Here is a 112,596-nt window from a genome sequence, read left to right on the forward strand (position 1 = left end):
GGGGTGGAGCAGCCCGGTAGCTCGTCAGGCTCATAACCTGAAGGTCACAGGTTCAAATCCTGTCCCCGCAACCAAACCGACAAAGCCCGTCACGCACACACGCGTGACGGGCTTTGGCCGTTCAGGCCTCCGGCAGGCCCAGGACAATGCGCGCTTCCGCGGGCGTCGCGACCCGGCGACCGTGGCGCGCGACCCTCTCGGCCGCCAGGGCGACGAGTTCGGCGTTTCCGCTGGCGAGCCGCTCGCGGGTGATCCGGATGTTGTCCTCGAGGCCGGTCCGGACGGCATCCGCTCCGCGGGCAAGGGCCCAGTCCATCACCTCCGCTTGATGGCGGCCGATCCCGGCGGCCGTCCAGGTCGCCTTCGGCAGGATGCGCCGCATCTCGCCGAGCATGAGGTCGAGGAGGCGCGGGTCCGCCGGCATCGCGTTCTTGACCCCCATCACGAACTGCACGTGCGGGCGATCGTCGATCAGCCCGGCCTCGACGAGGCGCAGGGCGCCGTGGAGATGGGACAGGTCGAAGATCTCGATCTCGGGGCGCACGCCGAAGCGCTTCATCTGGCCCGCCAGGTCCGTCACCAGCGTTGCGGGGTTCTCGTAGACGATGGTCGGGAAATTGACCGACCCGGTGGAGAGCGAGGCCATGTCGGGGCGGTGCTGCAGGGACAGGCCCCGGCTCGCCGGATCGCGTCCGCGCCCGCCCGTGGAGAACTGGACGATCAGGCCCGGGCAGTGCCGGCGCAGGCCGTCCTGCACGGCGGCGAAGCGGTCGGGGTCCGAGGACGGCGTCTCGTCGTCGTTGCGCACGTGGACATGGGCGAGGGTGGCGCCGGCGGCATAGGCCTCCCGGGTCGAGGCGATCTGCTCGGCCACGGTCACCGGCAGGGCGGGATTGTCGGACTTGCGCGGCACCGAGCCGGTGATCGCGACGGCGACGACGACGGGCGCGTTCATGGGATCTCCTCCTGTGGGGGGCGGTTGTCGGTGCCCCGCCCGGCATGGCCGGCATTGGCGGCGACCGCAAGCGCGGGCGCCTCAGGCGCGTCCGGACCCTTTCCGGACCCGCGCACCGGCCTTATGACGGGACACCATGAGCGACACGATCCTGATCCTGAACGGCCCGAACCTGAACCTGCTCGGACAGCGCGAGCCGCACATCTACGGGCACGAGACGCTCGCGGACGTGGAGACCCGCTGCCGGACCCTGGCGGCGAGCTTCGGCCTCGCCCTCGCCTTCCATCAGAGCAATGCCGAGCACCAACTCATCGACTGGATCCAGGCCTACCGGGTCGACTCGGCCGGCATCGTGATCAATGCCGGCGCCTACACCCACACCTCGGTCGCGATCCTCGACGCGCTGAACGCCTGCACGGTGCCGGTCATCGAGTGCCACATCTCGAACGTGCACCGGCGCGAGGCCTTTCGGCATCATTCCTACGTGTCGCTCGCCGCCACGGCGGTGATGGCGGGCTTCGGCACGCACGGCTACGAACTCGCCATCCGGCACCTCGCCCACCTGCGCGGCGCCCCGTAGGCTCAGGCGGTCTTCGTCCGCAGGCGGGCCACGCTGTTCCAGGCCGGTGCCAGAACGAAGCTCGTCACCGGGATCAGCGCCGCACCGACCACCAGGCCGACGAGGCCGGAGCCGGCGGCGGTCACGAGCCACTCCACCGTTCCGGCGAGGGGGCCGGCCACGCTCGCCGCCCCGGCCGCCGCCGCGTGGATGGCGTGCCCGATCTGCGGCAGGCCGTAGGTCTCCAGGCCGTGCACCAGGATGCCGCCGCCGACCCAGATCATCGCGGCGGTGCCGACGATCGCCAGGATCTTGAGGAAGCCCGGCATGCCCTTGACCAGCGCGCGGCCGACGCCGCGCACGAGGCTGCCGAAGGCCGAGCGCGACCCGTTGGCCGCCATGGCGACGCCGGCATCGTCCGCCTTCACGATCAGGGCCACGCCGCCATAGACCGCCACCGTGATTCCCACCGCCACCACGGCGAGGACGGCGGTCTTCATCCAGATGGAGCCCTCGGGCAGGGCCGCGAGGGTGATCGCCATGATCTCGGCAGACAGGATGAAGTCGGTCTTGATCGCGCTGGAGACCTTCTGGTCCTCCAGGGCCTGGGCGTTGCCGGCCGCCCCATCGCGCGCGGCCTCGTGGGCGTGGGCCCGGTGCGGGAACAGCGCCTCGTAGACCTTCTCGCTGCCCTCGTAGCTGAGATAGGCGCCGCCGAGCATCAGCAGGGGCGTGATCGCCCAGGGCGCGAAGGCGCCGAGGGCCAGGGCGGCGGGCAGCAGGAACAGCAGCTTGTTGCGCAGGGATCCCAGGGCGATGCGGCCGACGATGGGAAGCTCGCGCTCGGCGGCGAAGCCCACGACGTAGCGCGGCGTCACGGCGGCATCGTCGATGACGACGCCGGCCGCCTTCACCCCGGCGCGGCCCGCCTGGGCCGCGACGTCGTCGAGGGAAGCCGCCGCCACCTTGGCGAGACCCGCGATGTCATCGAGAAGCGCGATCAGTCCGATGCTCACGGGACACCCCTGCCTGGCGAGCCACAGTCCCCGCGCGGAATGGCGCGGCGAGCTTGGCCTTTACAGGAGACGAACGAGCCGAGGATTTGATCCCTTGCCGCCGTCGATGCCCTCGCCGCCGCCGATGCCCCCGGCAAACCCTCCTCGCGCCTGGTCGTCGGCGATCGTACCGACCCCGGAAGACCCGAGCCCGGGCGGAGCGGTCGCTGCCGTCCGGCCTGACGGATCGCAAGGGCGCGTCGGCGATGAGCGCGGATCGGGTTCGGAGACGGCCTCGGCGGAATTCCGCCGAAGGCCGGCTTTGGATCGGCGGATGTCCGCCGATACGGGCTTTCCCGCCTTCGCTTAAGATACTGATTAAAAAGCGTTTCATCGATTTTTTCGACTTGGCATCAACGTTGCCGAAGCGGTTCTGCGCACCTTGATGCCGCTGCCCGCAAGAGGCCGAAGGCCCGGGGACGGTGAAGGTGCGTCGATCCCGCTCCGTAGCGGCGCGGGATGAAATCCAGAGACGGGAGAACGCACATGAATACGGCTGCAACCGCGATGCTGGGGGCTGTCCCAGCCGCCGAGGCGTCGGACCGCCAGAAGATCAAGGCCATCTTCGCCGCCTCCTCCGGCAATCTCGTCGAATGGTATGATTTCTACGCCTACGCCTTCACCTCGATCTACTTTGCCTCTGCATTCTTCCCGAGCAGCAGTCCGACCGGACAGCTCCTGGCCACCGCTGGGATCTTCGCGGTCGGGTTCTTCATGCGCCCCCTGGGCGGATGGATCTTCGGCCGCATCGCCGACCGCCGGGGCCGCAAGTCGTCGATGGTCTTCTCAGTCCTGTTGATGTGCGCCGGCTCGCTGATGATCGGCCTGCTGCCGACCTACGAGAGCATCGGCGTGCTGGCCCCCGTGCTGCTCCTGGTGGCGCGCCTGGCACAGGGGCTCTCCGTCGGCGGCGAGTACGGCACGGCCGCGACCTACATGAGCGAGATCGCCGGAAACGGCCGCCGGGGCTTCCTGTCCTCGTTCCAGTACGTGACCCTGATCGGCGGCCAGCTGCTGGCGGTCCTGGTGGTGTTCGCGCTCCAGCACGCCCTGACCGGTGAGGAGATGCGGGCCTGGGGCTGGCGCATCCCGTTCCTGATCGGCGCCGCGGCCGCCATCGTCGCGATGATGCTGCGCGGCTCCCTGAAGGAGTCGATCTCCCACGAGACGATGAAGAGCAAGGAGGCGGGCTCGCTGCGGGCGCTCCTCAAGCACAAGAGGGCGCTGCTCATCACGTTCGCCTTCACCATGGGCGGGTCGCTCTACTTCTACACGATGACGACCTACATGCAGAAGTTCCTGGTCAATACGGTGAAGCTGGACCTCAAGACGGTCTCGACCGTGATGACCCTGGCGCTGGTCGTGTTCATGCTGCTCCAGCCTCTGTTCGGCATCCTCTCGGACCGGATTGGGCGGCGCAACAACATGATCCTGTTCAGCGGGCTGGCCACGCTCGGCGCGGTCCCGCTGCTCTCCTCCCTGTCGCTGGTCACCAGCCCCTATGCGGCCTTCGCGCTCATCCTGGTCGGCCTCGTCATCGCGACCTTCTACACCTCGATCAGTGGCGTGGTGAAAGCGGAGCTGTTCCCGGCCGAGGTGCGCGCGCTCGGCGTGGGCCTGCCCTACGCCATCGCCAATGCCATGTTCGGCGGGACGGCGGAGTACGTGGCCCTGTCCTTCAAGTCCTACGGGAACGAGACCCTGTTCTTCTGGTACGTCGCCGCCATGGCGGCCGTGGCCTTCGTCGCCTCGCTCTGGATGCCCGACACGCGCAAGTACGGCTACCTCGACGGCAACGGCCGGATGAGCGGCTGAGCGCCGCCGCGCCGGTCCGACGACGAGCCGGTAGCGGGCCCGCCCCTGGCGGGTGGGCCCAGGAAGGCCGTCGCGCCAAGGTCTGAAAAAACCGGCCGGCGAGGGTTCAGGCGCATCGCCGGCCCGTGCCACGGCCGCCACCGGGCATCGTCGCACCGATCCCGGCCGTGCAATCTTCGAAATCGACACAGCTCTGAACTGGAGAAACCCATGCCGAAAGGCTCCGATCTGCTGGTCCAAGCCCTGGAGAACGAGGGGGTCGAGCGCATCTTCGGCATCCCCGGCGAAGAGAACCTCGACATCGTCGAGAGCCTGCGCACCTCCAAGATCGCATTGGTCCTGACCCGGCACGAGCAGGCCGCCGCGTTCATGGCCGCGACCTACGGGCGCCTCACCGGCAAGCCCGGCGTCTGCCTCGCGACGCTCGGACCGGGCGCGCTGAACTTCTCCACGGGCGCCGCCTACGCGTATCTCGGCGCCATGCCGATGCTCATCATCACCGGCCAGAAGGGCATCCTGAAGGCCCGCCAGGCCCGCTTCCAGATCGTCGACGTCATCGCCTCGATGAAGCCGATCACCAAGATGGCCCGCCAGATCGTCTCGGCCTCCTCCATTCCCACCATCGTGCGCGACGCCTTCCGCGTCGCCATGGAGGAGCGGCCCGGGCCGGTCCTCCTGGAACTGCCCGAGGACATCGCGGCGGAGGAGGCCGAGCCCTACACGGTGCCGCGCCACCCGATCGACATCCCGGTCGCGCACCCCTCGGCGATCGAGCGGGCCGCCGAGATGATCGTCGCCGCCAGGCGGCCCCTCGTCATGCTGGGGGCCGCCGCCAGCCGCCCGCGCTCCACGAGCGACCTCGGCGGCTTCGTGCAGCGCACCGGCATCCCGTTCTTCACGACGCAGATGGGCAAGGGCACGGTCGCGCACGGGACCGAACTCTACATGGGGACCGCAGCCCTGTCGGAGCGCGACTACGTGCACGAGGCGATCGACGCGGCCGACCTCATCATCGCCATCGGCCACGACACGGTCGAGAAGCCGCCCTTCTTCATGGGGCAGGCGGACCAGAAGGTGCTGCACGTCAGCTACACGTCGGCCAATGTCGAGGAGGTCTACTACCCCGACGCCGAGGTGGTGGGCGACCTCGGCCCGACCCTCAAGCTCCTGGCGGACCGGATCGAGGGCCGGCTGCCGAACGCGGGCGCGCTGCTGCCCCTGCGGGAGCACATCCTCGGGCGGATCGCCGACCGGGCCGACGAGGACCGCTTCCCCGTGACCCCGCAGCGGCTGGTGCGCGACGTGCGCCGGGTCATCCCGGAGGACGGCATCGTCTGCCTCGACAACGGGATGTACAAGATCTGGTTCGCGCGCAACTACCGCACCTACGTGGCCAACACGCTGCTCCTCGACAACGCCCTGGCCACGATGGGCGCCGGCCTGCCCTCCGCCATGATGGCCGCCCTGCTCCATCCGGACCGCCGCGTCATGGCGGTGTGCGGCGACGGCGGCTTCATGATGAACAGCCAGGAGATGGAGACCGCCGTCCGGCTGAGGCTCAACCTCGTCGTCCTGATCATCGACGATTCCGCCTACGGCATGATCCGCTGGAAGCAGGCGGTCGACCGGTTCGCCGATTACGGCATGACCTTCGGCAATCCGGATTTCGTGACCTATGCCGCGTCCTACGGCGCGACCGGGCACCGGGTCGAAGCGGTCGAGGATCTGGAGCCGACCCTGGAGAAGGCCTTCCAGGCCGGGGGCGTCCACCTCGTGGCCGTGCCGATCGACTACTCGGAGAACACCCGCGTCCTCGTCGAGGAACTGCGCGCCAAGGTGAAGAACCCGCACGCCGCCCCCGCCGGCTGACTCCGCCGCCTGAATCCCTCGCCTCCCGCTTCGCGACCTTCCTGCGAAAGGCCTTCCGTGATGCCCGACACCGAGACCCTCGCCCTGAACGACCCGAGCCTGCTCGTCGATGCCTGCCCGATCGGCGCGGACTGGTCGCGCGCCGGCCCGGACCCGATCGACGTGACGAACCCGGCGACCGGGGGCCTCCTCGCCCGCGTGCCGAACCTCGGCGCGGAGGAGACGCGACGGGCGATCGAGGCCGCGCACGCGGCCTTTCCGGGCTGGCGGGCGAGGACCGCGGGCGAGCGCGCCGCCATCCTGCGCCGGCTCGCCGCGCTGGTGAGCGAGAACGCGGAGGACCTCGCCCGCATCCTCACCGCCGAGCAGGGCAAGTCGCTCGCCGAGGCGCGGGGCGAGATCGCGATGTCGGCGGCCTACGTCCTGTGGTTCGCCGAGGAGGCCCGCCGCGTCTACGGCGACGTGGTCCCCTCGCCCTGGCCCGACCGGCGGATCCTCGTCACCAAGGAACCGGTCGGCGTGGTGGCGGCGATCACGCCCTGGAACTTCCCGTCCTCCATGATCGCCCGCAAGCTCGCCCCGGCCCTGGCCGCCGGCTGTCCGATCGTGATCAAGCCCGCCGCCCAGACGCCCCTGTCCGGCCTCGTCTGGGGCCTTCTCTGCGAGCGGGCCGGGGTGCCCGCCGGCCTCGTCTCGATCCTGACCGGGTCGGCGACGGGGATCGGCGGGGAGATGACGGGCAACCCGCTGGTCAAGAAGATCACCTTCACGGGCTCGACCGGGATCGGCAAGCTGCTGATGGGGCAGGCCGCCGGCACGGTGAAGAAGGTCTCGATGGAACTGGGGGGCAACGCGCCCTTCATCGTCTTCGACGACGCCGACCTCGACCGCGCGGTGGCGGGCGCCATGGCGTCCAAGTTCCGCAATTCGGGCCAGACCTGCATCTGCACCAACCGCTTCCTGGTTCAGGACGGCATCCACGACGCCTTCGCCGAGCGGCTCGCGCGGGCGGCCTCGGCGCTCAAGGTCGGAAACGGCATGGAGGACGGGGTGGAGCAGGGGCCGGTCATCGATGACGCCTCCGTCCGGAAGGTCGAGGCGCATATCCGGGACGCGACGGAAAAGGGCGCGCGCGTCCTGGCGGGCGGCCGGCGCCATGCGCTCGGCGGCACGTTCTTCGAGCCCACGGTGCTGGTCGACGTGGTGCCGGGCATGGACGTCGCCAAGGAGGAGACCTTCGGACCCCTGGCGCCCATCTTCCGGTTCCGGGACGAAGCGGATGCCGTGCGGATGGCCAACGACACCGAGTTCGGCCTCGCCTGCTACTTCTACACCCGGGATCTCGGCCGGGCCTTCCGGGTCTCGGAGGCGCTCGAGTACGGCATGGTCGGGGTGAACGAGGGCATCATCACCACCGAGGTGGCTCCCTTCGGCGGCGTGAAGGAATCGGGCGTCGGCCGCGAGGGCGGCCATCAGGGGATCGAGGACTACCTGCACACCAAGTATGTCTGCGTCGGCGGCCTCGGCGATTGAACCCGACCCCGGCCGCCTCGCGCCGCGACGGCGGCCGGGGGCTGGATCGATCGCGATCCGCGACGCTATATCGATGCCGCAGCCCCTGCCGGACGGCGCGGGTTCGACGCGGTGCCCGCCACGTCCGAGGACGTCCGCTCGGTCCGGTCAGGAGCCCGACCGATGAAACGCATCACCAGCCTCGCCGGGGCGGTCCCGCGCCGAATGACCCGGGCGGGTTCGGTGCTCAAGTCGATCTGGCTGTGGCGGTGGATCCTGGCGGCCGTCACGCTGGCCGCCACCCTCGTGGTCTTCGGCCTCTCCCTCGAATCCGGCCTCGACGTGGCACGCCGGCAGGCCCGTCAGCGCCTCGTGATCGCCGAGGCCGTGCTGCGCGCGGCGATCGCCCGGTACGAGTACCTCCCGACCGTCCTCGCCCTCGACACGCAGGTGCAGGCGCTCCTCGCCGACGTCGACGCGCCGGACCGCGTCGCCGCCGTCAACGCCAAGTTCGCGGCGATCGCGACGGCCTCCAACGTGGCCGCCATCTACCTGATGGACCCGGACGGCCTGACGCGCGGCGCGAGCAACTGGAACCAGCCGCTCAGCTTCGTCGGGACGTCCTACGCGTACCGGCCCTACTTCACCGCGGCCAAGGCCACGGGGGTCTCGCACTACTTCGGTATCGGCACGACCACCGGCGTCCCCGGCCTGTTCATCGGCAAGGCGGTTCCGGGGGCGGACGGACGGGTCGCGGGCGTGGTCGTGCTCAAGGTCGACCTGGAGGGCCTGCAGAACGAATGGCGCGAGGCCGGCGAACAGGTCCTGGTCTCGGATGCCGCCGGCGTCGTCTTTCTGGCCAGCGAGCCGGCCTGGAAATACCGCCCGCTCCATCGCGTCGGCGCGGCCGAGGCGGCCCGCATCCGTGCCGAGCGGCAATACGGCGACAGTTCCCTCACGCCGCTCCTGGATCAGGATCGGGATCCTGCCGGCATGATCGACCTGCCGACCGGCGACCGGACCGTCGGCGGGCTCGTGGAGCGCACCGCGCTGCCCGAGTTCGACTGGACGATCTGGTACGTCGCGCCCATCGGCGCCACCCTCCGTCAAGCCGTGCTCGCGGCGCTGGCCGCCGGGATCACCTGCCTCGCGCTCGCCTTCGCCCTCGCCGCGCGGAGCCAGCGGCAGCGGCGGCTGCGCAGCGAACAGGCCATGCGCCTGGCCCTGGAGCAGCGCGTCACGGAACGCACTCGGGAGCTGAGCGCCGCCAACGACCGCCTGCGCAGCGAGATCGCGGAGCGGGAGCGCACCACCGCCGCCCTGCGGTCGACCCAAGACGAGCTGATCCATGCCGGGCGCCTCGCCGCCCTGGGACAGATCTCCACGGCCATCAACCACGAGATCAACCAGCCGCTGGCGGCCCTGCGCACCTTCCTCGCCAGCACCGCAGTGTTCCTGGAGCGCGGCGACGGCGCGACGGTGCGGCGGAACCTGGAGCGGATGACCCAGGTGACGCAGCGCATCGCCGAGATCATCCGGCACCTGAAGGCCTTCGCGCGCAAGACCGGGACGGAACACCGCGAGGCGGTCAGGCTTCGCGCGGCGGCGGAGGCCGCCCTCGACCTGCTCCAGGCCCGCATCCGTGCGGAAGCCGTCACGGTCACCTGTGCGATTCCGCCCGAAGCCCTGGTATGGGCCGAGCCGGTTCGCCTGGAACAGGTCCTGCTGAACCTGATCGTCAACGCCCTCGACGCGATGCAGGACGCGCCCGAGCGTCGGCTCGATTTGACCGCGGCGCGCGAAGCGGGTTCGTGTTGGCGCCTCGCGGTCGCCGACAGCGGCGGCGGGATCGCCGAGGAGCACATGGGGCAGGTCTTCGATCCCTTCTTCACGACGAAGTCGGCCGGCGAGGGCCTCGGCCTCGGCCTGTCGCTGTCCTCGCTGATCGTCCGCGACCTGGGTGGCAGCATCGCCGCCGCGAACGGCGCGCGCGGCGCGGTGCTGGCCATCGTCCTGCCCGCGGCGGACGCATGAACGCGATGGCGGGCCGGGCGACGCGGGTCCTCTTCGTCGACGACGAGGAGACGGTGCGCGAAGCCCTGCACCAGTGGCTCTCGCTCGCCGGTTTCGAGGTCTCGACCTTCGCAGAACCGCTGGCCGCACTCGGCCTGATCGACGCGAGCTTTCCGGGCATCCTCGTCAGCGACGTGCGGATGCCGGGGATCGACGGCCTCGACGTGCTCGAACGGGCGCTGGCCCGCGATCCGGACCTGCCGGTCCTCCTCGTGACCGGGCACGGGGACGTGCCGATGGCGGTCGAGGCGATGCGGCGCGGCGCCTACGACTTCATCGAGAAGCCCTTCGTCCCGGAGCGCCTCGTCGACGCCATCGGCCGCGCCTGCGAGAAGCGCCACCTGACGCTGCGCCTGCGCAGCCTCCACGTCGTCGACGACGCGCAGGGCATCGAGAGCCGCCTCATCGGCACGTCGCGCGTGATGGAGACCCTGCGGCGCGAGGTGCTCGACCTCGCCGCGACGCCCGTCAACGTCGTCGTCAACGGGGAGACCGGCTCCGGCAAGGAATTGGTGGCGCAATGTCTCCACGCCTTCTCCGGCCGGCGGGACGGCCGCTTCGTGGCCGTCAATTGCGGGGCGATTCCCGACACGATGATGGAGAGCGAGCTGTTCGGCTTCGAGGCCGGCGCCTTCACGGGCGCGCTGAAGCGTCGGATCGGCAAGCTCGAATACGCCCATCGCGGCACGCTCTTCCTCGACGAGATCGAGGCGATGCCCCTGGCGGGCCAGGTCAAGCTCCTGCGGGTGCTGCAGGAACGCAGCCTGGAGCGTCTCGGCTCGAACACGGCGGTGCCCGCCGACCTGCGCACACTCTGCGCCAGCAAGGTCGACCTGCGCGCGCAGGCCGCGACCGGACAGTTCAGGGCCGACCTCTATTATCGTCTCGGCGTCGCCGAGCTGCGGATCCCGCCCCTGCGGGAGCGGCGGGAGGACATCCCGCTCCTGTTCGAGGTCTTCGCCGCCCGCGCCGCCGAGGCGCACGGGCGGACGATGCGTCCCCTGAGCGCCCGGCTCCTGCAGGAGATCGTGGCGCGTCCCTGGCCCGGCAACGTGCGTGAGTTGCGCAACGCTGCCGAGCGCCACGCCTTCGGCCTCGATCAGCAGGACGGGCCGTTGGACGCGATGGCAGCCGGGCCGCAGTCGCTGGCGACGCGGGTCGAGGCCTACGAGCGGGACCTGATCCGGCAAGCCCTGCAACAGGCGCAGGGAAACATCACCGAGATCATGCGGCTGCTCGATCTTCCCCGGCGTACGCTCAACGAAAAGATGCAGCGCTACGGGCTGAGCCGCGCCGACTTCACCGAGTAGACGGTATCTGGCGGGCGTATCGGAGCCGTGAACGCGCATCGGCGGGCCGCCCGCGAAGCGCGCCCGATTTCGCGCCAGTCCTGATCCCGCGCCAGGACCCACAAAAAAGGTCAGGGTGACGCCCCTGACCTCGATGGGCATTGCGATCCGCGTGATCGTTCCGGTTCGGCCCGGCCCTAGAACGGGATGTCGTCGTCGAGGTCGAAGTTCGGCTTGGAGCCGCCACCGCCACCGCCACCGCCACCGCCACCGCCGCCGCCCGAGGCCGGCCGGCGCTCGCCGCCGCCACCCGAGGAGCGGCCGCCGCCGTAATCCCCGCCGCGGTCGCCGCCGCGTCCACCACCACCGCTGCCGCCGCCGAAATCGCCGCCCCGGCTGATCTGGCCGCCCTCCTCGTCCATGCCCATCTCACCGCCGCCGCTGCGGCCGTCGAGGATGGTCAGCTCGCCGCGGAAGCGCTGGAGCACCACCTCGGTGGTGTACTTCTCGACGCCGGACTGGTCCGCCCATTTGCGGGTCTGGAGCTGGCCCTCGATGTAGACCTTCGAGCCCTTGCGCAGGTACTGCTCCGCCACGCGGGCGAGGTTCTCGTTGTAGATCACCACCGAGTGCCACTCGGTCTTCTCCTTGCGCTCGCCCGACATCTTGTCCTTCCAGGACTCCGATGTGGCGATGCGCAGGTTGACCACGGGATCACCGGAGGCGAGGCGCCGTGTCTCGGGGTCGCGCCCGAGATTGCCCACCAGGATCACCTTGTTCACGCTGCCGGCCATGCCGCTCTCTCCTACCGATCGATCTCACTGCGCGCTGCGGCCCCGAACGACCGGGACGCCGCCCTGTCATGGGCCTCTCGGGCCCCGGCGGCAATCGCGGTCGGCGGGCTGTCCCCGTGACTCTCAGGGAATCGGGGTGACCTGTATGTTCTATCTTTGTTCTGTTCCGGGGGCAAGGCGTCCCGGAGGCGCGCCCTGCCCTTCGCTCAGCGGATGCGGACGATGAGCTTGCCGAAATTCCGGCCCTGCAGCAGGCCCGCGAAGGCCTCCGGCGCGTTCTCGAGCCCGTCGACGATGTCCTCGCGATGGACCACGAGGTCGTCGCGCAGCCACGCCCCGACCTCGCGCAGGAACTCGGCCTCCTGGGCGGCGAAGTCCCAGACGATGAAGCCCTGGACATGCAGGCGCTTCGACAGGATCGCGCGCATCAGCACCGGCACCCGGTCCGGTCCGGGCGGCAGCTCGGTGGCGTTGTAGCCGGAGACGAGGCCGCAGACCGGCATCCGGGCGAAGTTGTTGAGGAGCGGCAGGACCGCGTCGAAGACCGCGCCGCCGACATTCTCGAAATAGACGTCGATCCCCTGCGGGCAGGCGGCGGCCAGCGCGTCCGGGAAATCCTCGGCGCGGTGGTCGATGGCCGCGTCGAAGCCGAGCGTGTCGCGCAGGAAGGCGCATTTCTCCGGGCCGCCCGCGATGCCCACCGCCCGGGCGCCCTTCCGCCTGGCGATCTGACCGACGAGAGAGCCCACCGGGCCGGTGGCCGCGGCCACCACCACGGTCTCGCCGGGTTTCGGCTGGCCGATGTTGAGGAGGCCCGTATAGGCCGTCATGCCGGGCATGCCGAGGATGCCGAGGGCGGTGGTGACGGGGGCGGCCTCCGGATCGAGGCGGCGCAGGCCGCGCCCGTCCGAGACGGCGAAGTCCTGCCAGCCGCCGAAGCCCACCACGGTCTCGCCGACCCGGAAGTCGGGATGGCGGGACTCGATCACCTCCGCCACGGTGGCGCCCACCATGGTGTCGCCGATCGCGACCGGCTCGGCATAGGATTTCGCCGCGCTCATGCGCCCGCGCATGTAGGGGTCGAGGGAGAGGTAGCGGTTGGCCAGGAGCACCTCGCCCTCCTTCGCCACCGGGACCCGCCCCTCCTCCAGCCGGAAGTGCGAGGCGTTCGGCTCGCCGTGCGGACGGGCGGCGAGGACGATGCGGCGGTTCACGTGGGTCATGGCGGATTCCGGAGATTTCGCGAGGTGCGAGGGGCGCGCGGCGGGCAGGCGCCCGGTCGGGAGGTCCCCCGACAGATGGGACGGCCGCGGCCGATGACAATTCCGCGCGGGGCCGCGTGCCGCTCCGGCGCGTTGTCCCGGAACGGTGAACGGCACGGGAGTTTCGGCGATGGCGCGCGGATGGCGGATGCTCGGGGCGATGCTCGCCGGCGTCACGGCGGCTCAGGCGGCGGAGAACCCGCTCGCACGCGACCGCTGGACGTCGCGCGTGCTGGTGATCTCTGCCCCCGAGCCCGGCGATCCGCGGGTGGTGGCCCAGCGCGCCGAGCTCGACAGGGCCCGTGCCGGGGCGACGGAGCGCGACCTCGTCATCCGCGAGGCCTTCGGCGACACCGCGGAGGCGCGGCGCCTGCGCGCCGCCCTCGGCCTTCCGGCGGACGGCTTTCGCGTGGTGCTCGTCGGCAAGGACGGCGAGGCCAAGCGGACCGGGACCGCGCCGATTCCGGCCGATGCGCTGTTCGAGACCATCGACGCGATGCCGATGCGTCGGGACGAGCGACGGCGCTGAGCGCCGGGCGGTCCGGCCACCGAGGCGTGGCACGTCGACCGGCATAGGAAGTCGACCGGCATGACGTCGACTGGCATGACGTCGACCGGCATGAAAAAGGGGCCGCACGCGGCGGCCCCCGGAGCTTTCCGAACCGGTGGTTCCGGTCAGTAGCAGCGCTCGACCAGCACCCGGCGATAGCCGTACGGCGTCCAGCGCACGCGCGGGACGGTGTAGCAGCCGCCGCCGTAGCCGTAATCGTAGGCGCCGTAGCCGACCGGGGCGTAGCCGTAGCCGTAACCCGGGCCGTAGCCGCCGTAGAGGCCGCCCGCCGCCAGGCCGAGGCCGACGCCGAGACCCAGGCCGCCGAGGCCGTAGCCGTATCCGCGCCCGTAGCCGCGGCCGTAATACCCGCCGCGATAGCCGCCGAAGCCACCGCGATAGCCACCGAAGCCGGCGTGGCGGAAGCCGCCGCCGCCGAAGCCGCCGCGGAACCCACCGCCACCGAAGCCCCCGCGGAATCCACCGCCGCCGAAGCCGCCGCCGTGGAAGCCACCACCGTGGAACCCACCGCCGCCGAAGCCACCGCGCGCTTCTGCGGTGGCGGGAATCATCGCGAGCGCGCCGATCATGGCCGCGGAGGCCAGAACAACTCGTTTCATCACATCGTCTCCGAAAGAAGCCGAAACGTCCCCTTGACCCTCAAACGCGGAGGCACCCGGAAGGGTTCATGCACCTTTTGCCTCTCCCGTCATCGTGAAGCGCGCCGGCCGCCCGCCCCGCCCCCGCGCACCCGCCCTTGAAATCGCCGCGGGTTTCGGGCGAGGAAGCGGGCCGGCCGCCACGATCCTCCGGCGAGCGGGCTCAAGGGCGATGCGGGTGATCATGGTGCAGGTTGTCGTGCGGGCTCGCGTTCGGGTGAGTCGTTCCCCGGTCACCGCCCTCCTGCGTGCCGCCTGCCTCGGCCTCGCCCTCGCCGGAACGGCGGTGGCCGCGCCGGCGGCGCCCGGCCCTGCCCCCTGCCGTGCCGTCCAGGCGGAGGGGGAGGCCTATACGGTCTGCACCGTGGACCTGCGCCGCGAGCGGGTCCGGGTGTTCTGGCTCGGCGCCGACGGGCTGCCCTACTCCTCCCTCTCGACGCTCGCCGAGAAGCAGGGGACGGGGCTGCGCTTCGCTATGAATGCCGGCATGTACGACAAGGGCCAGGCCCCGGTGGGGCTCTACATCGAGGACGGGCGCGAGCTGAAGGGCGTCTCCACCGCCAACGGGCCGGGCAACTTCCACCTCAAGCCCAACGGCATCTTCTGGGTGAAGGGCGAGCGCGCCGGCGTGATGGAGACCGGCCGCTACCTGCGCAGCCCCCCGAAGCCGGACTTCGCCACGCAGTCGGGGCCGATGCTGGTGGTGGACGGGCACATCCACCCCAAGATCTCCGCCGACGGCCCCAGCCAGAAGATCCGCAACGGGGTCGGCGTCCGCGACGACGGCCGCACCGCCGTGTTCGCGATCTCGGAGCGCCCGGTCAGCTTCGGCGCCTTCGCGCGGCTGTTCAAGGACACCCTCGGCTGCCGCAACGCGCTGTTCCTCGACGGCAGCGTGTCGAGCCTCTACGCCCCGTCGATGAACCGCTCGGACATCAGCCGGCCCCTCGGCCCGATGGTCGGGGCGGTGGCGCGCTGAGGGCGCGGCCGCTCAGGCATCGTCCTCGCGGCCGAAGACCTCGCCCTCCGCCGCCAGCCGCGCGTCGGCCTCGTCGCTCCGGAGGATTTGCAGGGCCTGGTACTGCTGGAGCAGGCCGCGCAGGCGGATATTGGCCTCGGTGCAGTCGGCGGGCTCCGGGCTGTTCGCCGCGCAGCCCGCGATGGTCTCGTCGGTCTGCCGGTCCACGACCGCCCGGTCGGCCGCGCTCAGCGCCTCGAGGTCGCCGAGGCCGAGCTCCAGCGCGATCAGCTCGGCGATCTCGCGCCGCTTCTCCTCGATCTCGGACATGTCCCCTCCGGCTCTGTGCGCAGCCCCGCCTACAGAACGGTCAGCGCCGTCAGGTCGATCCAGGCCTCCTGCTCGTCGCCGTCGACGTCGCCGTCGACGAACCAGCGGCAGAGCGCCCGGTCGCCCTCCAGGGCCACCACCGTCATGGTGGCCTCGTTGTCGTCGGATGCGACGAAGTCGCCGACCTTGATCGCCACGGAATGCCTCTTCGCCTCGATGATGGTGGGTCGCGTGCGCGCTTCGCGCTCGCTTGGGTCTCAGGCCCGCTTCGCGCGCTTGCCGAAGGCCACGGACAGGCGGGCGCGCACGCCCTCCGGGATCTCCGTGCGGGACTCGATGCGCACCGACGGCATCTCGGCCCCGATGGTGCTGCGCGGGTCGAAGGCGAATTGCAGGTGGCGCAGGCCGAGCTCGAGGTGGGTGACGCCGTCCGACTGGGTCAGGTCCTCGCCGAAGACCTCGATCAGCGGCCCGTCGGGATCGCCCTTCTCGATCTGGATGATGAAGTAGCCCGCCGGCTCCTCCTCGTCGTCGGCGCCCGAGATCAGGGTGATGCCGTTCTCGATGTCGAGGCGGACCCGCTCCACCGCGAAGGTCGTGACGTCGTCGTCGTCCATGCTGCGCGTCTCTATATCGATACGCCCGCCGGGGCGGGCTGAGAAGGAAAGCGGTCGGTGCCCGGGCGTCTCGCGCCGCAGGGCTCAGCGCTGTCCGTGCTGTGTGTCGGCGAAGAGGTCCTTGAACTGGCGCGGCTGGGAACGCCAGTACTGGCGGGGCGCGCGCACCTGCGCGCCGAGCTCGGCCGCCGCGTGCCAGGGCCAGCGGGGATCGTAGAGCAGGGCGCGCGCCAGGGAGACCGCGTCGGCCTGGCCCTGGGCCAGGATCGATTCCGCGTGGGCGGCCTCGGTGATGAGCCCGACCGCGATCGTGGTGAGCCCGGTCTCGGCCTTGATCCGCTCGGCGAACGGCACTTGGTAGCCCGCCGAGAGCGGGATCTGCTGGCGGGTGGAGAGGCCGCCGGTGGAGACGTGGATCGCGGCCGAGCCCCGGCGCTTCAGGGCATGGGCGAGCTCCACCGTCTCCTCCAGGGTCCAGCCCGCCTCGACCCAGTCGGTGGCCGAGACCCGCATCCAGACCGGCTTGCCCGCCGGGACGGCGTCCCGCACCGCCTCGAAGCATTCCAGCGGAAACCGCATCCGGTTGGCGAGCGAGCCGCCATACTGGTCGGTGCGCCGGTTGGAGAGGGGCGAGAGGAACTGGTGCAGCAGGTAGCCGTGCGCCCCGTGCAGCTCGAACCCGTCGATGCCGAGGTTCAGGGCGCGCTTGGCCGTGGCGACGAAGCCGTCGCGGATGCGCTTCAGCCCCTCCGAGTCGAGGGCGTGGGGTGCGACCTCGCCCTCCCCGTGCGCCAGCGCCGAGGGCGCTTCCGTGCGCCAGCCGTCCGGCGCCTCGGGGTCGATCTGGGCGCCGCCGTCCCAGGGCGCGCGGCTGGAGGCCTTGCGGCCCGCATGGTTGATCTGGATCGCGATCGGCACCGGCGCGTAGCCGCGCACCGCGTCGAGGACCCGGCCCAGCGCCCGCTCGGTCTCGTCGGAATAGAGCCCGAGATCGGTGGGCGAGATCCGCGCCTCGGGCGAGATCGCGGTCGCCTCCAGGGTGAGGAGCCCCGCCCCCGACATCGCCATCTGCCCGAGATGCATGAGGTGCCAGTCGCCGGCCTGGCCCGCATGGGCCGAGTACTGGCACATCGGCGCGACGATGATGCGGTTCTCGAGGGTGAGGTTGTCGAGGCGCAGGGGCTCGAACAGGCGGGCGGTCATGCGGGGCTCCGGCTTGGCTGCATCCCGCATAGGTGGCGCGCCGGCGCGCGCTTGGCTAGCCGCCGCGCCTAGCCGGCGCCGATCCCGCGATCCTTGAGGCTGGCGCCGATCTCGTCGAGGACGCCGGCATCGTCGATGGTCGGCGGGGTGGTCCAGGGCTCGCCGTCGGCGATGCGCTTCATGGTCCCGCGCAGGATCTTCCCCGACCGGGTCTTGGGCAGCCGCTGCACGGTCAGCGCCAGCTTGAAGGCCGCGACGGGGCCGATCTGCTCGCGGACCAGGGCCACGAGCTCGCCCTCGATCGCCTGGGTCGGGCGGTCCACCCCCGATTTCAGCACGACGAAGCCGCAGGGCTGCTCGCCCTTGAGGGCGTCGCGGATGCCGATCACCGCGCATTCGGCGACATCCGGATGGCTCGCCAGCACCGCCTCCATGCCGCCGGTGGAGAGCCGGTGCCCGGCGACGTTGATGATGTCGTCGGTGCGGCCGAGGACGGTGACGTAGCCGTCGGCATCGACGAGGCCGGCATCCGAGGTGTCGTACCAGCCCGGATAGGTGGCGAGGTAGCTCGCGCGGAAGCGCGCCTCCGAGCCCCACAGGGTCGGGAGGCAGCCGGGGGGCAGGGGCAGCCGCAGGGCGATGGTGCCCATCGTGCCGGCGGGCACCGGCTTGCCGGCCTCGTCGAGGACGGCGAGGTCGTAGCCCGGCATCGGCACGCAGGCGCTGCCGTGCTTGACCGGCAGCTGGCCGAGGCCGACCGGGTTGCCCGCGATGGCCCAGCCGGTCTCGGTCTGCCACCAATGGTCGATGACCGGCCGGCCGAGGGCCCGCTCGGCCCAGGCCACCGAATCGGGGTCGGCCCGCTCGCCGGCCAGGAACAGGGACCGGAAGGCCGAGAGGTCGTAGGCGCCGGCGCGCTCGGCGCGCGGGTCCTCCTTCTTGATGGCACGGAGCGCCGTGGGCGCCGTGAACAGGCAGGCGGCGCCGTACTCGGACACCACCCGCCAGAGGGCTCCGGCATCGGGCGTGCCCACCGGCTTGCCCTCGTAGAGCACCGTGGTGCAGCCGTGCAGGAGCGGCGCGTAGACGATGTAGGAATGTCCCACCACCCAGCCGATATCGGAGGCGCAGAAGTAGGTCTCGCCCGGCGCCACGTCGTAGAGGTTGGGCATCGACCAGGCCAGCGCCACACAGTAGCCGCCGGTGTCGCGCACCACGCCCTTGGGCTTTCCCGTCGTGCCGGAGGTGTAGAGGATGTAGAGCGGGTCGGTGGCCGCCACGCTCACGCAATCGGCGCGCCGGCCCTCGGCCCTCGCCCGCGCCACCCTGTCGGCCCAATCGTGGTCGCGCCCCGGCACGAGGTCGGCCACGGCCTGCGGGCGCTGCAGGATCAGGCAGGCCGCCGGCTTGTGCGCGGAGGCCGCGAGGGCGGCGTCGAGGAGGGGCTTGTAGGCGACGACCCGGCTCGGCTCGATGCCGCAGGACGCGGCGAGCACCACCTTGGGCGCGGCATCCTCGATGCGGATCGCGAGCTCGTTGGCGGCGAACCCGCCGAACACCACGGAATGGACCGCGCCGAGGCGGGCGCAGGCGAGCATGCCGAACACGGCCTCGGGCACCATCGGCATGTAGATCACCACCCGGTCGCCCCGGCCGACCCCGAGGTCGCGGAGCACCCCGGCGAGCGCGGCCACCGAATCGCGCAGGTCCGCATAGGTGATCCGCCGCTTCGTGCCGGTGACGGGCGAATCGTAGAGGATCGCCGCCTGGTCGCCGCGGCCGCCCTCCGCGTGCCGGTCCACGGCGTTGTGGCAGGCGTTCAGGGTGGCGTCGGGGAACCAGCGGCCATAGGCCCCGGCCGCCCCGTCGAAGGCGCGGGTCGGCGGGCTCGCCCAGTCGATCGCCCGGGCCGCAGCGAGCCAGAACGCCTCGGGGTCGCGCAGGGAGGCCGCATGGACCTCGGCGTAGGAGCCGGGCAGCGGATTCGGGGCGGGGGGCGTGGCGTCCATGGCGTCTCCTGCGCGACCGGTCGTGGATGCCGGTTTCTCCGCACTCTACCGGAATTTACGCCGCCGGACTGCTTCGCCATCCTGCCGGGACCGGTGGAGAACGAAAACCGCCGCCCCGGGGACCAGCGGCGCGAGGACGGCGAAAACGAAAACCGCCGCCCTGGAGACCATCGGCGCGAGGACGGCGAAAACGAAAACCGCCGCCCTGGGGACCGGCGGCGCGAGGCAGCGGAAACGAAAACCGCCGCCCTGGAGACCAGCGGCGGCGGCGAACGCTCTAGAGACTACGAGGTGGGGCCGGGACGGCCGCTAATGCAGCTGGTCGGATTCGCCTCGCAGGCGGTTCATCACATCCTTGAGGTGGAGCTTGCGTCTCTTGAGTTCTGCGATTTGCAGATCGTTCGCCGATGGGCGGAGGGTGGCGTCGTGGATTTCCCGCTCGAGGGCTTCGTGCTTCCGGGCGAGCTGGGTCAGGTGCGTCTGCAGTGACATGAGCTGTGTCTCCTGTCTCGTTTCGACGGGGCCAGACTGCCATATGATCAGCCGGCTGTCGAAGCCTATCGGCGGCTAGGCTTGACGGATGTTTGTGCAGGCGGATGTTTGTGCAGGAGGGGCGGCGGGTTCTTGCCCAGGCCGGCCGGCTGTCGCATGGTCTGCCGCGAAAGCGTCCCGGGACATCAGGTGCGATGGCGGTCCAGTTCGACAACGATGCATCGGTGGAACCGGCCGACGAGCTGGCGCGGCTGAAGCAGGAACATCGCGACCTCGACGGCGCGATCGACGCCCTCGAGGTCGGCGTGGTGGCCGACCAGCTGCAGATCCAGCGCCTGAAGAAGCGCAAGCTCTCCCTGCGCGACCGGATCTCGTATCTCGAGGACCAGATGACCCCCGACATCATCGCCTGACCGGGCGCGGGACCGCGCAGGCCCCGCCTTGCGGGCGCGCCACCGCTTTTGTATTCGGCGTTCCAGGGGCCGCGGCGCGTCGCACGGCCCGTCTCAACACCTCTTCGCGAAGGGATCTGACGACCATGGCGGGAGCCTCCCCGGTCGCGATCATCATGGGCAGCCAGTCGGACTGGGCGACCATGCGGCATGCCGCCGAGACGCTGGATGCGCTCGGCGTCGCCCATGACGACCGCATCGTCTCGGCCCACCGCACCCCCGACCGCCTCGTGGCCTTCGCCAAGGGCGCCAAGGCCGAGGGATTCCAGGTGGTGATCGCGGGCGCCGGCGGCGCCGCCCACCTGCCCGGCATGACGGCGGCGATGACCCCCCTCCCCGTCCTCGGCGTGCCGGTGGAATCGAAGGCCCTGTCGGGCCAGGACAGCCTGCTCTCCATCGTGCAGATGCCCGCCGGCATCCCGGTGGGCACCCTGGCCATCGGCCGGGCGGGCGCGGTCAACGCCGCGCTGCTCGCCGCCGCCATCCTCGCCCTCACCGATCCGGCCCTCGCCGCGCGGCTCGAGGCCTGGCGCACCGCGCAGACCGCGGGCGTCGCCGAAACCCCGCGAAGCGACCTACCGTGAAAAGCACCTTGCCTTGACTCCGATACACTCCCTTCGCCCCGGCGCGACCCTCGGCATCGTGGGCGGCGGCCAGCTCGGCCGCATGATCGCCCTCGCGGCCGCGAATTACGGCCTGCGGGTCCACGTCTTCGCCCCCGACGCGGACAGCCCGGCCTTCGACGTGTCGGCCGAGGCCACCGTCGCGGCCTATGACGACGTCGAGGCCCTGGCGCGCTTCGCGGCGAGCGTCGACGTGGTCACCTACGAGTTCGAGAACATTCCGGCGCGGGCCGCCGAGGCCCTGGCCGCGAAGGCGCCCCTGCACCCGAACGCCGCCGCGCTCGCCACGACCCAGGACCGGCTGACCGAGAAGCGCTTCATCAACGCGCTGGGCATCGAGACCGCGCCCTTCCGCGCCGTCGACACGGCCGAGGACCTCGCCCGGGCACTGGCCGAGATCGGCCGCCCGGCGGTGCTGAAGACCCGCCGCTTCGGCTACGACGGCAAGGGCCAGCGCATGATCCGCGCGCAGGACGAGGGCGATCCCGCCGCGATCCTGGCCGACTTCGATGGCGCGCCCTGCATCCTCGAAGGGTTCGTGCCGTTCGAGGCGGAGGTGTCGGTGGTCGCCGCCCGTGGGGCCGATGGGGCCTTCGCGGCCTACGATCCCTGCGCCAACGAGCACCGCGACCACATCCTCGCCGTCACCCGCGTGCCGGCTCCCGGGATCGCGCCGCAGACCGAGGCCGCCGCCATCGGCATCGCGCGCCGCATCGCCGAGGCGCTCGACTATGTCGGCGTGCTCGCCGTCGAGATGTTCCTGGTGCCCCAGGCGGACGGTCCCGCCCGCGTCGTGGTCAACGAGATCGCCCCGCGAGTCCACAATTCCGGGCACTGGACCCTCGAGGGCGCGACGACCTCGCAATTCGCCCAGCATGTCCGGGCGGTCTGCGGCTGGCCGCTGGGCGATTCGGCCCGGGTCGGCGGCATGGCGGTGGAGATGCACAACCTCATCGGCGACGACGTCGACGAGTGGGCCGCGATCCTGGGCCAGCCGGGGGCGCAGCTCCACCTCTACGGCAAGGGCGAGGCCCGGCCCGGCCGCAAGATGGGCCACGTCACCCGGCTGCTGCCGAAGCCCTGAGGGGCCTTCCGAAAACCGCGGCCCGATTGCGACACGGGTCCGGCAACCGACGGTTCCGCCGGCCGTTTCGGGCCGGTGCGCGCGGCGGGCCATACCTTCGCCACATCCAACCGCTTGAGCGGAACCCGTCGCCGACTTTAAGCGCCCATTCACCGCGATGCGGGATGGTGCCGGCGCGATCGGCCCCGACCATGCGGGCGCCGGCGAGGGATACGATCGATTCGGGGGCGGTGTCGCGCGCGGCGCCGGGGGGAGCGAGGACCATGACGGTTTTGAAGCTGCGGGCATCGAAGGCGGGGCTGATCGGGGCCACGGCGCTCGTGGCGGCCGCCCTGGCCGGCTGCGAGACCTATGGCGGCGGCGCCACCGCGTCGCGCCAGTTCGCCGTGCTCGAATCGGACCAGACGGGGGCCACCACGGTCAACATCGCGTCGCTCAGCGACGTGATCCAGCGGAACCCCAACGACGCGGCGGCCTACGTCACGCGCGGCGCGGCCTATGCCCGGGCCGGCCAGTTCAACGACGCCATCGGCGACTTCACCAAGGCGGTGCAGATCGATCCAAACTCGGCCTCCGCCTACAACAACCGCGCCCTGGCCAACCGCCAGATCGGCCGCAACGACGCCGCGCTGCAGGATTTCTCGAAGTCCATCGCCGCCGACCCGAACTATGCCCCCGCCTATATCGGCCGCGCCAACGTGCTGCGCGCCCAGGGCGACCTGGAGGGCGCCACCTCCGACCTGAACCAGGCGATCCGCCTCGCGCCGGAATCGGCCGAGGCCTATCACGCCCGCGGCCTCGTTCGTCAGAAGCAGGGCCAGAACACCCAGGCCATCGCGGATTTCGACGCCGCCATCGACCGCAATCCCTTCGTGGCTGCCCCCTACGCCGCCCGCGGCCAGAGCCTGATCGCCACCAACCAGTACGACAAGGCGATCGAGGACTACAACGCGGCGCTCAACGTCAACAACAAGGACGCCACCTCCTGGGCCTATCGTGGCCTCGCCTACGAGAAGTCCAACCGCAAGAAGGAGGCGGTGGAGAGCTACCAGCGCGCCGCGCAGATCGAGCCCGGCAACCCGGTCGCCAAGCAGGGCCTCGGCCGCGTCCAGGGCGGCGTCGGCTCGTTGTTCAACTAGGCCTTCGTCGTAAAGTTGAGGGATCCGGCGCGCCGGCCCGGTCCCGGAGGGATTCGGGGGCGCGGGCGGAGGCCGAGGTTTCCGCGAACGCGAGCGTCCGGCGGCGCTAGCCGCCGGCGACCACGATCAGGCGCTGAACCTCGCCGCGCAGGTAGGCCTGCAGGAACTTCTCGTAGTTCTTGAACGAGACGCAGCCGTTCGAGGCGCCGCTCGCCCCGAGCATGTAGGTGTGTGCGAGGAGGCCGACCCGGCCGTGCACCGCCTCCGGCCCCCCGATGGGATTGAGGCGCAGGGCGCGCACGCCGTGGAAGGGCTGCTCGCGCTCGGTGATGTCGTAGGTGCCGACCGGGGTCGGTCCCTTCATGCGGACATGCACGTGCGCGGGATCGTCCATGCTCTCGCCGAGCCCCGAATGCGCCTCGAGCTTCTCGCCGTTCGGGAGCGTCACCACCTTGGCGCGGATGTCGTAGACCGCGACGCCGCCGGTGCCGCTGCGCGGCACCAGGTTCAGCGCCCTGCGGAAGACGTCGTCGGCGGGCTTCGTCTCCAGGGCCGCGTAGGCGAGCCGTGGCGGCTCCGGGTTCTCGATGCCGAACAGCTTCTCGACGAAGGAGCGGGTGTCCTCCGGCGGGGCCGCGGCGGCGGGCGGGGCCTGACGCGCCGCGGAGCGCGGCGGGCGGGACGAAGGCCGGCTCGAGCGGAATTCGGGGGGGCGCGGCACGGGCAGCGGGACCAGCCGCGGTGCCAGGGGCTCGGCGACGGCGGCGAGGGTGGATGGCGCCGGACCGGCGTCCGGCGGCGAAGGCTCGGGGATCGCCGCCACGGCGGTCTCCTCCGCGGCGGCGGGCGCCTCGCCCTGCGCGAGGCCGGCGGGTTCGCCCTCCGCCTGCGTCGCGGGTCCTGGCCCGCCGGCGACCGCCGCCGCGTCCGGCTCCGGCGGCGCCGTCGTCACCGGGCCGGCCGCCACGGCATCGTCCCGGACCGGGGCCGGTTGACGGGACCAGTGGGCCAGGCCGCCGCCGAGGAGGACGGCCAGGGCCAGCGTCCCGCCGACGGCGATGCCCGACCGCCGCGCGGAGGCCCCGGCCTCGCCGGTGCTCGGATCGCGGCGCACGGTGACGTGACCGGTCGTGGCGTCAATCTTGGCAAGGTCGATCATGATCAGCGCGATCCGCCGTTCCGGGCCGGCGCCGATGCCGGTCCCTCCATCCGCGCCAATTCGGGCGCGGGCGACGAACTCGGAAGTATTCGGCCGTCACGATGGCCATCTCAGTCGGCCGAATCGGCAATTTGATGGCGGCATTGCGCCGACTTTGGGCGCCTATACAGGCCAAGACGGCGTCGATTTGGCCGATAGTGAGGCCGCTCGCGCCCTGGCAGGCGGCCGAATGCAGTCGATCCGGCCTCGAGAACATCGGATCCGACAGGGTTCGGGCCATGCGCATCGCGCCGCCCGCGCGCTGACCCTCGGCCGGCTCTGCCCGCCTCAGACCTCCCCGAGCAGCCGGTGCTCGCAGAGCATTCGCCGGACCGTGCCGCTGGCGGAGCGGTAGACCACGGTCTCGGTCTCGATCAGGCCGGGCCGGAACCGCACTCCCCTGAGCAGGGCACCGTCGGTGACGCCGGTGGCGGCGACGATGACGTCGCCGCGGGCCATGTCGTGCAGCTCGTATTTCCGGTTGGGATCGCTGATGCCCATCCGGGCGGCGCGCTCGCGCTTGTCGTGGCTGTCGAGGATCAGGCGGCCCTGCATGTGGCCGCCGATGCAGCGGAGCACGCCGGCGGCGATGACGCCCTCGGGGGCCGCGCCGATGCCGAGATAGATGTCGGCTCCGGTCGCATCGGCATTGGCGGTGTGGATGATGCCGGCGATGTCGCCGTCCGAGATCAGGCGGATGCCGGCCCCCGTCGCGCGCACGGCGGCGACGAGTTGCATGTGGCGCGGGCGGTCGAGGATGATCGCGGTGATCTGGGCCGGGTCGACGCCCTTGTGCCGGGCGAGCGCGCCGATGTTGTCCGCCGGGCTGGCGTCGAGGTCGACGAGGCCGGCCGGGTAGCCGGGGCCGATGGCGATCTTCTGCATGTAGACGTCGGGGGCGGCGAGCAGGGAGCCGGCCTCCGCCAGGGCCGTCACCGCGATGGCGCCGGGCATGTCCTTGGCGCAGAGGGTGGTGCCCTCCAGGGGATCGACGGCGATGTCGACCTTCGGGCCGTCGCCGGTGCCGAGGCGCTCTCCGATGTAGAGCATCGGGGCGTTGTCGCGCTCGCCCTCGCCGATCACCACGGTGCCGTCGATGGGCAGGAGATTGAGTTCGAGGCGCATCGCGTCGACGGCGGCCTGGTCCGCCTCCTTCTCGCGGCCCTGCCCGCGCAGGCGCGCGGCGGCGATGGCCGCGCGCTCGGTGACGCGCGCCAGCTCGAGGGTCAGGGACCGCGCCACCGGCGCGCGCGATTCCAAGTTGCCACCGGACATGTGAGCCTCGCGCCCCTGCGCCTCTATCGGGCGCTCCTTATGAACTAAAATGCGAGTGAGGCATTAAGTTTCGCCAGCCGCGCGCATTTTTCTTCTGTCGTCCACCGAATGTACGCTGCCCGACGGAGGGGCCGCTACTCGCGCTCGATCCGGATCAGCTGGGGCGCCTCGGCGAGCAGGCCGTCGCCCGCGATGGCGTCGAGGGCGTCCCGGATGGTGCCCTCGGTGGCCGCGTAGGTGATGAGGACCAGGGGGACCGGCTGGCCGGAGCGGCCGTGCGGGTCCTTCGAGGCCGCGCTCTCGGACCGGCGCTGCAGGATGCTCTCGATGGAGATGTCGCGCTCGGCCATCCGGATGGCCACGCCCGCGGCGACGCCGGGGCGATCGTGCACGGTGAGGCGGATGTAGTAGCCGCCCTCGTGCCGCTGCATGGCGACGCGCTGGGACGGGCTCAGGGCGGCCGCGGGTCGCCCGAAGGTCGGGCGACGGGTGCCGGCGGCGATGTCGGTGATGTCGGAGACCACGGCCGAGGCGGTGGCCTCGCCGCCGGCGCCGGGGCCGATCAGGGTGAGTTCGCCCACCGCGTCCGCGTCGATGGTGACCGCGTTGGTCACGCCCATGACCTGGGCGATGGCGGAGGATTTCGGCACCATGGTCGGGTGCACCCGCTGCTCGATGCCCCCGGCCGCGACCTGCGCGACGCCCAGCAGCTTGATCCGGTAGCCGAGCTCCTCGGCCATGGTCAGGTCGAGGAGCTGGATCGCCGAGATGCCCTCGACGGAGACGCCCTCGGCATCGACCTCGGTGCCGAAGGCGAGGCTCGTCAGGATCGCGAGCTTGTGGGCGGTGTCGAAGCCCTCGACGTCGAAGGTCGGGTCGGCCTCGGCATAGCCGAGCGCCTGGGCGTCCTTGAGGCAGGCCTCGAAGGTCAGGCCCTCGCGCTCCATCCGGGTGAGGATGTAGTTGCAGGTGCCGTTCATGATCCCGTAGACGCGCGAGACGGCGTTGCCGGTCAGGCCCTCGCGCAGGGCCTTGATCACCGGGATGCCGCCGGCGACGGAGGCCTCGTAGGCCAGCGCCACCCCCGCCGCCTCGGCCTGCCGGGCGAGCGCCGCGCCGTGCTTGGCCAGCAGGGCCTTGTTGGCGGTGACCACGTGCTTGCCGGCGGCCAGGGCCGCCTCCACCGTCGCCCGGGCCGGCCCCTCGGCGCCGCCGATGAGCTCAACCACGCAATCGACCTCGCCCGAGCGCGCCAGGGCGACGGGATCGTCGAACCAGGCCACGCCGGCGAGGTCGAGGCCGCGGTCGCGGCTGCGGTCGCGCGACGAGACGGCGGTGACCCGAATCGTCCGACCGCTGGTCTGACCGAGGGCCTCGGCCCGGCGGGCGACCATCCGGACGACGGCGGCGCCGACGGTGCCGAGGCCGGCAACGCCGAGGCGAAGGCTCTGTGTCATGGGTGTGTTCCGTCACTCTGTCGCGCCGTGGACCTGCCGCGTCCGGCGGTGGCGCGGGGCCCGGCGTCGATCGGCGGAGGCGATTGCCGCGCTCGACGCGGCCCGATCTTCTGCAACGATTTGCCGGGGGGCGCAACAAAACGGCCGGCCGTCGCGGACCCGCGGCGTTACGATCGGCGTTCGCGGTAGCGGGCCGCGACGGCGATCAGCGCGTAGAGCACCCCGGCGTTGAGGACGTGCCAGAGGGCGTGGGTGCCCAGCGGCCAGACCGGGCAGACCGCCCGGTCGAGGGTGCGGAAGGCGAGCGAGACGGCGAACAGCGCGGCGATTCCGAGCAGCGCCCGTCCGGCCTCGCGCCGGGCCGGGCCGAGGGAGCGGCCCTGCGGCGCCAGCAGGCCGGCGGCGACGCCCGCCAGGGCCAGGATGGCCGGCGCGTAGCCGATCGAGCCGTTGGTGAGCGCGTCCATCGACCGGCCCGTCAGCCCGTCGAGGGCCGGCTCCAGGCCGATGCCGAAGGCGGCGAAGGCCAGGGTGGCGGCCAGCGCCGCCGCGAGGCCGAGGCCGAGGAAGCGGCGCATCGCCAGGAGGAAGTAGGCGTAGATGAACAGCGCGATCGGGATGACGTCGGCCAGCAGCGCCCACTGCACCGCCAGGGTGTGGAACAGGAACGAGCCGAGGCCCACCACCGCCACCAGGGCGCCGAGCAGGAGGGCCGGGGCATCCGCCGTCCCGGCCCGGCGCACGCGCCACGCCGCCAGGCCGGCGGCGACCAGGAAGGCGCCGTTGGACAGGGCGTTGACCGGCTCCGCCCAGAAGCCGGGATCGCTGCGCTCGCAATAGGCGTAGATCGGTGTCAGCCAGTGCCCGGCCATCCGGCCCCCATCCATCCGTCCCCGCGAACCAGGACGCCTTGCCAGCCCGAGGCGAAGGCCCGATGACGGACACCCTCGCGCAAAGACCCTCAGAGATTCCCAGCCCATGCGGATCGCCACCTGGAACGTCAATTCGATCAAGCAGCGCGTCGGCCACCTCGTCGGCTTCCTCGACGAGGCCAAGCCCGACGTGGTCTGCCTGCAGGAGCTGAAATGCCAGGACGAAGGCTTTCCCCGGGCGGAGATCGAAGCGGCGGGCTACGCCGTCGAGACCCTGGGCCAGAAGGCCTATAACGGCGTCGCCCTGCTGGTGCGCGCGCCCCTGGCGATGTCCGAGATCCGCCGCGGGCTGCCCGGCGACGACGGCGACGAGCAGGCCCGCTACATCGAGGCGCTGATCTCCGGCGACGATGTGCGTCCCGTGCGCGTCGCCTCGATCTACCTGCCCAACGGCAATCCGGTCGACAGCCCGAAATACCCCTACAAGCTCGGCTTCCTGGAGCGGCTGCGGCGCCACGCGCAGGGCCTGCGCGAGGCCGAGGAGGCGGTGGTGCTGGCCGGCGACTACAACGTCATCCCCGAGCCGGAGGATGTCGCCGACCCCGAGGCCTGGCGCGCGGACGCCCTGTTCCTGCCCCGGAGCCGGGCGGCGTTCCGGGCGCTCCTCGCCGAGGGCTACACCGACGCCCTCCGGGCCTGCGACCCGCGGCCGGGCCTCTACACCTTCTGGGACTACCAGGCGGGGGCCTGGAACCGGAATGCGGGCATCCGGATCGACCACCTCCTGCTCTCGCCCCAGGCCGCCGACCGCCTGGTCTCGGCCTCGGTGCAGAAGCACCTGCGCGGCCTGGAGAAGCCCTCCGACCACGTGCCGGTGACGGCGGAACTCACCGACGCGTGAGCGAACGATCCCGCCTCCCGCGGGTTGGGCCAGCACCGATCCCCCCACATGGAGGCAGTCCCGCGTGAAACTCTACGGCACCGGCTATTCGCCCTACGTCCGCAAGGTCCTCGTCGCCCTGGCCGAGAAGGGCCGGGAGGGGGAGCACATCCCGCTCTTCTTCCACGCCAAGGACCCGGCGTTCCAGGCGGCGAGCCCGCTCGGCAAGATCCCGGCCCTCGACGACGACGGCTTCCTGCTCGCCGATTCCTCGGCGATCCTGACCTATCTCGAGGCGAAGTTTCCGAGCCCGGCGCTGTTTCCGTCCGAGGCCAAGGCGCGCGGCCGCGCGATCTGGTTCGACAAGTACGGCGACACCGAGATGTTCGACGTCATCATCGTCCCCTTCGCCAACCGGGTTGTGAAGCCGAAGATGTTCGGCAAGGCCGGGGACGAGGCGGCCGTCGCCAAGGCCCTGACCGAGGACCTGCCGAAGATCTACGACTACCTCGAGGGGCAGATCGACGGACCCTACCTCGTGGGCGACGCCTTCAGCATCGCGGACATCTCGGTGGCGACCGGCTTCCACAACCTGCATCTGGCCGGCGAATCCGTCGATGCCGGGCGCTGGCCGAAGCTCGCCGGCTACGTCGCCGCCACCCTGGCCCGGCCGTCCTTCGCGACGGCGCTCGCGGCCCGGACGTCCCCGACCTGAGCGCCCGCGGGGGCGGCGCCCTTCCGCGGGTCAGCGCCGCCGGCGCGCCGACCCGGTGACCTGGGCGGACGTCTGGGAGGCCTGCGCCACCGCGGCGGCGCGGTCCTCCTCGCTGGCCGAGGCCCAGGTCTTCTCGTAGAGGGCGACGATCCAGTCGTCCTTGCGGCCCTGTGCGGCGTCCCGGGCCATGGAAAGCCACATCAGCCCGCGGGCCCGCTGGGCCGGAACGCCCTGGCCGTTGACGAGAAGCTGGCCGAGCAGGGCCTGGGCCGGGGCGTGGCCCTTCTCGGCGGCGAGGTTGAACCAGCGCGCGGCCTGGCGCGCGTCGGTGTCGACGCCGGTGCCGTCGAGGTAGAGCCGGCCGAGGTTGTACTGGGCGTTCGGGTCGCCGAAATACGAGGCCGCGTAGTTGAACATGTCGTAGGCGCGCTCGGGATTCGGGCGGACGTAGGTGCCCTTGATCCCGTCGAGGAAGTAGGCGCCGAGCGCCGTGAAGGCGCTCGCCACCACGCCCGAGTTCTGGGCGTCCGGACCCTCGTCCGTGGTGTCGTCGGCGATGCGGGAGAAGAACTCGAACGCCTTGAGGTCGTCGTGGGGCACGCCGTCGCCCTCGGCATACATGCGCCCGAGCTTCCACAGCGCCAGGGCATGGCCCTGGTCGGCAGCGTATTCGAGGGCGCGGGCGGCGCCTTCCTTGTCGCCCGCATTGTAGTCGCGCACGCCCATGCGCAGGGCCTCGCGGGCGCTGCGGTAGCTGCCGCCCGGAACGGGCGTCCGGGCGGTGGCGTCCAGTGCCGCCGCCGGAGCCAGGCCGAGGAGCACGAGCCCCGCCGCCGCGGCGAGGCGCCGGCCCATGCGTGCCAGCGGCCGATCCCGGGCGGCCCGCGCCGGCCGCATGGCGCGGCCGTGGGCTGTCCTAGATATCCGCATAGGTGTGCGTCTCCTCGGCGCCGCCCGGATGGGTCACCGCGCCGTTCACCGCCGGACCCACGGTCTGCTGGTACTTCCACAGGTAGCCGGAGGTGGCCGAGTTGGTGCGCGGGGTCCAGGCGGCCCGGCGCTGTGCGAATTCTTCGTCCGAGACCGCCACGTCGAGGGTGCCCTTGATGGCGTCGAGGGTGATCACGTCGCCGTCGCGGATCAGGCCGATCGGACCGCCGATGGCGGCCTCGGGCCCGACATGGCCGACGCAGAAGCCGCGGGTGGCGCCCGAGAAGCGCCCGTCGGTGATCAGCGCGACCTTGTCGCCCATGCCCTGGCCGTAGAGGGCCGCGGTGGTGGAGAGCATCTCGCGCATGCCGGGGCCGCCCTTCGGGCCCTCGTAGCGGATGACGAGGACCTCGCCCTCCTTGTAGGTGCGCTTCTGGACGGCCTCGAAGCAGGCCTCCTCGCCGTCGAAGACGCGGGCCGGGCCGGTGAAGACCTGCTTCTCCTCCGACATGCCCGCCACCTTCACGATGGCGCCCTCCGGCGCGAGGTTGCCGCGCAGGCCGACGACGCCGCCGGTGGGGGTCAGGGGCGTACCGGCGGAGCGGACGACGTCCTGGTCCGGGTTCCAGTGCACCTTCTCCATGTTCTCCGCCATGGTGCGGCCGGTGACCGTCATGCAGTCGCCGTGCAGGAAGCCGTGGTCGAGGAGCGTCTTCAGCAGCAGCGGGATGCCGCCGACCTCGAACATGTCCTTGGCCACGTAGCGCCCGCCCGGCTTCAGGTCGGCGATGTAGGGCGTCCGCTTGAACACCTCGGCCACGTCGAACAGGTCGAACTTGATGCCGCATTCGTGGGCGATCGCCGGCAGGTGCAGGGCCGCGTTGGTGGAGCCGCCCGAGGCCGCGACGGCGGCCGCCGCGTTCTCCAGGCTCTTGCGGGTGACGATGTCGCGCGGACGGATGTTCTTGGCGATGAGCTCCATCACCTTCTCGCCCGCCGTCATGCAGAATCTGTCGCGGATCTCGTAGGGCGCCGGGGCGCCGGCCGAGTAGGGCAGCGCCAGGCCGATGGCCTCGGAGACGGTGGCCATGGTGTTGGCGGTGAACTGCGCGCCGCAGGCGCCGGCCGACGGACAGGCGACCTGCTCCAACTCGTCGAGATCGTCGAGGGACATGTCGCCGACCGCGACCTTGCCGACGGCCTCGAACAGGTCCTGCACCGTCACCGGGCGGCCGCGGAACGAGCCGGGCAGGATCGAGCCGCCATAGATGAAGATCGCCGGCACGTTGAGGCGCACCATCGACATCATCATGCCGGGCAGGGACTTGTCGCAGCCGGCCAGACCCACGAGGGCGTCGTAGGCGTGGCCGCGCATGGTCAGCTCGACCGAATCGGCGATGACCTCGCGGGAGGGCAGCGAGGCGCGCATGCCGGCATGGCCCATGGCGATGCCGTCCGTCACCGTGATGGTGCAGAACTCGCGCGGGGTGCCGTTGGCGGCCGAGACGCCCTTCTTCACCGCCTGCGCCTGGCGCATCAGCGAGATGTTGCAGGGGGCGGCCTCGTTCCAGCAGGAGGCGACGCCCACCAGCGGCTGGTGAATCTGCTCGCGGGTCAGGCCCATGGCATAGAGGTACGAGCGGTGGGGAGCGCGCTCGGGCCCCTCCGTGACGTGGCGGCTGGGAAGCTTCGACTTGTCGGTTTTACGCGCGTCCATCGTTCGTCTCACCACCCCGGCCTGATACGCATGTGTGGGTTCGGAGCGACCGCGAACAGATGGGTGCGCTCCGTGGAAAGCCACGGCGCGCGGCCCCACCGGACCGTTTCTCGGAAAGCGTCTGAACTCCGCGGTAAAGCGTTGGGGGAACTATCGTTTACCGCGCTTGCTGAGGTGGTCCCGGTTTATGGCGGGATCGCGGCGGCGAGAGGGGTCTCCCAAGGCAAAGTCGGGATGCTTTCGGGGTGTTGCGACCCCGCCACAGCCACGCTTCGGCGCCCGGGACCGTCCGAACGAGCCGATGCGACGGCGGATTTCATCGCTCGGCCGCGCGTCCGGGCGGCCGGCGCCCTGCATGCCCGCCTCGGGCCGGTGGCGAGGGGCTGGCGGCGTCGGGGATTCCGCGGGCACGGATCGCCGCCTCAGGCGGGGTCCGTCTCTGCCTCCGCCTCCGCCTGCGAACCGTCGCCGAGCCGGAGCCCGCCGGGGGCCGCGTCCAGGGCCGGCCCGCTGCCGTCCTTCAGGTTCACGCCGGAGAGGCCGAGGGCGAAGGCCTGGGTCAGGAGCCAGTCGAGCTTGAACGCCGCGAGATCGTGCGAGAGCCCGGCCGGGCGCACGTTCGAGATGCAGTTGCGCTCGGCGTCCGAGCGCCCCACCCGCGGGCCGAAGGTGAGGTAGAGCCCGAGGCTGTCCGGCGAGGACAGGCCGGGCCGCTCGCCGATGATCACCACCACGGCGCGGGCCTCGAGCGCCGCGCCGATGCCGTCGCCCAGGGCCACCCGCCCCTGCGTCGCCACCACCACCGGTGCGAGGCGCCAGCCGGCGCGGTCGATGTGCGCCTTGAAGGCGGCGAGGAAGCCCGCCGCCCCCTCGTGCACGGCCCGGGCCGAGAGTCCGTCGGCGACCACGAGGGCGAGGTCGACCGGGCCCTCGTCGCGGGCGGCCAGCGCCGCGGCGCCCGCCTCCGTCAGGGCGCGGCCGAGGTCGGGCCGGCGCAGGTAGGTCGCCCGGTCCGGGGCGGCGGAGGCCACGGGAATCGTCTCGAACCCGAGGGCGGCGATGCCGGCGGCCACCGCCTCGGCGTCGAGGGGCGCGTGCACCGCGTCCCGGGCCTGGGCGTGGGCGAGGCCGAAGCGCAGCACCTCCCGGGTCGGCAGGCCGGAGCCGACCCGGCCGAGGCCGATGCGGGCGGGGGTGAGCCGGGCGAGCTGCGCCCAGGGATCGGGCGTCTCCCCGGTGCGGTCGGCGCTCATGCGGCGAGGCCCGACCGAGCGAGGCCCGGCGCGGCGGCGATGAGCCGGGCGCTCGGCCCCTCCGGCAGCAGGGCGCCGTCGGCGTCGGTGAGCCCGATCCGCGCCAGCCAGGCCTCGAATTCCGGGGCGCGCTTCAGGCCGAGCACCTCGCGCAGGTAGAGGGAGTCGTGGAACGAGGTGGACTGGTAGTTCAGCATCACGTCGTCGGCGCCGGGGACGCCCATGATGAAGTTGCAGCCGGCCGCCCCCAGCAGGGTCAGCAGGGTGTCCATGTCGTTCTGGTCGGCCTCGGCGTGGTTGGTGTAGCAGACGTCCACCCCGAGCGGCACGCCCATCAGCTTGCCGCAGAAGTGGTCCTCCAGCCCGGCCCGGATGATCTCCTTGCCGTCGTAGAGGTATTCCGGCCCGATGAAGCCCACCACCGTGTTGACCAGGAGGGGCCGGAACGGCCGCGCCACCGCGTAGGCCCGGGCCTCCAGGGTCTGCTGGTCGATGCCGTGATGCTGGCCGGCCGAGAGGGCCGAGCCCTGCCCGGTCTCGAAATACATGCAGTTGTCGCCCACCGTGCCGCGCTTCAGGGCGAGGGCCGCCTCGTGCGCCTCCCGCAGGATCGGCAGGGTGACGCCGAAGCCGGCATTGGCGCCTTCCGTGCCGGCGATCGACTGGAACACCAGGTCGACGGGCAGGCCCCGGTTCATGGCCTCGATCGTCGTGGTGACGTGGGTGAGGATGCAGCCCTGCGTCGGGATCTCCAGGCGCCGGATCAGGTCGTCGAAGAGGTGGAGCAGGCCGCTCAGGGTCGAGACGGAATCGGAGGCGGGGTTGAGGCCGATCACCGCGTCGCCGCAGCCGTAGGACAGGCCGTCGAGGATCGAGGCGGTGATGCCGGCGGCGTCGTCGGTGGGGTGGTTGGGCTGCAGCCGCACGGCCAGGCGCCCGGGGAGCCCGATGGTGTTGCGAAAGCGCGTGACCACCCGGCACTTGCGGGCCACCAGGATCAGGTCCTGGTTGCGCATGAGCTTGCAGACCGCCGCCGCGATCTCGGGCGTGACGCCGGGGGCGATGCGGGCCAGGGTCTCCGACGGGGCGGTGAGCAGGAACTCGCGGAAGTCGCCCACGGTGAGGTGGGCGATCTCCGCGAAGGCCGCCGCGTCGTGGGTGTCGAGGACGAGCCGGGTGACGTCGTCGGCCTCGTAGGGAATCAGGGGCTTTGCCAGGATCTCGCGCAAGGGGACCTCGGCGAGGCACCAGCGCGCGGCCACCTCCTCCTCGGCGGATTCGGCGGCGATGCCCGCGAGCCGGTCGCCGGACCGAACCGGCGTCGCCTTGGCCATCAGGGTCGCGAGATCGGCGAAGACGTGGGTCCGCGGACCGACGACGTGACGATAGGCCATGGCGCGATGCCCTCCCTGAACGATCCACATCGCGCCCGGGCCCGCTTCGGCAAGGCCGCGGCGGCTTCGGCAAGGCCGCGGCCGCCTCGGGCGAGCCGCCGGCGGCTTAGGAGGAGCCGCCGGCGGCTTGGGAGGAGCCGCCCCGGTCCGTCAGGCCGCGCCCGCGTGCGGGGCCGGCTCCTCGGTGGAGATCGCGTCGACGGTCCGCTGCGCCGGGCTGCCCTGCCCGTCGGCCCGCACGATGCGGATCTGCTGGTTGACGGGCTGCATGTTGCCCCAGGGCGTCGAGAAGGCGATCTCGGCGGCGTCGCGGCCGACGCCGATCCGCACGAGGCCGTCGAGGTCGGCCTGGCGCGTGGCGTCGAACAGCCACCAGCGCCCGTCGAGATAGGCCTCGAACACCGCGTGGAAGTCGCTCGGGACGAGGCCGTGGGCGTAGCAGCTGACGAAGCGGGCGGGGATGCCCAAGGCCCGGCAGAAGGCGGTGCCGATATGCGCGAAGTCGCGGCAGACGCCGGCCCGCTTCAGCAGGCTCTCGTCGGCGGTGGTCTCGCCGTCGCTGGTGCCCGGCTGGTAGGTCAGGTGGTCGTGGATCCAGTTGCAGATCGCGTTGACGCGCTGGTGGCCCTTCGGCAGGGCGCCGAACTCGGCCAGCGCGAAGGGCGTCAGCCGGTCGGAGGAGACGAAGCGGCTCGGCAGCAGGAAGGGCAGGATGTCGAGGGGCAGCTGCGCGATCGGGGTCTCGTTGATGGTCGCCGGGTCGGCCCGGTGCACGGTGAGCTCGACCTCGGCATTGTATTCCAGCGCGAACTGCCCCACCGGCACGTTGACGCCGAGATAGCGGTTCTGGAGATCGGGCGTGACGTAGATGTCGCGCTTCAGGTTCGGCGACAGGACCAGGCTTTCACTGAGGATCTCGACGCTGCGCAGGCGCGCGACTTCGAGGTTGAAGATGAAGGTCGTGTCCGAGAGGATGTTGTAGGATAGATTGCAGCCCAGTTGATAGCGCACCATCCGCTCCTTGCTGTCGGGTCCTGGCCGTCGAGTATGGCCGTCAGCATAGCAAGGATCGCGCCCGTGGGGGCAACGTCGCGAAGCGGATCCTCAGCCCCGCGGGGCCAGGATCACGGTGAGCGAGCGCACCCCCTGCGCGCCGTGGATCAGCACGCCCTCGATGTCGGCGGTGGCCGAGGGGCCGGTATGGAGCACGGCGTAGGCGGCGCGGGCGAAATCCGGGCGGCGATAGGCCGCCTGGATGTTCACCAGGATGTCGGCCGGGTCGAGGAGCACCACGAGGTGCTGGGCGAGGTAGGCGACCGCGTTCACCCGCAGCTCGGCCTGCGTGAACAGCACCGAGCCGGTCTCGGCCACCCCGAACACCGCCCGCACGATGGCGATGTCGACGTCGGCGAGGTCCTGCGGCCGGGCGACGGCGCCGAGGTCGCGGTTGCCCGCGATCTCCGGCACGGCGGAGGCGATGACCGTCGCGCCGTCCAGGCGCTCGCGCACGCTGGCGAAGAGGTCCCCGCCCGGGTTCGCCTCGGCGAGCTTGCCGCCCATGCGCTTCAGGCGTTCGCCGAACTCCGCGACGTGGTCGTCGCCGACGAGGGGCGCGAAGAGCGGCACCTCCGGCAGCGGGTGCTCGCCGGCCGGGCGGTTCCGGCGGATGCGCGCCAGGGTGGCTTCGCGGACGCTCACTTGGTTCCCTCGGTGTTCCTGCTGCCCGTCGTCTTGCCGCCCGTCGCCTTGCTGCCCGTCGCCTTGCCGCCCGCCTTCGCCATGCGGTTCTGCTTGTACCAGGCGTGGAAGGTCTGGCGCGGGGCCTCGGGCATCTCGCGGCCCTTCCCCCAGGTGTTGAGCGGGTTGTAGACGGCGAAGCGCGGCAGCACCTTGAGCGCGGAATCGGCGGCGCCGATGGCCGCGCGGTAGGTCGCCGGACGGCTCAGCACCTGGCCCGCCGCCTTCATCATGCCCTGCTTCAGGAGCGGGATCTGGTGCTCCTCGGCCAGCACCTTGCGCCAGGCGAAGATCTGCTCGTGGATGTTGATCTTCACCGGGCAGACGTTGGTGCAGCTCCCGTTCATGGTCGAGGAGAACGGCAGGGTCGAATACTTCCGCTTGTTGAAGGTCGGGTCGATGATCAGCCCGATCGGCCCCGAATAGGTGGCGCCGTAGGAGAGGCCCCCCGAGCGCCGGTAGACCGGGCAGGTGTTCATGCAGGCGCCGCAGCGGATGCATTTCAGCGAGGTCCAGAACTCCTCCATGCCGAGGCGCTCGGAGCGGCCGTTGTCCACCAGCACGTAGTGCATGGCCGAGCCAGTCCGCGGTTTGCGGAAATGCGAGGTGTACTGGGTGATGGGCGAGCCGAGCGCCGAGCGCGAGAGCAGGCGCAGGAACACGCCGAGATGCTCGATGCGCGGGATCAGCTTCTCGATGCCGATGGAGTGGATCTGGAGCTTGGGCACGTTGCCCGAGAGGTCGGCATTGCCCTCGTTGGTGCAGGTCACCACCGTGCCGGTCTCGGCGATGGCGAAGTTGCAGCCGGTCAGGCCCGCATCCGCCTCCAGGATGAGCGGGCGCGTGTGCATGCGCTGGCTCTCGGCGAGGTAGTGCGCGTCGTCGTTCTCCGGGTCGGTCCCCATGGTGCGGGAGAAGACCTCGGCCACGTCGAAGCGGGTCTTGTGCACGGCCGGCACCACCACGTGGCTCGGCTCCTCGTTGTCGAGCTGCTGGATGCGCTCGCCGAGATCCGTCTCGATCACCTCGATGCCGGTGCCGGCCATGTAGTGCCGGAAGCCGCATTCCTCGGTGAGCATCGACTTCGACTTGATCAGCGACTTCGCGCCGTGATCCTTGAGGATGCCGTGGACGATGCGGTTGTGCTCGGCCCCGTCGGCGGCCCAGTGCACGTGGACGCCGTTGGCCTTGGCCTGCGCCTCGAACGCCTCGAGGTAGCGGTCGAGATTGGCCAGGGTGTGGGTCTTGATCTGCGAGGCGAGCTCGCGCAGCTCCTCCCATTCGGGGATGCCGAAGGCGGCGGTGTCGCGCTTCGAGCGCAGGTCCCAGAGCCGGGCGTCGTGCGCCTTCTGGTGCATCGGCGCGGCGAGGAAGCGCTCGGCGGCCTCGGCCTGGTCGATGGGGCGGTCGCCGCGGATCTTGGCGCCGCGCGGCTGCGGCTCCCGGGGGGCCTTCGGGGAGATGGCTCTGGCCGAGATCGGCCGCGAGGCGCCCTCGGCATGCTGCAGGCGCTGGCCGTCCTGGCCGCGCTCGCTCTCGTCGGTCGGGGCCAGCACCTCGGGATGGATCACGCCGTCGCGGCGGGCCGCGTCGGCCGGCCGACGGTCGTCCGGACGGAGTTCGTCGGAGGCGCTCATGCGGTCGCTCCATTGAGGATGCGGGCGATGTGGATGAACTTGAGGGGCACGCCGATCCGGTCGGCGCAGCCCTTCTGGTGCATCATGCAGGAGGAATCGGCCGAGACGACGTACTCGGCCCCCGCCTGGGCGTGGTCGGAGACCTTGTCGTAGCCCATCTTGGCCGAGACGGCGGGCTCGAACACCGAGAAGGTGCCGCCGAAGCCGCAGCACTCGTCGGGCCGGGCCGGGGCCACGATCTCGATGCCCTTGACCTTCTTCAGGAGGTCGAGGGGTTTCGAGAAGAACGGCGCGTTCAATTCGGACGGGCGGGCATGGTGGATGCCCCGCAGCGCGTTGCAATTGCCGTGGTAGCCGACCCGGTGCGGGAATTCCGCCCAGGGGAATGCCTCGACCTTGAGGATGTCGTGCAGGAACTCGACGAGCTCGAAGGTCTTGGCCCGCACGGCCTTGACCTCGTCCGTCTGCGGGATCGCCGTGAGGTGCTCGCGCACCTGGTGCACGCAGGAGCCGGACGGAGCCACGACGTAGTCGAACGGGGCGAAGTTCCTGACGAACAGCGCCTCGGTGGCGGCGGCTTCCGCGTGGCAGCCGGTGTTCGTCATCGGCTGGCCGCAGCAGGTCTGGTCGAAGGGGTAGTCCACGTCGAGGCCGAAGCGCTCCAGCAACTCCAGCGTGGCGATCCCCACCTCGGGCTCGAAGGCATCGACGTAGCACGGCACGAACAGTCCGATGCGCATGGCGTTCCCTGGTCCCGCGCCCACCGGGACGCCCCGCCGGCCGCTTTGGAAATGTTCTACTCTTGGCCCGGGTTTAGAGCATCGGGTGGGAAAGGGGAAACCGGATTCGCGGGCGCGGACCCGTGGGATGATGTCCCGGCGGCTGCCGGAGCGAGCGGCCGGGTCTTCGTCGTCGGTTCCGCGCGCATCGTCTGAAACGCGTCGCGCCGGTTGCTTGCCGCCGGACTCCGCCGACATGCCTGGACCCGGGTGCACAATCGTGATCTTGCGTGATCTTGGCAGGCTGCCGATGGGCTCGTCCGACATCGGACGAGCCGTCCGCGGAGGCTCGCCGGAAGGCCTCGCCATCGGGGAAGGCGATCGAGGCGAGGACGGCTCCCGCGCCTTCGATCCGACGCGCGCCGGGGGCGACCGTCCCACTTCGATCCCCGGATCCGCATTCTCCAAGTCAATCCGTCGAGACCAAGTCGATCCGTCGAGACCGATTGCACCTCGGCCGCAATTCGGTGACGTTGGCAGCATCGATCAGGGGTCGCCGACAGATCGCTAAGAATCTCGGGACCTGCGGTGAAAACAGGTGATGCTTCCATGCCGAAGATACGTGGTCCGCTGGCGTTCCTGACGCCAGCTTTTCTATCTATGATTGCTGTACTTGTCGTCTGTGATGTCGCCGCGGCGCAAGTTCTTCAGCCCAATGTCAGGGCTCTATGCACGGAATCACAAACCCGGGAATGTGGCGCGAGCGTCATCGCGTGCCAGAGGAAATCCTGCGCGAACATACCGAGCCAGAACCAGGCGCAAGCCGAAAACTGCCAGGCCGAGTGCTTCCGGTACTACGCCAATTGCCTCAGCAACCAGGGCTGCAAGAGGTGATAACCCGCAGGCGCGTCCCGGCCGCCGCCTGCCGTCGAGGTTGCGCGGGATGGGCCGCGTCGACGGTGCGCCGCGCGCGATCCCGCCGAACGCCGCCCTCCCCTCCGACCGCCGGTGGCGCGCGGCTCAGCCCGCGGCCGGGCCCGAGGTCGGGACGGTCGGACCCGGGCCGGGGAGCGGCCGGTCCAGGCTGCCGGCCAGACCCCGGGCGAGCAGGCTCAGGGCCAGGGCGGCGAGGAGGAGGCCGGCGGCCTTGTTCATCCGTTTGAGGACCCGGCTGGTCACGCAGCCCCGGAACAGCGAGACCGCGGTGTTGAGGGTGACCCACCAGCCGAACGACCCCAGGAACACGCCCGCCACCAGCACCGGGAGCGGCGCCGCCCCGTGGGCGAGGAGGCTCGGCATGGCGGCCAGGAACAGCACGGGGGTGACCGGATTCGCCAGGGCCAGCCCGACGGCGCTGGCATAGCTCGCCGCCAGGGTGCGGCGGCCCTCGCCCGTCGCGCCCAGGACCGAGACGCTGCGCAGCACCCGGACCGCGAGGGCGAGCAGCACCGCCCCCGAGACGAGGGAGAGCAGGGCGAGATTCGACCAGGCCGTGACCAGGTCCGTGCCCCAGCCCACCACCACGGTGCCGTAGGTCAGGTGCACGGTGGCGACCCCGAGGCCGGTGGCGAGGCCGGTGGGCAGGCCGGCCGCCAGGGTGCGCTGGACGCAGAGCAGGCTCGTCGGGCCGATCGGCGCGGCGATGGACAGGCCGAGCCCCGCGCCGGCGAACAGGGCCGTGGCGATGACGCTCATGGCGCCTCGCGCGCGCTCAGTCGTCCTCGGCCCGGTCGAGGGGCGAGGCGGGGCGCCCGCCGCGCGGTTCCGCGGTCGCGTGATTCGCGTCCGGGCACCCGATCTGCGCGCGCTCCACGGCCGACGAGGCCTGCGCGCAGGCGAGGTCCGGCAGGTCGTTCAATTCGTCGGCCCGCGCGACGGTGCAGGACAGGGCGACGATGACGCTGGCGACGAGCATTCTCATGATTGTTTCCTCCCGAATGCGCGCAGTCTCGGGGGCGGCCGGAAGGCGGGCATCATCCATCCGGCGGAGGGCGCCCCCGGGGCCCCGGCAGCCGCTCCGGTCGGCGGGGAAAAACGCCGTGCCCCCAGGGCTTTGCCCGGGCGCGCCCGGCCCCCCGGAGGCCCGGCCGGCCCGACCCGCCACGCCCCGTCGCCGCGTCGGGACCGCGAGGGCCGGACCCGGCCGACCCCTTCCCGCTCACGGCATCCCCCATTTGGAGGATACCGTCGCAGGTTTTGGACTGATATTGGTCTTATCGCGATCAGCCAGATCAGCGTGGGGCGAGCCGGTGCGGGAAGCTCTTATCGACCGGATCTACGAGGCCGCGGGCACGCCCGACCTCTGGCCGGACGTCCTCCAGTGCCTCGGCGACGCGGCGAATTCGGATGGCGGCGTGCTGATGGTGCTGCCGCCCGTCGGCATGCCCCGCTGGATCGCCTCCCCGGGCCTGGAGCAGCGCCTGCGCCACCGCACGGCGGCGGCCTCCTGGCGCGGCAGCGGGCGCACGGCGCAGTGGCGCACCCTCGCCCATGCGGGCTTCATGCGCGACGTCGACCTGGTGCCGGGCTCCTATGACGGACGGCCCTGCCGGGTCGACGAGCCGTTCTGGCAGGCGGGGACGACGATCTCCCTGCCCACCGGCGACGTCGCCATCGTCACGGTCGAGCGCCGGGCCGAGACGGGACCGCACGAGCCCGCCATCCTGCCCCGGCTCGACGCCCTGCGCCCGCACCTGGTGCGCGCCTGCCAGCTCAGCGCCCAGTTCGGCTCCGAGCGGGCCCGCGTCACCACCCGGGCGCTCAACCGGATCGGGCTGCCCGCCGCGATCCTGTCGGCCTCGGGGCGGGTCCTGACCATGAATGCCCGCCTGCAGGAGCGGGAGGAGGTGCTGACCTCGGGCCAGCACGGCGGCCACGTCTTCAAGAGCCTGATCAACAGCAAGCTGCTGCAGGACGCGATCGCCAACGTCGTCGGCGGCCGGCGCTCGGTGCAGACCATGCCGGTGCGCAGCTATTCCGAGAACCGCGCCCACATCGCCCACATCCTGCGCTTCGACCGGCAGCCGGGCGACGTCTTCGACGCCTCGGCGGTGCTGCTCATCCTGGTGCAGGTGGGGGCGCGGGCGGCCCCGGACGACGGCCTCCTGAACCTCCTGTTCGACCTCACCCCGGCGGAGGCGCGCCTGCTCCAGGCGCTCGCCGGCGGCCTGCGCCTGCAGACCTACGCGGAGAGCGTGGGCGTCCAGACCAGCACGGTCCGCACCCAGCTCACCTCGATCTTCATCAAGACGGGCACCAAGCGGCAGGCGGAACTCCTGAGCATCGTCGCCTCGCTCTCGATGTTCAGCGGGCAGCCCGCGCAGTGCTGAGGGCCGGCGCGGGCCGCTGCCCGGCACCGCCCAGGAAGGCGGTCATCGCCGCGGCGGTCGGGAAGGCGTCGAAGGCCCCGAACTGACCGGTGGCGAGCGCCCCGCAGGCCGCGGCCTGCCGCAGGGCCTCCTCGACGGGTGCTTCCGCGAGGAGAGCCGCCATCAGGCCGGCCGCGAAGGCGTCGCCCGCCCCGACCGTGTCGACGGCCGCCACCGCGAAGGCCGGCCGGCGCAGGGGCGGCGCCCCGGGACGGAAGGCGATCGCGCCGCGCGCGCCCAGCGTCACCACCAGAAGTTCGAGGCCCCCGTCGATGAGCGCGGCGATGGCCGGCGTCGCGGTGCCGGCCGCGACGATGGCCTCGGGCGGCCCGAGGCCGAGCGCGGCCGCCTCGACGGCGTTGACGACGAGGATCGCGGTGTCGGCCAGGATCGCCGGGTCGAGGGCGCGCACCGGCGAGGGGTTGAGCAGGGTGCGGATGCCCCGCGCCCGGGCCAGGGCGAAGCCCTCGCGGATGGGGGCGTCGGGGGATTCGAAGGTCGCGGCCACGAGGTCCGCGCTCCGGATGCGGGCGGCGGCGGCCCGGACGTCCTCCGCCGTCAGGGCGAGGTTGGCGCCGAGGCAGACCGCGAGGCAGTTCTCGCCGGCCGGATCCACGAAGGCGACGCCGGCGCCCGTCGAGCCCGCATGCGGCACGAGCATGTCGGCCGGGAAACCGACCCGCGCGAAGGTCGAACGGACCACGGGGGAGAACACGTCCTCGCCGACGGCGAAGAGCCCGTCCACCGCGACGCCGAGCCGGTGCGCGGCCAGCGCGAGGTTGAAGCCCTTGCCGCCGGGCTCCGCCAGGAAGGCCGAGCCGCCGAGGGATTCGCCCGCCTGCGGCAGCCGCGGGACCTTGACCGAGCAGGCGATCACGAAGCTGCCGATGACGAAGACCCGCATGGAGCACCCCGAGCTGATCCGCTATAAGCATCACGACCGGAGGTCGATTGGAAGTGCGCCCCAGAAATCGGACGATGGACGGCGCGGACGGGCCGGATGCCGCCGGCGGCGACCGCCCCTCGGTGCTGTCCCTCCTGCGGCTGCGCGGCGACACCGCGATGCCCCTGTACCGGCAGATCGAGGAGCAGCTGCGGGAGCTGATCCTGTCGGGCTCGCTGCCGCCGGGGGTCATCCTGCCGGCCGAGCGCCAGCTCGCCGACAGCCTCGGCGTCAGCCGCGTCACGGTCCAGCGCGCCTATGCCGAGCTCAGCGACGACGAGCTCCTGGTGCCGCGCGGGCGCTCGGGCTTCCTGGTGCGCCGCCGCCCCGAGCCGGTGCGCCCGGGCATGGACCGCCTCAAGGGCTTCACCGAGGAGATGCGGGAACTGGGCAAGATCCCCTCCTCGCGCATCCTGGAGCGGGTGGTCACCGAGGACCGCTCGATCGCCTCGATCTTCGGCCTGCCCTCCACGGCCCCGTTCCTGCGCCTGACCCGCGTGCGCGCCGGCGACGGGGTGCCGATGTCGCGCGAGGTCGCCTGGTACAACATCCGCGCCGTGCCGGCCCTGGAGACCGGCGACCTCTCCGGCTCGGTCTACGCCTTCCTGGCCGGGCACCCGGGCGGCCGCCTCGTGCGCTGCGAGCAGACGGTGGAGGCGACCCTGCCGACGGCGGCCGAGTGCGAGATCTTCGCCTTCGCGCAGCCCCTGCCCTGCCTGCTGATCAAGCGCCACAGCTACAACCAGGACTCGGTGATGATCGAGTATGTCGAGGGCCTGTTCCGGGGCGACGCCTATCGCTACCGGCTCAACCTGAGCACGTAGGGCCGCGCGCCCTATGTCGGCAGCAGGCCCGAAGCGCGGTAGCTCCCGATCAGCGTGTCGAATTGCGAGATGTCCGAGCGGCTCCTCGCGTAGAGCTGGGCACCGGACACCGCGGCGAAGATGGCACGGGCCCGCGCTTCGCTGTCCTCGGCCGTCGTTGCCCCCGCCATGACCAGCACCTTGGCGAGCCAGGCGATGTTGACGTCGGCGAAACCTTGGGCTTCGCGCTGCACGACCTCCGGCAGGTTGGCGTATTCGGCCGACATGAAGCTGCACAGGCAGAGCCTGTTTCCGTCCGCGAGCGACCGCCGGAAGGTGCCCGGGTAGAGCCGCAGGGATTGGACCGGGTCGGAGGTCTCGGCCAGCATCGCGTCGAGTTCCGCCGCGGTATCCTCCCAGTAACGCCTCGCCACGGCCGCGCCGAGATCCGCCTTGCTGGCGAAGTGGTGGTAGATGCTCGCCGCCTTGATGCCGACGTCGGCGGCGAGGTCGCGGTAGCTCAAGCCGCCATACCCGTGCGCCTGCGCGGTCTTCCTGGCAGCGGCCAGGATCGTCTCCTTCACGTTCGTACCCATCCCCGTCTCCCCTTGGACCAAACTACCTACCGATCGTTAGTTAGGGGTTGACGGCTCGAAAATCCAGCCCTAGCTGTTGACTGCCTAACGACAGGTAGGGAACGCACATGACCCAGGACATCATCTTCTCCGACGCCACCCGACTGGCCGAGCTGATCCGGACCAAGCAGCTCTCGCCGGTCGAGGTCGTGCAGGCGCATCTCGACCGCATCGACGCCGTCGATCCGCAGGTCAACGCCATCGTCACGGTCGCGGAGGGTGCGCGCGCTGCCGCGAAGGAGGCCGAGGCGGCGGTCATGGCGGGCAAGGAACTGGGACCCCTGCACGGCGTCCCGTTCACCGTGAAGGATTCCATCGACACCGAGGGGGTCCTCACCCAGCGCGGCTCGCCCATCTTCGAGGGCCGCATCCCCGATGCCGACGCGACCAGCGTCGCCCGGCTGAAGAGGGCCGGCGGCATCCTGCTCGCCAAGACCAACCTTCCCGAATTCTCCTACTGGATCGAGAGCGACAACCTGCTCTCCGGTCGCTCGAACAATCCCTGGAACCTCGAGCGCACGCCCGGCGGGTCAAGCGGCGGCGAGTCGGCGGCCATCGCGGCGGGCATGTCGCCGCTGGGTCTCGGCACCGACCTCGCCATCTCGGTGCGCGGCCCGGCGGCCCAGACCGGTATCGTCTCGCTGAAGGCGACCCATGGGCGCGTGCCGATGACCGGCATCTGGCCTCGGGCGCCGCGCCGCTTCTGGCATGTCGGTCCGATGGCGCGCAGCATCCGCGACCTCGCCCTCGCCTTCTCACAACTGTCCGGCCCCGATGGCCTGGACGCCTTCGCGACGAGCGCGGCCTCGTCCGACGCCGGCACGGGCGCCGGGCCGGGTCGCACGCTCCGCGTCGGCTGGATGGTCGGGCCGGGCTTCGGTCCCATCGACACGGAGGTGGCGGCGACCGTCAAGGCGGCGGCCGAGGCACTCAAGGGCGAGGGTCACCGCGTGGAGGAGGTCCGCATCCCGGCGCTGGAGCGCGACTTCGCCCTCGACGTGTTCAACAAGCTCCATGTCATGGAGATGAAGCCCGCCTTCCGGGAGGCGACCGCCGGGCACGAGGACCAGATGTACACGATGGCCAGGACCATGCTGTCGCTGCCCGACACGTCGATGGAGGACTACATCGCGGCCGAGCAGGCGGCGGAGCGTCTCCGGGACGGCTATGCCACCTACTTCCGGGACTACGACGTTCTCCTGACCCCCGTGCTGCCGGTGCCGGCGCACAAGCACGGCATCAACGAGCTCGTCGTCAACGGCGAGACGGTCGACCTGACCTACCTTCAGGGGGCGACGGTGCCCCTGAACGTTACGGGCTTGCCGGGGCTGTCGATGCGCTTCGGAACCAGCCGGGAGGGCCTGCCCATCAACGTGCAACTGGTGGGCCGCTGGCAGGCGGAGGCCACGATCCTGCACGCCGCCTCGGTGCTGGAGGGCGTGAGCCCCGTCCGCGGGCTGCACCCGAGCCTCTGAGAAGGAACCGGCCGGGGAACGCTCCGCGCCCCCGGGCCTGGGCGGATGTCGAGCGGTCGAATCGGAGGAGCGGCCAACCCCCGTCCCGGGCCGATGGCCGCTCCTCCGGTTCCGCATCCCAAGACCGGATCGGCGGGAAGCCGTTCGGCTCAAGCGCGCGATCCTCAGGCTCGCGCCTGTCGGAAATGAAGGCTCCCGGCTCCACGACGACGTCCGACCCGTCGCGCCATCCCACCCGCGGGGATCGGCTCGATCTCGTCAGGCGGATCCGGGCCGTCGAAGCACGGCGCCGTCCGCGCGGCCCCGCCGCCTCACCGCAGCAGGTTGGTCTTGGCCAGGTCGAGCACGGAATCGCCCCGGCCGCTCATCACCGCGCGCAGGACGTAGAGGCTGAAGCCCTTCACCTGCTTGCCGTCGATCTTCGGGGGCATCGAGAGTTCCTGGCGGGCCACCACGCAGTCGAGGAGGGCGGGGCCGGGATGGGCCATCACCTCGCGGACCGCCGCGTCCAGCTCGGCCGGGTCCTCGACCCGGACGGCGTGGATGCCGGCGCCGCGGGCCATGGCGGCGAAGTCCGGGTTGTCGAGGGACACCCCGGTCTCGAGGTAGCCGGCGGCCTTCATCTCGAGCTCGACGAAGCCGAGGGTGCCGTTGTTGTAGACCACGATCTTGAGGGGCAGCGTCTGCTGGCGCAGGGTGAGGAGGTCGCCCATCAGCATGGCGAAGCCGCCGTCGCCGGAGAGGGACACCACCTGCCGGCCGGGATAGGCCGATTGCGCGCCGATGCCCTGCGCCATGGCGTTGGCCATCGAGCCGTGGACCCAGGAGCCGATCAGCCGGCGCCGGCCGTTCATCTTGAGGTAGCGCGCCGCCCAGATCGTCGGGGTGCCGACATCGGCCGTGAACACCGCGTCGTCGGCGGCCGCCTCGCTGACGAGCTTCGTCAGGTATTGCGGGTGGATCGGTTGCTTGGCCGACTTGCGGCCGAACCAGCCCGTCGCCGGCGCGCCCGTGGCGAGGTCGTCGAGGTCCTCCCGCGCCTTGGCGTAGTGCTTCAGGGCCGCGTCGAGATGCTTGCGCTCGGCCTTGTGGGTGAGCTTGGGCAGCAGCGCCCGGATGGTGTCGTCGACGTGGCCGACGAGGCCGAGGTCGAGCCTGCACCGGCGCCCGAGCTGCTCCGGGCGGATGTCGACTTGGGCGATCTTGGCGTCCTGCGGGTAGAACTGCCGGTAGGGAAAGTCGGTGCCCAGCATCAGCAGGGTGTCGCAGGACATCATCGCGGCATAGCCCGACGGGAAGCCGATCAGCCCGGTCATGCCGACATCGTAGGGGTTGTCGTACTCGACCACGTCCTTGCCGCCCAGCGCATGGACGATCGGGCTCTTGAGGGCCTCGGCGAGCCGGAGCAGCTCGGCATGGGCGCCCGCGCAGCCGCGCCCGCACAGGAGGGTGATCCGCTCCGAGCCGTTGAGCAGTTCGGCGAGCGCGTCGAGCTCGGTCTCGGCCGGGCGCACCACGGGCCGGGGCGGGATCAGCCCGGCATTGGGGGCGACCCCGCGGGTCGGCGCATCCATCAGGGCGACGTCGCCCGGGACGATCACCACGGCCACCCCGGAGAGGCCGATCGCCGCCCGCATGGCGTTCTCCAGCACCTGCGGCAGCTGGGAGGCGTCGCCCACCATCTCGCAATAGTGGCTGCACTCGCGGAACAGCTCGCCCGGATGGGTCTCCTGGAAGTAGCCCGAGCCGATCTCGGACGAGGGGATATGCGCCGCGATGGCCAGCACCGGGGTGCGGGTGCGGTGGCAATCGTAGAGGCCGTTGATGAGGTGGACGTGCCCCGGCCCGCAGGACCCGGCGCAGACCGCGAGCTTGCCCGACAGCTGGCTGTCGGCCCCCGCCGCGAAGGCCGCCACCTCCTCGTGCCGGACATGGACCCAGTCAATGGTGCCCCGCGCCCGCAGCGACTCGGTCAGCGCGTTCAGGCTGTCGCCGACGATGCCGTAGATCCGCTGGACGCCGGCCTGGTCGAGGGTGTCGACGATGAGGTCCGCGACGGTGACGATCTTCATGGCGCTCGGCTCCGGTTGTCCCCCTGCCGAACCGGTCGTCCTGCGGCCCGGTTCCAGCCGAGGGTTGTGCTCCGCGCGCATCTGTCATCCGGCAGCACGGGGACGGCGCGACCTCGACGCGACCCCGGCGTCTACGCCGCCTTTGCCGATCCCGGATTTTTTCGTGGGTGCCGACAATTTGAGCAACCGGGTTAGGCGCTCCTTGCTGCGCGCCAGCGGATCCTGCCCCGTCAGACCCGCCTCGGGACCCATTCCATGCAAGCAACCCTGCAAGCGCCCCCCTCGGAGCGCCGTGCCGAACCCCGTTTCCGATCCGACGAGACCGGCAGCATCACCGTCGACGAGCACACCGAGATCGCCTGTCTGGTGCATGATTTCTCGCTCGGCGGCGTCAAGATCACCCTGCCGGATGCCGCTCTCGTGCCGACCACCTTCCTGCTCACGGCCCCTCCCCTCGATGGCGTGAAGGTTTGCAGCATCGTCTGGCGCACCGATGAGATGATCGGCGCACAATTCCGATGATGTCCCACGGTCCGGTCCGCGATACCGAGTCGTAACCACTTCGACCCTACGAACGGCCGACCCGAAACATCACGGCGCCGAGCGATGGAAGAGAGACGATCCGAGCCCCGCGCCCGCACGTTGCTGGCGGGCAAGATCGCGTTGGACGGCGGCGGCGTCATCGACTGCACGCTGCGCAACCGCTCGCCCTCCGGCGCCCGCCTGCGGGTCGCGAGCGTCGTCGGGATCCCGGACCGCTTCACCCTGCTGCTGGAGCCGCAGGGCGAGCGGCACCCGGCCCGGGTCGCCTGGCGCAAGCTCGGCGAGATCGGCGTCCGGTTCGTGGACGAGACGGCGTCCTGAAGGGCCCTACCAGACCTCCAGGACGGCGAGCCGGTCGCTGGCCGCCACGGTGGGAATCTGCGTCGGCGGCAGTGGGCTGACGCGGACGCTCCCGTCGTCGCCGAAGCGGTGCAGGCGCAACCTCCGGGGCGGGCTCGAGAGGCGGATCTCCACGGACCGCGGTGCGATGTCCGGCCGGGGCGCCCGGGCGCTGCGGTCCCAGCCGTCGATGCCGAGCCAGATCGGAACCAGCAGGGCGCCGTCCGCGCGCTGGAAGCTCGCCGCCACGAGGTCGGGCACCTCCGCCGGAAGCGCGACGTCGATACGGTCCCGGGCGCTGCCCGCCTCCTCCGCCCTCCCGCCGAACAGGCGCATCAGGCTGCGCACGGCGGCGAAGGACGGGCTCGGCGTGCCATCGTGGGCGAGGAGTCCGAACCGGCTTTCCGGGTCGGTGTCGCCCCGTTCGAAGGACGCGATCAGCTCGTAGAGGTAGGTCCGCCGCACGCCCTGGAGGTAGCTCCACAGCAGCATGCGCGGCAGGTAGCGGGCGCGCATGCCCTCCGAGACCGGCAGGTGCGCGCTCGTGGACGCCAGGGCGGTGTGATAGCCGTTCTCGGTGACGATCGCACGGGCGGTCCCGAAGACCGGCCGCACCGCCGCGAGGAAGCCGCCGAGGCTGCCCGCTCCCCGGGTCTCGGGGTGCTCCGGCCCCGGATAGGCATGGACGTTGGCGAGATCGACCGAGCCGGACAGGTTCTCCGCGGCAGCGATGTTCGCCTGGATGTAGCTCGGGCCGGCGACCTGGACGGAGCGGTGGCGCAGATCGCTCCGCACCGCGCGGAACAGGGCCGCCTGATGCTCGGCGGAGAGGCGGGCGAGGCCGGGTCTCGCGGCCACCGGCGGCTCGTTGCCGCCCTCCGCCACCACGAGCCCATCCTCCGTCCAGTCGGCGATCTCGGCGAAGCGCTCCGGCGACACCCGCGGACCGGGCGTCAGGCCATCATAGAACACCAGGCTGAAGCGGTAGCCCCGGCGGGCGAGCTCCGCGATCCGCGCGAACTGCCCGGCCGGTTCCGTGCCCACGAGGACGATGTCGTCGCGCAGGTGGCGCACGCCGAGGTCGTCGAGCGCGGCGGCGCAGGCGGAAAAGCGCTCGACATAGGGCGAGCCCCCATGGCCGAAATGCACGTTGATGCCGACGGCGTCGATCAGATCCTCACAGCGGTGCACCGGCGAGACTGCGGCCTCGGCCCGCGCGGCGAAGATCCCGGCCGTCAGGGCCAGGGCCGCCCGCCGGGTGAGGCCGCTCACGCGAGGCCCGCGACGGCGGTGGTCCGGGAGCGGGCGTCGGCGGGTGTCCGGGCCTCGGTCCGGGAGGCCCGGGCTTCCTGAACCGCGCGCAGCAGGTCACGCAGGTGGGTTCCGAGCATCGCCTGCGCCGCGGCCGAGCTGAAGTTGTGGTCCACATCCGGCACGATCGCCACCGGCGTGCCGAGGCGCCGGTCGGCTCGGCCGGGCGAGCGCCCGAGATGGCGGCGCAGGGCCGCAAGCCCGGGATCGCCGGCGCTGTAGACGAGGCGGATCTCGGCGCCGCGCCGCCGCAGCCGGGCCACCCGCCGGGCGACGGAGCCGCCGGGAGAGATCGGGTTCATCAGCCGCCGCAGCCGCCGCACGGCCGTCTCGACCCCCCGCCTGGCGAGGGTCCCGCCGATCGCCCGCACGTGGATCTCGCCGCGCAGGAGCCGCCGCCACGTCGCGCCCCGCTTCAGGAGCGACGCGTAGGTGCCGGTGCTGCCGACGGTCTGGCGGATCACGGCGTCGACATCCTCGTTCGGGTCCCAGTCGAAGCAGTAGAGGTTGACGAGAAGTGCGCCGTCGACGCGCGCGTCGCGGCAAAGGGCCTGGAACGCCGCGTAGGCGCCGCTGCAATTGCCCACGAGGACGATGGGGCCTCGGGCCTCGGCGAGGTGATCGAGGGCCCGGCCCACATCCGCGAAGCCGTCGGGAGCGTAGGGGGGCTTGCGTGCATCCGGCCGGCGGCCGCTGTCGCCGATGCCGGCGAGGTCGAAGCGGACGGAGGGAACGCCCTCCACGGCGAGCCTACGGGCGAGGTCCGTGGTCTGGCGGCCCCAGCCGGAATGCACGGTCATGCCGGTGGAGACGAACACCACCGTCGGTGCGCCGGGGTCCTGCCGCCGGGGCAGGCAGCGGATGCCGAACAGGTCCGGCTCGAACCGGGCGGGCGTCTCGGACCAGCCGGCGCCGTCCAGGCGCGCCGGGGAAATGCGGAGCGGAGCGGCGGCACCCGCGATCGTGAGGCCGTCTGTCGCGAAGGCGGTGATGCGTTCGAAATCCGCCTCCGGAACCTCGGCGAAGATCGGGTCGCCGACCAGGAGCGAAAGTCCGGGAAGCGGCCCGGTCTCCACGATGCCGCCGAGGGCGGTCAGCCTGCCCGTCAGCGTCCGCGTTTCGGGCGCGAGGAGCAGGGTCCGCGGCGCCGGTGCGTGTCCGATCGCGCCGGCGTCCAGGGCGCTGAGATCGGCCAGGAAGGCTGAGCCCATGCGGAAGCCGCCGACGGACAGGTCGTGGGCATCCGCCTTCGGGGTCGCGCCCTCCGCGACCCCGCCGACCGTCCGGGCACGCAGCCGCATCTCGCGGAGATAGGCCCGCCCCGTCGCCGCCGGCGCCAGCAGGACCAGACGGTCGACCGCCTCCTCCTGGGCCGCCAGCAGGGCGAGGTTGGCGCCGAGCCGCAGGCCGACGAGGACGATCTCTTCCACGCCGGTCGTCTCGCGCAGGAAGCGCACCGCCCGGCGGACCGCCGCGACGTGGTCGGAGAGCCGTGCCTCGTCGGTATCGCCCGAATTGCCCTCCCCCGGATAGTCGAACCGCAGGGTCGGACAGCCGGCCGCGGCGATCCGTTCCGCCAGGGCGCGCCAAGGGCGGTGGGCGGCCATCTGCTCGAAGCCACAGGCGCCGCACAGGACCACGCCACGCCGGCCCGCGGCCGGGTGGATCCAGCTGAACAGATCGTCGAAGGTCACGGGCACGGCGGCCTGGGGCGCCGTATCCGGGGCGGTCATGGAACGGACGTCAGGCATCATGACCGAATCTCACGATCTCTCGGGTGTTGAGTGCCCCGACCACGCCTTGCGGAAGCTGGAGATGACCGGGGAAGCTGACGAGCCTCTCCGTGCCCGGCGCCAGGTGGAAGCCGCTGTCGCAAGGCCGCGCCTCCGGGCTCCGCACGCTCACTCCGAGGGCGAGGTGGTCGGTGGCGATGCGCAGGGTCGGCACGGGCGCGTCGGCCACGGGCGTGACGTGCAGGCCGATCGCGTCCGGGGTGACCGGCCGGAGGCCGGGAAAGTGGAAGCTCTCGGCGATGACCGTCCCCTGCGCGTCCGTGAGGCGGGCATGCGCGACGTCGTGGATGCGTGGGCCGAAGCGGTAGCTGTCGGTGGCATCGAAGAAGCGGCCGAGCATCTCGGCGGAGGACAGGGTTAGGGACGCCCGCGGACCGATTGTCAGGTCGCGCTCGGCCCGTGCCGCGACCTTGCCGGTGCGGTCCGCGAAGGTCAGTCCCAAGCGGAGATCCAGCCCCGCGGCGGTCTCGTTGTGGACGTGGAGGTGCAGCCCGCCCAGGCCCTCGTCCGACAGGGTCACCTGCACCGGGCGGAAGGCGCGCTTCAGGGCGTACCAGCCGGATTTCGGGGCCTGGGTCGAGTCGATCACCCCCCAGCCGGTGCCCGGCCCGAGGTCGCGCAGGAACCAGACGAGCCCGCCGGCCGTGGGCGAGCGCGCCCTTCGCCACTCGGCGAAGGTGGCTTCCATCACCTCGGCGACGGCGGCGCGGCCGAGTTCGAGGTAGCGCTCCGGATCGTCGATGCGCAGGGCTGCGGGATCGACGCCGTAGAGCAGGCCGACATAGTGGTCGCGCACCTGCTCGAAATCCCAGTCTGCGCCCCGGTCGCGAGGAATACCCCGGTCCCAGAGCGGGTCGGCCGGGCTCGTCCGTCCGAGGGTCGCGGGCTCCGGCAGATTGGCGAAGGCCAGGCATTCGCTGGCGAAGCCCACCTCGGCGCGGCGCGCATCCTCCAGGGGGCGGCGATAGGCGCCGACGCCGTAATAGTGGGTGCAGCCCGCGCTCGGAGAGAACGGCAGGTCGCCGCCCGACGGCGAGTTCGGCACGACCACGAGGTCGGGCCGGGTCTCGCCGACGAGCCCCGGCAGGGTCTCGGCACAGAACGGGTCGGCCCAGACGCTGCGCGGCGCTCCGAGCATGGCGGCCTGCTGCCAGACTTCGCTGCCGCCGCAGATCACGGCGAGGGAGGGGGCGAGCTGCGCCTGCTGGAGGACGCCCGTCACCTCGCGGGCGAGCGTGGCGGCGAAGCCGGCCGCATCGTGCGGATAATCGAAATTCGCCAGCATCAGGTCCTGCCAGACCAGGATGCCGGCGGCGTCGCAGAGGTCGTAGAAATCGGGCGCCGGGTAGAGCGTGGTGCCCGAGACGCGCAGCATGTTCATGCCGGCCTCGCGAGCAAGGCCGACGAGGGCGGCGCAATCCTCGGCTCCGAGGCCGACGAGGTCCGAGGGTGTCCAGTTGGCACCGCGGCAGAAGATCGGCACGCCGTTGACGGCCAGGGCCAGGCCCTCCTCGAAGGGCCGCGCCAGCGACAGGGTGCGAAAGCCCGTCCGGCCGAGATCGACCGTCACGCCGTCGACCTCGACGCTCACCGGGTGCAGATGGGGCGTGCCGTGGGTGTGCGGCCACCAGGGCGCGACGCCGGGCAGCGCGAGCGTGCCGATGAAGAGGCCGGTCTCGGATTCCGCGAGGGCCACGGCGCGGCCGTCGCAGCGGAGGGTGACGGAGGTGGGCTGGCCGGAGATCCGCAGGCGCGCAAGGAGGCGGCCGGTCTCGCCATCGTACGTGGCCCGCAGGTCTGCCTCCGTCACGCCGGGGCGCAGGGGCTCCACGGTCACCGGGCGGTAGGGACCCACGAGCTCGATCTCCGGGCACCAGCCCGGCATGAAGCCGAGGAGGCTCGTGCGGACGTGCCGCAGGGAGCCCGGCGTGATCATCCGGGGGCGCCAGCGCCCGCGTTTGCCCGGGCGATCGAGTTCCGCCTGGAGCGACCGGAAGCAGAGGACGATCTCGGCGCCCGGCCGGAAATCGACCTCGAAGGCGTGCGCCTCGAACATCGAGCGGGAGACCAGCACGGGCACGCCATCGAGCCAGATCTCGGCGAGGGTCGCGAGGCCTTCGAAGCGCAGGCGCAGGGAGCCGCCCTGGGTCAGCCGGGTTCGGTACCACACGTCCCGGTCTTGGATCGGCGTCGGCGCCGCCTCGGACCAGCGGCCCGCGTCGCGCAGGGCGGCGGCTACGGTGCCCGGCACCGGTGCCGGGATCCAGTCAACGGCCTCCGACAGGTCGCCCGGCCCGGCCCAGGCGCCCGGCGGCGTGAGGGCAAGCCGCCAAGGGCCGTCCACGGCCTGCGGAGCCACACCGTCGATGGACCGGATCCGGGCCATGTTCCGCCCCTATCGGCCGAGGGCGCGGTCGAGGACCGCGAACACGTCCGCGTAGGTGGCCGCGAGCCGGTCCAGGCGCGGCGCGAGTCCCTCGGCGCTGCGGCGATGGAAGGCCCGGGCGAGCTGGAACTGGAAGGCCTTGGCCTCGACGGCGAGCCGAACGGCCGTGTCCGAAGCGGGGGCGAAGGGTCCGGCGCCCGCCGCGTCGAGCCAGGCGAGATGGCTCGCGAGCATCTCGAAATTCGCGCCGAGCTGGCGGGTGGTGTTGAAGGCATAGGCGTGGAAGACGCCGAGGGGCCGCTGCACCAGGGCCGGTGCGGTCCGCGCGAGGGTGTCGCGGAAAGCCAGCACCGGATTGTGCCCTGGCGCCCGGGCGCGGTGGCGCCGCAGCAGCTCGAGCGCGGCGCCCGGCAGCTCGGCCGCGTTCATGGGCGGTGCGACCGCCTTCACGAACTCCGCATAGGGCGGCAGCACGGCCGGCCCGAAGATGCCGCGATAATCGCCGCCGGAGAGGCGGAAGCGTCCGGCATTGTGCAGGTAGTCGAGCTCCTCCGTCTCCGGGTCGAGGGCCAGGATGCCGATCGTGGTCTTGGCGTGCTCCCGGCCGTAGGTGGTGCCGTGGGTGTCGGGCAGATGGATCGCGTCGACCTCCACCAGCACCGGCCGGCCCTGAGGCACCTGGACCAGGGCCTGCGCTTCGAGGCTGTCGTAGACCGCGAGCTCCAGCACCTCGAGCCCGTAGAGCCGCTCGATATCGGCCGCCGGCGGCTTGAAGAAGGTGAACTGGTCGCCCTCGAAATCCTGCCTCAGGGTGAAGCCCAGCATCGCCTCGGGCACGAGGCCGCGCCCGTGCAGGAGCTCGATCCAGAGGTCGACGTAGCAGTTCGTCTCCGGCCAGTTGCGGTCGGCCGCGTGGAGCGGGTGCGGCACGTAGGACGTCGCGGGGCCGAGGCCCGGTGCCGGCCGGAGAAGTGGGGTGGTCACCGGCTCAGCCCCACAGGGTGGTGCGAACGGCGTCCGGCCAGGCGGCGAGGTCCAGGCCGTGATGGCGCAGCAGCGCCAGGGTGATCCGCTCCAGGCCGAAGCCGACGCAGGCGGTGTGGGCGACGCTGCCGTCGGCCTGGCGCAGGTCCCAGGTGGTTCCGAAGTGATCCTGATGGTAATTGAAGCTGAGGCAGGCGGTGGGCTTCTCGATGCTGTTCACCGGCACGTTCAGCTCGAACTTCAGGTTCTGCTGGCGCTGGTTGTTGGCGAGCATCCGTCCGGCCCGGCCGAAGAACGGGTCGTTCGCCACGTCGATGGCCAGCGGAAGGTCGAGGCTGCGGATCATCTCGGTGCCGCGGGAGAGCCAGGATTCGCGGAAGGCGAGCACCTGCTCGGGGCTGCCCATGCGGACGTATTCGCGCATCCGGAAGAGCTGCATCCGGGTCGGCTCCAGGCTGGGCTCGCGCCGGAAGCAGTAGGATTGCAGGTCGAACAGGCCGCCCCCTTCGGGCAGCCGGCCGCGCGCGGCGGCGGCCGGATACAGCGGGTAGCAGGCCGCGGGCGTGAGCACGATGTCCGTCGCCTGCTGGTGACCGGTCCAGTCGCTCCGGGCCTCGACGCAGGCGAGGAGCTCGGCATGCTCCGCCTCGTTGCCACAGAAGCTGTGCACCGTGCCGGCGAGGTTCGGGAAGCCCTTGAGGTAGCCACTGCGCTCGAAGGCCGGCCGGCTCATGCCGGGAGGGAAGCGCATCACCTCGGCCCCGTCGGCCGCGCCGAGGCGGCTGATCAGGCGCTCGAGGGCGTCGACGACGCTCTCGAAGGCGCCGCTGCGGCCGTAGAGACCGTCGACGCCGGTGCGCACCAGGAGGCCCTGGTCGAACAGACGGTCGAGGAAGCTCGGGACGGTGTCCGCGGCCTCGTCGAAGATCTCGGTGGCGCGGGCATCCGCCGGGGTGGAGAAGGTCGAGTCCATCACGCGCTCATGAGCTGGCCGCCGCCCTTCTGCACGAGCAGAAGCTTGGCGGTGTTGGCGAGGATGCGGTCGTTTCCGATCATCAGCGGCGCCGAGAGGACGTCGCGCAACGGGCGGCCGAGGCTGAAGGGCGTGCCGTTCTTGTAGCCGGCGAGGCCGACGATCGAGAGGGCGCGCTGCACGATGTCGACGGCCATCTCGGAGGTTGTCGTCTTCAGGTTGTTGAGCATGACCGAGAAGCCGATCGACCCGATGGTGTCGGCGTCCCCGTGCGCGTCCTCGTAGCGGCGGAGCGCCGAGACGATGGCGGCCCGCATCGCCTGGAGCGCGTTGGAGACCTCCGCGAGGCGCAGGGCGGTGGGCGGCACGTGTCCCGGTTGGCGCCGGGCCTCGGCCTGCACGAAGGTGCGGGCGCGGTCGACGGCGGAATTGGCGATGCCGTACCAGACGCTGCTCCACAGGAGATGCGAGGAGGCCAGCATCGACTGGGCCGCGATCTCCGCGAAGGGCTTGGGCAGGATCTGCTCGACGGGAATATCCCGAGCCTCCAGGCGGAAGCCGTCGCTGCAGGTGCCGCGCATGCCCAGCGTGTCCCACACGGTCTTGCGCTCCAGGGAGATCTGATCGGCGAACAGGGCCACCAGCACCTGGTCGGAGCCCACGGCCTCCGGGTGGCGCCGTGCTGTGGCGAGGATCAGGTCGGCCTGGGTCCCGTAGGAGATCACGGAGGCGTCCTTGCCCAGGGCGAAGACATTCCCGGTGGTCTCGACGGCACAGAAGCTGGTGCGCAGGTCGCCGCCGATCCCGGCCTCCGTGGTCGAGGAGGCGACGAGGAGCTGTTCCTGGGCGATCCGCTCCATCAGGTGGCAGTGCCAGGTGCTGTCGAGGCCGTGCGCCACCAGGCTCGCGACCTTGATGTGGTGCATGGCGAAGACCATCGCGGCGCTGCTGCAGGCTTGCCCGAGGGTGCTGCACACGTCCGCGATCTCGCGCAGCCCTGCGCCCTCGCCACCGAACTGGCTCGGGATCTGAAGGCCCAGCAGGCGCTCCGCCTTGAGGGCCGTGACCGCTTCCAGTGGGAAGCGGCCCTCGCGGTCGACGACGTCGGCATGGAGCGCCGCGACCGCCGCCGCACGCTGAGCGCGCTGGGCCAGGGTGCTCATGCGGCCTGCGGACGGATGACGGCGGCGACGGTCTCGCGGATCGCACCGATCGTGGCGAAGGACTTGCGGCTCAGGAACTCGTCTGGGAACTCGATGCCGAACCGCTCCTCGAGCGCGAGCATGAGCTGGACCGATCCGAACGAGTCGAGGCCGCGATCGAACAGGCTCTCGTTGTCCGAGATTTGATCGGCGATCGGCGCCAGCGCCTCGTTCGAGGCGAGGATCTCACGAATATCTTGGGAAGTGACCAAGGTGCGGCTCCTTTCTAGGGTCAGGCGATGTATTGTCTGGTTCTCGAAATTGTCAAACAACAACGTTGGCGATGGTAAATTCTGATCTGTCTTGTACGATCTGCGGAATATCGTTGTCGGATCAGTCGTGGTCGATCGGGTGGACCCGTCGTTCCTGTGATGATCGCGGTGTGCAGCTTTACAGGCGCTTTCCGTAAAGGCCAGAAACTGCGAAATTCACTACGATCCAGTCGGGCGGCCGCGAGACATTTCATCGTGATGAACAAAGTCTGACGAGAATTGTAGAAAAGCCGGATGATTCAGGATAATGCCTGGAATAGCGTGACTTTAGGGTCGGCGGTGCGTTCAGGTCCTGCGATCGGGCGTTGAACGGACGCCCTCCCAGTCGGGCGGGCGGCGACATGCGATCCTTCGGCGAGAGATGATCTACAATCTGCAGATCCTGCGCGCCTTGGCGGCCTATGCGGTCTTCCTGACGCATTTCGGCCTCTACGCCGGCCCCATCCTGCCGCGGCCCGACGCCCTCGCGTTCGGCGCGGCGGGCGTGGACGCCTTCTTCGTCCTGTCCGGCTTCATCATGTTCGTGAGCACGGCGGGGCGGGACGAGACCCCCGGCTCCTTCCTGGTGCGCCGAGCGATCCGGGTCGTGCCGCTGTACTGGCTCGTGACCCTCGCGCTGGCGCTGGTGGCGCTCGCCGGCCTGAAGCCGATCGGCATCGTCGAACTGCGGCCCGACTACGTGGTGCAGTCGCTGCTGTTCCTGCCGTTCTCGCGCGGCGGCTACGTCGAACCCCTGAATTCCGTCGGCTGGACGCTCAATTACGAGATGTTCTTCTACGCCGTCTTCGCTGCGCTCCTGCTGCTGGCGGGCCTGCGGGCGCGGATGACCGGTCTCGCCCTGGCCTTCGCCGCCCTGGTTCTCCTCGGCCTCGCACCGGTGCCGGGACTGTACTGGGCCTATTACACCAAGCCGATCGTGCTCGAATTCGTCGCCGGTGCAGGCCTCGGCTACGCCTATCACCGCCTCGGCGCGCCGCCGCCCGGCTTCCCGGTTCGGCGCACCGCCGGGGTGGCCCTCGCGGCCGCGGCGTCGATCGTCCTCGGTGGCCAGGCCGCGGCGATCGCCCTCGGCGCCGACCTGGAGATGACGGGGTTCCTGCGCCCCCTGGTCTGGGGGAACGCCGCTTTCCTGGCGGTCGGCGCGCTGGTGCTGCTGGAGCGGGGCGGCGTCGTCCTGCGGTGGCGCTGGCTCCTCTCCCAAGGGAATGCCAGCTATGCATTCTATCTTATCCACAATCTGATGTTGCATGTCGGCGCCAAGGTGGCGGCCGTCCTAGTGGCGCCCGGCCCGTTCCAGGTCGCCTTGGTCTTCGTCCTGGCGCTGTCGGCGTCGATCGCTCTCGGCGAGTGGCTGCACCGCGTCGTCGAAGTGCCCCTCGGCGCAGCACTGCGGCGCTGGTGCGACCGGGGAACCCGCTCCGCGCCGCTGCCTGAAGCCGTCGCACCGTGAACGACTCGCACCGTCCCGGACCTCCGGGATGGTTTTTTAGTCCTGATCGTTAATGAGGCCCTACAGTCTGTCAAACAATTTTCGACAAAGCGGACGCTAGACCATTATCTCTAAGTACTAGTCTCTCGAGATACTGCTTTTACCCCCGGGTTTATCGTAGTATTTTGCCTTTCGGGAGTAGCGCTCCGGCCGGTCGGCGTTCGGACCGACAGTCAGCGGAAATTCACCTCGTGTCCGGCGTGCCGGCAAGGATGGTTCGGATGCGTGTCGCGATCGTTCACGACTGGCTGTATGTGGTCGGAGGCGCCGAGCAGGTGCTGCGTCAGCTGCTCAAGATCTATCCTCAGGCACACGTCTATACGCTGTTCGACTTCCTACCCGAAGCTTCGCGGGCGCATCTCGGCTACGACCATGCGCGAACGAGCTTCATCCAGCACCTGCCCTTCGCGCGCACGCGGCACCGGCACTACCTGCCGCTGATGCCCCTCGCGATCGAGCAGTTCGACCTGTCGACCTACGATCTGGTCATTTCCAGCAGTTACGCTGTCGCCAAGGGCGTGCTCACCGGGCCCGACCAGCTTCACGTATCCTACGTCCACTCGCCGATGCGCTACGCCTGGGACCTCCAGCACACCTATCTGCGCGAGAGCAACTGCGAGAAGGGCGTCAAGGGCCTCCTCGCGCGCCTCGTCCTGCACCGCATGCGCCTGTGGGACTACCGCACGGCGGCCGGGCCGAACGCGATCATCGCGAATTCCGGCTTCGTGGCCCGGCGCATCCACAAGGTGTACGGGCGCAGCGCCGAGGTGATCCCGCCGCCCGTCACCCTGTCGAGCCAGCGCTACGACGGGCCTCGGGCCAACCACTTCCTCGTGGCGAGCCGCCTCGTTCCCTACAAGAACGTCGAGGCGGTGGTGCGCGCCTTCGCGCAGCTGCCCGGGCTCAACCTCGTGGTCGCGGGCACCGGTCCGGAGGCCGATCGGCTGAAGGCGATCGCGACCGCGAACGTCTCCTTCTCGGGCTTCGTGTCCGACGAGGAACTGCGCCGTCTCATGGCCACCGCCCGCGCCTTCGTCTTCGCGGCCGAGGAGGATTTCGGAATCATCGTGGTGGAGGCCCAGTCGGAGGGGACGCCGGTCCTCGCCCTCGGCCGCGGCGGTGCCCGCGAGACCGTCCAGGTCCGCGGACCGAACCGCACGGGCCTGTTCTTCGACACCCCCGAGCCCGACGCCATCGCGTCCTGCGTCTGCGACTTCATCCGGCAGGAAGAGAGTTTCACCCGCGAGGCCTGCTGGAATCAGGCGGAGCCGTTCTCCGCCGACCTGTTCCGCATCCGGTTCTCGCGATTCGTCGACGAGCAGCTCTCGATGCACCGCGCCGCTTGCGAGCCGCGCCCGCGCCCCTTCTCCCGGCTCGAGCCCGTTCCGCGCTTCGAAGCCGTGTCCTGACGAGCGGCGCGCATGTCCCTCCTCACCCTCGACATGCCCGAAAGGGTTCCGGCCGCCGGGCGCGCGCCCGAGCTGGACCGTGAGCGCGGCGGCGCATTGATGGCGCCGCTCCTGAAGATCTGGCGCCGGCGCATCCTGTTCGCGAGCGTCTTCGTCGCCGTCCTCGGGCTCGCGGTGGCCTTCCTGATCCGCACGCCCGCCCAGTACGTTGCCAGTGGCTCCGTCATCGTGGCCGAGCCCGAGCCCGGCGCGAACAACGCCTCCATGGCCTGGATCCAGAAGCTCGGCGACCCTGCCGATCTCGAGAGCCAGATCCTGGTGATCCGGTCTCCCCGCCTCATGCGCCTGGCTGCCGAGAGCGGCCTCGCCGAGGCGGTGATGGCCGAGTGCCGTGATGCCATGACCCGCGGACGGCCCGACCGTATCACCGAGAAGAAGAACGCCGTCTGCGCCAAGCTCGGCAGCGATCGCGACGCCCTCGTGGAGTATCTCCAGAAGCGCTACATGGTCGGCAGCGCCGGCCGCTCGCGCGTCATCGCCATCGGCTACAAGTCGCCGCTGCCGGAGGTGGCGCAGACGATGGCCAACGCCCTGATCAACGCCTTCCTGGAGGACCAGCGCAACGCGCAGGCCTCGAGCCGCAAGGCCGCCACGGACTGGCTGTTCACCGAGATCAAGCAGCTCGATGCCTCGATCCGCGATGACGAGGCGCGCATCCAGGCCTTCCGCCGCCGCAAGGGCCTCGTGAAGGGCGCGACCGGGCCGATCAGCGCCGAGCGTCTCACCGGCATCAGCCAGCAACTCGCGGCCGCCGAGGGCGCCAAGGCGGATGCGGCCGCGCGCCTCAAGGAGATCGAGGCCGACCGGCGCCGCGGGTCCGACAGCGCCCCGGCCGCGCTCGCCAGCCGCGCGGTGGGCGACCTCAAGCAGCAGATCAGCGGCGTCAGCGCCCAGCTCGCCAACCAGAGCACCCTGCTCGGTCCTAACCACCCCACCGTGCGCGCCCTCCAGACCGAGCAAGCCAGCCTGCGCGCCCGGATCGACCGGGAACTCGCCAACGTCGCCGACGGCCTGCGCAAGACCTACGAGGCCTCCAGCACTCTGGCCCGGTCCCTGCGGGCCCAGATGGAGAGCGCCAAGTCCGAGGCCGCGGCCGCCATGGACGACGAGGCTTCGATCGAGGGCATGGTCCGCAACGCCGAGATCAAGCGCGCCCGCTACGCCGACCTCGTGAAGCGGGCGAGCGAACTCGAGACCGAGCGGCGCATCCTCACCGGCAGCACCCGCCTCGTCAGTCTGGCCGAGGTGCCGCAGGAGGCGTTCTCGCCCAAGCCCGTTCCGTTCCTCGCCGGCGCCTTCGTGCTGGCGACCGTGCTGGCCGCCGGCGCCGCCCTCCTGCGCGACCTCGCGGACCGTCGGGTCCGCACCCCCGCCCAGCTCGTGGCCGGCACCGGCGCCCCGGTCTTCGCCCAGCTGCCCTGCCTCACGGCCGGCGGCCTGATGGGTCGCCTGTCCGACCGGCGCCGCGAACTTCCCCTGGCCGAGGCCCTGCAGCGGGCACAGGCCGACCCGGGCATGCGCAACGTTCTGCGCACCCTGCACGCCCACCTGTTCCTGGCGGGCGGCGACGGCTCACGCACGGTCCTGGTGACTTCGGGCAAGCCCCGCGAAGGCAAGTCCTTCACGACCTTCGCCATCGCCGGCCTCAGCGCCGCGAGCGGCCGCCGGGTCCTGGTGATCGAGTGCGATCTGCGCCGGCCGAACTTTGAGGCCTCCCTCGGCCTCGGCCGCAGCGCGGGCCTCGCCGGCATCCTGCGCGGGGAAATCGATGCACCCGAGGCCATCATCACGAAAGACGGCTTCGACGTCATCCCGGCCGGCATGCCGACGCCGGACTCGACCGAGCTCCTGATGAGCCAGCGCATGGCGCACCTCCTGCGTTGGAGCCGACGCTACGACCTCGTGCTCCTCGACAGCCCGCCGACCAGCCTGCTGATGGATGCCTGCATGCTCGCCCGCCACGTCGACGGCGTGCTCTGCTGCACCCGCTACGGCCGCTCGCAGCTCTCCGACACCATCGAGACCGTCTCGAGCCTGCGCAGGGCCGGCGGCGCCGTGCTCGGCATCGCCATGACGATGGTGAAGCCGGGCGGCCAGCCGACCTACGACGCGATGCCCCGGTCCCTGCCGAACCGCGTGGAAGCCGCCTGATGGCCGGAACGCTCGCCACTGCCGCCGACCTCGACCCGGCGTGCGCCACGGTTCCGGTCGAGACGCGCGGCACCCGCCCGCGGGTGCTGTTCGTCAGCCACACCGGCACGATGTCGGGGGCCGAACTCGTCCTGCGCGACGTCGTGCGGGCTTGGCCAGGGTCCGCGGCCTTCCTGTTCGAGCGCGGCCCCCTCGCCGAGGCCCTGCGGGAGGCCGGCCTGAGCGTCGAGCTCGCCGCGCCGGGCGCCGACCTCTCGGGCCTGCGCCGCGACGTCTCCCCCTTGCGTGCCCTTCCGGTGCTCGGGCGTCTCGCCCGGCTCGGGCTCGACCTCGCCCGGGCGGCGCGGACCTGCGACGTCGTCTACGCCAACTCGCAGAAGGCCTTCCTGCTCGCGGCGCTGCCCGCCCGCCTCGTCGGCCGTCCCCTCATCTGGCACCTGCACGACATCCTCGACGGCGCCCATTTCGGCCGGGCGCAGCGGATCGTCCAGGCACGGCTCGCGAATGCCTGCGCGGCGCAGGTGATCGTCCCCTCGCAGGCCGCCGCCGGGGCCTTTGTGCAGGCCGGCGGGCGCCGGGACCGCGTGACGGTGGTGCCGAACGGCCTCGACCTGACCCTCGACCCACGCCCCGCGGCGGCATTGCGGGCGGAGCTCGGCCTGCCCGGCGGGCCCCTCGTCGGCGTGTTCAGCCGTCTCGCGCCCTGGAAGGGGCAGGACGTCGTGATCGAGGCGCTGGCGCAGGTGCCGGGCTTGCGCTGCGTGGTGGTGGGCTCGGCCCTGTTCGGCGAGGATGCCTACGCGGCGGGGCTGCGCGACCTCGCGGCGGCCCGGGATGTCGCCGACCGGGTGCTGTTCCTCGGCCAACGCAGCGACGTGCCCCGCCTGATGCAGGCCGTCGACGCCGTGATCCATCCCTCCGTCGACCCCGAGCCGTTCGGCCGGACCCTCGTGGAGGCGATGCTGGCGGGCGTGCCGGTGGTCGCCACCGATGCCGGCGCCTCCAGCGAGATCCTCGACGGCGGCGCCTTCGGCACCCTTGTGCCGCCGCGCCGGCCCGACCGCATCGCCGCCGCCCTCGCCGAGCTCCTGGCGCGCCCGGAGGCCTTCGCCGGACGCACCCGCCTCGCCCGCGAGCGCGCCCTCGCCCGCTACGGGGCCGCCCGGATGCAGGACGATCTCGCCGCTCTGGTCCGCCAGGTCGCAGCCCGCGCGTGACGCAGACGGGCACCCCTCTCCTCCGGAGCCGTCGAGCCACGATGACCCGCGTCCTCGTCAACATGCCGAGCCAGCACGGCGGCCGCCCGTCCGGCGTGGCGCTGGTCGCCTTCCGGGTGATCGCGGGGCTGCTCGACCGGGGCAACGTCTCGGTCGTCCTGCGCTCGCCCTGGACGCGCGCACAACTGCCCGAGACGATCCGCGACCGGGTCGAGGTCGTCACCGTGCCGCGCCCGCGCCTGATGATCCTCGACGTCCTGCGCCAGGCATTCACCGTTCCTGCCCTGTGCCGGGCGCAAGCGATCGACGTGGTGCTGAACGCCGACCCCTACGGCGCGGCCTTCGGCGGCCGCGCTCGGGTCAGCGTCGTGCACGACCTCTACTTCCGCACGATCCCCGAGAGCACCGGACGGCGCGAAGCCGTGACGACCGACCTGATCTTCCGGCTGGTTCTCGGCAACAGCGCCCGGGTGGTCGCGGTCTCGGACGCCACCCGGGGGAGCCTCGAGCGGTTCTACCCGTCCCTGCGCGGCCGGGTCAGGACCGTTCCCTCGGCGGCGATGCTCGACGCGTCGGCGGCGGGCGCCGCGCCGGAGACCGCCCTCGGCGCCTACGTCCTGGCGGTGGGCAACGCCACCCACAACAAGAACTTCGCCACCCTGGCGCAGGCCGTCGCGGCCCTTGCCCATACCCATCCCGACCTCGCCATCGTGCATGTCGGCGATGATGAACGGGAGACCATCGCGGCCGCCCTGGCCGGGGCACCGGTGCGGCTGACACGGCTCACGCGCATCGGCGAGGACCGCCTCGCCGCCCTCTACCGCGGCGCCCTGTGCCTGTGCGTGCCGTCCTTCGCCGAGGGGTTCTGCCTGCCGGTCCTGGAGGCGCAGGCGCTGGGCTGTCCGGTTCTGTGTTCGGACCGCTCGGCGACGCCCGAGATCGCGGGCGCCGGGGCGCTGACCTTCGACCCCGCCGACGCCGGTGCCCTCGCGGCGGCCCTGCGCCGCCTCCTCCGCGAGCCCGGCCTGCACGCCGCGCTGATCGCCCGCGGCCACGCCAATGTGCGCCGCTACGACTGGGCCGAGACCGCGAGGCGCTACGAGGGCGTGCTCCTCGACGCCGTGCGGGACGCCGCTCGCCCGATCTCCGCCGGGGAGGCCGCCGATGCGCATCCTGCACCTTAGCTCCCTCTACGCGCCCGAGCAGGTCGGCGGCGCAGAACTCATGGTCGAGACCCTCGCCCGGACCCAGGCCGGCCTCGGCCACGCCGTGGCGGTGGCCTGCGCCTCGCGCCGTGTGGAAGCGCCGGCCCTCCAGGACGGGGTCACCGTCTACCGGACCGGATACGGTACCCCCTTCCACCGCCTCGACTGGCCGCAGCACGGGCGCCTCGACCGCCTCCGCTACAAGCTCGCGACCCAGTGGAACCGGCACACCCTCGCCGGGCTGCAGGCGGCGGTCCGCGACTTCGCACCCGACGTGGTGAACACCCATTCGATCTCGGAGATCCCACCGGCCATCTGGCCGATGCTCCGGCGCCTCGGACTTCCGGTGGTCCACACGCTCCACGACTTCACCAGCCTGTGCACCAACGGCGCGATGTCACGGCACGGACGGGCCTGCGCCGGCCAGCACCTGAAGTGCCGCCTCTACGCGACGCCCCATCGCCACTGCCAGCAGGCCGTCTCGGCCGTCGCGGCGGTCGGCACCGACATCCTGGGCCGACACCTGGCGGCCGGGTTCTTCGCGGACGTTCCCGAGCGGCTCCGACGGGTGATCTGGAACCCGATCGCCGCCGGCGGCCCCTCGGTCCGGCAGCCGCGCCGGCCGGGTGCCCCGGTCGTGTTCGGCTGCCTCGGACGCATCGAGCCCTCCAAGGGCACCGACATCCTGCTGGAGGCCTGCCGCCGCCTGCCGGCGGAGGGCTGGCGCCTCGTCGTCGCCGGCCAGGCTGCGGACGGCCTCGACCGCTATCGCGCCCTGGCCGAAGGGTTGCCGGTAACGTTTGTCGGGTATGCCGACAAGGATGCTTTCCTCGATGCCATCGACTGCCTCGTCGTCCCGCCGGTCTGGCCGGAGGCGTTCGGCCGGACGGTGGCCGAGGCCTATGGCCGGTCCGTGCCGGTGATCGGCACGGCGGTGGGCGGGATCGGCGAGCAGGTCGGCCCCGGCCCCTGGCTCGTGCCCCCCGGCGACGCTCCGGCCCTCGCCGCCGCGATGGCGCGGCTCGTCGACGAGCCGGGCCGCCTTCCCGAGGGCCTGGCCCGCGCCGGGGCCGTTCGGGACGGCACCGACCCGGCTGCCGTCGCCGACGCCTATCTCGACCTCTACGCCGCCGTTCGCGCCCGCGGCGCGGCGCGTTCCCATCCTCTCCCGCCGGCGGCCTTCCCCGAGCCCCCGCGTCTCGACGAGTGCCGTCCATGACCGCTTCCCCCATGACTCCGTCGGCAATGGCGACCCCGGGCCTCGCCCGCGCCCTGCTGGAGCCCTCGCCCGCGTCCACTCCCGAGGTGCGCGGCGCAGGAAGCGCCGCCCGGACCGCCGCGACCGGCCCCTTGCGCATCCTGCATCTCAGTGCGCTCTACCCGCCCTACATCGTCGGCGGCGCCGAACGCTCGGTGGAGCATCTCGCCGAGGAACTGGTGGCGGCCGGCCACACGGTGGCGGCGGCCTGCATCGCCCGGGAGCCCGAGCCCAAGACCGTGCGCAACGGCGTCACCGTCTACCGCATGGCCCACAACAACGACTTCTGGCTGGAGGACTGGCCGAAGGCGACGCGGGTCGGCCGCACCTGGGCGAAGCTGAAGCAGCAGTGGAACTTCGCCATCGCCGCCGAGTTCGGCCGCGTCCTCGACGATTTCCGGCCCGACATCGTCAACACGCACTCGCTCCTCGACGTCTCGACCCTGGTCTGGCGCGAGGCGGCCAAGCGCGGCATCCCGATCGTCCACACGGTCTGCGAGTACGACCTGATCTGCGGCAATGCCGCGATGTTCCGGCACGGCAAGCCCTGCACGCACTGGCACCTGGGCTGCAAGCTGGTGAACGCCACCAAGCAGATCACCAACCGGGCGGTGGGCGCCGTGGTCAGCGTCGGGACGGAGATCCTGAAGACCCACGTGAACCACGGCCTGTTCCGTCACCTCGCGCCTGAGCGCCGGCGGGTGATCTACTATTCCTGCACGGTGCCGGACGGCGACCCCGAGGCGCGGCGGCGGATCGACCGCACCGGCCGGCCGATGACCTTCGGCTATCTCGGCCGCATCAACGTCGAGAAGGGCGTCGGCACCCTCGTCGACGCGTTCCGCGCGGTCGGGCCCGGGAATTGGCGCTGCCTCGTGGCCGGCCAAGCGATGGACGACTCGATCGACCGGTTCAAGGCGCGGGCCGAGGGCCTGCCCATCGAGTTCGTGGGCTGGGCCAAGCCCGCCGACTTCCTCAGCGAGATCGACGTGCTCATCGTGCCCTCGTTCTGGGCCGAGCCCTCGCCGCGGACGATCTACGAGGCCTACGTCATGGGCGTGCCGGTGATCGGCGCGGCCTCGGGCGGCATCCCCGAACTGATCGGCGAGGACAACGCCGAGTGGCTCTTCACGCCCGGCGAAGAGGCCGAACTCGCCGAGCGCCTTCGGGCCGTGATCGCCCGCGGCCGCGTCGGCCTGCCGGACGAACGCAGCTTCCAGCACGTCATTCGCGAATCGACCTCGGAGCGCGTCGCCGAGAAGTACCTGGACCTCTACGCCGAGCTTGTGGACGAGCGCCGGGCCGACCGCGCGTGAGCGCCACCGCACTGCTTCCGGGACAGGCTGCGACGGCATCGGCCTCCCTCGGCGTCACCGACGAGCCGGACGTCTCGGGCCGCTCCTTCGCGGCGGCCCGCTGGGTGGCGCTGGCCTCCGTGGGCAACGTCATCCTCAGCTTCGGGGTGTTCCTGGTCCTGGCCCGGCTGATCGAGCCCGCCGAATTCGGCCTCGTCGCCGTCGCGGCGGTCTTCATCGACATCCTGCAGATCGTCGCCCGCGGCGGCCTGCCCGACGCGGTGGTCCAGCGGGCGGACCTCGACGAGGACTTCGCCGCTACGGCCTTCTGGGTGACGCTGGGCTCCAGCGTCGTCTACGCGGCGGCCCTCGTCGGGCTGTCCTGGCCGATCGCCTGGCTTCTGGACCTGCCCGAGCTGCGACCGGCCCTTTGCGCCCTCTCCGCCTGCTTCGTGATCTCGGCCTTCGGCGCGATCCACGAGGCGCGCCTCCAGCGCAGCTTCGGCTTCCGCAAGCTCGCCCTCCGGGCGCTCGGCGCCAACCTCCTCGGAGGCGCCGCCGCCCTGGCGCTGGCGCTCGCGGATTACGGAGTCTGGAGTCTCGTGGTCCAGCGCCTCGTCGCCACCGGCGCGACCACGCTCCTGACCTGGGCGGCGATGCCCTGGGTCCCGGCCCGGCGCCTGGACATCCCGGCGGCGCGCCGACAGATCGCCTTCGGCTCCCGGGTCTTCTCCACGAACCTGCTGCTGGTCTTCTCGATTCGCAGCCAGGAGGTGATCGCCGCCTACTTCCTGTCGACCGCCGATGTCGGGCACCTGCGCCTCGCCTGGCGCTGCATCGACCTCGTGAGCCAGGTCGCGGTCATCCCGTTCTCGGCCGTGGGGCTCACCACCTATGCCCGCCTGCAGGACCGCCCGGCCGACCTCGCCGCCGCCTTCCACGACTTCACCCGGACCTCCGCCTTCCTGGCGCTGCCGGCCTTCTTCGGCATGGCGGCGGTGGCCCCGACGCTGATCCCGTTCCTGTTCGGCGACCAGTGGCACGACGCGGCGCCGGTGCTGCGCATCCTCTCCCTGTTGGCGCCGGAATTCGTCGTCACCTCCATGCTGTGGATGATCTTCACGGCATTGGGGCGCAGCGGCACGGCCCTGAAGCTCGCCGGGGCCCAGTTCGGCCTCGGCGCCGTGGCGGCGATCCTCACCGGACCCTTCGGGCTCCCGGCCCTCGTGATCGGCCACGTGGTGCGGGCCTACCTGTTCTCGCCCCTGATCGTCCTGCGGGCCGGGCGCTTCGTGCCGGTGAGCAACGGACGCCTCGTCGGGGTGCTGATGCCGGCCACCGCCTGCGCCGGCGCCATGGCGGCCCTGGTGCTGCTGGTGCAGGCGCCGATCCACGACGCTCTGGGCGACCGCCTCGGGCTCTTCGCCTGCGTGACCCTCGGCATGCTGGCCTACGGCGCCCTCGCCCTGATCTTCATGCGTCCGACCGTCCGTTCGGCCCTCGGGTTCTTCGTCCGCCGGCGCGGCTGAGCCGCCCGTGCCCGGGCGCCTGCACGCTTCACAAACCTTTGCGCGCGAGACTGTGCGCGGCGGAGCCCAGGCGCCCGGCCGGGTGGCGGACAGGCGAGAGGGTCCGGGACGATGACGGGATCAGCGGGGCCGGCCACGGCGGGCAGGGCGGGAGCGCGGGCCGTACCGGTCGCGGCCGACCGCGCGGCCGTGTTCCTGTTCGGCGTCGCCCTGCAGCTCAACGTGCTCACCTCGAGCTTCGGGCTGCCGTTCCAGCGCTTGTCCGACCTCCTGCCCTTCCTCCTCATCCCTTGGTTCGGCCTGCGGCGCGCGGTGATCGCCGAGGGCCTCCGCCAGGCCGTGCCGATGGGCGCCGTCGGCATCCTGATCGCCCTCTCGCTGGTGCTGAAGGCCGAGATCCAGGCGGGCGACGTCTACCTGACCCTCGTCCTGCTGCTCTACTTCGTTCTGGCGATGATCCTGCTCGTGATGTTCCGCGACCGGAGCCTGGAGAACGCCTTCTGCTGGGGCCTTCTCGCGGGCCTCGGCGGCTCTCTGGTCGTCCTGCTGCTCTCGTCCTCCGGACTGCCGCTGGACCGCTTCGGCCTCGGCGTCCCGACCGACGGCCTGGACGAGGAACTCAAGCTCTTCGTCGAGGACAAGCAGGGTGGCCTCTGGGCCTCCGGCAACGAGACCGGCCATGTCTTCGCCCTCGGGGGAGTCGCGGCCCTCCTTCTCAGTCTGCGCTATCGCCTGAACCTGATCTACTTCGCCTATTTCGTGGCCCTGCTGGCGAGCTTTCCCCTGACCAACAACCGTTCCGGCCTGTTCATGCCGGTGCTGATCCTGCTGGTGCTGATGCGCCGCAACGTCCGTCTGCAGGTGGTGCTGCCCGTGCTCGGCGTGGTCGGCATCCTGCTCATCGCCTTCTCGATGACGGGCGAGATTCCCCTGCCGCAGAAGCTGGCGCAGACGATCGAGGCGCGCTTTGCCGGCGACGGGAACGTCTCGGGCAATGCCGATGAGCGCTTCATCTCCGGCTTCACGGCGCTGCAGCTCGTGGCCGAGTATCCGTTCGGCGTCGGGGAGACGACCCGGCGCGAGGAACTCCGTGCCCTCACCGGTCTGGTGACGCCGCATAACGGCTTCATCTCGCTGTCGCTCCAGAGCGGCGTCGCGGCCGCCCTGCTGCTGCTCGCCGCCCTGGTGCGCATCGCCCGCGCTCCCGCCGCCGCCGGCCCCCTTGTCGCCTACAGCGCCCTGTTCCTGGTGCCCTCGATGATGTTCGAGGAACTCTCGGTCAACCAGTACTTCCTCTTCTTCACGGCGGTGGTGCTGGCCTCGCTGGTGGTCCGGCCGGCGCCCGCAGGAACCGCCGGGCACCCGTAGGAACGCGGGCCGCGCGACGGCACAGCGGACGGAAGCGCTCCGGTTCATCCCCTGCCCGCGTGTCCATCCGCACCCGCGGCATCCGACGGCCCTTGACCCCTGCCCCCGATCAAATAAATTACGATCATAATTTTAATGCGGTGGCGGTTCGGCTGCGGAGGATGGGTTATGCAGAAGTGGTTCGCGCCCGGGTTCGCCGCGTTCGCCCTGGCGGCCTGCTCGCCGGCGGAGACGGCGGTGACGCCGGAGCCGCCCCTCGTCCAGATCGCCGAGGTCGCGGCGGGACCCGGCGCGGTCTCGCGCTACACCGGCGTGATCCGGGCCCGCACCGAGAGCAATCTCGGCTTCCGGGTCAGCGGCAAGATCTTCGAGCGACTCGTCGATCCGGGCGACCGCGTGCGTCTCGGCCAGCCCCTGATGCGCCTCGACCGCACCGACTTCACCCTCGCCCTCAACGCCGCCCGCGCCTCCGTCGAGGCCGCCCGCGCCCAGATGATCAAGGCCAAGGCCGACGAGGAGCGCAGCCGCAAGCTCGTGGCCGACGGCTGGACCTCCCGGCAGACCTACGACCAGAACAAGGGCGCGGCCGATGCCGCCATCGCCCAGTTCGCCAATGCCGAGGCCCAGGCGAGCCAGATCCAGAACAAGGCGGGCTATGCCGAGCTCCAGGCCGATGCCGACGGCGTCGTCATGGAGGTGCCCTCCGAGCCCGGCCAGGTGGTCGCGGCCGGCCAGACCGTGGTCAAGCTCGCCCGGGACGGCGCGCGCGAGGCCGAGGTGTTCCTGCCCGAGGGCAGCCGCCGCGCCGCCGAGGGCGAGGCGTCCGCGACCCTCTACGCCGAGGGGGCGGCGACCTATCCGGCGCGCCTGCGCGAATTGTCCGCCACCGCCGATCCGGCCACGCGCACCTACCGCGCACGCTACATCCTCTCGGGCGGCGGCGAGGCCGCGCCGCTGGGCGCCACCGTCACCCTGCAGCTCAAGGAGCGCGCGACGACCCGCACCGCCAGCGTGGAGGTCCCCCTCGGCGCCCTCTTCGACCAGGGGCGCGGCACCGCGGTCTGGCGCTACGACGCCGCCAGCGAGACCGTGCGCCCGCAGGCCGTGCAGGTCGCCCGCATTGGCGAGGAGCGCGCCGAGATCGTCGCCGGCCTGAGCCCCGGCGACCGGATCGTGGCGCTCGGCGCCCATCTCCTCAAGGCCGATCAGAAGGTGCGCCAGGCGCCCGCCAGCATGACGGGGGTGGTGCGATGAGCGGCTTCAACCTCTCGGCCCTGGCCGTCCGTGAGCGGGCCGTCACGCTGTTCCTGCTGATCGCGCTGACGGGCGCGGGATTCTTCGCCTTCGAGAAGCTCGGGCGGGCGGAGGACCCGGCCTTCACCGTCAAGGTCATGACCGTCTCGGCCGCCTGGCCCGGCGCCACCGCCGAGGAGATGCAGCGACAGGTCGCCGATCCTCTGGAGAAGCGCCTGCAGGAGCTCGTCTACTACGACCGCGCCGAGACCACGGTGCGCCCCGGCCTGATGGTGACCAAGGTCATCTTCAAGGATTCGATGCCCCCGGCCAAGCTCCAGTCGGAGTTCTACCAGACCCGCAAGAAGCTCTCCGACCAGGCCTCCAGCCTGCCGCGCGGGGTGTTGGGGCCGCTCTTCAACGACGAGTTCTCGGACATCTACTTCGCCCTCTACGCCGTACAGGCCAGGGATTTGCCGCATCGCCAGCTCGTGTTGCGCGCCGAGGACCTGCGCCAGCGCCTGCTGCGGGTGCCGGGTGTCGAGAAGATCAACATCCTGGGCGAGCAGGCCCAGAAGATCTTCGTCGAGATCTCCTATCAGCGCCTCGCCACCCTCGGCATCACCGGCCAGCAGCTCCTCGCCGCTTTGGCCAACCAGAACGACGTGACCCCGGCCGGCTTCGTCGAGGCGGAGGGCCCGCGCGTGTACCTGCGCCTCGACGGGGCCATCGACGGGCTCGACGCCATCCGCGACCTGCCCTTGGCCGCTGGCGACCGCAGCCTGAAGCTCGGCGACATCGCCGAGGTCAAGCGCGGCTACGAGGACCCCAGGACCTTCGCGATCCGCAACGACGGCGAGCCGGGCCTGATGCTCGGCCTCGTGATGAAGCCCGGCTTCAACGGCCTGAAGCTCGGCGAGGCGCTCAACGCCGAGGAGGTGGCGATCCATCACGAGACGCCGGTCGGCATCGGCTTCACCAAGATCACGGACCAGGCCAGGGTCATCGACGACGCCATTCACGAATTCATGGTCAAGTTCTTCACCGCACTCGGCGTGGTGATCTTCGTCTCCCTGGTGGCGCTCGGCTTCCGGGTCGGCATCGTGGTGGCGCTGGCCGTGCCGCTCACCCTGTCGGCGGTGTTCGTGGTGATGATGGTCACGGGGCGCGACTTCGACCGCATCACGCTGGGGGCCCTGATCATCTCCCTCGGACTCCTCGTCGACGACGCCATCATCGCCATCGAGATGATGGTGGTGCGCATGGAGGAAGGCGCCGACCGCATCGAGGCGGCGACCTATGCCTGGAGCGCCACCGCCGCGCCGATGCTCACCGGCACCCTGGTGACCATCGCGGGCTTCCTGCCGGTGGGCTTCGCCGCCTCCACGGCGGGCGAGTACGCCGGCAACATCTTCTGGGTGGTGGCCTTCTCGCTGATCATCTCCTGGATCGTGGCCGTGACCTTCACGCCCTATCTCGGCGTCAAGCTCCTGCCGAACATCAAGAAGGTGGAGGGCGGGCACGAGGCGATCTACGCCACGAAGACCTACGAGCGCCTGCGCCGCGTCGTGCGGATGTCCGTCGACCACAAGTGGCTGGCCGCCGGCATCACCGTGGGGCTGTTCGCGCTGGCCGTGGTGGCGATGGGCCGTGTCGAGCAGCAGTTCTTCCCGAATTCCGAGCGTCCGGAGCTCATCGTCGAAGTGACCCTGCCGGCGGGCTCGGCCTTCGCCACGACGGAGGCCAGCGTCATGCGGATCGAGGCGGCCGTCCGCGATCTGCCCGAGGCCGGGGAGATCACGAGCTACATCGGCCAGGGCATGCCCCGCTTCGTGCTCTCCTTCGACCCCGAGTTGCCCGATCCGGCCTTCGCGCAGATCGTGGTGCAGACCGCCGATGCCCCGGCCCGCGACGCTTTGCGGGGCAAGGTGCGCAAGCTCGTCGAGGACGGCCGCTTTCCGGAAGCCCGCGTGCGCGTGCTCCAGATCGTGTTCGGCCCGCCGATCCGCTTCCCGGTCGCCTTCCGGGTGGTGGGACCCGATCTCGACGTCATCCGCGGCATCGCCGCCGAAGTCCGGGAGGTCATGGCGGGCAATCCCAACATGCGCCTCGTCCACCTGGACTGGGGCGACAAGACCCCGAGCCTGCACCTCGCCTTCGATCAGGAGCGCCTGCGCCTGATCGGGCTGACCCCGAAGGAGGCCGGCCAGCAGCTGCAGGCCTACCTCAACGGCACGCCCGCCACCCAGGTGCGCGAGAACCTGCGCTCGGTCGACGTCGTCCTGCGCAGCCCCGGCCCCGAGCGGCGCTCGCTCGGCGAGATCGGCGACCTGACGCTGACGACGAAGGACGGGCGCCAGGTGCCGGTCTCGCAGGTGGCACGCCTGGAGAGCCGCACCGAGGACGCGGTGCTCAAGCGCTACAACCGGGAGACCTACATCCGCGTCCAGGGCGACGTGCTCGACGGCCGCCAGCCGCCGGACATCCACGCCCAGGTCTTCCCCCTGCTGGCGCCGATCAAGGCCAAGCTCCCGCCGGGCTACCGCATCGACACGGCGGGCGCGGTGGAGGAGAGCGAGAAGGCGATGATGTCCCTGGTGGCGGTGTTCCCGATCATGCTGATCGTGACGCTGACCGTGATCATGATCCAGGTGCGCTCGTTCGCCACCATGTTCATGGTCTTCGCCACCGCGCCGCTGGGCCTCGTGGGTGCCGCACCGACCCTGCTGCTCTTCCATCAGCCCTTCGGGTTCAACGCGATCCTCGGTCTGATCGCCCTGTCGGGCATCCTGATGCGCAATACCCTGATCCTGGTGGACCAGATCCACCACGACCAGGCGGCGGGCCTGGGCGATTACGACGCCATCGTGGAATCCACCGTGCGCCGGGCGCGCCCGGTGATCCTGACGGCGGCCGCCGCCATGCTGGCCTTCATTCCCCTCACCCACTCGGTGTTCTGGGGGGCGCTGGCCTACGTGCTGATCGGCGGCGTCGGCGTCGGCACGCTCCTGACCCTGCTGTTCCTGCCCGCCCTCTACGCCCTGTGGTTCCGTGTCGGGCGGGCCTCCCGCGGCCTGGAGGGCGCGGTCGGGGTCGCGGCGACGCCGCACGCGAGCGGAACCTGACGGCGATGCCGGGGCGGATCTGTTTTGATGACGATCCGCATCTATATAAGACTGTTCAGGCGGCAGGAGGGCCACGATGCCGAGAGTTTCGCAGGAGCAGGCCCGGCTCAACCGCCAGCGCGTCGTCGAGGTCGCCGCGGCCCTGTTCCGGGAGCGCGGCCTGAATGGGGTGGGCGTGGCCGACATCATGGCCTCGGCCGGGCTGACCCATGGCGGATTCTACGGCCAGTTCGCCAGCAAGGATGCCCTCGCGGTCGAGGCGTTCGACGCCGCCCTGGGTGAGGAGAGGCGCGGAACGGTGGACGCTCTGATCGGCAACTACCTGTCCCTCGGGCACGTCCAGGCGCCCGGCATGGGCTGTCCCCTCGCGGCGCTGGCGAACGACGTCGCGCGCGAGCCGGTGGGCAGCCTCCTGCGCGGGCGCTTCACCCAGGGAGTCCGCAACCTCCTCACCCTCCTGACCGAACTCTCCCCCCAGGGCGCGAAGGAGCGGCGCCGGCAGCGGGCCCTGGCCAAGCTCGCGACGCTCGTCGGCGCCGTCGTCCTGGCCCGGGCGGTGGATGACACGAGCCTGGCCGAGGACCTCCTCCAGGCCGCGCGGGCCGCCACCGCCGAGCGCGGCGAACCGGCCGTGCCGACCCCTTCGGACCGCGCGCTCTGAGGCCTTCGGGAGAGCCTTCGGATCTCGGAAGGCGCTCGCGGACCCTGGGGACCGACCTCGCTCCGAGTCGAGCCGGGCTTCCGCCCGTATGTGACCGAGTGAAGCGGTTCGATGCGAGGGCACGCGCATCGATGTCCCTCGGAGCGCACCGATCGTCGATGTATGCTTCCAAAGTCGAGATTCGCGACCTTTCCTTTCAGTATTCAGATGTCAGAAGAGGAAAGACCAAGAGGATTTCACATTTTCGTGAGGTAAAGATTATTGTCGCTTATATGCAGTCTAGATGCGGTCTTCATGCGTATTGAAGATCAATAACAATTCACACACACATTTGATACATTAGTGTATTCGTGAATGTAGAAACACGAAAAACGGTATTGACTTGATGTTCTGCGATTTTGTAAAAAAGTGCGATTGCTAATATTTACGTAAGGCGGCCGACATTTGATCGATAAGCAGGCGTTTGACCGCAGCCGCCCTGTCGCTTCGGGCGTGAAAGCCTCCAGTTTTCGTAAAGACATCAATTTCATCCGTGCGATCGCCGTCGTTGCTGTCGTATTGTTTCATTATAAAGTCTTCGGATTCGCGGGGGGGTATGTCGGCGTCGACATCTTCTTCGTCATTTCCGGCTTCCTGATGACGCGGATCATCGCCGGACGCCTGCGGGAGCACCGGTTCGGATTCCTGCAATTTTACGCCGCCCGCTTCGATCGTATCGTACCGGCATTGTTCGGCCTGTGCCTGACCCTGCTCATATTCGGGATCGTTCTCCTCGATCCGCTCGCGCTCAAGCAGTTGTGCCGGCATATCATCGGCTCGCTCGGCTTCTACTCCAACATTCAATACTATCAGGAAGCCGGGTACTTCGATCGGCAGAGCGATCTGAAATGGCTGCTGCACACGTGGTCGCTTTCGGTCGAGTGGCAGTTCTACATCCTCTACCCTGTGGTTCTCGCGGCCGCACGGAAAGTCGCGCCGAGCCTGCGCCTGTTGCGCCTGCTGATCTGGCTCGGCTGCGGAGTGTCGTTGGCCCTGTGCATCGTGACGCCGTTGGCCTACCAATCGGCGGCGTTCTACCTCTTGCCGACCCGTGCCTGGGAAATGCTCGCCGGCGGCCTCGTCGCGCTGCACCCGGTCGTCTGGTCGCGCGAGCGGACGTCGCGGGCGCTCCAAGTCGCGAGCCTCGCCGTCCTGCTGTTCTGCATCGTCGGCTTCGATGCCTTCATGCCCTGGCCCTCCTATCGGGCCACGCTGCCCGTGGCGGCGACCTGCCTGTTCCTGCTGGCAAACCGGTCATCATCGCGGCTGATCGCGTTTCCGGCCGCCCAGCTCCTCGGAGACTGGTCCTACGCGATCTACCTGTGGCACTGGCCCATCGCGGTCGCGATCCATTACTTCTCGCTGCCGGTCCCGCCCGTCGCTGGAATCGGTCTCCTCGTCCTCATGGTCCTGATGGGCCGGCTCGTGCAACGGACGCGGTTCGCCGACATGTCCTGGCAGGGCAGCGGCCGCCTCGGTCTGATCGTGATGATCGGGGCGGTTGCCGGTTTGTCCGGCTACGCCGTGCGCCACCAGGGGCTCCAGGAGCGTCGGCCGGACCGCGCCGCGGTCTTCGCGGATCTCGCCGCGGCCAGTTCGGACTGGGCATTCCCCGCACATTGCGAGCGGCTGGAGCAGGATCGGGTGCTGCGGGGCTGCCAGCAGCCGGGAGGGACGCGGGGTGACGTCCTCTTCCTCGGAGACTCGATCGCCGAAGCGATCTATGGCCGATGGGCTGGGCGCGAGGGCATCGCCCGCCCGAACCTGACCTTCGTGACTCAGGGCGGTTGTCCGATCCTGCCCGGTGCCAAGCGCCGCGGGCCGGGGGACGTGTGCGGGACCTTCCTCGATCATGCCCTGACGCTGGCGGAGACGGGGGCGTATCGGCGCGTGGTCGTCACCTCCTTGTGGTCGGGCTATTTCCGCCCGGCAGAGACCGTCTGCTTCGTCGAGGGCGACCGCTGCGCGGATTGGACGGCGGAGACCCTGCCCGGTCAGCTCGATGCGTCGATGGGGCGCCTGAAAGAACGGCTGGAGCGGGTGCGGCGATCCGGGGCGGAGGTGGTCATCCTCCTCACCTATCCGTTCAGTAACGTCGACCTTCCTCAGGAACTGGCGAAGCGCCTGTACCTGGGGCAGGACACGACGGACGTGCAATCCATCGATCTGGGACGTTTCCGGCGGCTCAGCCAGCCGATCCACGACCGGCTGAGGGCCGTGGCGCAGGAGATAGGCGCGGAGGTGCTCGAACCGGCCCCGTGGATGTGTGAGGGGGACATCTGCCCGGCGGCGACCGCCGCGATGCGACCGCTGTATCGCGATCAGGTCCACCTTCGGTGGAGCGTCATCCAGGGCCGGCAATTCGACTTCCTGGATCGCCTCGTGCGCCCCTTCCCGCAGGAGATGGCCCGTCCAGGCGGCGAGTGACCGATGCCGCCGGGGACCCGTCCGGCGCACCGGGTGACCGGTCTCACGCCGTCAGGATCCTTTGTTGAGGCTCGCGCTGATGTAGTTGTACATCGCGCCCGTCTGGTCCGCGAAGTACCGCATCGCCGTCACGATCACGAGGAAGATCATGGCCATGATCAGGCCGTACTCGATCGCCGTCGAGCCGGACGTGTCATCGAGGAAGCGCCGGGTCAGGTCCTGGAGACCATATCGCGTCCGAGAGTTCCGCCGACTCCTGGAGTGTTCGATGTCCAGTTCGGTCATGGCCCCGTGACGTCTTTCGCCGAATTCGCTCTGGGGAGAGGATACGAAACCTTCCTTGCGGAGGACTTAAGCGGATCGTCGAAGGTTCGGCTCGCCCTAGGGAAACGCCCTCGGGCCGCCGGACGGTGCCGGCGGCCCGAGCGACCCGATCAGGCCTTGCCGGATTCCTTGCGCAGGGCGTCGATGCGCTGGGAGGCTTCGGCCTTGTCGAGATCGGGATCGAAGGCCTCCGGGTCCTTGGCCTCCTCGGACAGGGTCTTCAGGTAGGACGCCTGCGCGCCGGTCATCGGCTCGCCGCCGGTGGTCCACTGGCTCGGATCCTTGATCTGGTTCGAGACGTCCTTCGGGTCTGTCTTCGGGTTCTCGTCCGCCTCCGACCCGAAAGTCTTCGATTCGGAAGCCTTGGACTTGGATGCCTGGGTGCTGGCCATGATGGTTTCTCCAGTTCACGAAATGTTCTGGTGAACGCGGGGCCTGCGGACCGGTTCCTGATGCCGGTCCGCGGCGGGAGCCTTGTCCCGCGGTCAGTTGTCTCACGGAGCCGGCGGCGCGCGCCCGGCGGCGGTTCCGACCGCGACGGTCGTGCGGGGACGGGATCGGCCGGACCGATGGCTCCGGGCCGCGGCATCGGCCCCGCCGCGAGACTTGACGGGTCGCGACGGGGCTGGAACATGTCAACAACGCTGACGTAAATCGAGGTCGCCCCGGACGTGACTGCCCACGCGATGAGAGATGCCGAGGCCGACGCGCCGCCCGCCTCCGGCTCCGGCTCCGGCGACGACCTCATCGAACTGCTGTTCTTCGCCTACCGGGATTTCGTCGGCGACCCCGACCGCATCCTGGCCCAGTACGGCTTCGGCCGGGCGCATCACCGGGTGCTGCACTTCGTCGACCGCTATCCGGGTCTTACGATCGCCGAACTCCTGGATATCCTGCGCATCACCAAGCAGAGCCTCAACCGGGTGCTGAAGGATTTGATCGAGCAGGGCTACATCGCGCAGAAGACCGGCACCAGCGATCGGCGCCAGCGGCTGCTGTTCTGCACCGCCGCCGGGGCGGACCTGGCCGGCGACCTCATGCGGGTCCAGAGCCGGCGGGTGGCGCGCGCCCTCGCGGCGTCCGAGCGCGGCGGCGAGACGCCCCTCTCCGCCGAGAGTTTCCTGTTCGGCATGATCGAGCCGGACGCCCGCGCGGCCGTGCAGCGCCTGATGTCCCGGCGCGCCCGGAGTGTCGCCTGATGGCCATGGCCGGAGCCCGCGCGAATACCGACCTGCCCGACCACGCGCCGCACATCCTCGTGGTCGACGACGACCGCCGGGTGCGGGAGCTCCTGTCGCGCTTCCTCTACGAGCAGGGGTTTCGCGTGACCGCCGCCGGCAACGTGCCGGAAGCCCGCACCAAGGCGCAGTGCTTCGTCTTCGACGCCCTGGTGCTCGACGTGATGATGCCGGGTGAGAGCGGCTTCGACTACGCCCGGGAGGTGCGCCAGACCTCGCGCGTTCCGATCCTGATGCTGACCGCCCGCTCGAATCCCAACGACCGGGTGATGGGCCTGGAGATCGGCGCCGACGACTACCTGCCCAAGCCCTTCGAGCCGCGGGAGCTGATCCTGCGCCTGTCGAACATCATCAAGCGCCGCAGCGAGGCGGGGAGCGGGCGCGCCCTCGCCCACGACACGGTGACCTTCGGACCCTTCGCCTACCGCATCGACCGCGGCGAGCTGCGCCGCGAGGACGAGGTCATCCGAATCACCGAGCGCGAGCGGGAGATCCTCACCATCCTGGCCCAGGCCGCCGGCGCCAACGTCGAGCGCGAGGCGCTTGCCGGAAGCGGCGGCCTCGCGGCCGAGCGCAGCATCGACGTGCAGATCAACCGCCTGCGCCGCAAGACCGAGGTCGATCCGGCCAATCCCCTGTTCCTGCAGACGGTGCGGGGCGTCGGTTACCGCCTCGCGGTCGATTGAGCCCATGGCCGCCACCGGCCTCCTCCAGCGCACGGCGACCCGCCTCGCCGCCCTGCCCCGGCCCGGACGGATGTGGCGGCTGGTCAGCCGCGCCATCGGCGACGTCCTGCCCAAGGGGCTCTATGCGCGCTCGCTGATCATCATCATCGCGCCGGTGGTGCTGCTCCAGTCGGTGATCGCCTACACCTTCATGGAGCGCCACTGGCAGCTCGTGACGCGCCGACTCTCCTCGGCCGTCACCGCCGACGTCGCCGCGCTGATCGACATCTACGAGAGCTATCCCCAGGACAAGGATTCCGAGACCCTGACCCGGATCGCCAACGACCGGCTCAACCTCGACGTCGACATCCTGAAGGGGGCCAAGCTGCCGCCGGCGGGACCGCGGCCGTTCTTCTCGATCCTCGACGAGGCGCTCTCCGACGAGATCCGGCGCCAGATCCGGCGTCCCTACTGGATCGATACCGTGGGCCGCTCCAGCCTGATCGAGATCCGGGTCTCGATTCCCGATGGGGTGATGCGCGTCACCGCCCGGCGCAGCATGGCCTACGCCTCGAACTCGCACATCTTCCTGCTCTGGATGAGCGGCTCGTCCCTGGTGCTGCTCGGCGTCGCCATCCTGTTCCTGCGCAACCAGATCAAGCCGATCCTGCGGCTGGCCGCCGTCGCGGAGAGCTTCGGCAAGGGCCGCGAGATCGAGTTCCGGCCGCGCGGCGCCCGCGAGGTCCGCCAGGCCGGCCACGCCTTCATCGAGATGAAGCGGCGCATCGAGCGGGCGATGGAGCAGCGCACGACGATGCTCAACGGGGTCAGCCACGACCTGCGCACCATCATCACGCGGTTCAAGCTCTCCCTCGCCCTGGTCGAGCAGACCCCCGAGGTCGAGGACCTGCAGCGCGACGTCGACGAGATGAGCCGGATGCTGGAGGCCTATCTCGCCTTCGCCCGCGGCGATTCGGGCGAGGTGGCGGTGCCCACCGACATGCGGGCGCTCCTCGAGGATCTGCGCACCGACGTCGAGCGCCTCGGCGCCCATGTCGAGGCCGTGGAGATGGAGGACCATCCGCAGCTGACCCTGCGGCCGGACGCCATGCGGCGCTGCCTCTTCAACCTCGCGGCCAATGCCGCCCGCTACGGTGAGACCGTCGCCATCACCGGCCGGCGCGAGGCCCGCGCCTTCCTGGTCTCCATCGACGACGACGGGCCCGGCATCGCGCCCGAGCAGCGCGAGGAGGTGTTCAAGCCCTTCGTGCGCCTCGACGACGCGCGCCAGGATGCCGGCGGTTCCGGCCTCGGGCTCTCCATCGCCCGCGACATCGCCCGGGCGCATGGCGGCGACGTCAGCCTGCACGACAGCCCGCTCGGGGGCCTGCGAGCCACGGTCCGGATCCCGGCCTGATCCGGGCTCATCGATCGCAGGCAAGCGTGGACCGCAGGCAAGCGTGGCCGATCCGTCTTCGATCCGTCTTGGCGCCGGGGGCGGGGCGATGCTATGAGGAGCGCAGCAAACGCCACAGGGGCCGGTGAGCCGGGTCCGACAGAGGTTGAGAGACCCGCCGATGAACAGCCCGCTGACCCCCCTCCTGATCCTGCTGCTCCTGCCGATCACCGCCATCGGCGCCGTGCTCTACACGGATGCGGGCATCGAGCCGGCGCTGTTCTACGCCACCGTGAAGACCTTCGTGGTGCTCTTCATCGTCGCCGGCGGCCTCTGCTTCGCCGCGAGCCGCCTGGCCGCCCGCAGCGAGGGCTGATCGCACCCTCGAACAGTCGAGTGCAGACGAGAAGGCCCGGACCGAAAGGTCCGGGCCTTCTCGTTTCGCGCGTCCGCCGGCGGCCTACTCGGCGGCGATGCGCGGCGGCAAGAGCGGCTTCGGGTCATTGGCCGTGTGGGTCGGCGGCAAGGCGAACGCGCCCTCCGTCGGCTCGTCGACCGCGCCGACGAAGCGGCCGAAGGCGCGCACGAACAGCCGCGAGAGGTCGTCGACCAGGATGAAGATCGCCGGCACGAAGACGAGCGACAGGCCGGTGGAGACGATGAGGCCGCCGATCACCGCGATGGCCATGGGTGCCCGGAACTCGCCGCCGATGCCGAGCGCCATGGCCGAGGGCACCATGCCGGCCGCCATGGCGATGGTGGTCATCACGATGGGCCGCGCCCGCTTGCGGCCCGCATCCACGATGGCGGTGACCCGGTCGACGCCGCGGGCCATCTCCTCGACGGCGAAATCGACGAGCATGATGGCATTCTTCGTCACCACGCCCATCAGCATCAGGATGCCGATCACCACCGGCATCGAGATGGGCTTGCTGAAGATGAGCAGGCCGAGGATCGCGCCGCCGATGGAGAGCGGCAGCGAGAACAGGATGGTGAGCGGCTGCAGGAAGTTGCCGAACAGCAGCACCAGCACGCCGAAGACCATCATCAGGCCGGCGCCCATGGCGAGGGCGAAGCCCTCGAACACCTCGCCCATCACCTCGGCATCGCCCGTCTGCCGGATGGTGACGCCGGGCGGGAGGTCCTTGGCGGTGGGCAGGGCGAGCACCGCACCGATCAGCGCCCCGAGCGCGTCCGAGCCCTCCATGTCGGCCTCCAGGGCGACGCGAACGGCGCGGTCGTAGCGGTCGATGGCGGTCGGGCCGCGCCCGAGGCTGAGATCGGCCACGGTGGAGAGCGGAACCGCCGCGCCGCCCTTCACCGGAACCTTGAGGGTCTCGATCTGCGAGAGGTCGCCGCGCAGTCGCTCGGGCAACTGCACCCGGATCGGCACCTGCCGGTCGATGGTGTTGAACTTGGCCAGATTCGCCCCGATGTCACCGATCGTGCCGACCCGGACCGTCTCGGCGATGAGGTCGGTGGAGACCCCGAGATCGGCCGCGACCCCGGCCTTCGGCCGGATGCGGATCTCGGTGCGGTCCAGGGGCGCCGTCGAGAGCACGTTGACGAGATGCGGCACCCCCGCCGCCTCGCGCTGGAGCCGGGCCGCCGTCTCGGCCACCACCACCTTGTCCGGGCCGGAGACGATCAGGGTGACGTCGCGCTGGCCGCCCTCGCGCAGGGCCCAGAACCGGATGTCGGGCACGTCGTGCAGGATCGACCGGATCGCGATGTCGACCTGCTTCTGGGTCCGGTGACGGGTGTTCTTCGGGGTGAGGTTGATGGTGAAGGTCGCGAGGCGGACCTCCTTCTTGGCGGGCAACTGGCGGCCGCCATCGACGAAGACGCTGCGCACCTCCGGCAGGGCGCGGATGCGCTCGACGAGGCCGTCGGTCACCTGCGTGGTGTCGGACAGGCGTGCGCCCGGCGGCAGCTCGACCACGAAGATGGTGCGGGCGGCGTCCTCCGCCGGCAGGAAGCCGGCCGGCAGCAGGCCGGTGGACAGGATCGAGCCGGCGAAGCAGGCGAGCCCCAGCACCAGGGTGATGAACTTGTGGCGCACGGACCAGGCGACCACGCGGGTATAGCCCCGCATCACCGGGCCCTCGCGCCTGTGGTCGGGGCCGTGGTCGCGCAGGAAGTAGGCGGCCAGCAGCGGCGTGATCAGGCGGGCGACGAGGAGCGACATGAACACCGCCGCCGCGATGGTGAGGCCGAACTGCTTGAAGTACTGGCCCGCGATGCCGCTCATGAAGGAGACGGGGGCGAAGATCGCCATGATCGTCGCCGTGATGGCGATGACGGCGAGCCCGATCTCGTCGGCGGCCTCCAGGGCGGCGCGATAGGGCGACTTGCCCATGCGCATGTGCCGGACGATGTTCTCGATCTCCACGATGGCGTCGTCGACCAGGATGCCGGTGACGAGCGTGATCGCCAGCAGGCTGACGGCGTTCAGGGAGAAGCCGAGGCTGCTCATCACCCAGAAGGTCGGCAGCACCGAGAGCGGCAGGGCGATCGAGGCGATCAGGGTGGCGCGCCAGTCGCGCAGGAACAGGAACACCACGATGACCGCCAGGGTCGCGCCCTCGACGAGGCTCAGCATCGCCGAGTGGTAGTTGCCGACCGTGTTGGTGACCGAGGTGTCGATCAGGTCGAAGCGCACGCCCGGATGACGGGTGCCGAGTTCCGCGATGCGCTTGGCGACGCCGACCGCGACCTCCGCGTCGCTGGCCCCGGTGGAGCGCGAGATCGCGAAGGCCACCACGGGCTCGCCGTTGAAGCGCGCGAAGGTCCGGGGCTCCTCCGAGCCGTCCACGAGGCTGGCGAGTTCGTCGAGGCGGACCTTGCGGCCGCCCGGCACGACGATCGAGGTCTCGGCCAGGGTGTCGAGGCTGGCCGCCCCCGCCAGGGTCCGGATGGATTGCTCCTGCCCGCCGAGCTCGCCGCGCCCGCCGGCCATGTCGGCGGCGGTGAGGCGGAGTTGCCGGTTCACGTCGGCGGCCGTGATCCCGAGCGCCAGCAGGCGGTCGGGCTTCAGGGTCACGCGGACCTCGCGGGCGACGCCGCCGAGGCGCTCGACGCCGCCGACGCCCTTCACGCTCTGCACCTGCCGGGCGATGACGTCGTCGATGAGCCAGGACAGGTCCTCCGGCGTCATCGCGGGCGCCGAGGCGCCGTAGATCATGATCGGCAGGCCCGCGATCTCGACGCGGTTGATGATCGGCTCCTCGATGGTGCGGGGCAGGTTCACCCGCACCTTCGAGATGGCGTCCTTGACGTCGTTGACCGCCCGGTCGCTGTTCACCTCCAGGCGGAACTCGATGGTGGTGCTGGAGACGCCCTCCGAGATCGTCGAGATGACGTGCTTGACGCCCTTCACGCCCGCCACCGCATCCTCGACCACCTTGGTCACCTGGGTCTGCAGTTCGGAGGGCGCGGCGCCCGATTGCAGCACCTGGACGGAGACGATGGGGATGTCGATGTTCGGAAAGCGCGTGATCGGCAGCGCGCGGAAGCTGACGAGCCCGAGGACCACCAGCACCAGGAAGAGGACGAGGGACGGGATGGGCTTGCGGATCGCCCAGGCCGAGATGTTCAGGCGCATGGGATCATCCGATCAGCGGGGAGCGGCATCGGCCGCCTTCACGGGCGGAATGACGGGCCGGACGCGGTCGCCGTCGCGCAGGAAGCTGCTGGCCCGGGCCACCACCACCTCGTCGGCCTTCACACCGGAGCGGATCTCCAGGACGCCGTCGGCCGCGAGGCCGGGGACGATCCGGCGGGCTTCGACGCGGTCCCCGGCGACGATGAAGACGCTCGCGCCGCCATCGGCCCCGTAGAGCACGGCCGAGAGCGGCACCGCGACGCCGGTGCGGCGCGCGACCTCGACCTTGCCGCGGGCGAAGGCGCCGATGCGCAGGCCCGGATCGGGGTCGAGACTGATGCGGATGCGCCCGAGGCGGGTCGTGCGGTCGATCTCGGGATCGATGCGCCGCACCCGCCCCTTCAGGGTCCGGCCTTCGTCCCAGTCGAGGCGGGCCGGATCACCGACATGAAGCCGCGGCATCCAGACTTCCGGCACCTCCCCCTCGAGTTCGATCTCGCCGCGGGCGATCAGGCGGAACATCGGCTCGCCGGCGGCGGTCGCCGTGGCGCCGACCCGGGCGGTGCGACGGCTGACGATCCCGGCCTCCGGGGCGCGGATCTCGGTCCGAGCGCGCCGCAGGGCGATCTCGGCGCCCTGCGCCCGCGCGGTGGCGAGATCGGCCTCGGCGAGTTGGAGCCCGCCGAGGGCGGCCGCGAGGCGGCCCTCGTTGCCCTGCGCCGCGGAGACGCGCTGCTCCAGGGTCACGGCGGTGGCGTTGCCGGTGCGGATGAGGCTGCGCGTCCGTTCGAGGGCGAGGTTGGCCTCGACCTGCGCGGCCTCGGCCTGCACGATCTGGCTGCGTGCCTGGATGATCGCGGCCTGCGCCTTGGCGATGGCGGCGGCATTGGCGGCCTCCTGGGTCACGATCATCTCGAGGGAGAGCCGCGCCAGGGGCTGGTCGCGGGCGACCTGGGCCCCCTCCTCCACCAGGAGCTCGGTGATGCGGGTCCCCTCGATCTCGGGCGCCACCAGAATCTCGTCGCGGGGCACGAGCGTCCCGGTCACGACCGCGAGCTCCACGACCTCGCGCTGGACCGCCGGGACCACCGTGACCGCCGGTGCGACGGCGGCCGGGTCGGGAACGGCCGCCGGCTCGGCCGCACGGCACTCCGGAGCTCCCAAGGCCATTATCCCGAGGGCGGCCAGCATCCCGAGGGCGAGCAGGGGTGCCCCGGCGAACGATGCGGGCCGAAGGGATCGCAGGAGGGATCGCATGGCGGGTCGCTCGTCGACGTCGGAAATCCGGGGCATGCAGCGCGAGACCGGCGTTTTCATGGCGCACCTCGTGGGCGGCGTCCGCGACGCGCCCGAAGCGATCCCGTTCGGTGCTGCCGCCCGCAACTTTCGGCGCGTCGTCACGTTAGGGTGACTATAGACCTTTCGCCTCACGGGGTTAACGAATCATGAGCATCTTCGAGGTTCGCCAGCAGACGAATGGGGCCGTCCTCTGGACCGGCAGCGCGTGCGACGCCGCATCCGCCCTCGACGCGATGGCCCGCGAGGCCGGCTACACCGATTTCCAGGCCCTCCCGGAGGACATCCGCGCGGCGCACCCGGTGGCCCGCCCGATCCCCTAATCGGCCCGGCTATCACACCTGCCCACGCCTGCGCGACCGGTCGGCCCACCGATCCCATGGGCCGACCGGTCAGCGATCGATCGTCGGTCCCGGCGCGAGGTAGCGCGGGTCGAAGCCGCTCAGGTTCGTCAGGCCCGGGACGTTCCGGATCTGCAGGATGCGGGAACGCATCTCGATCAGTTCCCGGCGCTTCAGCTCCTGCAGCGTTCGGTTGACGTGAACGGTCGAGAGGCCGGTCGAGTCGGCCAGATCGACCTGGGAGGCCGGAAGGTCGTATCCGTCGGCCCGCGCCAGTCCCACCGCCCGCAGTCGCATCAGCAATTCGAGGAGCAGGTGCGCGATCCGCTCGATCGCCGAGCGGGAGCCGAGATTGATCAGCCATTCGCGCAGGATCGCGTCGTCGACCAGGGACGCCCGGCGCATCAGGGGGATCAGGGCGCTCTGCGCAGCGGTCAGGTCTCGGAGCGCATCGAACCCGATGCGCGCGACGCGACAGGCCGAGAGGGCGGCGATGGCGTGGTCGCGGCGGTCGAGCAGGGCGATGTCCAGGTCGCAGAAATCACCCGGCACCAGATAGGCGAGGATCTGGCGGGTTCCATCCGCCCGGAGCTTGAAGCGGCAGGCCATGCCGTCGAGGAGGACGAACGCACCTGTGGGCCGCGCGCCGTCCTGTGCGATCTCCGTGCGGGCGCCGACCGCGAACGGATCGGCGCAGAACTCCGACAGGATGGCGCGGTCCTCGGCCGTCAGGGCACCGAAATGCTCCAACCTGCGGACCAGCGGGTTCGTCCCATTCCCGTCACGCGGATCCGGGACGCCCGACCCCTGTCCTGGACGGCCGAAGGGCGCCCTCACCGCGCGCGCTCCGGCGCCCTCACCGCGCGCGCTCCGGCGCCCTCACCGCGCGCGCTCCGGCGCCCGCGGCAGGGCACGATCCCCGCCATCCGGCCTCGGCTTCACAACATCCGTCACGGCACCCCTGATCCTCGATCCGACCGATCTCCGGGCACGCAATTCGGTGCGTGATCCGCCCATGCACCCGGATGCGGGATCTCCTCGCCGTCACGGCCGGGAACCTTGCGCCGCCGCCCTTCGGGTCGTGGCCCCGCTCCCGTATTCCCCGAATCGCGCGCTTTATAAATCCACAATCGATGGCTCTGGCAGCGCTTCGGACCTTTGGTGCGGTGCCCGACATTCGGGGAATGTCGACTACCCGACAGATGCCCGGCCAGGCTTGCCTTTGTCTCGCATCGTACAGATAGTCGAGAAATCGCTTGTATATATTCCTGATTGTGGGTCCGTGAGAGACTATTTATGCTCTTGCCCCAAGGGACAGGGCCGTGTCGCTGTTAGAGCAATCTGTCGTTCGCAACCGTTTGCTCAAACGTCTCTCCCCGGGCGATTACAGCTTGCTTCAGCCGCACCTGCGGTCGATGCCGACGGAGTTGCGTCAGGGGCTGATCTATCCGCACCAGCCGATCCAGGACCTTTATTTTCCTGAGGCCGGCTACGCGTCGATCACCACGGCCGGGACGAGCAAGGTCGAGGTCGGCATCATCGGGCCCGAGGGCGTGGTCGGGGTCGCCCCGGTCCTTCTCGGGAGCGATCGCACGCCCTACGACCACTTCGTCCAGAACGCGGGCGAAATGCTGGCGATCGAGGCCGCCGCGCTGTTGGCGGCCGCCGAGCACAGCCTGACCCTGCGCAACCTGCTGCTGCGCTTCGTCCAGACCCTGCTCGTCCAGACCGCACAGACGGCCTTCGCCAATGCGAGCTACAACATCGAGGTGCGCCTCGCCCGCTGGCTGCTTATGTGCCACGACCGCGTCCTCGGCGACGAACTCACCGTGACCCACGACTTCCTGTCGTACATGCTCGGTGTGCAGCGCACCACCGTGACGCTGACCCTGCAGATGCTGGAAGGCAATCGCCTGATCAAGGCGCGGCGCGGCCGCATCGAGGTTCTCGACCGGGTTGGGCTCCTGTCCGTGGCGGGGGACAGCTACGGCGTGCCGGAGGCCGAGTATCGCCGGCTGATCGAGGCCGCCTGATCCGGGCGGCGTCTTCCGCTCCGCCCCTCGCGGAGGCGGCTCGCAGGCGCATCCCGCGAGGACGGCTCGGGGCGGCATGATCGGATCGGCCGCTCTCCGCCATGGGGTTGGCCCTGGCCGCCGGATCTTCGCCTCCCGCCCACATTGAACACTCTTCGGTCCGGCGGGTTAAAGGGCTACGCATCATGCGTTCCTCCCTGGACTCGGCCCGCCCGGCTATGGCCGCGGCGGGCTCTTTGTCGTATTTCTATAATACAATTTCAAGAAGAAGCTTTGCGTTATCGTTGTTGTGCGCAGGCTTGACTGTACGAAAGCGTGCAAAGACCTTTGAATGTCTTCCCATTAACCTGTGTTGATGCGGGTGTGTTCCTTGTTTTGCACACTCTCTCGGACTGAAGGGGTGGGCCAGTGCCCGCCCGATAGGCTGAGAAGACACTGGATGACATCGCAATCAGGACCTGCCGCCCCGACCCAGACCGCGCCCCTGCTGGAGCCGGCGGTCCGACGATCCCTCGGGCAGCACCTGCGCGATACCTATGCGTCCCTCGATGACGGCCAGCCCGACCGCTTCGCCAGCCTGCTGGCCCGGCTCGAAGCGGCGCTCGCGGCCCGGGGCGAGACCCTCACGGCGGAGGTCCGGCAGGGCCTGCAGGACCATGCGTCGGGCCTGCGCAAGTACGCGCTGTCCCTGACCCGCGACGCCGCCCGCGCCGACGACCTCGTTCAGGACACGATGCTGCGGGCCTGGATGTACCGCGAGAGCTTCACACCCGGTACCAACGTGTGCGGATGGTTGACCATCATCATGCGCAACACTTTCTATTCCGGCCAGCGCAAGCGCGTGCACGAGGTGGAGGACAGCGACGGCAGCTACGCGGCACAGTTGGTGACCCTGCCGGCACAGGGGTCCGTCCTCGACCTCGAGGACGTCAACGCCGCCATCGGACGTTTGTCGACGACCCTGCGCCAGGCCCTGACGCTCGTGGCCATCGACAACATGACCTACGACGAGGCCGCCACCGTGATGGGCTGCAAGATCGGCACGGTGAAGAGCCGCGTCTGGCGCGCCCGCGAGAGCCTGGCCGCCCTCGTCGGCTACTCCGCGAATGAGATCGGGCCGGACCGCCTCGCCAGCTCGGTGCTCAGCGACACGAGCCTCCGACCCCGGATCTGAGCCCGCCTACAGCAGCGTCCCGCGCAGGATCAGCATCGCCACCGAGAAGTAGATCACGAGGCCGGTGACGTCGACGAGGGTGGCGACGAAGGGGGCCGAGGCGGTGGCGGGGTCGAAGCCGAGGCGCTGCAGCAGGAAGGGCAGCATCGAGCCGGTGAGCGAGCCGAAGGTGACGATGCCCACCAGCGCCGCCCCGACTGTGGCCGCCACGAGGGGCCAGTGCACGCCGTAATCGTAGAGCCCGGTCTTCTGCCAGACCACGATCCGGACGATGCCGATCGCGCCCAGGATCGTGCCGAGCACGAGGCCGGTGGGGAGTTCGCGCAGGGCCACCCGCCACCAGTCGCGCAGGCGCACCTCGTGCAGGGCGAGGGCGCGGATGAGGAGCGAGGTGGCCTGGCTGCCGGAATTGCCGCCCGAGCTCATGATCAGCGGGATGAACAGGGTCAGGACGATGGCCTTCTCGAGCTCGCCCTCGAAGCCCTGCATGGCGGTGGCGGTCATCATCTCGCCGAGGAACAGCGCGCAGAGCCAGCCCGCCCGCTTCCGGATCATCGTGGGGAAGCGGATGTCCATGTAGGGCTCGGGCAGCGCCTCCATGCCGCCGAAGCGCTGCACGTCCTGGGTCTGCTTCTCCACCATGGCGTCGATCATGTCGTCCACCGTGACGATGCCGATGAGATGGCCGACCGCGTCGATGACGGGCAGGGCGAGGAGGTCGTATTTCGAGATGAGGCGCGCCGCCTCCTCGCGGCTCGCGGTGGGCGAGACCGCCAGGGGGCGGCGGTTGGGCGCCACCGAGAGCACGTTGTCGTCCGGCCCGCCGGTGATCAGCCGGCGCAGGGGCACGGCCTTGGTGAGCGCGCGGGTGCGGGGGTCGAGGACGAAGATCGCGTAGATGGTCTCGCGCGTCTTCTCCACCTGCCGGACGTGATCGAGGGTCTGCTGCACCGTCCAGCTGCCCGGCACGGCGACGAACTCCGTCGTCATCAGCGAGCCGACGGTCTCCTCGCCGTAGGTGCTCAGCCGGTCGACGGCGCCGCGGGTCTCGGCGTCGAGGCGGGCGCGCAGGTCCGAGCGGCCCGGCTCCTCGATCTCGCGGAAGAGGTCGGTGATGCGGTCGGCCGACATGCCCGACAGGAAGGAGGCGACCCGGTCGCGCGGCAGCATCTCGATGATGTCGGCGGCGCAGTCGAGCTCGGGCTGGTCGAGCACCTCGATCGCCCGCTCCACCGGCAGGCCGAGCAGGATGGCGGCGGCGACCTCGGGCGCCTCCTCGTTCAACGCCTCGACGATGTCGGGCGCGCGCTCGTCCGACAGGCGGGCGGCGAGCACCGCCGGATCGATGCCGGTCGGGAAGGAAGCGATCTCGTTCATGGGCTCACCTCGCAGGGCGCGCGATCCGGCCGTGTGGGGCCGTCCCGCGCCGGGCCGCCGGAGCCCGGGCAGCGGGGCGTCAGGCGGAGGGAGCGGAGGCGGCCGCGCACGGCGCGGGCGATCGGTCTGGATTGTCGCTGGGCATCGGAATCGTCGAGAGGGAGCCGAGGCGTGCCGCCCGGTGAGTCGTGACCCCCGCGCGAGCCCGCTCGGCGGCGCGTCAGTGCGCCTCCCCTCCCCGGGGCGTCAAGCCGAAACCGGAGCCGGCCGGATCTTTCCTTTGCACCCGTGCCGTCGCCCCCTCATCGCGGCTGCCGCCATTGCCCGCATCGGGCCAAGTCGCCGGCATCATATCACTGGTTTTCCGGTCTGATGACGGCGCACGGACTCGGCAGCGGGGTCGGGGCCGGCACTTTCTCGCGATCCTATGAGAAATATAAGTGTAGTGCGCGCTTGTATTGTGCCCAACACAACGGCATATCGAGGGGGTCGAACACGAAGGAGTTTCCCATGAAGTGGTCCGCCCCCGTCGTCCAGGAAGTCTGCGTCGGCATGGAAGTCACCAGCTACGAGTCCGCCGAGATCGATCCCTTCAACTAAGGCGCGGCCTTTCGAGGCCTGTCCTTAGCCGTAAGGCGGATCGAACCCGGCCGGGTTCGGCTTTCACCCCCAAAACCAACCAGGAGAGACGTCATGAAGTGGTCTGCCCCCATCGTCCAGGAAGTCTGCGTCGGCATGGAAGTGACGAGCTACGAGTCCGCCGAGATCGATCCCTTCAACTAAGGGAGATCGCGGGTCCCGCCCGCGGGACCGGCTGATCCGAAGGGGCGTTATCCGAGAGGGTAGCGCCCCTTTCGTTTGCGTGTGGCGTGCCGGCCGCCGGTGATCCGTTCGGCCCGCGCAGGGCCTCCGCCAGGAAGTCGATGAGCACCCGGACGCGCGCCGGCATCGCCGCGCCGCCGACGAAGACCGCGTGGATGGCCTCCCGATCCTGCGGATTGAAGCGCTCCAGCAGGGGCACCAGGCGCCCGCTCGCGAGTTCGTCGGCGATGTGGAAATTCCCGACGCGGGTGATGCCGACCCCGCCGAGGGCGAGCTGGACCAGCGTTTCGCCGTTGTTGGCGGTCATGTTGCCGGAGACCGCCAGCAGGTGGTCCCGTCCGTCCGCGCGGAATGGCCAGCCGGGCTCGGCGCGGCGGAAGTTGAAGTCGAGGCAGTTGTGCCGGGCGAGATCCGCCGGGACCTGCGGTGTTCCGGCCCGCGCCAGGTAGGCGGGCGAGGCCACGACGGTGCGGCCGGTATCGCCGAGCCGGCGCGCCGTGAGCGGGCTGTCGGGCAGGGTCCCGAACCGGATCGCGACGTCGGCCCGGCCGCCGAGAATGTCGGCGACCTGATCACTGAGGTCGATGTCGACGCTGATGCCGGGATGGCGGGCCACGAACGCCGCCAGCAGCGGCACGATCACCAGCCGGCCGTGCGCGGAGGCGGTGCTGATCCGGACCCGTCCGCGCGGGCAGGCCTGGTCGGCGATCGCGCTCTCGCTCTCCTCGATGTCGGCGAGGATGCGGCGCGCGGCGCGGGCGTAGGCCGCGCCCTCGGCGGTGAGGCGCAGCGTGCGGGTGGTCCGCACGATCAGCCGGACGCCGAGTCGGGATTCGAGGCGGGTGACGATGCGGCTGACGGCGGAGGCCGTCAGCCCCAGGCCGCGGGCCGCCGCGGACAGGCTGCCCTCCCGCGCCACGGCCACGAACGCCGCCATCTCCCCCGTCCGGTCGATCCGATCGCGCTGCATTCGTGCTCCTGAGTCACGGATGTCGGTCCGAAGATTCGGCTACCGACCTGTGTCGCGCTGCATCATGTGCCTGTCGGGAACGATTACCGAGAGGCCTCCCCCATGACAATCCATCCTCCCCTGCTGGCGCTGGCCATCGGCGCCTTCGGGATCGGCGTCACCGAATTCTCGCCGATGGGCATGCTGCCGCTGATCGCCAGCGATCTCGGCGTGTCGATCCCGGCCGCCGGCCTGCTGGTCAGCGCCTATGCGCTCGGCGTCCTGATCGGGGCCCCGCTGATGACCCTCGCCTTCGCGCGGGTGCCGCGCCGGGCCCTGCTGGTGGGCCTCATGGGCATCTTCACTGCGGGCAGCGTGATCTCGGCCCTCGCCGACGGCTACGCGATGCTGCTCGCGGCCCGGATCGTCACGGCCTTCAACCACGGCGCCTTCTTCGGGATCGGATCGGTGGTGGCTGCCGGCCTGGTGCCGCCCGAGCGGCGCGCGGCCGCGGTGGCCGCGATGTTCTCGGGCCTGACCGTCGCGACGATCGGCGGCGTGCCCCTCGCCGCCTGGGTCGGGGAGGTGCTGGGCTGGCGGGCCGCCTTCTGGGGCATCGCCGGCATCGGCGCCGTCGCGATGCTGTCGCTGCGGCTCGCCCTGCCGCCCCTGCCCGTGGACGGCGCCCCCGATATCCGCGCGGAGCTTCGGGTCGTGGCGCGGCCGGCCGTCCTCGGCGCGCTCGCCCTCACGGTCCTCGGGTCGAGCGCGATGTTCACGGTCTTCACCTACATCGTCCCGATCCTGCGCATCGAGGCGGGAGCGGACACGTCCTTCGTCACGGCCATGCTGGTGACCTACGGCGTCGGCCTGACCCTGGGCAACTGGGCGGGCGGACGCCTGGCCGATCGCACGGTGGACGGAACGATCATCGCGTCCCTGGTGGCGCTGGTGGTGCTGCTCGGGGTTTTCGCCGTCGGGATGGAATCGCGCTGGGTCGCCGCCCCGCTCATCCTGCTCTGGGGCGTCGCGAGCTTCGCCCTGGTGCCGCCCCTGCAGATGCGGGCGATGGCTGAGGCCGGCGAGGCGCCCAACCTCGCCTCGGCGCTGAACGTCGGCGCGTTCAACCTCGGCAACGCCATCGGTGCGGCCCTCGGCGGCCTCGTGATCGACCTCGGCGGAGGCTATCCGGCGGTCTCGGTGGCCGGGGCCGCGATGGCGGCGCTCGGCCTCGCCTTCATCCTGGTCCTGCGGCGCGGCCAGCGCATCGTCGCCGCGCCGGCCTGTCCCTGAGGCGTGCGGATCCGGATCACAGGCCGAGGCCGAGCTGGCGCGGTTCGGGGGCCGGGCCGTGCTCCAGGGCGGAGAGGGAGACCCCGAGGAGGCGCACGCTGCGCCGCAGGGGGAACAGGTCGCGCAGGAGGGCCAGCACGGCCTCTTCCAGGGCGGAGCGGTCCGGCACGAAGCCGGGCAGCGAGCGGGCCCGGGTGATCTGCTCGAAATCCGCGAACTTCACCTTCAGCGTCACCGTGCGGGCCCGGACCTCCTTGGCGGCGGCGGCTCCCCAGACCTTGTCGAGGATCGGCGTCAGGCGCCCGGCGAGCACCGCGTAGTCGGCCGAATCCTCCGAGAAGGTATTCTCGGCGCCGATGGACTTCCGGATCCGGTTCACCCGGACCGGGCGCGCGTCGATCCCGCGCGACACCCCGTGATAGTAGGGCGCCGAGGCGCCGAACCGCGCCGTCAGGGTCTCGAGGCTGAGGGCGCGCAGGTCGCGCCCGGTCAGGATGCCGAGCGCCTTCATGCGGGCCTCGGTGACGGGCCCGATGCCGTGGAAGCGCCCGATCGGCAGATCCTCGACGAAGGCCGGCCCCATGGCGGGGGTGATCACGAACAGGGCGTCGGGCTTGCGGAAGTCTGAGGCGACCTTGGCCAGGAACTTGTTGTAGGAGACGCCCGCCGAGGCCACGAGCCCGGTCTGCGCGCGGATCGAGGCCCGGATCGCGCGGGCCACCGCGGTGGCGGTCGGCAGCCCCTGCCGGTTCTCCGTCACGTCGAGATAGGCCTCGTCGAGGGCGACGGGCTCGATCAGGTCGGTGTGCTCGGCGAAGACCGCCCGGATCTGCTCGGAGATCGCCCGGTAGACCTCGAAGCGCGGCTTGACGAAGACGAGGTCGGGGCAGAGCCGGCGCGCCGTCACCGAGGGCATGGCCGAGCGCACGCCGAAGGCCCGCGCCTCGTAGCTCGCCGCCGCCACGACCCCGCGCTCGCGCGATCCGCCCACCGCCACCGGCCGGCCCCGCAGAGCGGGATCGTCGCGCTGCTCCACGGAGGCGTAGAAGGCGTCCATGTCGATGTGGATGATCTTGCGGATCGCGCCCGCGTCGTCCGGGTCCATCGCGGACGCCCCTCCCGATCGTTTGTCGGCCCGTGTTCGTGGTCTGTTCGCAGAATCCCGGTTCGGGCGCGGGAATCAAGCCCGGGCTTCCCGCGATCCACCGCGGAACCGACGCAGGCGCGGCAGGGCTCGCCCCGGAGGCGGGCGTGCCCCATAAGGGCGCCCAGACAACGCGACGGACGCCGTACGACACGCGGCGTCCGCGCTTCGCGACCCGCCCGAGGACAGGCACGTGCACATCACCCAGATCACCCACCACGACCTCGACGGCTACGGCGCCTCCACGGTGGTCGGCCAGTTCGCCGACGTCGCCCGGATCGTGCACGTGCCGCGCTATTCCGATGTCGGGCCGGTGGTCGAGACCGAGCTGAAGCGCCTCGGCAAGACCGCGGCACCCGAGATGATCCTGATGACCGATCTCGGCCTCGAGGCGGTCGCGGTGACGTTCATCCGCAACTTCGCCGCCCTCAACCGCCGGCGCGAGCCGGAGGCGCGCCACCGCCTCGTCGTGCTCGACCACCACGCCTCGTCGGTGGACCAGCTGCGCGACCAGGGACTGGCGCCGCAGGCCGATCCGGACGTACCGGGCCTCCTGCGCTTCGACCTCGGGGACCCGAACATCGTCGTGCTCATCGACGAGGCCCGCTGCGCCACCCGCATGGCCTACGAGCACCGGGCGCTCTACGCGACCCGCGCGGCCGGCGAGGACCCGATCCTCGGCGCCCTGGTGACGGCGGTGGACGCGGTGGACCTCTGGCGCAAGGACCGCCCGGAATTCCGCAGCGGCCTCAGCCTCGACGAGATGTTCTGGGACAACGTCTCCAATCTCGTGCCGATCGGCCATCCCTGGCACGACCGCTTCGTCGGCGACCTCCTGCTGGGGGTCGCGCGCCTGCTCGGCGACGGCGCGTCCCCGGCCGTGATCGAGGGCCAGGTGCCGGCCCTGCGCAAGGCCATCCTCGACGCCTACCTCGCCGACGACGAAGGCGACGACCGCACGCTCACCACCCGCATGCGCATCGCCCGGGTGCTCGCCCGCTCCGACCTCTTCCATCCCCTCTCGGACGGGACGCTGATGTCCTTCGGCCTCGATTCGGGCACCTTCCAGCGAGTCTCGGACCTGATCATGGAGAGCGGCCGCGCCAAGCGGGTCCTCAACGTGCAGCGGGCCGGCACGATGTCCTTCCGCTCCAACAACGAGACCGCCCTCGACGGCGCGCGGCGCTTCCGCGGCGGTGGGCACAAGGACGCCGCCGGCGGGAAGCTGACCAGCGGCTCGGCCTTCTCCCTGGCGGACGCCATCGCGCAGGTCGAGCCGGTGCTCAACCCGCCAGCGGCCGACCCCGCGCTGAGCCCGTTCGCGGCCCTGAAGAACTGGAAGGGTTGAGGCGGAACGCGACCGCGTGAACGGCCGAAACCTCCCTGCGCTGCCTCCGGAACGCCATGCCGCCGATCGACATCACCCGCCGCGGGCCGTGCCCGTTCCTGTCCGGCTTCGACCTCGACGACGTGGCGCTGCCCGATATCCGGCTCCGGGTCGCCCGGTCCCCCGACGGTCACCGACTGCCGGTGCTGCTCCTGCACGGCCATCCCCAGACCCACGCCACCTGGCACGCGGTGGCGCCCCGGCTGCGGGAGGCCGGCCATCCGGTGGTCGCCCCCGACCTGCGCGGCTACGGCGATTCGGATCGCCCGGCCTCGGCGGCCGATCACGCGCCCTACGCCAAGCGGGCCATGGCGGCCGACGCCGTCGCGCTGATGCGCGCCTGCGGCCACGAGCGCTTCGCCGTGGTCGGGCATGATCGCGGCGGGCGCGTCGCGCACCGCATGGCCCTCGACCATGCCGCCGCGGTGGACCGCCTCGCCGTCCTCGACATCGCGCCGACGCAGACGATGTACGCCCGCACCGACCGCGCCTTCGCGACCCGGTATTTCTGGTGGTTCTTCCTGATCCAGCCGGCGCCGCTGCCCGAGCGGATGATCGGCGCCGATCCGGAGGCGTACCTGCGTCACCACCTCGCCGGCCAGAGCCGGACGCCCGGCATCCCGAGCGAGGCGCTGATCCGGGAATACCTGCGCTGCTACCGCGCCCCCGGCGGCATCCACGCGATCTGCGAGGATTATCGTGCCGCGGCCGGCATCGACCTCGAACACGACGCCGCGGACGAGGCGGCCGGGCGCCGGGTCACCGCGCCGCTCCTCGCCCTCTGGGGTGCGCAGGGCACGGTCGGGCAACTCTACGACGTCGCCGCGACCTGGCGCGAGAAGGCCGACCGGGTGGACGGACACGCCCTGCCCTGCGGGCACCTGCTCCAGGAGGAGGCGCCCGAGATCGTGCTCGACCACCTGCTGCCCTTCCTCGCCTGAGGGCCGGCGTCGAGCGACTCGGGGTCGCGCCCGGATCGGGCGGGCCGGTCCTGCGGTTACTCCTGCGGTGAGGCGAGGAGAGGCCGATGGCGATACCGACCGACGCGCTCGACCACCCGGCCTGGCTCGGGCATCCGCATCCCCGCGTCGAGGGCGCCGCCAAGGTCACGGGCCGTGCGACCTATGCCTCGGACACGCGCCTGGAGGGCCTCGCCCATGCGGCCCTGGTCACCAGCACGATCCCGCGCGGACGGATCATCGGCTTCGACCTCGCCGCCGCGGAGGCGGTTCCGGGTTGCCTGCGCATCTTCACCCACCGGGACTTCGCCGGTGCCATCCGGCCGGTGAAGCACCTGATGGCCGGGGGCTACGCCAATAGCGGTCACCTGCCGCTGGGCTCGGACGCGGTCGCCTATGCCGGCCAGATCGTCGCCCTGGTGGTGGCGGAGACCATCGAGGCCGCCCGGGAGGCCGCCGCCCGGACGATCGTGCGCTACGCGGCCGAGGATTTCGCCGACGGGTTCGACGCCCCCCTGGCCGAGACCCTGCGGCTCGCCGACCTGAAGCCGAAGCACCACGACCCCCGCACCGGAGACGCCGACGGTGCCCTGGCGCGGGCCGCGGTGACGGTGAGCGCCCGCTACGGGACGCCGATCCAGCACCACAACCCGATCGAGCTGTTCGGCACGACTTGCGCCTGGGACGGCCCGCGCCTCACAATCCACGAGCCCTCGCGCTACATCGGCGCGGTCCGGCATGGCCTGGCCGCGCAACTCGGCCTCGACCCGGCCGACATCCGGGTGGTGTCGGGCCTGATCGGCGGCCATTTCGGTGCGAAGCTCGCCCTCGCCCAGTACACGGCGCCGGTCGCCCTGGCGGCCCGCGCCCTCGGGCGGCCGGTTTCCCTGGTGGCGAGCCGCCGGGACGGCTTCACCATCGCCAATTACCGTCCGGAGACCCGGCACGACATCCACCTCGGGGCGACCGGCGACGGGCGCTTCACCGCCCTGGTGCACGAGGCCGCGGTCATCGCCTCGCGCTTCGACCCCTTCGCCATGGAGGGCACCGACGTCACCGCGAGCCTCTATGCCTGCCCGGCCGTGCGCACCGACGAGCGCGCCGCGCGGGTCGACCGCAACACGCCGGGGCCGATGCGGGCGCCGCCGGAGGTGCCCTATCTCTTCGCCCTGGAGAGCGCCGTCGACGAGATGGCGGTCGCCCTCGGGCTCGATCCCATCGCCCTGCGCCGGCGCAACGACACGGCCACGGACCCGATCTCGGGCAAGCCGTTCTCCTCCCGCCCGCTGATGGCCTGCTTCGACGCCGGCGCGGAGGCCTTCGGCTGGCCGGAGCGCGATCCGGAACCGGGGCGGATGCGCGACGGCCCCTGGCGGGTCGGCCTCGGCTGCGCCGCGTCGGCCCGGCCGGTGAAGATCTCCCCCGCCACCATGCGGATCCGTCTCGGGGCCGATGGCCGCGCCACGGTCGCCAGCGCCCACCACGAGATCGGCAACGGGATCACCACGCTCCTGGCCCTCGGCGCCGCCGAATGGCTCGGGATCGCGCCCGGATCGGTCGACGTCCGCCTCGGGGACACCGACCTGCCCGCCGCCGGCCTCTCAGGGGGATCGTCCACGACGACGAGCCTGCTCCACACCCTGGCGCAGGGCTGCGAGACGCTTCGCGCCCGCCTGGCACAGGCCGCCACCGGGGCCGGACCCCTGGCCGGCGCCGATCCCGCCGCTTTGCGTCTGCGGGCGGGCGCGCTCGTCGCGCCGGACGGGCGGACCTGTCCGCTGGGGACCGTCGTCGCGGGGCTCGACCCCGCCGGGATCGAGACCGTGACCGCCTTCACGCCCGAGGGGCCGGAGGCGCTGGAGGCGATCGAATCGGGCAAGATGGCCCTCGGCACCGGGGCCGGCAGCGAGGCGGTGTCCTGGGCCTTCGGCGCCCAGTTCGCGCGCGTGCTCGTCCACGAGGAGACCGGCGAGATCCGGGTTCCGCGCCTCCTCGGCGCCTTCGCGGCCGGACGCGTGCTCAACCCGCTGACGGCGCGCAGCCAGCTCACCGGCGGGATGATCTGGGGCCTCGGCTCGGCGCTCCTGGAGGAGACGATCCTCGACCGTGGCCACTACCGCAACGCGGATCTGGCCGAGTACCTCGTCGCGACGGCGGCCGACGCGCCGGCGGTGGAGGCCCTGCTGGTGCCCGACCCGGACGACGCCGTGAACCCCCTCGGCCTCAAGGGCCTGGGCGAGCTCGGAATCATCGGCGTCAACGCCGCGATCGCCAACGCGGTGTTCCACGCCACCGGCCGCCGCATCCGCACCCTGCCGATCCGGGTCGAGGACATGCTGTGACCCCTGAAGAGCCCCCTCGCCCGCCTTCCGCCCGATCCTGACGCGGTCGTGATCCCTCCGGCCGGCCTTGACGGGCCGGAGGGAGGGGTTTCGAAGCCCGCCCACGCTGGACGCCCCGGCGCCGATCCTGTCTGATCGTCTCAACCAATGGGGGGAGAGCGTCATGTCCGACGACCGGGAGGATCAGGGCCGGCTCACGCGCGCGGCGAGCTTCGTCTTTCTGCACACGGAGCACGCGATCTACGCGGCGCTCGGTCTTCTCCTCGCGCTGACCGCCCTCGTCGCGCTGATCGATGCCTCCGCGCTGACCTGGGAAGCCTTGCGCCACCTCGGCGGCGCCGACCAGATCCTCGAGGTGGTGGATCGGCTGTTGTTCCTGCTGATGCTGATCGAGATCCTGCACACGGTGCGGGTGTCGATGCGCTCGGGCAAGCTCACCTGCGAGCCGTTCCTCATCGTCGGGCTCATCGCCTCGATCCGGCGCGTCCTGGTCATCACCCTGCAATCGTCGGAGATCACCCACGCCAAGGACTGGTCGCCGGAGAAGCAGGCGCTGTTCCAGGCCTCGATGATCGAGCTCGGCGTCCTCGCCGGCCTGATCCTCACGATGGTGTTCGCGATCTTCATGCTTCACCGCGCCCGCGACGACGGCAAGCCGGCCGGCGAGGAATCGTCCGAGCACGCCGGCTCCTGACCGGCACGGCACCCGCGGTCCTTCGGGGGCCTCGTACCGGGTCCCGGTGAGCCTGCCGCACGGGTCGGGTCCCGCGGTCTGGTCTCGAACGCGAACAAGCCCGGCGAACCGGGCTTGCTGGGTCGGCGGGGTCGCGGGCGCGTCCGTCCTTAGAGGCGGTAGCGGATCTGGTCGGTCCAGAAGCGCTCCAGGCGGCTGAGCGCGGTGTTCAGGCGGCCGAAATCGTCGTCCGAGATGCCGCCGATCGGCTGGATGGTACGGGCGTGCTTGTCGTAGAGGCTCTGGATGATGTCGTGGACCTGGCGGCCCTTGTCGGTCAGGCTGATGCGGACCGAGCGGCGGTCGGTCTTCGACCGGGCGTGGTGCAGGTAGCCGGCCTCGACGAGCTTCTTGACGTTGTAGGAGACGTTCGAGCCGAGATAGTAGCCCTTCGTGCGCAGCTCGCTCGCGGTGAGCTCCTTGTCGCCGATGTTGTAGAGCAGCAGCGCCTGGACGCTGTTGACGTCTTCGCGGTCGCGGCGCTCGAACTCGTCCTTGATGACGTCGAGGAGTCGGCGGTGCAGGCGCTCGACGAGGTGCAGGGCCTCCAGATAAGAGCCGTGCGCCGGAGCGGTCTCGGGAGCGGTGTCGGTCTTGCTAACCTTGGCAGCCTGGGACTTCATCATGGGCCTCTTCAGGTCTCTGGTGTTTCAGGGCCGGTGTTCTTCGCCACCGCTCATGAAGCCAACCTAGGAGTCGCAGATGAAAGACGGTTTAAGCGATAGGATGAATTTGCGATTTACCTCTCTCGGTAAATGCAAGATGAAGCGATCATCGTAACACGCCGTTTACCGGATTTCCCGCGCCGCCAGGAAAGACAAGATAAAATACAACGCAATAATTCCGCCCTGTATTGCGATGTATACGGGCGTTATTGGCAGGAGCTGCGGCGTCAGGACGGCGAGGGTCAAGGCACTCGTGGCGGCCAGCAGCCAGACCACGCCGCCCCAGGCGCTCGTCAGCCAGAGGCCGACCGCCGCCATCGGGTCGATCACCGCGAAGTAGACGATCACGCTCTGGCGCCCGAGCGTCTCCGATTCGAAGGGACGGCCGCCCGGCAGGATGTCGAGGATGCCGGCCCAGGTGGCGACGGCCTTGCCCAGCCAGAACAGGGCGATCACCCGCATGAACCAGACGAGCACCACGTCCCAGCCGGTCTGCGGCACCTGAGGCGTGCGTTCGATGCGGTCGCCGCCGCCCTCCTGGTTGCGGCCGCGGATCTCGCGGGGACCCGGGACTTTCGTCAATCCGCGCACGCGTGACCTCTCCTCATCGCTCGGGCGATCCTGCGAAGTCCGGTTCGGGGCCGGCGGACGGCGCGAAGGCCGCGGCGATCCCGGCGGGATCGACGGCCTCCAGGGTTGCGGGATTCCAGGCCGGGGCGCCGTCCTTGTCGATGACGGCGGCGCGTACGCCCTCGAAGAAGTCGTGGCCGCGCATCAGGGCGCTGACCATGCGGTATTCCGTCAGCATCGCCTCGGCGAAGCCCAAGCGCGCCCCGCGGCGCATCTGCTCACGCACCAGGGCCAGGCTGGTGGGCGAGCGCGTGCGCATCAGCGCGGCGGTCTCGGCGGCGAAGGCGGACCCGTTCGCATCGAGGCGCGCCAGGATTTCCGCGACGGTGTCGGCGGAGAAGCACGCGTCGATGACGGCCCGCGCCTCGACCAGGGGCCCGGGTTCCGGCACCGGCCGGGCATGCGCGGCGAGCGCCGCCTCGACGGCGTCGCCGGCGGCGAGGGCGTCCACGATCGCGTCGAAGTCGTCCGCCGCCGCGTGGTGTGTGGCGAGGCCCACCGCGTGGGCGTCCCCCGGTCCGATGCGGGCGCCGGTGAGGGCGAGGTAGGTCCCCGTGCATCCGGGCAGGCGCGGCAGCACGTAGGTCATGCCGACATCGGGAAACAGGCCGATCCCGACCTCCGGCATCGCGAAGCTGTAGCGCTCGGACGAGACCCGGTGGCTGCCATGGACCGAGATCCCGTTGCCCCCGCCCATGACCAGGCCCTCGATCAGGCTGATCACGGGTTTCGCGAGCCGTTTTACGGAGGCGTCGAGCCCGTACTCCGCGCGCCAGAACGCATCGACGGCCGCGTGGTCGCCGGCCTTGGCGAGGGCGTAGATCTGCCGGATGTCGCCCCCGGCGCAGAAGGCGCGCCCGCCCCGGCCCCGCAGCAGCACCCGCGTCACCGCGGCGTCCTCGGCCCAGGCATCCAGCTGCGCCTGCATGGCCTGCAGCATCGCCAGGGACAGGGCGTTGAGGGCACGCGGCCGGTTCAGCGTCACGAGGCCCACCGCGCCGCGCCGCTCGAACAGGATCTCCGCTTCGCCCGATTCCGCCATGGGTCCTCCCGCCTGGATCGCCCGCTTAGACGAGGTTTTGGCGGGCGGCGTCAATCGGAGCGGCCGCGCCCGGGCCGGTTCCGCTGTGGGCGCGGAACGCGTCTGCCGTGGACGAATCCCCGCCATCCCTGCGTCGGCATCACGGCTTTCGAAGGCTTTTGCCGATGTGTTAGGCCGGTTCCCGCCCGCCCCTGCCCCAGGCCCGGGCCGAACACCATCGAGTCCGAGCACGATGACCCACGAACCCCCGACTCCGCGTCCCCTGGCGGTCGAGACGGCCCAGGAGGCCGCCCGCCCGGTGGCCCTCGGCATCACCCAGCGCCCGCGCCGCAACCGCAAGGCCGAGTGGTCGCGCCGCCTCGTGCGCGAGCATACCCTGACGGTCGACGACCTGATCTGGCCGCTCTTCGTGATCGAGGGATCGGGCCGGCGCGAGCCCATCGCGTCGATGCCCGGCGTCGAGCGCCTCAGCGTGGACGAGATCGTGCGCGACGCCGAGAAGGCCGCCCGCGCGGGCATCCCGGCGATCTCGTTCTTCCCCTATACGGAGCCGTCCCTCCGCGATCCCACCGGCTCGGAATCCCTCAATCGCGAAAACCTCGTCTGCCGGGCGGTGCGCGCGGTGAAGGCGGCGGTGCCGGAACTCGGCATCATGACCGACGTCGCCCTCGATCCCTATACCAGCCACGGCCATGACGGCCTGCTCGAGGACGGCGCGATCCTCAACGACGAGACCGTGGCCCTCCTCGTCGAGCAGAGCCTGATCCAGGCCGAGGCCGGCACCGACATCATCGCGCCCTCGGACATGATGGACGGGCGTGTCGGCGCCATCCGGGCCGGCCTCGACCGGGCGGGCTTTCGCGACGTGCAGATCATGGCCTACGCAGCCAAGTACGCGAGCGCGTTCTACGGCCCGTTCCGGGACGCCATCGGTACCCAGGCGGCCCTGGTCGGCGACAAGCGCACCTACCAGATGGACCCGGGCAATTCCGACGAGGCGATCCGCGAGGTCGCCCTCGACATCGCGGAGGGCGCCGATTCCGTCATGGTCAAGCCGGGCCTGCCCTACCTCGACATCATCCGCCGGGTGAAGGACGAGTTCGCCGTGCCGACCTTCGCCTACCAAGTGTCGGGCGAGTACGCGATGATCGAGGCCGCCGCCCGCAACGGCTGGCTCGACGGCGAGCGGGCCATGGTCGAGAGCCTGCTGGCCTTCAAGCGCGCCGGCGCCGATGGCGTGCTGACCTACTACGCGCTGCGGGTCGCCGAGCGGCTGCGCGCCGGCGCGTGAGCCCCGGACGTGCCGCGCGCGGGCTCATCTCCGCGCTCTCGCCCGCGCTCCTGCCCGCCCTCCTCGGTCTCGCCGCCTGCGAGAGCTCAGTCGACCGCCAGCGCGCCATGATCTGCCGGCGCGCGGTTCCGGCGCTGGCGCCCCCCGACACCGCGGTGAGGCTCCTGCGTATCGGCGCGGGCGCGACGCCGGACGACGTCAGGGTCGATTATGCGGTGGCGGGCCGGCCCGGGCAGGCCGCGCGCCAGCGCTGGGTCACCTGCCGCTTCGGTCCCGGGGCCGAACTCCTGGGCCTCGCCACGGAGGCCGGCCCGGTCAACGGCGCCCGCCTGTTCCTCCTGCGCCAGTACTACCTCGACACCCCGGAGGCCGCGGCCGCCGACCCGGGCGCGGAGAAGGCGCCGGCCGATCGCGCCGCGCCCTGAGCCGGCGCGATCGTGAGCGTTCCCGATCTTGAGAGTTTCCGGGGCCGCGCCCATCTCTCGCGGGAGAGGTCTGCCGCTCCCTCCCGCGAGCGACCCCAGGAGCGCCCCCCCATGCGCGAGACGCAAAGCCCCTACGCCGATCGCTTCCAGACCGGCTACGCCCCCCAGTTCCCCGTGCCCTACGTGCGGGGCAGCCTCGGCGCGCGCTTCGTCGCCTACCTGCTCGACATCCTGTTCATCTTCGGCTTCACGGCCTTCCTGATGCTGGCGATCACCGTGATCGGCGTCCTCACCTTCGGCCTCGGCTGGACCCTGTTCGCGATCCTGCCGGCGAGCGGCATCCTCTACAGCGCCATCACGGTGGGCGGCTCCGGCCAGAGCACCTGGGGCATGCGGATGATGGGCCTGCGCGTGGTCGCGCCGGAGAGCGGCGCCCGGGTGGACTACCTCACGGCCGCGATCCACGCGCTGCTGTTCTACGTGGCGGTCGCCTCCGCCTTCGTGCTCTGGATGCTCGATGTCGGCATCGGCCTCGTGCGCGCCGACCGCCGCCTCGGCCACGACCTGCTCCTCGGCCTCGCGGTGGTGCGCGCCGGCTGAGGCGCCGCTCCGGGTCTTCCTCGGCCGCTCAAGTCTATCCAGGGCGCAAGTCTTGCTGGAGATGCGCCTCGTGCGCGCGGGCTGATCAAGGTTTCGTACGAAATCGTCGCGGAACCCCCTCAGGGTGTTGAGCCCGCCCGCGTTGCGGATACACTCAAGTCTTGGGGTGCGCGGGGCGCACCCCGCGTGGCGGGCGACAGACAAGCGTGACGAGCCATTCCCGGGACACCCCGCAATTCTACCTCACGGCGCCCTCCCCGTGTCCCTACCTGCCGGGCCAGGAGGAGCGGAAGGTGTTCACCCACCTCGTCGGGCGCCGCGCCCGCGATCTCAACGAGATCCTGACCCAGGGCGGCTTCCGCCGCTCGCAGACCATCGCCTACCGGCCGGCCTGCGAATCCTGCCGCGCCTGCATCTCGGTGCGGGTGGTGGTGTCGGACTTCCGGCCCTCGGGCAGCCAGCGCCGCATCCTCCAGCGCAACGCCGACCTCGTCGGCACCCCCGAGCCCAACCGCCCGGCCTCGGAGCAGTACGCCCTGTTCCGGCGCTACCTCGACGCCCGCCACGGCGACGGCGGCATGGTCGACATGACCGTGCTCGACTACGCCATGATGATCGAGGACAGCCACGTGGACACCCACCTGGTGACCTATCGTCGGCGCGGCCCCGACACCGCGATCAACGGGCGCGGCACCGGGCCGACGGTCGCCCTGTGCCTGACCGACGTCCTCGCGGACGGCCTGTCGATGGTCTATTCGTTCTACGATCCGGTCGAGGCGCACCGCTCGCTCGGCACCTACATGATCCTCGACCATATCCGGCGCGCCGCCGATCTCGGCCTGCCCTACCTCTATCTCGGCTACTGGGTCGAGGGATCGCGCAAGATGGACTACAAGGCCCGCTTCACCCCGCAGGAGCGCCTGATGGGTCCCGGCTGGCAACGGGTGGAGTAGCCACCCGCCGCCCGCGGCGCCGACGCCTCAGAACTTGGCGATGATCTGCGCCCGGATCGTGCGCGGCGCGCCGGGCGTGATGTTCTGGTTGTTGTCGGCGGTGTAGATGTAGCGCCGGTCGAACAGGTTCTCGATGTTCACCTGCGCCCGGACCGACTCGCTGACCTGATAGAACAGCCCGAGGTCGAAGCGCGTGTAGCTCGGCAGCCGCACCGTGTCGTCGGAGGTGGCGAAGGTGTGGGTCTGGTGGATCACGCCGATGCCGATGCCGAATTCCGGCGTGACGTCGAACTTGTTCCAGAGGGAGACGCTGTTGAACGGCACCAGCCCGACGGTGTTGCCCTTCACGATGGTCGCCGAGGTGTTGCTCTCGATCCTGGCATCGGTGAAGGCGTAGCCGCCGGCGATCTGCCACCAGTCGGTCAGGTAGCCGTTGGCGCCGATCTCGGCCCCCTGGGTGTTGGTCTTGCCCGACAGGATGAAGAAGCCGGCATTGTTCGGGTCGGCGAGGCGCTGGTTGGTGCGGTCGAGGTTGTACAGGGCGCCGGTGACCTGGAAGGCCGGCGTGACGTCGTACTTCACGCCCACTTCGAGGTTCTGGAAGCCCTCCGGCTTGGCGATGGCGAGGCCCGGCGAGAAGACGCCGATCTGGTCGCCCGAGGACGGCAGGTAGGACACGCTGTAGCTGCCGTAGAAGGCGAGGTTCGCCAGCGGCTTGATCACGATACCGGCGCGCGGCGAGACGAGGTTGTCGACGCGCGCGTTCGTCAGGGCGTTGACCCGGCTCTGCGAGGAGAAGTCGAAGTAGTCGTAGCGCAGGCCGCCGACGATCTGGACGTACTCGTTCAGGTCGATCTGGTCCTGCGCATAGGCCGCGGCCAGCCCGAGATCGTAGCGGAAGTTGGCGTCCGTGGTGCCGTTGTTGCGGAAGGTCACCGGTGCGCGGGTGATCGGCGACATCGGGTTCACCACCACGCTGGTGACGAGGCTGTTGCCGGTGTTGAAGAACGCCGTCTGCCGGAAGGCGAGGCCCTCCTGGTAGCCGAGCTCGAAGCCGGCCAGCAGGGTGTGCTTCACGTCGCCGGTGAGGAACTTGTAGGTGAAGTCGTTCTGGCTGAAGTAGTTCGTCCGGTCGGTCTCGTTGCGGTAGCCGGTGATCGGCACCTGCGTGCCGGCGGCGTTGACCGGCGCCCCCGGCAGGGTGTTGGCGTAGAAGCGGTTGTAATCGGCAAAGCGCAGCTGGTTGCGCATCTGGACGCCGGACTCGAACGTGTGGTCGAGGGTCGCCGTGGCGATGTTGGCGTCGACCCGGGTGGTGTTCACGTCCGGGTTGCCGAAGAAGGTGCGGATGTTGTTGCGGTAATTGTACGGCCGGCCGTTCTGCGAGGGGATGCCGCGATCGGGGAAGCGGTCGTCGTGGAAGAACTCGTAGGAGAGCTTCAGCGTGGTCGCCGGGCCCAGCAGGAAAGTCATCGTCGGGTTGATGCCGTAGCGCTGCAGGTCGCCGAACTGGCGGTAGGTCTGGCTGTCCTCGAACACGCCGTTGAGGCGGAAGAACACGCTGTCGCTGATGCGGTCGCCCACATCGACCGCCACGCGCTTCTGGTTGAACTGCCCGACACCGGCCGTGATCTGGCGCACCCGCAGCCCGTCGGCCTCCTTCAGGACGCGGTTGATGACGCCACCGCCGCCGCCGCGGCCGAAGATCAGCGAGTCGGGACCCTTCAGCACCTCGATCCGCTCGATGTTGTACAGGTCGCGGAAGTACTGCACATCGTCGCGCACGCCGTTGACGAAGAAGTCCGCGTTGGTCTTCTGGCCGCGGATCACGACTTCGTCGCGGTTGCTCTCACCCTGGGCCGGGATCACGCCGGGCACGTAGCGCAGCTGGTCGGTGAGGTTCTGGAAGTTCTGGTCCCGGATCTGTTCCTGGCTGACGACGGTGATCGATTGCGGCGTGTCGAGGAGCGGGGTGTCGGTCTTCGTCGCGCTGCGGGTGGCGCGGGTCAGGTAACCCACCGTGTTGCCGCGCAGGCCCTCGACGCTGAGCTGGTCCAACGTGACGGCCGTGCCCTCCGGCAGGAGCGCCGGTTGCGCCCGGGCCGTCGTCGCCAGCGCCGTCCCGCACAGGAGGGTCGCGAAGATCCGTGGTGCTGCTCCAATGCCCATCGTCGTGTCGCCCGATCTCGAAATCTTGTCTTGTTGATCTTGCGCCGCTAATTCAGTTCAGTGGCGTGAGAGATCCCTTGTAGAGTGCGCCCGAGCGAAGCAAGCGATCGGACCGGTCTTTCCTGGTCTTTGTTTTACAGGACTTCTAAGAACCGCTCGAAACAGCGGGCCAACGCCTTCGCAATGTTTGGCAAAAGTGTCTCCGATTTTAATCCTGGAACGATTCCAGGTCGAGCCGATCTCGTGGACGGTGTTGCCGCAATGCCACGGCCCGAGGGTCCCGCCGGGGCGGGGCCGAGGGCGCCGGTCGGCTCAGAACCGCGCCACGATCTGCGCCCGGATCAGGCGCGGCGCGCCGGGGGAGATGTTGTTGTTGCCGTCCGCGGTGGCGATGTAGCCGCGGTCGAACAGGTTCTCTATATTGATCTGCGCCCGGACCCCGTCCGTGACCTGGTAGAACAGGCCGAGGTCGAAGCGGGTGTAGCCGGGCAGGCGGACCGTGTTGTCGGCGCTGGCGAAGGTGTGGGTCTGGTGGATCGTGCCGATGCCGATGGCGAGTTCCGGCGTCACGCTGAACTTGTTCCACACCGTGACGGCGTTGAAAGGCACGACGCCGACCCGGTTGCCCGGAAGGATCAGCGCCCCGCCGAAGCCGTTGACGATGCGCGCATCCGTGAAGGCGTAGCCCCCCGCGACCTGCCACCAATCGGTGAGGAAGCCGTTCGCGCCGACCTCGACGCCGCGCGCGTTGGTCTGGCCGCTGAGCAGGAAGAATCCGGGGCGGTTCGGATCGGCGAGGCGCTGGTTGTAGCGGTCGAGGTCGTACAGCGCGCCGGTGAGCTGGAGCGCGGGCGTCACGTCCCACTTCACGCCGACCTCGCGGTTCTCGAACCGCTCCGGCGGGGCGGCGGCGAGGCCGGTGCTCAGGGCGTTGAACTGGTCGCCGGCGGACGGCAGGTAGGAGACGCTGTAATTGGCGTAGAAGGCCAGGGCGTCGAAGGGTTTCAGCACTGCGCCGATCCGGGGCGACAGCAGGTCGTCCACGCGGGTGAGACTGTCCTGGATGCGCCGGTCGGTTGAGCGGAAGTCGAAATGGTCGTAGCGCAGGCCGCCGATCAGTTGCAGGTGCGGCCCGATCTCGATCTGGTCCTGTGCGTAGACCGCCGCCAGGCCGAGGTCGTAGCGGTTGTTGATGCCCGAAGCGATGTTGCGGAAGCTCACCGGAACCCGCGAGAGGGGCGAGAGCGGATTGACCACGATGGCCTGCGTGCCCGTCGTCGCGAAGAAGCCTTCCTCGCGCAGGTTGGTCCCCGACTGGTGGCCGAGTTCGAAGCCGGCGAGCAGCGTGTGCGCCAGGGGGCCGGTGGTGAAGCGGTAGGTGAAGTCGTTCTGGTTGAAGAGGTTCGTGCGCGGCGTGTCGTTGTTGAAGGCGCTGAGTTCGAGGCGCGTCCCGGCCGCGTTCACGGCGCCCCCCGCCCGGATGCTCGGATACACGATCTGATAGAACTTGTCGTAATCGGCGAAGCGGACTTGGGCACGCATCTCCACGCCGGACGCGAAGCGATGCTCGAGGCTGGCGGTCGCGATATGTGCGTCGACCCGGGCGGTGCTGAGGTCGGGATTGCCGAAGAAGGTCCGGATGTTCTGGCGGTAGCGATAGGGCCGTCCGTCCTGGGCGGGGATGCCCCGGTCGGCGGTCCGCTCGTCGTGGAAGTACTCGTAGGAGAGCCTGAGCGTCGTGTCGGGGCCGAGCAGCACGGTCGCGGTGGGGTTCACGCCCCAGCGCCGCAGATCGACGAAATCGCGAAAGGTCCCGCTGTCCTCGAACAGGCCGTTGAGGCGGAAGAAGACGTTGTCCGAGACCCGGTCGCCGACGTCGAGGGCGAGGCGCTTCGTGCCGAACTGCCCGGTCTGGAGGACCGCCTCGCGCAGCGGGATGCCGTCGGCCTCCTTGAGGACGCGGTTGACCACGCCGCCGCCGCCGCCGCGCCCGAAGATCATCGCGTTCGGGCCTTTCAGCACCTCGATCCGCTCGACGTTGTAGAGATCGCGAAAATACTGCGCGTCGTCGCGGATGCCGTTGACGTAGAAGTCGGCGCTCGATTGCTGCCCGCGAATCACGATCTCGTCGCGGTTGGCGGCGCCCTGGTGCAGGAACACGCCGGGCACGTAGCGCAGGGCCTCCGTCACGCCCTGGAAGCCCTGATCCTGGATCTGCTCCCGCGTGACGACCGTCACCGCCTGCGGCGTATCGATCAGGGCCGTGTCCGTCTTCGTGGCGCTCCGGGCCCGCGCCGCCCGATAGCCGGCGCCCGAACCGGCCGGGCCCTCCACGTGGAGTTGGTCCAGGCTGACCTCGGCATGCGCGGCGTTCCCGGCCGGCGCGTCCTGCGCGACCGCTGCGCGGATTTCGACGAGGCAGGTCTCGCTGAGCAGCACCGCGAGAAGACCGACGTGACGGTGGCTGAACATGGAACGCCTCATCCGGATAAGCTGAAATATTTCTCTCGCCGGGCCCGTTGTGATCAGAATGTCGGCGGTATATATTTACATATCTCCTGATTATTCGAGTTCGTCCGTCCGCTCTAGCCTCGATCGGCATGGATAGTCTTTAATCAATATAAGTATGAGTCCGGACTGTGCATCAGGTGTCTGAGCGGCTTCGCGAATCCGGTCGCCGGTCCACGCCCTCGGGTCGATCCCGTCGCGCAAGGACCGTCGCCGGTGGCACCGGAAAGACACACCCGCTCGTCGGGCCGGGCGGTCGGTGCGCGTTGAGCGGCACCCGCGCCCGTGCTAGGCGCCAGCCACATCACCATCGTCGCGTTGACCGAGGCGCCCGCATGATCCCCCGCTACAGCCGCCCCGAGATGACCGCGATCTGGTCCCCCGAATCGCGTTTCCGGATCTGGTTCGAGATCGAGGCCCACGCGACGACCGCGCTGGCCGAACTCGGCGTGGTTCCGAAGGAGGCCGCCGACACGATCTGGGCGAAGGGCCGCGACGCGGTCTTCGACGTGGCGCGGATCGACGCCATCGAGGCGGTGACCAAGCACGACGTCATCGCGTTCCTGACGCATCTCGCCGAGATCGTCG

The 112,596-nt window shown here is 70.8% G+C and carries 100 protein-coding genes (1 of these 100 only partly in view); 52 read left to right on the plus strand and 48 right to left on the minus strand.

Annotation, left to right across the window (positions count from 1 at the left end; all coding sequences use genetic code 11):
• Positions 1-121 precede the first annotated feature (121 nt).
• Positions 122-955, minus strand: coding sequence for a 3-oxoadipate:acetyl-CoA acetyltransferase (locus AC0IWM_RS16340; protein ID WP_471756718.1), 834 nt, complete (start codon positions 953-955; stop codon positions 122-124).
• 136 nt (positions 956-1,091) lie between these two features.
• Between AC0IWM_RS16340 and aroQ the strand changes: the two genes are divergently transcribed.
• Positions 1,092-1,535 (plus strand): type II 3-dehydroquinate dehydratase, encoded by a 444-nt coding sequence (aroQ, locus tag AC0IWM_RS16345; RefSeq protein WP_471756720.1) that lies wholly within the window; start codon positions 1,092-1,094, stop codon positions 1,533-1,535.
• A 2-nt stretch (positions 1,536-1,537) separates the two neighbouring features.
• On the opposite strand, the gene AC0IWM_RS16350 is transcribed toward aroQ, so the two are convergent.
• A complete protein-coding gene (locus AC0IWM_RS16350; protein WP_471756722.1) occupies positions 1,538-2,530 on the minus strand; it encodes a DUF808 domain-containing protein in 993 nt (330 codons plus the stop codon).
• Between the two features lie 525 nt (positions 2,531-3,055).
• Between AC0IWM_RS16350 and AC0IWM_RS16355 the strand changes: the two genes are divergently transcribed.
• From AC0IWM_RS16355 to AC0IWM_RS16375, 5 genes are all read left to right on the plus strand, one after another.
• A complete protein-coding gene (locus AC0IWM_RS16355; RefSeq protein ID WP_471756724.1) occupies positions 3,056-4,384 on the plus strand; it encodes an MFS family transporter in 1,329 nt (442 codons plus the stop codon).
• Positions 4,385-4,594: 210 nt separating this feature from the next.
• A complete protein-coding gene (locus AC0IWM_RS16360) occupies positions 4,595-6,253 on the plus strand; it encodes an acetolactate synthase large subunit (RefSeq protein WP_471756726.1) in 1,659 nt (552 codons plus the stop codon).
• Between the two features lie 60 nt (positions 6,254-6,313).
• On the plus strand, positions 6,314-7,786 hold the full coding sequence (locus tag AC0IWM_RS16365; protein WP_471756728.1) for an NAD-dependent succinate-semialdehyde dehydrogenase: 1,473 nt from the start codon (positions 6,314-6,316) through the stop codon (positions 7,784-7,786).
• A 162-nt stretch (positions 7,787-7,948) separates the two neighbouring features.
• On the plus strand, positions 7,949-9,799 hold the full coding sequence (locus AC0IWM_RS16370) for an ATP-binding protein (protein WP_471756730.1): 1,851 nt from the start codon (positions 7,949-7,951) through the stop codon (positions 9,797-9,799).
• The gene (locus tag AC0IWM_RS16375; protein WP_471756732.1) at positions 9,796-11,148 is read left to right on the plus strand and encodes a sigma-54-dependent transcriptional regulator; all 1,353 of its coding nucleotides are present in this window, start codon (positions 9,796-9,798) and stop codon (positions 11,146-11,148) included. The genes AC0IWM_RS16370 and AC0IWM_RS16375 overlap by 4 nt, the downstream gene beginning before the upstream one ends.
• 176 nt (positions 11,149-11,324) lie before the next feature.
• Here AC0IWM_RS16375 and ssb read toward each other — a convergent pair whose 3' ends face one another.
• Together ssb and AC0IWM_RS16385 are read right to left on the minus strand one after the other, a co-directional pair.
• On the minus strand, positions 11,325-11,921 hold the full coding sequence (gene ssb / locus AC0IWM_RS16380; RefSeq protein ID WP_471756734.1) for a single-stranded DNA-binding protein: 597 nt from the start codon (positions 11,919-11,921) through the stop codon (positions 11,325-11,327).
• Positions 11,922-12,127: 206 nt separating this feature from the next.
• On the minus strand, positions 12,128-13,144 hold the full coding sequence (locus AC0IWM_RS16385; RefSeq protein ID WP_471756736.1) for an NADP-dependent oxidoreductase: 1,017 nt from the start codon (positions 13,142-13,144) through the stop codon (positions 12,128-12,130).
• 169 nt (positions 13,145-13,313) lie between these two features.
• Here AC0IWM_RS16385 and AC0IWM_RS16390 point away from each other — a divergent pair, with 169 nt between their 5' ends.
• On the plus strand, positions 13,314-13,712 hold the full coding sequence (locus tag AC0IWM_RS16390) for a DUF4174 domain-containing protein (RefSeq protein ID WP_471756738.1): 399 nt from the start codon (positions 13,314-13,316) through the stop codon (positions 13,710-13,712).
• A gap of 146 nt (positions 13,713-13,858) precedes the next feature.
• Here the strand turns inward: AC0IWM_RS16390 and AC0IWM_RS16395 are convergent, their stop codons facing one another.
• A complete protein-coding gene (locus AC0IWM_RS16395; protein ID WP_471756740.1) occupies positions 13,859-14,353 on the minus strand; it encodes a hypothetical protein in 495 nt (164 codons plus the stop codon).
• Positions 14,354-14,576: 223 nt separating this feature from the next.
• Between AC0IWM_RS16395 and AC0IWM_RS16400 the strand changes: the two genes are divergently transcribed.
• Complete coding sequence (locus tag AC0IWM_RS16400) at positions 14,577-15,371, plus strand: phosphodiester glycosidase family protein (RefSeq protein WP_471756742.1); 795 nt, start codon at positions 14,577-14,579, stop codon at positions 15,369-15,371.
• 12 nt (positions 15,372-15,383) lie between these two features.
• Here AC0IWM_RS16400 and AC0IWM_RS16405 read toward each other — a convergent pair whose 3' ends face one another.
• The 6 genes from AC0IWM_RS16405 to AC0IWM_RS16430 form a co-directional block, all read right to left on the minus strand.
• A complete protein-coding gene (locus AC0IWM_RS16405; RefSeq protein ID WP_056470015.1) occupies positions 15,384-15,680 on the minus strand; it encodes a hypothetical protein in 297 nt (98 codons plus the stop codon).
• A 29-nt stretch (positions 15,681-15,709) separates the two neighbouring features.
• On the minus strand, positions 15,710-15,877 hold the full coding sequence (locus AC0IWM_RS16410) for a hypothetical protein (RefSeq protein ID WP_200930020.1): 168 nt from the start codon (positions 15,875-15,877) through the stop codon (positions 15,710-15,712).
• A 60-nt stretch (positions 15,878-15,937) separates the two neighbouring features.
• Positions 15,938-16,297: a hypothetical protein gene (locus AC0IWM_RS16415; protein ID WP_056470012.1), complete on the minus strand. Its 360-nt coding sequence runs from the start codon at positions 16,295-16,297 to the stop codon at positions 15,938-15,940.
• Between the two features lie 84 nt (positions 16,298-16,381).
• Positions 16,382-17,500 carry an NADH:flavin oxidoreductase/NADH oxidase gene (locus AC0IWM_RS16420; RefSeq protein WP_471756744.1) on the minus strand — a complete coding sequence of 373 codons (1,119 nt, stop codon included), beginning with the start codon at positions 17,498-17,500 and terminating at the stop codon, positions 16,382-16,384.
• Between the two features lie 68 nt (positions 17,501-17,568).
• Complete coding sequence (locus tag AC0IWM_RS16425; RefSeq protein ID WP_471756746.1) at positions 17,569-19,509, minus strand: propionyl-CoA synthetase; 1,941 nt, start codon at positions 19,507-19,509, stop codon at positions 17,569-17,571.
• Between the two features lie 309 nt (positions 19,510-19,818).
• A complete protein-coding gene (locus AC0IWM_RS16430) occupies positions 19,819-20,001 on the minus strand; it encodes a YdcH family protein (RefSeq protein ID WP_471756748.1) in 183 nt (60 codons plus the stop codon).
• A 194-nt stretch (positions 20,002-20,195) separates the two neighbouring features.
• Between AC0IWM_RS16430 and AC0IWM_RS16435 the strand changes: the two genes are divergently transcribed.
• The 4 genes from AC0IWM_RS16435 to AC0IWM_RS16450 all read left to right on the plus strand — a co-directional run bounded on the left by AC0IWM_RS16435 (position 20,196) and on the right by AC0IWM_RS16450 (position 23,299).
• Positions 20,196-20,414 (plus strand): YdcH family protein, encoded by a 219-nt coding sequence (locus tag AC0IWM_RS16435; protein WP_471756750.1) that lies wholly within the window; start codon positions 20,196-20,198, stop codon positions 20,412-20,414.
• 125 nt (positions 20,415-20,539) lie between these two features.
• The gene (gene purE / locus AC0IWM_RS16440; protein ID WP_471756752.1) at positions 20,540-21,037 is read left to right on the plus strand and encodes a 5-(carboxyamino)imidazole ribonucleotide mutase; all 498 of its coding nucleotides are present in this window, start codon (positions 20,540-20,542) and stop codon (positions 21,035-21,037) included.
• A 13-nt stretch (positions 21,038-21,050) separates the two neighbouring features.
• Positions 21,051-22,160, plus strand: a complete 1,110-nt coding sequence (locus tag AC0IWM_RS16445; protein WP_471756754.1) for a 5-(carboxyamino)imidazole ribonucleotide synthase — start codon at positions 21,051-21,053, stop codon at positions 22,158-22,160.
• Between the two features lie 263 nt (positions 22,161-22,423).
• Complete coding sequence (locus AC0IWM_RS16450; protein WP_447678248.1) at positions 22,424-23,299, plus strand: tetratricopeptide repeat protein; 876 nt, start codon at positions 22,424-22,426, stop codon at positions 23,297-23,299.
• Positions 23,300-23,405: 106 nt separating this feature from the next.
• Here the strand turns inward: AC0IWM_RS16450 and AC0IWM_RS16455 are convergent, their stop codons facing one another.
• From AC0IWM_RS16455 to AC0IWM_RS16470, 4 genes are all read right to left on the minus strand, one after another.
• Positions 23,406-24,458 (minus strand): DUF2778 domain-containing protein, encoded by a 1,053-nt coding sequence (locus AC0IWM_RS16455; RefSeq protein ID WP_471756757.1) that lies wholly within the window; start codon positions 24,456-24,458, stop codon positions 23,406-23,408.
• Between the two features lie 327 nt (positions 24,459-24,785).
• Complete coding sequence (gene glpX / locus AC0IWM_RS16460; RefSeq protein WP_471756759.1) at positions 24,786-25,772, minus strand: class II fructose-bisphosphatase; 987 nt, start codon at positions 25,770-25,772, stop codon at positions 24,786-24,788.
• A 134-nt stretch (positions 25,773-25,906) separates the two neighbouring features.
• The gene (locus AC0IWM_RS16465; protein ID WP_471756761.1) at positions 25,907-27,229 is read right to left on the minus strand and encodes a homoserine dehydrogenase; all 1,323 of its coding nucleotides are present in this window, start codon (positions 27,227-27,229) and stop codon (positions 25,907-25,909) included.
• Between the two features lie 167 nt (positions 27,230-27,396).
• Entirely contained in the window at positions 27,397-28,101 is a 705-nt protein-coding gene (locus tag AC0IWM_RS16470; protein ID WP_471756763.1) for a ceramidase domain-containing protein, read from the minus strand.
• 106 nt (positions 28,102-28,207) lie between these two features.
• Here AC0IWM_RS16470 and xth point away from each other — a divergent pair, with 106 nt between their 5' ends.
• Entirely contained in the window at positions 28,208-29,002 is a 795-nt protein-coding gene (xth, locus tag AC0IWM_RS16475; RefSeq protein WP_056469982.1) for an exodeoxyribonuclease III, read from the plus strand.
• 64 nt (positions 29,003-29,066) lie between these two features.
• Entirely contained in the window at positions 29,067-29,696 is a 630-nt protein-coding gene (locus tag AC0IWM_RS16480; protein ID WP_471756765.1) for a glutathione S-transferase family protein, read from the plus strand.
• 30 nt (positions 29,697-29,726) lie between these two features.
• Here AC0IWM_RS16480 and AC0IWM_RS16485 read toward each other — a convergent pair whose 3' ends face one another.
• The 10 genes from AC0IWM_RS16485 to AC0IWM_RS16530 all read right to left on the minus strand — a co-directional run bounded on the left by AC0IWM_RS16485 (position 29,727) and on the right by AC0IWM_RS16530 (position 41,004).
• A complete protein-coding gene (locus tag AC0IWM_RS16485) occupies positions 29,727-30,626 on the minus strand; it encodes a tetratricopeptide repeat protein (protein ID WP_471756767.1) in 900 nt (299 codons plus the stop codon).
• Positions 30,613-32,343 carry a dihydroxy-acid dehydratase gene (ilvD, locus tag AC0IWM_RS16490; protein WP_056469976.1) on the minus strand — a complete coding sequence of 577 codons (1,731 nt, stop codon included), beginning with the start codon at positions 32,341-32,343 and terminating at the stop codon, positions 30,613-30,615. Before ilvD ends, AC0IWM_RS16485 begins: the two co-directional genes overlap by 14 nt.
• Positions 32,344-32,765: 422 nt before the next feature.
• Positions 32,766-33,596: an ethanolamine ammonia-lyase subunit EutC gene (gene eutC, locus AC0IWM_RS16495; protein WP_471756769.1), complete on the minus strand. Its 831-nt coding sequence runs from the start codon at positions 33,594-33,596 to the stop codon at positions 32,766-32,768.
• Positions 33,593-34,990 carry an ethanolamine ammonia-lyase subunit EutB gene (locus tag AC0IWM_RS16500; protein WP_471756771.1) on the minus strand — a complete coding sequence of 466 codons (1,398 nt, stop codon included), beginning with the start codon at positions 34,988-34,990 and terminating at the stop codon, positions 33,593-33,595. The genes eutC and AC0IWM_RS16500 overlap by 4 nt, the downstream gene beginning before the upstream one ends.
• Positions 34,991-35,140: 150 nt before the next feature.
• Positions 35,141-36,001 (minus strand): transglutaminase-like domain-containing protein, encoded by an 861-nt coding sequence (locus AC0IWM_RS16505; RefSeq protein ID WP_447678300.1) that lies wholly within the window; start codon positions 35,999-36,001, stop codon positions 35,141-35,143.
• Between the two features lie 93 nt (positions 36,002-36,094).
• Positions 36,095-36,688, minus strand: coding sequence for a LutC/YkgG family protein (locus AC0IWM_RS16510; RefSeq protein WP_471756773.1), 594 nt, complete (start codon positions 36,686-36,688; stop codon positions 36,095-36,097).
• Complete coding sequence (locus AC0IWM_RS16515; protein ID WP_471756775.1) at positions 36,685-38,364, minus strand: lactate utilization protein B; 1,680 nt, start codon at positions 38,362-38,364, stop codon at positions 36,685-36,687. Before AC0IWM_RS16515 ends, AC0IWM_RS16510 begins: the two co-directional genes overlap by 4 nt.
• Positions 38,361-39,104 (minus strand): (Fe-S)-binding protein, encoded by a 744-nt coding sequence (locus AC0IWM_RS16520; protein WP_471756777.1) that lies wholly within the window; start codon positions 39,102-39,104, stop codon positions 38,361-38,363. Before AC0IWM_RS16520 ends, AC0IWM_RS16515 begins: the two co-directional genes overlap by 4 nt.
• A 999-nt stretch (positions 39,105-40,103) precedes the next feature.
• Complete coding sequence (locus AC0IWM_RS16525; RefSeq protein ID WP_471756779.1) at positions 40,104-40,778, minus strand: LysE family translocator; 675 nt, start codon at positions 40,776-40,778, stop codon at positions 40,104-40,106.
• A 16-nt stretch (positions 40,779-40,794) separates the two neighbouring features.
• Positions 40,795-41,004 (minus strand): hypothetical protein, encoded by a 210-nt coding sequence (locus AC0IWM_RS16530; RefSeq protein WP_156652910.1) that lies wholly within the window; start codon positions 41,002-41,004, stop codon positions 40,795-40,797.
• Between the two features lie 328 nt (positions 41,005-41,332).
• On the opposite strand from AC0IWM_RS16530, the gene AC0IWM_RS16535 reads away from it, so the two are divergent.
• On the plus strand, positions 41,333-42,412 hold the full coding sequence (locus AC0IWM_RS16535) for a helix-turn-helix transcriptional regulator (RefSeq protein ID WP_471756781.1): 1,080 nt from the start codon (positions 41,333-41,335) through the stop codon (positions 42,410-42,412).
• Here AC0IWM_RS16535 and AC0IWM_RS16540 read toward each other — a convergent pair.
• Positions 42,387-43,355, minus strand: a complete 969-nt coding sequence (locus AC0IWM_RS16540) for a PfkB family carbohydrate kinase (RefSeq protein ID WP_471756782.1) — start codon at positions 43,353-43,355, stop codon at positions 42,387-42,389. The two genes, AC0IWM_RS16535 and AC0IWM_RS16540, sit on opposite strands and share 26 nt — an antisense overlap.
• A 74-nt stretch (positions 43,356-43,429) precedes the next feature.
• Between AC0IWM_RS16540 and AC0IWM_RS16545 the strand changes: the two genes are divergently transcribed.
• Entirely contained in the window at positions 43,430-44,218 is a 789-nt protein-coding gene (locus AC0IWM_RS16545) for a GntR family transcriptional regulator (protein WP_056469947.1), read from the plus strand.
• 11 nt (positions 44,219-44,229) lie between these two features.
• Here the strand turns inward: AC0IWM_RS16545 and AC0IWM_RS16550 are convergent, their stop codons facing one another.
• A complete protein-coding gene (locus tag AC0IWM_RS16550; RefSeq protein WP_471756784.1) occupies positions 44,230-44,793 on the minus strand; it encodes a TetR/AcrR family transcriptional regulator in 564 nt (187 codons plus the stop codon).
• A gap of 107 nt (positions 44,794-44,900) precedes the next feature.
• Between AC0IWM_RS16550 and AC0IWM_RS16555 the strand changes: the two genes are divergently transcribed.
• Positions 44,901-46,307, plus strand: a complete 1,407-nt coding sequence (locus tag AC0IWM_RS16555) for an amidase (protein ID WP_471756786.1) — start codon at positions 44,901-44,903, stop codon at positions 46,305-46,307.
• Between the two features lie 311 nt (positions 46,308-46,618).
• On the opposite strand, the gene poxB is transcribed toward AC0IWM_RS16555, so the two are convergent.
• A complete protein-coding gene (gene poxB, locus AC0IWM_RS16560) occupies positions 46,619-48,379 on the minus strand; it encodes a ubiquinone-dependent pyruvate dehydrogenase (protein WP_471756788.1) in 1,761 nt (586 codons plus the stop codon).
• A gap of 255 nt (positions 48,380-48,634) precedes the next feature.
• Between poxB and AC0IWM_RS16565 the strand changes: the two genes are divergently transcribed.
• Both AC0IWM_RS16565 and AC0IWM_RS16570 read left to right on the plus strand, forming a co-directional pair.
• Positions 48,635-48,901, plus strand: a complete 267-nt coding sequence (locus AC0IWM_RS16565) for a PilZ domain-containing protein (protein ID WP_471756790.1) — start codon at positions 48,635-48,637, stop codon at positions 48,899-48,901.
• An 84-nt stretch (positions 48,902-48,985) separates the two neighbouring features.
• Entirely contained in the window at positions 48,986-49,243 is a 258-nt protein-coding gene (locus tag AC0IWM_RS16570) for a PilZ domain-containing protein (RefSeq protein ID WP_471756792.1), read from the plus strand.
• Positions 49,244-49,249: 6 nt separating this feature from the next.
• On the opposite strand, the gene AC0IWM_RS16575 is transcribed toward AC0IWM_RS16570, so the two are convergent.
• The 7 genes from AC0IWM_RS16575 to AC0IWM_RS16605 are packed head-to-tail and all read right to left on the minus strand — an operon-like array spanning position 49,250 to position 58,122.
• Positions 49,250-50,533: a hypothetical protein gene (locus AC0IWM_RS16575; RefSeq protein ID WP_471756794.1), complete on the minus strand. Its 1,284-nt coding sequence runs from the start codon at positions 50,531-50,533 to the stop codon at positions 49,250-49,252.
• Positions 50,530-52,305 (minus strand): alpha/beta fold hydrolase, encoded by a 1,776-nt coding sequence (locus AC0IWM_RS16580; RefSeq protein ID WP_471756796.1) that lies wholly within the window; start codon positions 52,303-52,305, stop codon positions 50,530-50,532. The genes AC0IWM_RS16575 and AC0IWM_RS16580 overlap by 4 nt, the downstream gene beginning before the upstream one ends.
• A gap of 10 nt (positions 52,306-52,315) precedes the next feature.
• On the minus strand, positions 52,316-54,751 hold the full coding sequence (locus AC0IWM_RS16585) for a glycoside hydrolase family 2 protein (RefSeq protein ID WP_471756798.1): 2,436 nt from the start codon (positions 54,749-54,751) through the stop codon (positions 52,316-52,318).
• 9 nt (positions 54,752-54,760) lie between these two features.
• Complete coding sequence (locus tag AC0IWM_RS16590; protein ID WP_471756800.1) at positions 54,761-55,735, minus strand: DUF1839 family protein; 975 nt, start codon at positions 55,733-55,735, stop codon at positions 54,761-54,763.
• Between the two features lie 4 nt (positions 55,736-55,739).
• Complete coding sequence (locus tag AC0IWM_RS16595) at positions 55,740-56,708, minus strand: amino acid--[acyl-carrier-protein] ligase (protein ID WP_471756802.1); 969 nt, start codon at positions 56,706-56,708, stop codon at positions 55,740-55,742.
• Complete coding sequence (locus AC0IWM_RS16600) at positions 56,708-57,871, minus strand: acyl-CoA dehydrogenase family protein (protein WP_471756804.1); 1,164 nt, start codon at positions 57,869-57,871, stop codon at positions 56,708-56,710. Before AC0IWM_RS16600 ends, AC0IWM_RS16595 begins: the two co-directional genes overlap by 1 nt.
• Positions 57,868-58,122 carry an acyl carrier protein gene (locus AC0IWM_RS16605; RefSeq protein WP_471756806.1) on the minus strand — a complete coding sequence of 85 codons (255 nt, stop codon included), beginning with the start codon at positions 58,120-58,122 and terminating at the stop codon, positions 57,868-57,870. Before AC0IWM_RS16605 ends, AC0IWM_RS16600 begins: the two co-directional genes overlap by 4 nt.
• 421 nt (positions 58,123-58,543) lie before the next feature.
• Between AC0IWM_RS16605 and AC0IWM_RS16610 the strand changes: the two genes are divergently transcribed.
• From AC0IWM_RS16610 to AC0IWM_RS16670, 13 genes are all read left to right on the plus strand, one after another.
• Complete coding sequence (locus AC0IWM_RS16610; RefSeq protein ID WP_471756808.1) at positions 58,544-59,632, plus strand: acyltransferase family protein; 1,089 nt, start codon at positions 58,544-58,546, stop codon at positions 59,630-59,632.
• A gap of 260 nt (positions 59,633-59,892) precedes the next feature.
• Positions 59,893-61,080, plus strand: a complete 1,188-nt coding sequence (locus AC0IWM_RS16615; RefSeq protein WP_471756810.1) for a glycosyltransferase — start codon at positions 59,893-59,895, stop codon at positions 61,078-61,080.
• Positions 61,081-61,092: 12 nt separating this feature from the next.
• Complete coding sequence (locus AC0IWM_RS16620) at positions 61,093-63,291, plus strand: GumC family protein (RefSeq protein ID WP_471756812.1); 2,199 nt, start codon at positions 61,093-61,095, stop codon at positions 63,289-63,291.
• 110 nt (positions 63,292-63,401) lie between these two features.
• Positions 63,402-64,508 carry a glycosyltransferase gene (locus AC0IWM_RS16625; RefSeq protein ID WP_471756932.1) on the plus strand — a complete coding sequence of 369 codons (1,107 nt, stop codon included), beginning with the start codon at positions 63,402-63,404 and terminating at the stop codon, positions 64,506-64,508.
• Between the two features lie 41 nt (positions 64,509-64,549).
• Positions 64,550-65,692 carry a glycosyltransferase family 4 protein gene (locus AC0IWM_RS16630; RefSeq protein WP_471756814.1) on the plus strand — a complete coding sequence of 381 codons (1,143 nt, stop codon included), beginning with the start codon at positions 64,550-64,552 and terminating at the stop codon, positions 65,690-65,692.
• Positions 65,673-66,932, plus strand: coding sequence for a glycosyltransferase family 4 protein (locus AC0IWM_RS16635; protein ID WP_471756816.1), 1,260 nt, complete (start codon positions 65,673-65,675; stop codon positions 66,930-66,932). The genes AC0IWM_RS16630 and AC0IWM_RS16635 overlap by 20 nt, the downstream gene beginning before the upstream one ends.
• 131 nt (positions 66,933-67,063) lie before the next feature.
• On the plus strand, positions 67,064-68,287 hold the full coding sequence (locus AC0IWM_RS16640; RefSeq protein WP_471756934.1) for a glycosyltransferase family 4 protein: 1,224 nt from the start codon (positions 67,064-67,066) through the stop codon (positions 68,285-68,287).
• Positions 68,284-69,795 carry a lipopolysaccharide biosynthesis protein gene (locus AC0IWM_RS16645; protein ID WP_471756818.1) on the plus strand — a complete coding sequence of 504 codons (1,512 nt, stop codon included), beginning with the start codon at positions 68,284-68,286 and terminating at the stop codon, positions 69,793-69,795. Before AC0IWM_RS16640 ends, AC0IWM_RS16645 begins: the two co-directional genes overlap by 4 nt.
• Positions 69,796-69,906: 111 nt before the next feature.
• A complete protein-coding gene (locus tag AC0IWM_RS16650) occupies positions 69,907-71,163 on the plus strand; it encodes an O-antigen ligase family protein (RefSeq protein ID WP_471756820.1) in 1,257 nt (418 codons plus the stop codon).
• 168 nt (positions 71,164-71,331) lie between these two features.
• Entirely contained in the window at positions 71,332-72,417 is a 1,086-nt protein-coding gene (locus AC0IWM_RS16655; RefSeq protein ID WP_471756822.1) for an efflux RND transporter periplasmic adaptor subunit, read from the plus strand.
• The gene (locus tag AC0IWM_RS16660) at positions 72,414-75,521 is read left to right on the plus strand and encodes an efflux RND transporter permease subunit (RefSeq protein ID WP_471756824.1); all 3,108 of its coding nucleotides are present in this window, start codon (positions 72,414-72,416) and stop codon (positions 75,519-75,521) included. Before AC0IWM_RS16655 ends, AC0IWM_RS16660 begins: the two co-directional genes overlap by 4 nt.
• Before the next feature lie 76 nt (positions 75,522-75,597).
• A complete protein-coding gene (locus AC0IWM_RS16665) occupies positions 75,598-76,182 on the plus strand; it encodes a TetR family transcriptional regulator (RefSeq protein ID WP_471756826.1) in 585 nt (194 codons plus the stop codon).
• Positions 76,183-76,626: 444 nt separating this feature from the next.
• Complete coding sequence (locus tag AC0IWM_RS16670) at positions 76,627-78,648, plus strand: acyltransferase family protein (RefSeq protein WP_471756828.1); 2,022 nt, start codon at positions 76,627-76,629, stop codon at positions 78,646-78,648.
• A 51-nt stretch (positions 78,649-78,699) separates the two neighbouring features.
• Here AC0IWM_RS16670 and AC0IWM_RS16675 read toward each other — a convergent pair whose 3' ends face one another.
• Positions 78,700-78,933, minus strand: coding sequence for a Flp family type IVb pilin (locus AC0IWM_RS16675; RefSeq protein WP_471756830.1), 234 nt, complete (start codon positions 78,931-78,933; stop codon positions 78,700-78,702).
• A 149-nt stretch (positions 78,934-79,082) separates the two neighbouring features.
• Positions 79,083-79,364 carry a DUF3072 domain-containing protein gene (locus AC0IWM_RS16680; protein WP_471756832.1) on the minus strand — a complete coding sequence of 94 codons (282 nt, stop codon included), beginning with the start codon at positions 79,362-79,364 and terminating at the stop codon, positions 79,083-79,085.
• Between the two features lie 294 nt (positions 79,365-79,658).
• Here AC0IWM_RS16680 and AC0IWM_RS16685 point away from each other — a divergent pair, with 294 nt between their 5' ends.
• From AC0IWM_RS16685 to AC0IWM_RS16700, 4 genes are all read left to right on the plus strand, one after another.
• The gene (locus AC0IWM_RS16685) at positions 79,659-80,171 is read left to right on the plus strand and encodes a MarR family winged helix-turn-helix transcriptional regulator (protein ID WP_471756834.1); all 513 of its coding nucleotides are present in this window, start codon (positions 79,659-79,661) and stop codon (positions 80,169-80,171) included.
• Positions 80,172-80,176: 5 nt separating this feature from the next.
• On the plus strand, positions 80,177-80,896 hold the full coding sequence (locus AC0IWM_RS16690) for a response regulator (RefSeq protein WP_471756936.1): 720 nt from the start codon (positions 80,177-80,179) through the stop codon (positions 80,894-80,896).
• 70 nt (positions 80,897-80,966) lie between these two features.
• Positions 80,967-82,292 carry an ATP-binding protein gene (locus AC0IWM_RS16695; protein ID WP_243214642.1) on the plus strand — a complete coding sequence of 442 codons (1,326 nt, stop codon included), beginning with the start codon at positions 80,967-80,969 and terminating at the stop codon, positions 82,290-82,292.
• Positions 82,293-82,452: 160 nt separating this feature from the next.
• A complete protein-coding gene (locus tag AC0IWM_RS16700; RefSeq protein WP_056469866.1) occupies positions 82,453-82,647 on the plus strand; it encodes a hypothetical protein in 195 nt (64 codons plus the stop codon).
• Positions 82,648-82,731: 84 nt separating this feature from the next.
• Here the strand turns inward: AC0IWM_RS16700 and AC0IWM_RS16705 are convergent, their stop codons facing one another.
• Complete coding sequence (locus AC0IWM_RS16705) at positions 82,732-85,875, minus strand: efflux RND transporter permease subunit (protein WP_471756836.1); 3,144 nt, start codon at positions 85,873-85,875, stop codon at positions 82,732-82,734.
• A gap of 12 nt (positions 85,876-85,887) precedes the next feature.
• A complete protein-coding gene (locus AC0IWM_RS16710) occupies positions 85,888-87,045 on the minus strand; it encodes an efflux RND transporter periplasmic adaptor subunit (protein WP_471756938.1) in 1,158 nt (385 codons plus the stop codon).
• 85 nt (positions 87,046-87,130) lie between these two features.
• Between AC0IWM_RS16710 and AC0IWM_RS16715 the strand changes: the two genes are divergently transcribed.
• Both AC0IWM_RS16715 and AC0IWM_RS16720 read left to right on the plus strand, forming a co-directional pair.
• On the plus strand, positions 87,131-87,286 hold the full coding sequence (locus AC0IWM_RS16715) for a hypothetical protein (protein ID WP_471756838.1): 156 nt from the start codon (positions 87,131-87,133) through the stop codon (positions 87,284-87,286).
• Between the two features lie 34 nt (positions 87,287-87,320).
• The gene (locus tag AC0IWM_RS16720) at positions 87,321-87,494 is read left to right on the plus strand and encodes a hypothetical protein (RefSeq protein ID WP_200930019.1); all 174 of its coding nucleotides are present in this window, start codon (positions 87,321-87,323) and stop codon (positions 87,492-87,494) included.
• Positions 87,495-87,563: 69 nt separating this feature from the next.
• Here the strand turns inward: AC0IWM_RS16720 and AC0IWM_RS16725 are convergent, their stop codons facing one another.
• A complete protein-coding gene (locus AC0IWM_RS16725; protein ID WP_471756840.1) occupies positions 87,564-88,349 on the minus strand; it encodes a Crp/Fnr family transcriptional regulator in 786 nt (261 codons plus the stop codon).
• 485 nt (positions 88,350-88,834) lie between these two features.
• On the opposite strand from AC0IWM_RS16725, the gene AC0IWM_RS16730 reads away from it, so the two are divergent.
• Both AC0IWM_RS16730 and AC0IWM_RS16735 read left to right on the plus strand, forming a co-directional pair.
• Positions 88,835-89,545 (plus strand): Crp/Fnr family transcriptional regulator, encoded by a 711-nt coding sequence (locus AC0IWM_RS16730; RefSeq protein ID WP_471756842.1) that lies wholly within the window; start codon positions 88,835-88,837, stop codon positions 89,543-89,545.
• A gap of 439 nt (positions 89,546-89,984) precedes the next feature.
• Positions 89,985-90,719, plus strand: a complete 735-nt coding sequence (locus tag AC0IWM_RS16735; protein WP_471756844.1) for a sigma-70 family RNA polymerase sigma factor — start codon at positions 89,985-89,987, stop codon at positions 90,717-90,719.
• A gap of 6 nt (positions 90,720-90,725) precedes the next feature.
• Here AC0IWM_RS16735 and mgtE read toward each other — a convergent pair whose 3' ends face one another.
• Positions 90,726-92,096 carry a magnesium transporter gene (mgtE, locus tag AC0IWM_RS16740; RefSeq protein ID WP_056469852.1) on the minus strand — a complete coding sequence of 457 codons (1,371 nt, stop codon included), beginning with the start codon at positions 92,094-92,096 and terminating at the stop codon, positions 90,726-90,728.
• A 510-nt stretch (positions 92,097-92,606) separates the two neighbouring features.
• Here mgtE and pqqA (AC0IWM_RS16745) point away from each other — a divergent pair.
• The gene (gene pqqA / locus AC0IWM_RS16745) at positions 92,607-92,696 is read left to right on the plus strand and encodes a pyrroloquinoline quinone precursor peptide PqqA (RefSeq protein ID WP_019902976.1); all 90 of its coding nucleotides are present in this window, start codon (positions 92,607-92,609) and stop codon (positions 92,694-92,696) included.
• Positions 92,697-92,789: 93 nt separating this feature from the next.
• Positions 92,790-92,879, plus strand: a complete 90-nt coding sequence (gene pqqA, locus AC0IWM_RS16750) for a pyrroloquinoline quinone precursor peptide PqqA (protein ID WP_056213663.1) — start codon at positions 92,790-92,792, stop codon at positions 92,877-92,879.
• On the opposite strand, the gene AC0IWM_RS16755 is transcribed toward pqqA (AC0IWM_RS16750), so the two are convergent.
• Entirely contained in the window at positions 92,872-93,888 is a 1,017-nt protein-coding gene (locus AC0IWM_RS16755) for a LysR family transcriptional regulator (RefSeq protein ID WP_471756846.1), read from the minus strand. The two genes, pqqA (AC0IWM_RS16750) and AC0IWM_RS16755, sit on opposite strands and share 8 nt — an antisense overlap.
• A gap of 102 nt (positions 93,889-93,990) precedes the next feature.
• Here AC0IWM_RS16755 and AC0IWM_RS16760 point away from each other — a divergent pair, with 102 nt between their 5' ends.
• On the plus strand, positions 93,991-95,160 hold the full coding sequence (locus AC0IWM_RS16760) for an MFS transporter (protein ID WP_471756848.1): 1,170 nt from the start codon (positions 93,991-93,993) through the stop codon (positions 95,158-95,160).
• 16 nt (positions 95,161-95,176) lie between these two features.
• On the opposite strand, the gene dinB is transcribed toward AC0IWM_RS16760, so the two are convergent.
• On the minus strand, positions 95,177-96,265 hold the full coding sequence (gene dinB / locus AC0IWM_RS16765) for a DNA polymerase IV (protein ID WP_471756850.1): 1,089 nt from the start codon (positions 96,263-96,265) through the stop codon (positions 95,177-95,179).
• 232 nt (positions 96,266-96,497) lie between these two features.
• On the opposite strand from dinB, the gene AC0IWM_RS16770 reads away from it, so the two are divergent.
• The 4 genes from AC0IWM_RS16770 (at position 96,498) to AC0IWM_RS16785 (ending at position 101,686) form a co-directional block, all read left to right on the plus strand.
• Positions 96,498-97,652: a dimethylmenaquinone methyltransferase gene (locus tag AC0IWM_RS16770; protein WP_471756852.1), complete on the plus strand. Its 1,155-nt coding sequence runs from the start codon at positions 96,498-96,500 to the stop codon at positions 97,650-97,652.
• 56 nt (positions 97,653-97,708) lie between these two features.
• Positions 97,709-98,632 (plus strand): alpha/beta fold hydrolase, encoded by a 924-nt coding sequence (locus AC0IWM_RS16775; RefSeq protein WP_471756854.1) that lies wholly within the window; start codon positions 97,709-97,711, stop codon positions 98,630-98,632.
• An 86-nt stretch (positions 98,633-98,718) separates the two neighbouring features.
• On the plus strand, positions 98,719-100,992 hold the full coding sequence (locus tag AC0IWM_RS16780) for a xanthine dehydrogenase family protein molybdopterin-binding subunit (protein ID WP_471756856.1): 2,274 nt from the start codon (positions 98,719-98,721) through the stop codon (positions 100,990-100,992).
• Between the two features lie 163 nt (positions 100,993-101,155).
• Complete coding sequence (locus AC0IWM_RS16785; protein ID WP_056469838.1) at positions 101,156-101,686, plus strand: phosphate-starvation-inducible PsiE family protein; 531 nt, start codon at positions 101,156-101,158, stop codon at positions 101,684-101,686.
• 149 nt (positions 101,687-101,835) lie between these two features.
• Here the strand turns inward: AC0IWM_RS16785 and ldtR are convergent, their stop codons facing one another.
• The 3 genes from ldtR to AC0IWM_RS16800 all read right to left on the minus strand — a co-directional run bounded on the left by ldtR (position 101,836) and on the right by AC0IWM_RS16800 (position 104,062).
• Positions 101,836-102,348 carry a transcriptional regulator LdtR gene (gene ldtR, locus AC0IWM_RS16790; RefSeq protein ID WP_056470078.1) on the minus strand — a complete coding sequence of 171 codons (513 nt, stop codon included), beginning with the start codon at positions 102,346-102,348 and terminating at the stop codon, positions 101,836-101,838.
• Between the two features lie 165 nt (positions 102,349-102,513).
• Entirely contained in the window at positions 102,514-102,981 is a 468-nt protein-coding gene (locus tag AC0IWM_RS16795) for a DUF6163 family protein (protein WP_471756858.1), read from the minus strand.
• Between the two features lie 13 nt (positions 102,982-102,994).
• Entirely contained in the window at positions 102,995-104,062 is a 1,068-nt protein-coding gene (locus AC0IWM_RS16800) for an enoyl-CoA hydratase/isomerase family protein (protein WP_471756860.1), read from the minus strand.
• A 232-nt stretch (positions 104,063-104,294) separates the two neighbouring features.
• On the opposite strand from AC0IWM_RS16800, the gene hemB reads away from it, so the two are divergent.
• From hemB to AC0IWM_RS16820, 4 genes are all read left to right on the plus strand, one after another.
• Positions 104,295-105,353 carry a porphobilinogen synthase gene (gene hemB, locus AC0IWM_RS16805; RefSeq protein ID WP_056469833.1) on the plus strand — a complete coding sequence of 353 codons (1,059 nt, stop codon included), beginning with the start codon at positions 104,295-104,297 and terminating at the stop codon, positions 105,351-105,353.
• Entirely contained in the window at positions 105,350-105,778 is a 429-nt protein-coding gene (locus tag AC0IWM_RS16810) for a hypothetical protein (protein ID WP_471756862.1), read from the plus strand. Before hemB ends, AC0IWM_RS16810 begins: the two co-directional genes overlap by 4 nt.
• Before the next feature lie 111 nt (positions 105,779-105,889).
• Positions 105,890-106,378: an RDD family protein gene (locus AC0IWM_RS16815; protein ID WP_471756864.1), complete on the plus strand. Its 489-nt coding sequence runs from the start codon at positions 105,890-105,892 to the stop codon at positions 106,376-106,378.
• Positions 106,379-106,584: 206 nt separating this feature from the next.
• Positions 106,585-107,331: an arginyltransferase gene (locus tag AC0IWM_RS16820; RefSeq protein WP_447677753.1), complete on the plus strand. Its 747-nt coding sequence runs from the start codon at positions 106,585-106,587 to the stop codon at positions 107,329-107,331.
• Between the two features lie 27 nt (positions 107,332-107,358).
• Here the strand turns inward: AC0IWM_RS16820 and AC0IWM_RS16825 are convergent, their stop codons facing one another.
• Both AC0IWM_RS16825 and AC0IWM_RS16830 read right to left on the minus strand, forming a co-directional pair.
• Positions 107,359-109,500: a TonB-dependent receptor gene (locus tag AC0IWM_RS16825; RefSeq protein ID WP_471756866.1), complete on the minus strand. Its 2,142-nt coding sequence runs from the start codon at positions 109,498-109,500 to the stop codon at positions 107,359-107,361.
• A gap of 312 nt (positions 109,501-109,812) precedes the next feature.
• Positions 109,813-111,972, minus strand: coding sequence for a TonB-dependent receptor (locus AC0IWM_RS16830; protein ID WP_471756868.1), 2,160 nt, complete (start codon positions 111,970-111,972; stop codon positions 109,813-109,815).
• Between the two features lie 371 nt (positions 111,973-112,343).
• Here AC0IWM_RS16830 and purB point away from each other — a divergent pair, with 371 nt between their 5' ends.
• A protein-coding gene (gene purB / locus AC0IWM_RS16835) for an adenylosuccinate lyase (RefSeq protein ID WP_471756870.1) crosses the window boundary here: on the plus strand, positions 112,344-112,596 show its 5' portion. 1,055 nt of this gene lie beyond the right edge of the window; 253 of the gene's 1,308 nt are visible here — the first part of the coding sequence; it begins with the start codon at positions 112,344-112,346; its stop codon lies off the right edge, out of view.

The organism is Methylobacterium sp. AC433 (assembly GCF_979253015.1).

What these genes read in the sequence shown, in the direction of transcription:
- AC0IWM_RS16340 (WP_471756718.1), bottom strand. Translation starts at nt 955, where the DNA reads ATGAACGCGCCCGTCGTCGTCGCCGTCGCGATCACCGGCTCGGTGCCG.
- aroQ (WP_471756720.1), top strand. Translation starts at nt 1,092, where the DNA reads ATGAGCGACACGATCCTGATCCTGAACGGCCCGAACCTGAACCTGCTC.
- AC0IWM_RS16355 (WP_471756724.1), top strand. Translation starts at nt 3,056, where the DNA reads ATGAATACGGCTGCAACCGCGATGCTGGGGGCTGTCCCAGCCGCCGAG.
- AC0IWM_RS16360 (WP_471756726.1), top strand. Translation starts at nt 4,595, where the DNA reads ATGCCGAAAGGCTCCGATCTGCTGGTCCAAGCCCTGGAGAACGAGGGG.
- AC0IWM_RS16365 (WP_471756728.1), top strand. Translation starts at nt 6,314, where the DNA reads ATGCCCGACACCGAGACCCTCGCCCTGAACGACCCGAGCCTGCTCGTC.
- AC0IWM_RS16370 (WP_471756730.1), top strand. Translation starts at nt 7,949, where the DNA reads ATGAAACGCATCACCAGCCTCGCCGGGGCGGTCCCGCGCCGAATGACC.
- AC0IWM_RS16375 (WP_471756732.1), top strand. Translation starts at nt 9,796, where the DNA reads ATGAACGCGATGGCGGGCCGGGCGACGCGGGTCCTCTTCGTCGACGAC.
- ssb (WP_471756734.1), bottom strand. Translation starts at nt 11,921, where the DNA reads ATGGCCGGCAGCGTGAACAAGGTGATCCTGGTGGGCAATCTCGGGCGC.
- AC0IWM_RS16385 (WP_471756736.1), bottom strand. Translation starts at nt 13,144, where the DNA reads ATGACCCACGTGAACCGCCGCATCGTCCTCGCCGCCCGTCCGCACGGC.
- AC0IWM_RS16390 (WP_471756738.1), top strand. Translation starts at nt 13,314, where the DNA reads ATGGCGCGCGGATGGCGGATGCTCGGGGCGATGCTCGCCGGCGTCACG.
- AC0IWM_RS16395 (WP_471756740.1), bottom strand. Translation starts at nt 14,353, where the DNA reads ATGAAACGAGTTGTTCTGGCCTCCGCGGCCATGATCGGCGCGCTCGCG.
- AC0IWM_RS16400 (WP_471756742.1), top strand. Translation starts at nt 14,577, where the DNA reads ATGGTGCAGGTTGTCGTGCGGGCTCGCGTTCGGGTGAGTCGTTCCCCG.
- AC0IWM_RS16405 (WP_056470015.1), bottom strand. Translation starts at nt 15,680, where the DNA reads ATGTCCGAGATCGAGGAGAAGCGGCGCGAGATCGCCGAGCTGATCGCG.
- AC0IWM_RS16415 (WP_056470012.1), bottom strand. Translation starts at nt 16,297, where the DNA reads ATGGACGACGACGACGTCACGACCTTCGCGGTGGAGCGGGTCCGCCTC.
- AC0IWM_RS16420 (WP_471756744.1), bottom strand. Translation starts at nt 17,500, where the DNA reads ATGACCGCCCGCCTGTTCGAGCCCCTGCGCCTCGACAACCTCACCCTC.
- AC0IWM_RS16425 (WP_471756746.1), bottom strand. Translation starts at nt 19,509, where the DNA reads ATGGACGCCACGCCCCCCGCCCCGAATCCGCTGCCCGGCTCCTACGCC.
- AC0IWM_RS16430 (WP_471756748.1), bottom strand. Translation starts at nt 20,001, where the DNA reads ATGTCACTGCAGACGCACCTGACCCAGCTCGCCCGGAAGCACGAAGCC.
- AC0IWM_RS16435 (WP_471756750.1), top strand. Translation starts at nt 20,196, where the DNA reads ATGGCGGTCCAGTTCGACAACGATGCATCGGTGGAACCGGCCGACGAG.
- purE (WP_471756752.1), top strand. Translation starts at nt 20,540, where the DNA reads ATGGCGGGAGCCTCCCCGGTCGCGATCATCATGGGCAGCCAGTCGGAC.
- AC0IWM_RS16450 (WP_447678248.1), top strand. Translation starts at nt 22,424, where the DNA reads ATGACGGTTTTGAAGCTGCGGGCATCGAAGGCGGGGCTGATCGGGGCC.
- AC0IWM_RS16455 (WP_471756757.1), bottom strand. Translation starts at nt 24,458, where the DNA reads ATGATCGACCTTGCCAAGATTGACGCCACGACCGGTCACGTCACCGTG.
- glpX (WP_471756759.1), bottom strand. Translation starts at nt 25,772, where the DNA reads ATGTCCGGTGGCAACTTGGAATCGCGCGCGCCGGTGGCGCGGTCCCTG.
- AC0IWM_RS16465 (WP_471756761.1), bottom strand. Translation starts at nt 27,229, where the DNA reads ATGACACAGAGCCTTCGCCTCGGCGTTGCCGGCCTCGGCACCGTCGGC.
- AC0IWM_RS16470 (WP_471756763.1), bottom strand. Translation starts at nt 28,101, where the DNA reads ATGGCCGGGCACTGGCTGACACCGATCTACGCCTATTGCGAGCGCAGC.
- xth (WP_056469982.1), top strand. Translation starts at nt 28,208, where the DNA reads ATGCGGATCGCCACCTGGAACGTCAATTCGATCAAGCAGCGCGTCGGC.
- AC0IWM_RS16485 (WP_471756767.1), bottom strand. Translation starts at nt 30,626, where the DNA reads ATGCGGATATCTAGGACAGCCCACGGCCGCGCCATGCGGCCGGCGCGG.
- ilvD (WP_056469976.1), bottom strand. Translation starts at nt 32,343, where the DNA reads ATGGACGCGCGTAAAACCGACAAGTCGAAGCTTCCCAGCCGCCACGTC.
- eutC (WP_471756769.1), bottom strand. Translation starts at nt 33,596, where the DNA reads ATGAGCGCCGACCGCACCGGGGAGACGCCCGATCCCTGGGCGCAGCTC.
- AC0IWM_RS16500 (WP_471756771.1), bottom strand. Translation starts at nt 34,990, where the DNA reads ATGGCCTATCGTCACGTCGTCGGTCCGCGGACCCACGTCTTCGCCGAT.
- AC0IWM_RS16515 (WP_471756775.1), bottom strand. Translation starts at nt 38,364, where the DNA reads ATGAGCGCCTCCGACGAACTCCGTCCGGACGACCGTCGGCCGGCCGAC.
- AC0IWM_RS16520 (WP_471756777.1), bottom strand. Translation starts at nt 39,104, where the DNA reads ATGCGCATCGGACTGTTCGTGCCGTGCTACGTCGATGCCTTCGAGCCC.
- AC0IWM_RS16525 (WP_471756779.1), bottom strand. Translation starts at nt 40,778, where the DNA reads ATGAGCGTCATCGCCACGGCCCTGTTCGCCGGCGCGGGGCTCGGCCTG.
- AC0IWM_RS16530 (WP_156652910.1), bottom strand. Translation starts at nt 41,004, where the DNA reads ATGAGAATGCTCGTCGCCAGCGTCATCGTCGCCCTGTCCTGCACCGTC.
- AC0IWM_RS16540 (WP_471756782.1), bottom strand. Translation starts at nt 43,355, where the DNA reads ATGCGGGTCTTCGTCATCGGCAGCTTCGTGATCGCCTGCTCGGTCAAG.
- AC0IWM_RS16545 (WP_056469947.1), top strand. Translation starts at nt 43,430, where the DNA reads ATGGACGGCGCGGACGGGCCGGATGCCGCCGGCGGCGACCGCCCCTCG.
- AC0IWM_RS16550 (WP_471756784.1), bottom strand. Translation starts at nt 44,793, where the DNA reads ATGGGTACGAACGTGAAGGAGACGATCCTGGCCGCTGCCAGGAAGACC.
- AC0IWM_RS16555 (WP_471756786.1), top strand. Translation starts at nt 44,901, where the DNA reads ATGACCCAGGACATCATCTTCTCCGACGCCACCCGACTGGCCGAGCTG.
- poxB (WP_471756788.1), bottom strand. Translation starts at nt 48,379, where the DNA reads ATGAAGATCGTCACCGTCGCGGACCTCATCGTCGACACCCTCGACCAG.
- AC0IWM_RS16565 (WP_471756790.1), top strand. Translation starts at nt 48,635, where the DNA reads ATGCAAGCAACCCTGCAAGCGCCCCCCTCGGAGCGCCGTGCCGAACCC.
- AC0IWM_RS16570 (WP_471756792.1), top strand. Translation starts at nt 48,986, where the DNA reads ATGGAAGAGAGACGATCCGAGCCCCGCGCCCGCACGTTGCTGGCGGGC.
- AC0IWM_RS16580 (WP_471756796.1), bottom strand. Translation starts at nt 52,305, where the DNA reads ATGACCGCCCCGGATACGGCGCCCCAGGCCGCCGTGCCCGTGACCTTC.
- AC0IWM_RS16585 (WP_471756798.1), bottom strand. Translation starts at nt 54,751, where the DNA reads ATGGCCCGGATCCGGTCCATCGACGGTGTGGCTCCGCAGGCCGTGGAC.
- AC0IWM_RS16595 (WP_471756802.1), bottom strand. Translation starts at nt 56,708, where the DNA reads ATGGACTCGACCTTCTCCACCCCGGCGGATGCCCGCGCCACCGAGATC.
- AC0IWM_RS16600 (WP_471756804.1), bottom strand. Translation starts at nt 57,871, where the DNA reads ATGAGCACCCTGGCCCAGCGCGCTCAGCGTGCGGCGGCGGTCGCGGCG.
- AC0IWM_RS16610 (WP_471756808.1), top strand. Translation starts at nt 58,544, where the DNA reads ATGATCTACAATCTGCAGATCCTGCGCGCCTTGGCGGCCTATGCGGTC.
- AC0IWM_RS16615 (WP_471756810.1), top strand. Translation starts at nt 59,893, where the DNA reads ATGCGTGTCGCGATCGTTCACGACTGGCTGTATGTGGTCGGAGGCGCC.
- AC0IWM_RS16620 (WP_471756812.1), top strand. Translation starts at nt 61,093, where the DNA reads ATGTCCCTCCTCACCCTCGACATGCCCGAAAGGGTTCCGGCCGCCGGG.
- AC0IWM_RS16625 (WP_471756932.1), top strand. Translation starts at nt 63,402, where the DNA reads ATGTCGGGGGCCGAACTCGTCCTGCGCGACGTCGTGCGGGCTTGGCCA.
- AC0IWM_RS16630 (WP_471756814.1), top strand. Translation starts at nt 64,550, where the DNA reads ATGACCCGCGTCCTCGTCAACATGCCGAGCCAGCACGGCGGCCGCCCG.
- AC0IWM_RS16635 (WP_471756816.1), top strand. Translation starts at nt 65,673, where the DNA reads ATGCGCATCCTGCACCTTAGCTCCCTCTACGCGCCCGAGCAGGTCGGC.
- AC0IWM_RS16650 (WP_471756820.1), top strand. Translation starts at nt 69,907, where the DNA reads ATGACGGGATCAGCGGGGCCGGCCACGGCGGGCAGGGCGGGAGCGCGG.
- AC0IWM_RS16655 (WP_471756822.1), top strand. Translation starts at nt 71,332, where the DNA reads ATGCAGAAGTGGTTCGCGCCCGGGTTCGCCGCGTTCGCCCTGGCGGCC.
- AC0IWM_RS16660 (WP_471756824.1), top strand. Translation starts at nt 72,414, where the DNA reads ATGAGCGGCTTCAACCTCTCGGCCCTGGCCGTCCGTGAGCGGGCCGTC.
- AC0IWM_RS16665 (WP_471756826.1), top strand. Translation starts at nt 75,598, where the DNA reads ATGCCGAGAGTTTCGCAGGAGCAGGCCCGGCTCAACCGCCAGCGCGTC.
- AC0IWM_RS16675 (WP_471756830.1), bottom strand. Translation starts at nt 78,933, where the DNA reads ATGACCGAACTGGACATCGAACACTCCAGGAGTCGGCGGAACTCTCGG.
- AC0IWM_RS16680 (WP_471756832.1), bottom strand. Translation starts at nt 79,364, where the DNA reads ATGGCCAGCACCCAGGCATCCAAGTCCAAGGCTTCCGAATCGAAGACT.
- AC0IWM_RS16685 (WP_471756834.1), top strand. Translation starts at nt 79,659, where the DNA reads ATGAGAGATGCCGAGGCCGACGCGCCGCCCGCCTCCGGCTCCGGCTCC.
- AC0IWM_RS16690 (WP_471756936.1), top strand. Translation starts at nt 80,177, where the DNA reads ATGGCCGGAGCCCGCGCGAATACCGACCTGCCCGACCACGCGCCGCAC.
- AC0IWM_RS16695 (WP_243214642.1), top strand. Translation starts at nt 80,967, where the DNA reads ATGTGGCGGCTGGTCAGCCGCGCCATCGGCGACGTCCTGCCCAAGGGG.
- AC0IWM_RS16700 (WP_056469866.1), top strand. Translation starts at nt 82,453, where the DNA reads ATGAACAGCCCGCTGACCCCCCTCCTGATCCTGCTGCTCCTGCCGATC.
- AC0IWM_RS16705 (WP_471756836.1), bottom strand. Translation starts at nt 85,875, where the DNA reads ATGCGCCTGAACATCTCGGCCTGGGCGATCCGCAAGCCCATCCCGTCC.
- AC0IWM_RS16710 (WP_471756938.1), bottom strand. Translation starts at nt 87,045, where the DNA reads ATGGCCTTGGGAGCTCCGGAGTGCCGTGCGGCCGAGCCGGCGGCCGTT.
- AC0IWM_RS16715 (WP_471756838.1), top strand. Translation starts at nt 87,131, where the DNA reads ATGGCGGGTCGCTCGTCGACGTCGGAAATCCGGGGCATGCAGCGCGAG.
- AC0IWM_RS16720 (WP_200930019.1), top strand. Translation starts at nt 87,321, where the DNA reads ATGAGCATCTTCGAGGTTCGCCAGCAGACGAATGGGGCCGTCCTCTGG.
- AC0IWM_RS16735 (WP_471756844.1), top strand. Translation starts at nt 89,985, where the DNA reads ATGACATCGCAATCAGGACCTGCCGCCCCGACCCAGACCGCGCCCCTG.
- mgtE (WP_056469852.1), bottom strand. Translation starts at nt 92,096, where the DNA reads ATGAACGAGATCGCTTCCTTCCCGACCGGCATCGATCCGGCGGTGCTC.
- pqqA (WP_019902976.1), top strand. Translation starts at nt 92,607, where the DNA reads ATGAAGTGGTCCGCCCCCGTCGTCCAGGAAGTCTGCGTCGGCATGGAA.
- pqqA (WP_056213663.1), top strand. Translation starts at nt 92,790, where the DNA reads ATGAAGTGGTCTGCCCCCATCGTCCAGGAAGTCTGCGTCGGCATGGAA.
- AC0IWM_RS16755 (WP_471756846.1), bottom strand. Translation starts at nt 93,888, where the DNA reads ATGCAGCGCGATCGGATCGACCGGACGGGGGAGATGGCGGCGTTCGTG.
- AC0IWM_RS16760 (WP_471756848.1), top strand. Translation starts at nt 93,991, where the DNA reads ATGACAATCCATCCTCCCCTGCTGGCGCTGGCCATCGGCGCCTTCGGG.
- dinB (WP_471756850.1), bottom strand. Translation starts at nt 96,265, where the DNA reads ATGGACCCGGACGACGCGGGCGCGATCCGCAAGATCATCCACATCGAC.
- AC0IWM_RS16775 (WP_471756854.1), top strand. Translation starts at nt 97,709, where the DNA reads ATGCCGCCGATCGACATCACCCGCCGCGGGCCGTGCCCGTTCCTGTCC.
- AC0IWM_RS16780 (WP_471756856.1), top strand. Translation starts at nt 98,719, where the DNA reads ATGGCGATACCGACCGACGCGCTCGACCACCCGGCCTGGCTCGGGCAT.
- AC0IWM_RS16785 (WP_056469838.1), top strand. Translation starts at nt 101,156, where the DNA reads ATGTCCGACGACCGGGAGGATCAGGGCCGGCTCACGCGCGCGGCGAGC.
- ldtR (WP_056470078.1), bottom strand. Translation starts at nt 102,348, where the DNA reads ATGAAGTCCCAGGCTGCCAAGGTTAGCAAGACCGACACCGCTCCCGAG.
- AC0IWM_RS16800 (WP_471756860.1), bottom strand. Translation starts at nt 104,062, where the DNA reads ATGGCGGAATCGGGCGAAGCGGAGATCCTGTTCGAGCGGCGCGGCGCG.
- hemB (WP_056469833.1), top strand. Translation starts at nt 104,295, where the DNA reads ATGACCCACGAACCCCCGACTCCGCGTCCCCTGGCGGTCGAGACGGCC.
- AC0IWM_RS16815 (WP_471756864.1), top strand. Translation starts at nt 105,890, where the DNA reads ATGCGCGAGACGCAAAGCCCCTACGCCGATCGCTTCCAGACCGGCTAC.
- AC0IWM_RS16825 (WP_471756866.1), bottom strand. Translation starts at nt 109,500, where the DNA reads ATGGGCATTGGAGCAGCACCACGGATCTTCGCGACCCTCCTGTGCGGG.
- AC0IWM_RS16830 (WP_471756868.1), bottom strand. Translation starts at nt 111,972, where the DNA reads ATGTTCAGCCACCGTCACGTCGGTCTTCTCGCGGTGCTGCTCAGCGAG.